This is a genomic window from Microbulbifer sp. ABF4_107, from assembly GCF_056312215.1.
Window position 1 is genome coordinate 2,821,374 of the sequence record NZ_CM149983.1, and the last position, 115,343, is coordinate 2,936,716.

General features: G+C 57.7%; 92 protein-coding genes and 1 other RNA gene (2 of these 93 cut by a window edge). 51 read left to right on the forward strand and 42 right to left on the reverse strand.

Going from position 1 to position 115,343, the window contains the following annotated elements; genetic code table 11:
• The 3 genes from ACYX4K_RS11555 to ACYX4K_RS11565 form a co-directional block, all read left to right on the forward strand.
• On the forward strand, positions 1-646 hold the 3' portion of the coding sequence (locus tag ACYX4K_RS11555) for a hypothetical protein (protein ID WP_476178699.1). 293 nt of this gene lie to the left of the window's left edge; only the last 646 of its 939 coding nucleotides appear in the window; the start codon falls outside the window, past its left edge; it ends in the stop codon at positions 644-646.
• A gap of 518 nt (positions 647-1,164) precedes the next feature.
• A complete protein-coding gene (locus tag ACYX4K_RS11560) occupies positions 1,165-2,052 on the forward strand; it encodes a hypothetical protein (protein ID WP_475091975.1) in 888 nt (295 codons plus the stop codon).
• A gap of 103 nt (positions 2,053-2,155) precedes the next feature.
• The gene (locus ACYX4K_RS11565) at positions 2,156-3,028 is read left to right on the forward strand and encodes a hypothetical protein (RefSeq protein WP_475091974.1); all 873 of its coding nucleotides are present in this window, start codon (positions 2,156-2,158) and stop codon (positions 3,026-3,028) included.
• An 84-nt stretch (positions 3,029-3,112) separates the two neighbouring features.
• Here ACYX4K_RS11565 and greA read toward each other — a convergent pair whose 3' ends face one another.
• The 6 genes from greA to dapB form a co-directional block, all read right to left on the reverse strand.
• Positions 3,113-3,589: a transcription elongation factor GreA gene (greA, locus tag ACYX4K_RS11570; protein ID WP_475091973.1), complete on the reverse strand. Its 477-nt coding sequence runs from the start codon at positions 3,587-3,589 to the stop codon at positions 3,113-3,115.
• 145 nt (positions 3,590-3,734) lie between these two features.
• On the reverse strand, positions 3,735-6,965 hold the full coding sequence (carB, locus tag ACYX4K_RS11575; RefSeq protein ID WP_475091972.1) for a carbamoyl-phosphate synthase large subunit: 3,231 nt from the start codon (positions 6,963-6,965) through the stop codon (positions 3,735-3,737).
• Positions 6,966-7,033: 68 nt separating this feature from the next.
• A complete protein-coding gene (gene carA / locus ACYX4K_RS11580) occupies positions 7,034-8,170 on the reverse strand; it encodes a glutamine-hydrolyzing carbamoyl-phosphate synthase small subunit (protein WP_475093926.1) in 1,137 nt (378 codons plus the stop codon).
• A 508-nt stretch (positions 8,171-8,678) separates the two neighbouring features.
• Positions 8,679-9,269: a YfiR family protein gene (locus ACYX4K_RS11585; protein ID WP_475091971.1), complete on the reverse strand. Its 591-nt coding sequence runs from the start codon at positions 9,267-9,269 to the stop codon at positions 8,679-8,681.
• Between the two features lie 147 nt (positions 9,270-9,416).
• Positions 9,417-10,817, reverse strand: a complete 1,401-nt coding sequence (rimK, locus tag ACYX4K_RS11590; RefSeq protein WP_475091970.1) for a 30S ribosomal protein S6--L-glutamate ligase — start codon at positions 10,815-10,817, stop codon at positions 9,417-9,419.
• Positions 10,818-10,861: 44 nt separating this feature from the next.
• Positions 10,862-11,671: a 4-hydroxy-tetrahydrodipicolinate reductase gene (dapB, locus tag ACYX4K_RS11595; RefSeq protein WP_475091969.1), complete on the reverse strand. Its 810-nt coding sequence runs from the start codon at positions 11,669-11,671 to the stop codon at positions 10,862-10,864.
• Between the two features lie 247 nt (positions 11,672-11,918).
• On the opposite strand from dapB, the gene ACYX4K_RS11600 reads away from it, so the two are divergent.
• Complete coding sequence (locus tag ACYX4K_RS11600) at positions 11,919-12,386, forward strand: hypothetical protein (RefSeq protein ID WP_475091967.1); 468 nt, start codon at positions 11,919-11,921, stop codon at positions 12,384-12,386.
• A 75-nt stretch (positions 12,387-12,461) separates the two neighbouring features.
• On the opposite strand, the gene dnaJ is transcribed toward ACYX4K_RS11600, so the two are convergent.
• From dnaJ to grpE, 3 genes are all read right to left on the reverse strand, one after another.
• The gene (gene dnaJ / locus ACYX4K_RS11605) at positions 12,462-13,586 is read right to left on the reverse strand and encodes a molecular chaperone DnaJ (RefSeq protein WP_475091966.1); all 1,125 of its coding nucleotides are present in this window, start codon (positions 13,584-13,586) and stop codon (positions 12,462-12,464) included.
• 125 nt (positions 13,587-13,711) lie between these two features.
• Positions 13,712-15,646 carry a molecular chaperone DnaK gene (gene dnaK / locus ACYX4K_RS11610; protein WP_475091965.1) on the reverse strand — a complete coding sequence of 645 codons (1,935 nt, stop codon included), beginning with the start codon at positions 15,644-15,646 and terminating at the stop codon, positions 13,712-13,714.
• A gap of 151 nt (positions 15,647-15,797) precedes the next feature.
• Positions 15,798-16,403: a nucleotide exchange factor GrpE gene (grpE, locus tag ACYX4K_RS11615; RefSeq protein WP_475091964.1), complete on the reverse strand. Its 606-nt coding sequence runs from the start codon at positions 16,401-16,403 to the stop codon at positions 15,798-15,800.
• Between the two features lie 306 nt (positions 16,404-16,709).
• Here grpE and recN point away from each other — a divergent pair, with 306 nt between their 5' ends.
• Together recN and ACYX4K_RS11625 are read left to right on the forward strand one after the other, a co-directional pair.
• A complete protein-coding gene (gene recN / locus ACYX4K_RS11620; RefSeq protein WP_475091963.1) occupies positions 16,710-18,362 on the forward strand; it encodes a DNA repair protein RecN in 1,653 nt (550 codons plus the stop codon).
• Positions 18,363-18,486: 124 nt separating this feature from the next.
• Complete coding sequence (locus tag ACYX4K_RS11625; protein WP_475091962.1) at positions 18,487-19,080, forward strand: 1-acyl-sn-glycerol-3-phosphate acyltransferase; 594 nt, start codon at positions 18,487-18,489, stop codon at positions 19,078-19,080.
• A gap of 69 nt (positions 19,081-19,149) precedes the next feature.
• On the opposite strand, the gene fur is transcribed toward ACYX4K_RS11625, so the two are convergent.
• Complete coding sequence (gene fur / locus ACYX4K_RS11630) at positions 19,150-19,560, reverse strand: ferric iron uptake transcriptional regulator (RefSeq protein WP_475091961.1); 411 nt, start codon at positions 19,558-19,560, stop codon at positions 19,150-19,152.
• A gap of 297 nt (positions 19,561-19,857) precedes the next feature.
• Between fur and ACYX4K_RS11635 the strand changes: the two genes are divergently transcribed.
• Positions 19,858-20,202 (forward strand): outer membrane protein assembly factor BamE, encoded by a 345-nt coding sequence (locus tag ACYX4K_RS11635; RefSeq protein WP_231758265.1) that lies wholly within the window; start codon positions 19,858-19,860, stop codon positions 20,200-20,202.
• Positions 20,203-20,236: 34 nt separating this feature from the next.
• On the opposite strand, the gene ACYX4K_RS11640 is transcribed toward ACYX4K_RS11635, so the two are convergent.
• Both ACYX4K_RS11640 and ACYX4K_RS11645 read right to left on the reverse strand, forming a co-directional pair.
• The gene (locus tag ACYX4K_RS11640) at positions 20,237-20,566 is read right to left on the reverse strand and encodes an RnfH family protein (RefSeq protein ID WP_475091960.1); all 330 of its coding nucleotides are present in this window, start codon (positions 20,564-20,566) and stop codon (positions 20,237-20,239) included.
• Positions 20,563-21,021 (reverse strand): type II toxin-antitoxin system RatA family toxin, encoded by a 459-nt coding sequence (locus tag ACYX4K_RS11645; RefSeq protein WP_475091959.1) that lies wholly within the window; start codon positions 21,019-21,021, stop codon positions 20,563-20,565. Before ACYX4K_RS11645 ends, ACYX4K_RS11640 begins: the two co-directional genes overlap by 4 nt.
• 245 nt (positions 21,022-21,266) lie before the next feature.
• On the opposite strand from ACYX4K_RS11645, the gene ACYX4K_RS11650 reads away from it, so the two are divergent.
• From ACYX4K_RS11650 to ssrA, 5 genes are all read left to right on the forward strand, one after another.
• On the forward strand, positions 21,267-22,685 hold the full coding sequence (locus tag ACYX4K_RS11650) for a sodium-dependent transporter (RefSeq protein WP_475091958.1): 1,419 nt from the start codon (positions 21,267-21,269) through the stop codon (positions 22,683-22,685).
• Between the two features lie 41 nt (positions 22,686-22,726).
• Positions 22,727-23,206, forward strand: coding sequence for an SsrA-binding protein SmpB (gene smpB, locus ACYX4K_RS11655; RefSeq protein WP_475091957.1), 480 nt, complete (start codon positions 22,727-22,729; stop codon positions 23,204-23,206).
• Between the two features lie 37 nt (positions 23,207-23,243).
• The gene (locus ACYX4K_RS11660; protein ID WP_475091956.1) at positions 23,244-24,590 is read left to right on the forward strand and encodes a sodium-dependent transporter; all 1,347 of its coding nucleotides are present in this window, start codon (positions 23,244-23,246) and stop codon (positions 24,588-24,590) included.
• A 6-nt stretch (positions 24,591-24,596) separates the two neighbouring features.
• A complete protein-coding gene (gene rlmD / locus ACYX4K_RS11665; protein WP_475091955.1) occupies positions 24,597-25,991 on the forward strand; it encodes a 23S rRNA (uracil(1939)-C(5))-methyltransferase RlmD in 1,395 nt (464 codons plus the stop codon).
• Between the two features lie 98 nt (positions 25,992-26,089).
• Positions 26,090-26,479: a transfer-messenger RNA gene (gene ssrA, locus ACYX4K_RS11670) on the forward strand.
• 201 nt (positions 26,480-26,680) lie between these two features.
• Here the strand turns inward: ssrA and ACYX4K_RS11675 are convergent.
• Positions 26,681-27,397, reverse strand: a complete 717-nt coding sequence (locus ACYX4K_RS11675) for a tRNA-uridine aminocarboxypropyltransferase (protein ID WP_475093925.1) — start codon at positions 27,395-27,397, stop codon at positions 26,681-26,683.
• A 290-nt stretch (positions 27,398-27,687) separates the two neighbouring features.
• Between ACYX4K_RS11675 and ACYX4K_RS11680 the strand changes: the two genes are divergently transcribed.
• The 8 genes from ACYX4K_RS11680 to ACYX4K_RS11715 all read left to right on the forward strand — a co-directional run bounded on the left by ACYX4K_RS11680 (position 27,688) and on the right by ACYX4K_RS11715 (position 37,934).
• Entirely contained in the window at positions 27,688-27,897 is a 210-nt protein-coding gene (locus ACYX4K_RS11680; RefSeq protein ID WP_043319154.1) for a cold-shock protein, read from the forward strand.
• 235 nt (positions 27,898-28,132) lie between these two features.
• Positions 28,133-30,406: a ribonuclease R gene (rnr, locus tag ACYX4K_RS11685; RefSeq protein WP_475091954.1), complete on the forward strand. Its 2,274-nt coding sequence runs from the start codon at positions 28,133-28,135 to the stop codon at positions 30,404-30,406.
• Between the two features lie 313 nt (positions 30,407-30,719).
• Positions 30,720-31,469: an OmpW/AlkL family protein gene (locus ACYX4K_RS11690; RefSeq protein WP_475091953.1), complete on the forward strand. Its 750-nt coding sequence runs from the start codon at positions 30,720-30,722 to the stop codon at positions 31,467-31,469.
• Positions 31,459-33,792 carry an autotransporter family protein gene (locus ACYX4K_RS11695; RefSeq protein WP_475091952.1) on the forward strand — a complete coding sequence of 778 codons (2,334 nt, stop codon included), beginning with the start codon at positions 31,459-31,461 and terminating at the stop codon, positions 33,790-33,792. Before ACYX4K_RS11690 ends, ACYX4K_RS11695 begins: the two co-directional genes overlap by 11 nt.
• A gap of 54 nt (positions 33,793-33,846) precedes the next feature.
• Positions 33,847-34,719: a DUF1853 family protein gene (locus tag ACYX4K_RS11700; RefSeq protein ID WP_475091951.1), complete on the forward strand. Its 873-nt coding sequence runs from the start codon at positions 33,847-33,849 to the stop codon at positions 34,717-34,719.
• A gap of 74 nt (positions 34,720-34,793) precedes the next feature.
• Entirely contained in the window at positions 34,794-35,375 is a 582-nt protein-coding gene (locus ACYX4K_RS11705; protein ID WP_475091950.1) for a GbsR/MarR family transcriptional regulator, read from the forward strand.
• A 148-nt stretch (positions 35,376-35,523) separates the two neighbouring features.
• Complete coding sequence (locus tag ACYX4K_RS11710) at positions 35,524-36,918, forward strand: cytochrome ubiquinol oxidase subunit I (RefSeq protein WP_475091949.1); 1,395 nt, start codon at positions 35,524-35,526, stop codon at positions 36,916-36,918.
• On the forward strand, positions 36,915-37,934 hold the full coding sequence (locus ACYX4K_RS11715; protein ID WP_475091948.1) for a cytochrome d ubiquinol oxidase subunit II: 1,020 nt from the start codon (positions 36,915-36,917) through the stop codon (positions 37,932-37,934). Before ACYX4K_RS11710 ends, ACYX4K_RS11715 begins: the two co-directional genes overlap by 4 nt.
• 102 nt (positions 37,935-38,036) lie before the next feature.
• On the opposite strand, the gene pelA is transcribed toward ACYX4K_RS11715, so the two are convergent.
• The 3 genes from pelA to ACYX4K_RS11730 form a co-directional block, all read right to left on the reverse strand.
• On the reverse strand, positions 38,037-39,251 hold the full coding sequence (gene pelA / locus ACYX4K_RS11720) for a pectate lyase (protein ID WP_475091947.1): 1,215 nt from the start codon (positions 39,249-39,251) through the stop codon (positions 38,037-38,039).
• Between the two features lie 149 nt (positions 39,252-39,400).
• Complete coding sequence (locus tag ACYX4K_RS11725; RefSeq protein WP_475091946.1) at positions 39,401-40,528, reverse strand: PepSY-associated TM helix domain-containing protein; 1,128 nt, start codon at positions 40,526-40,528, stop codon at positions 39,401-39,403.
• Positions 40,529-40,788: 260 nt separating this feature from the next.
• Positions 40,789-42,882, reverse strand: a complete 2,094-nt coding sequence (locus tag ACYX4K_RS11730; protein WP_475091945.1) for a TonB-dependent siderophore receptor — start codon at positions 42,880-42,882, stop codon at positions 40,789-40,791.
• Positions 42,883-43,070: 188 nt separating this feature from the next.
• On the opposite strand from ACYX4K_RS11730, the gene ACYX4K_RS11735 reads away from it, so the two are divergent.
• The 3 genes from ACYX4K_RS11735 (at position 43,071) to ACYX4K_RS11745 (ending at position 47,998) form a co-directional block, all read left to right on the forward strand.
• Complete coding sequence (locus tag ACYX4K_RS11735) at positions 43,071-44,741, forward strand: ethylbenzene dehydrogenase-related protein (RefSeq protein ID WP_475091944.1); 1,671 nt, start codon at positions 43,071-43,073, stop codon at positions 44,739-44,741.
• Positions 44,738-45,433 carry an Lcl C-terminal domain-containing protein gene (locus tag ACYX4K_RS11740; RefSeq protein WP_475091943.1) on the forward strand — a complete coding sequence of 232 codons (696 nt, stop codon included), beginning with the start codon at positions 44,738-44,740 and terminating at the stop codon, positions 45,431-45,433. Before ACYX4K_RS11735 ends, ACYX4K_RS11740 begins: the two co-directional genes overlap by 4 nt.
• Before the next feature lie 87 nt (positions 45,434-45,520).
• Positions 45,521-47,998 carry a DNRLRE domain-containing protein gene (locus tag ACYX4K_RS11745; RefSeq protein WP_475091942.1) on the forward strand — a complete coding sequence of 826 codons (2,478 nt, stop codon included), beginning with the start codon at positions 45,521-45,523 and terminating at the stop codon, positions 47,996-47,998.
• Positions 47,999-48,090: 92 nt separating this feature from the next.
• Here the strand turns inward: ACYX4K_RS11745 and ACYX4K_RS11750 are convergent, their stop codons facing one another.
• The 5 genes from ACYX4K_RS11750 to ACYX4K_RS11770 all read right to left on the reverse strand — a co-directional run bounded on the left by ACYX4K_RS11750 (position 48,091) and on the right by ACYX4K_RS11770 (position 54,742).
• Positions 48,091-50,307, reverse strand: a complete 2,217-nt coding sequence (locus ACYX4K_RS11750; RefSeq protein WP_475091941.1) for a S9 family peptidase — start codon at positions 50,305-50,307, stop codon at positions 48,091-48,093.
• An 84-nt stretch (positions 50,308-50,391) separates the two neighbouring features.
• Complete coding sequence (locus tag ACYX4K_RS11755) at positions 50,392-51,786, reverse strand: sodium:solute symporter family protein (RefSeq protein WP_475091940.1); 1,395 nt, start codon at positions 51,784-51,786, stop codon at positions 50,392-50,394.
• 193 nt (positions 51,787-51,979) lie between these two features.
• On the reverse strand, positions 51,980-52,363 hold the full coding sequence (locus tag ACYX4K_RS11760) for a RidA family protein (RefSeq protein WP_475091939.1): 384 nt from the start codon (positions 52,361-52,363) through the stop codon (positions 51,980-51,982).
• Between the two features lie 49 nt (positions 52,364-52,412).
• Positions 52,413-53,852 carry an N-acyl-D-amino-acid deacylase family protein gene (locus tag ACYX4K_RS11765; protein WP_475091938.1) on the reverse strand — a complete coding sequence of 480 codons (1,440 nt, stop codon included), beginning with the start codon at positions 53,850-53,852 and terminating at the stop codon, positions 52,413-52,415.
• Between the two features lie 23 nt (positions 53,853-53,875).
• Positions 53,876-54,742, reverse strand: coding sequence for a MurR/RpiR family transcriptional regulator (locus tag ACYX4K_RS11770; RefSeq protein ID WP_475091937.1), 867 nt, complete (start codon positions 54,740-54,742; stop codon positions 53,876-53,878).
• A gap of 213 nt (positions 54,743-54,955) precedes the next feature.
• On the opposite strand from ACYX4K_RS11770, the gene ACYX4K_RS11775 reads away from it, so the two are divergent.
• From ACYX4K_RS11775 to ACYX4K_RS11785, 3 genes are read left to right on the forward strand one after another with little or no spacing between them, the layout of a single operon-like run.
• Positions 54,956-56,182 carry an amino acid deaminase gene (locus tag ACYX4K_RS11775; RefSeq protein ID WP_475091936.1) on the forward strand — a complete coding sequence of 409 codons (1,227 nt, stop codon included), beginning with the start codon at positions 54,956-54,958 and terminating at the stop codon, positions 56,180-56,182.
• A 26-nt stretch (positions 56,183-56,208) separates the two neighbouring features.
• A complete protein-coding gene (locus tag ACYX4K_RS11780; protein ID WP_475091935.1) occupies positions 56,209-58,737 on the forward strand; it encodes a beta-N-acetylhexosaminidase in 2,529 nt (842 codons plus the stop codon).
• A gap of 18 nt (positions 58,738-58,755) precedes the next feature.
• Complete coding sequence (locus ACYX4K_RS11785; RefSeq protein ID WP_475091934.1) at positions 58,756-59,625, forward strand: SMP-30/gluconolactonase/LRE family protein; 870 nt, start codon at positions 58,756-58,758, stop codon at positions 59,623-59,625.
• 293 nt (positions 59,626-59,918) lie between these two features.
• On the opposite strand, the gene ACYX4K_RS11790 is transcribed toward ACYX4K_RS11785, so the two are convergent.
• Positions 59,919-63,083, reverse strand: a complete 3,165-nt coding sequence (locus tag ACYX4K_RS11790) for a TonB-dependent receptor (protein ID WP_475091933.1) — start codon at positions 63,081-63,083, stop codon at positions 59,919-59,921.
• 453 nt (positions 63,084-63,536) lie between these two features.
• Between ACYX4K_RS11790 and ACYX4K_RS11795 the strand changes: the two genes are divergently transcribed.
• Both ACYX4K_RS11795 and ACYX4K_RS11800 read left to right on the forward strand, forming a co-directional pair.
• Positions 63,537-63,974, forward strand: a complete 438-nt coding sequence (locus ACYX4K_RS11795) for a hypothetical protein (RefSeq protein ID WP_475091932.1) — start codon at positions 63,537-63,539, stop codon at positions 63,972-63,974.
• Between the two features lie 66 nt (positions 63,975-64,040).
• Positions 64,041-64,661, forward strand: coding sequence for a hypothetical protein (locus ACYX4K_RS11800; RefSeq protein ID WP_475091931.1), 621 nt, complete (start codon positions 64,041-64,043; stop codon positions 64,659-64,661).
• 22 nt (positions 64,662-64,683) lie between these two features.
• Here ACYX4K_RS11800 and fghA read toward each other — a convergent pair whose 3' ends face one another.
• Entirely contained in the window at positions 64,684-65,526 is an 843-nt protein-coding gene (fghA, locus tag ACYX4K_RS11805) for an S-formylglutathione hydrolase (protein ID WP_475091930.1), read from the reverse strand.
• An 18-nt stretch (positions 65,527-65,544) separates the two neighbouring features.
• Positions 65,545-66,681 carry an S-(hydroxymethyl)glutathione dehydrogenase/class III alcohol dehydrogenase gene (locus ACYX4K_RS11810; protein WP_475091929.1) on the reverse strand — a complete coding sequence of 379 codons (1,137 nt, stop codon included), beginning with the start codon at positions 66,679-66,681 and terminating at the stop codon, positions 65,545-65,547.
• Between the two features lie 247 nt (positions 66,682-66,928).
• Between ACYX4K_RS11810 and ACYX4K_RS11815 the strand changes: the two genes are divergently transcribed.
• Positions 66,929-67,309 (forward strand): hypothetical protein, encoded by a 381-nt coding sequence (locus tag ACYX4K_RS11815; protein ID WP_475091928.1) that lies wholly within the window; start codon positions 66,929-66,931, stop codon positions 67,307-67,309.
• Positions 67,310-67,430: 121 nt separating this feature from the next.
• Here ACYX4K_RS11815 and ACYX4K_RS11820 read toward each other — a convergent pair whose 3' ends face one another.
• From ACYX4K_RS11820 to ACYX4K_RS11845, 6 genes are all read right to left on the reverse strand, one after another.
• Positions 67,431-68,084 (reverse strand): hypothetical protein, encoded by a 654-nt coding sequence (locus ACYX4K_RS11820; RefSeq protein WP_475091927.1) that lies wholly within the window; start codon positions 68,082-68,084, stop codon positions 67,431-67,433.
• Positions 68,085-68,381: 297 nt separating this feature from the next.
• Positions 68,382-69,329, reverse strand: coding sequence for a tyrosine-protein phosphatase (locus tag ACYX4K_RS11825; RefSeq protein ID WP_475091926.1), 948 nt, complete (start codon positions 69,327-69,329; stop codon positions 68,382-68,384).
• 40 nt (positions 69,330-69,369) lie between these two features.
• The gene (locus ACYX4K_RS11830; RefSeq protein WP_475091925.1) at positions 69,370-71,910 is read right to left on the reverse strand and encodes a TonB-dependent receptor; all 2,541 of its coding nucleotides are present in this window, start codon (positions 71,908-71,910) and stop codon (positions 69,370-69,372) included.
• Positions 71,911-72,080: 170 nt separating this feature from the next.
• Positions 72,081-73,295 (reverse strand): hypothetical protein, encoded by a 1,215-nt coding sequence (locus ACYX4K_RS11835; protein WP_475091924.1) that lies wholly within the window; start codon positions 73,293-73,295, stop codon positions 72,081-72,083.
• Entirely contained in the window at positions 73,292-74,164 is an 873-nt protein-coding gene (locus ACYX4K_RS11840) for a hypothetical protein (RefSeq protein ID WP_475091923.1), read from the reverse strand. The genes ACYX4K_RS11835 and ACYX4K_RS11840 overlap by 4 nt, the downstream gene beginning before the upstream one ends.
• Before the next feature lie 106 nt (positions 74,165-74,270).
• The gene (locus tag ACYX4K_RS11845) at positions 74,271-75,338 is read right to left on the reverse strand and encodes an AraC family transcriptional regulator (protein WP_475091922.1); all 1,068 of its coding nucleotides are present in this window, start codon (positions 75,336-75,338) and stop codon (positions 74,271-74,273) included.
• A 579-nt stretch (positions 75,339-75,917) separates the two neighbouring features.
• Between ACYX4K_RS11845 and ACYX4K_RS11850 the strand changes: the two genes are divergently transcribed.
• The 5 genes from ACYX4K_RS11850 (at position 75,918) to ACYX4K_RS11870 (ending at position 79,754) form a co-directional block, all read left to right on the forward strand.
• On the forward strand, positions 75,918-76,355 hold the full coding sequence (locus ACYX4K_RS11850) for a host attachment protein (protein ID WP_475091921.1): 438 nt from the start codon (positions 75,918-75,920) through the stop codon (positions 76,353-76,355).
• Positions 76,356-76,540: 185 nt separating this feature from the next.
• A complete protein-coding gene (gene corA, locus ACYX4K_RS11855) occupies positions 76,541-77,494 on the forward strand; it encodes a magnesium/cobalt transporter CorA (RefSeq protein ID WP_475091920.1) in 954 nt (317 codons plus the stop codon).
• A 239-nt stretch (positions 77,495-77,733) separates the two neighbouring features.
• Entirely contained in the window at positions 77,734-78,432 is a 699-nt protein-coding gene (locus ACYX4K_RS11860; RefSeq protein WP_475091919.1) for a hypothetical protein, read from the forward strand.
• A 166-nt stretch (positions 78,433-78,598) separates the two neighbouring features.
• Positions 78,599-79,156, forward strand: a complete 558-nt coding sequence (locus ACYX4K_RS11865; protein ID WP_475091918.1) for a cytochrome b — start codon at positions 78,599-78,601, stop codon at positions 79,154-79,156.
• Positions 79,157-79,175: 19 nt separating this feature from the next.
• Positions 79,176-79,754, forward strand: coding sequence for a YceI family protein (locus ACYX4K_RS11870; protein ID WP_475091917.1), 579 nt, complete (start codon positions 79,176-79,178; stop codon positions 79,752-79,754).
• A gap of 73 nt (positions 79,755-79,827) precedes the next feature.
• Here the strand turns inward: ACYX4K_RS11870 and ACYX4K_RS11875 are convergent, their stop codons facing one another.
• From ACYX4K_RS11875 to ectA, 6 genes are all read right to left on the reverse strand, one after another.
• Positions 79,828-81,246 carry a sodium/proline symporter gene (locus ACYX4K_RS11875; RefSeq protein WP_475091916.1) on the reverse strand — a complete coding sequence of 473 codons (1,419 nt, stop codon included), beginning with the start codon at positions 81,244-81,246 and terminating at the stop codon, positions 79,828-79,830.
• 93 nt (positions 81,247-81,339) lie between these two features.
• Positions 81,340-82,347 carry a tetratricopeptide repeat protein gene (locus ACYX4K_RS11880; RefSeq protein WP_475091915.1) on the reverse strand — a complete coding sequence of 336 codons (1,008 nt, stop codon included), beginning with the start codon at positions 82,345-82,347 and terminating at the stop codon, positions 81,340-81,342.
• Complete coding sequence (locus tag ACYX4K_RS11885; RefSeq protein WP_475091914.1) at positions 82,335-83,891, reverse strand: aspartate kinase; 1,557 nt, start codon at positions 83,889-83,891, stop codon at positions 82,335-82,337. The genes ACYX4K_RS11880 and ACYX4K_RS11885 overlap by 13 nt, the downstream gene beginning before the upstream one ends.
• A 22-nt stretch (positions 83,892-83,913) precedes the next feature.
• Positions 83,914-84,318, reverse strand: a complete 405-nt coding sequence (locus tag ACYX4K_RS11890; RefSeq protein ID WP_475091913.1) for an ectoine synthase — start codon at positions 84,316-84,318, stop codon at positions 83,914-83,916.
• 113 nt (positions 84,319-84,431) lie between these two features.
• Positions 84,432-85,760 (reverse strand): diaminobutyrate--2-oxoglutarate transaminase, encoded by a 1,329-nt coding sequence (ectB, locus tag ACYX4K_RS11895; RefSeq protein WP_475091912.1) that lies wholly within the window; start codon positions 85,758-85,760, stop codon positions 84,432-84,434.
• Between the two features lie 78 nt (positions 85,761-85,838).
• Positions 85,839-86,468, reverse strand: coding sequence for a diaminobutyrate acetyltransferase (gene ectA, locus ACYX4K_RS11900; protein WP_475091911.1), 630 nt, complete (start codon positions 86,466-86,468; stop codon positions 85,839-85,841).
• A gap of 509 nt (positions 86,469-86,977) precedes the next feature.
• Between ectA and ACYX4K_RS11905 the strand changes: the two genes are divergently transcribed.
• The 4 genes from ACYX4K_RS11905 (at position 86,978) to ACYX4K_RS11920 (ending at position 94,513) form a co-directional block, all read left to right on the forward strand.
• A complete protein-coding gene (locus tag ACYX4K_RS11905) occupies positions 86,978-87,511 on the forward strand; it encodes a MarR family winged helix-turn-helix transcriptional regulator (RefSeq protein WP_475093924.1) in 534 nt (177 codons plus the stop codon).
• A gap of 525 nt (positions 87,512-88,036) precedes the next feature.
• Entirely contained in the window at positions 88,037-89,047 is a 1,011-nt protein-coding gene (locus ACYX4K_RS11910) for an FHA domain-containing protein (protein ID WP_475091910.1), read from the forward strand.
• Positions 89,048-89,124: 77 nt separating this feature from the next.
• Positions 89,125-91,785, forward strand: a complete 2,661-nt coding sequence (locus ACYX4K_RS11915; protein ID WP_475091909.1) for a protein kinase domain-containing protein — start codon at positions 89,125-89,127, stop codon at positions 91,783-91,785.
• A 115-nt stretch (positions 91,786-91,900) separates the two neighbouring features.
• Positions 91,901-94,513 (forward strand): protein kinase domain-containing protein, encoded by a 2,613-nt coding sequence (locus ACYX4K_RS11920; protein ID WP_475091908.1) that lies wholly within the window; start codon positions 91,901-91,903, stop codon positions 94,511-94,513.
• On the opposite strand, the gene ACYX4K_RS11925 is transcribed toward ACYX4K_RS11920, so the two are convergent.
• Complete coding sequence (locus tag ACYX4K_RS11925; RefSeq protein ID WP_475091907.1) at positions 94,514-95,011, reverse strand: hypothetical protein; 498 nt, start codon at positions 95,009-95,011, stop codon at positions 94,514-94,516.
• A 1,136-nt stretch (positions 95,012-96,147) separates the two neighbouring features.
• Here ACYX4K_RS11925 and ACYX4K_RS11930 point away from each other — a divergent pair.
• From ACYX4K_RS11930 to ACYX4K_RS11950, 5 genes are all read left to right on the forward strand, one after another.
• A complete protein-coding gene (locus tag ACYX4K_RS11930; protein ID WP_475091906.1) occupies positions 96,148-97,566 on the forward strand; it encodes a S1C family serine protease in 1,419 nt (472 codons plus the stop codon).
• Positions 97,557-98,591, forward strand: coding sequence for an FHA domain-containing protein (locus tag ACYX4K_RS11935; protein ID WP_475091905.1), 1,035 nt, complete (start codon positions 97,557-97,559; stop codon positions 98,589-98,591). Before ACYX4K_RS11930 ends, ACYX4K_RS11935 begins: the two co-directional genes overlap by 10 nt.
• Positions 98,592-98,690: 99 nt before the next feature.
• A complete protein-coding gene (gene hisC / locus ACYX4K_RS11940) occupies positions 98,691-99,776 on the forward strand; it encodes a histidinol-phosphate transaminase (protein ID WP_475091904.1) in 1,086 nt (361 codons plus the stop codon).
• Positions 99,777-100,047: 271 nt separating this feature from the next.
• On the forward strand, positions 100,048-100,938 hold the full coding sequence (gene mepA / locus ACYX4K_RS11945; protein ID WP_475091903.1) for a penicillin-insensitive murein endopeptidase: 891 nt from the start codon (positions 100,048-100,050) through the stop codon (positions 100,936-100,938).
• A gap of 10 nt (positions 100,939-100,948) precedes the next feature.
• Entirely contained in the window at positions 100,949-101,989 is a 1,041-nt protein-coding gene (locus ACYX4K_RS11950) for a D-alanine--D-alanine ligase (protein WP_475091902.1), read from the forward strand.
• A gap of 158 nt (positions 101,990-102,147) precedes the next feature.
• Here ACYX4K_RS11950 and ACYX4K_RS11955 read toward each other — a convergent pair whose 3' ends face one another.
• Positions 102,148-102,735 (reverse strand): HNH endonuclease, encoded by a 588-nt coding sequence (locus ACYX4K_RS11955; RefSeq protein WP_475091901.1) that lies wholly within the window; start codon positions 102,733-102,735, stop codon positions 102,148-102,150.
• Positions 102,736-103,657: 922 nt separating this feature from the next.
• Between ACYX4K_RS11955 and ACYX4K_RS11960 the strand changes: the two genes are divergently transcribed.
• Complete coding sequence (locus ACYX4K_RS11960; RefSeq protein WP_475091900.1) at positions 103,658-105,085, forward strand: DUF7133 domain-containing protein; 1,428 nt, start codon at positions 103,658-103,660, stop codon at positions 105,083-105,085.
• A gap of 153 nt (positions 105,086-105,238) precedes the next feature.
• On the opposite strand, the gene ACYX4K_RS11965 is transcribed toward ACYX4K_RS11960, so the two are convergent.
• Genes ACYX4K_RS11965 through ACYX4K_RS11980 form a run of 4 tightly spaced genes read right to left on the reverse strand, consistent with a single transcriptional unit; the run spans position 105,239 to position 110,809 of the window.
• Positions 105,239-105,793: a response regulator transcription factor gene (locus ACYX4K_RS11965; RefSeq protein ID WP_475091899.1), complete on the reverse strand. Its 555-nt coding sequence runs from the start codon at positions 105,791-105,793 to the stop codon at positions 105,239-105,241.
• The gene (locus ACYX4K_RS11970) at positions 105,790-107,079 is read right to left on the reverse strand and encodes a sensor histidine kinase (RefSeq protein WP_476178700.1); all 1,290 of its coding nucleotides are present in this window, start codon (positions 107,077-107,079) and stop codon (positions 105,790-105,792) included. The genes ACYX4K_RS11965 and ACYX4K_RS11970 overlap by 4 nt, the downstream gene beginning before the upstream one ends.
• 41 nt (positions 107,080-107,120) lie before the next feature.
• Positions 107,121-108,641, reverse strand: coding sequence for a PepSY domain-containing protein (locus ACYX4K_RS11975; protein ID WP_475091897.1), 1,521 nt, complete (start codon positions 108,639-108,641; stop codon positions 107,121-107,123).
• A 47-nt stretch (positions 108,642-108,688) separates the two neighbouring features.
• Positions 108,689-110,809 carry a TonB-dependent receptor gene (locus ACYX4K_RS11980; RefSeq protein ID WP_475091896.1) on the reverse strand — a complete coding sequence of 707 codons (2,121 nt, stop codon included), beginning with the start codon at positions 110,807-110,809 and terminating at the stop codon, positions 108,689-108,691.
• A gap of 160 nt (positions 110,810-110,969) precedes the next feature.
• Here ACYX4K_RS11980 and xseB point away from each other — a divergent pair, with 160 nt between their 5' ends.
• The 7 genes from xseB to ACYX4K_RS12015 form a co-directional block, all read left to right on the forward strand.
• Positions 110,970-111,227, forward strand: a complete 258-nt coding sequence (gene xseB / locus ACYX4K_RS11985) for an exodeoxyribonuclease VII small subunit (RefSeq protein WP_475091895.1) — start codon at positions 110,970-110,972, stop codon at positions 111,225-111,227.
• Between the two features lie 30 nt (positions 111,228-111,257).
• Positions 111,258-112,160, forward strand: coding sequence for a polyprenyl synthetase family protein (locus ACYX4K_RS11990; protein WP_475093923.1), 903 nt, complete (start codon positions 111,258-111,260; stop codon positions 112,158-112,160).
• A gap of 363 nt (positions 112,161-112,523) precedes the next feature.
• Positions 112,524-112,979, forward strand: coding sequence for a hypothetical protein (locus tag ACYX4K_RS11995; RefSeq protein WP_475091894.1), 456 nt, complete (start codon positions 112,524-112,526; stop codon positions 112,977-112,979).
• An 83-nt stretch (positions 112,980-113,062) separates the two neighbouring features.
• Positions 113,063-113,566, forward strand: coding sequence for a Na+/H+ antiporter subunit E (locus ACYX4K_RS12000; protein ID WP_475091893.1), 504 nt, complete (start codon positions 113,063-113,065; stop codon positions 113,564-113,566).
• Positions 113,567-113,581: 15 nt separating this feature from the next.
• Entirely contained in the window at positions 113,582-113,866 is a 285-nt protein-coding gene (locus ACYX4K_RS12005; protein WP_475091892.1) for an MrpF/PhaF family protein, read from the forward strand.
• On the forward strand, positions 113,859-114,257 hold the full coding sequence (gene mnhG, locus ACYX4K_RS12010; protein WP_475091891.1) for a monovalent cation/H(+) antiporter subunit G: 399 nt from the start codon (positions 113,859-113,861) through the stop codon (positions 114,255-114,257). The genes ACYX4K_RS12005 and mnhG overlap by 8 nt, the downstream gene beginning before the upstream one ends.
• Positions 114,258-114,355: 98 nt before the next feature.
• On the forward strand, positions 114,356-115,343 hold the 5' portion of the coding sequence (locus ACYX4K_RS12015) for a DUF4040 domain-containing protein (protein ID WP_475091890.1). 104 nt of this gene lie beyond the right edge of the window; only the first 988 of its 1,092 coding nucleotides appear in the window; its start codon is at positions 114,356-114,358; its stop codon lies off the right edge, out of view.

Sequence of the window (115,343 nt, forward strand, 5' to 3'; positions counted from 1 at the left end):
TAACAAGAATTCTGCGTTACAGGCGTACGGTGCGCAAAATTCGATTTCCAGCAGCCAGTTTGGCGCACAGAACTCCGTACAGATCACCCAGATTTATGTGTTTGATAATGCGACCACCAGCCAGCAGGTCGGTTTTGGAAACGAGCTCGGGGTGGACCAGACAAACGGAAACTTCAACGAAGTGCAGACATTGCAGGCTGGCGTGATAAACCGGGCCGAGGTGTCTCAACAGAGAAGTATCTACAGCCGTGGCTACGTCAACCAATATGGCAATGACAACACGACGTTAATGCGACAATCCGGCAGTGGAAGTTTCTCGGCCACAAGTCAGGATGGAGCGTTTAACTACGCCGCCACCCAGCAATCCGGGCTGGCTCAGGATGCTGAAATACTGCAGAGCGGTATTGCCAACCAGGCAGAACTCGCGCAAGACGATAGCTACAACAGTGTCAGCACCTTTCAGAGTGGTTCGTTCAATCAAATTGCTGTATCGCAAAGTGGCACCTTTGGGCTCGGAGGAGGCCATCAGTCTCTCGTCAATCAGGTCGGAAACCTTAATGCCACATCGATCAATCAGGCCGGTATTTCCTCGACTGTCATCGTCACCCAGTTTGGGCACGGCAATTCAGTGTCACTCAGCAATTGAGCCAATAACATGACGGGGCCAATTGCTGCCCCGCATACCACTCTACCTCAACACTCTGCCCGTGCTTTACGCCCAGTCACTATTGCCTGCAAACCCTTCATCGATACTAAAAAAGCGCCACAAAAAGTATTGCGCGCCAACTCTCAACCTTTCGGTTATCAAACCCGGCTAATCAGAATGAATACTGATTAAAAACTGTACTTTTTTCCTAGTCTTTCATGACTTCCCTCCTATAGCGACCCACCCAGCCAGCGACAACACTCAATACCAAGGTGAACATTTTTTGTTCTTTCTGTCCAAAATTCAAACCTGACGCCCAAGGTTTGAACAGGCAAGAAGAATCGTGGGACACCCCACCGGAAATCGTTCGCAGGGCGACTGGGTACTCATGAGATTAACCTGATCTCAGCTTGGTACCTCGCCCGATAAGGAATATGGCGCTGCTTTCAGCACCATTGAAGATCAGTTCCGCCCTCGGGGCTGGTTGGATTCTAACGTCCGAAGTAAAGGAGCAACTCATGAAGACGTTTTCCCGTATCGCTGCTGCCATCGCACTCGTAACCAGCGGCAGTGTTTTCGCAGACGACAATATTGCTGTTCAAACCCAAGTTGGTGCTTTCAACCTGGCGACCTCTACCCAGCTGGAACTTATCGGTGGCTTCAACGAGGTTTATCAAACCCAAGTTGGTGTACTTAACCTGTCTACCGCTTTGCAGCTCGGTGTTATCAGCGCATTCAATGACATCAACCACTTCCAGATTGGTGCACTGAACAACGCTTTCTCCCTGCAGAACGGCTTCATCACCATCGACAGTGATGCGACCATCAACCAGGCGGGCGTGCTCAACAACGCGACTACCTTCCAGAGCAACTCCTTCTTCAACGATGCCACCATCAACCAGGTTGGTGTTCTGAACGACGGTAACATCGGCCAGAACGAATCTGCATTCAACGATGCAACCATCAACCAGGCCGGCCTGCTGAACCAGGCGAACATCAACCAGTCTGCCAGCATCGGTAACACTGCCGTTGCCAATCAGTTTGGTATTGCCAACCTTGCTAACCACCTGCAACAAGGCAACGGCAACACCTCCGTTTCCAGTCAGTTCGGTGTTCTGAACGTTGCTGATGTTTTGCAAGTGGGTAACGGCAATGACTCGATGATCACCCAAGTGGGCGCTCTGAACATTGCTGATCACGACCAGTTCGGCGATGACAACCTGGCTTCTACTCTGCAAGTTGGTGTACTGAACGTCGCCTACGTAGGTCAAACTGGTGACGGTAACGCCGCGTTCACCGCACAGGGCGGCGCACTGAACCTGCACATCACCGCTCAAACTACTGACAACAACCTGGCCGTTGGCACTCAAGTGGGTGTTGCTAACCTTGGTGTAATCATCCAGTAATACACCGACAGAAGTTTCGGCGGCCGCGAGGCCGCCGATTACTGCACCAGGTGTTCGGGATAAACCTGAACTTCCTTTGACGTAAGCAGTAGAGGGGTTTCCAATGAAAGCTTTCCACTTTTGTGCGTTAGCTGCTGCATTGGCGACGAGTGGTTTAGCCTCAGCGTCAGACAACGTTGCCATCCTCACACAAACGGGATTCGGTAACGCAGCGCTCATCGATCAGACGGGCATGGATGGCAGTGTCATTATCAAGACACAGACTGGCGGCCTTAACCAAAGCAGCTCGGTTGTAGCCTCATTCGGTAGTATTACCCAGCACACTCAATTCGGGCTATTCAATGACGCCTACTCGTTACAGGTCGGCGGTCAGGACAATAGCAATGCGATTTTTCAATTGGGTGTAAACAACTGGGGTACCGTACTTCAGATTGATGCCACCAACAGCGAAGCCTACATATTCCAGGTAGGCGACAACAACAGCGCCAATATTTTGCAGCTTGCCGGCAGCGATAATCTGGCCACCATCACTCAATTTGGTTCATTGCACAACGGGAATATCGGGCAGATTGCCGCCCAGGATTCCGATGCGCATATCACCCAGTTTGGTGTTGGACAGCAGGCCTTTATTACGCAAACAGGCATGGGGCAGTACTCCAATATTCTGCAAAGCGGTACTTACAACGTCGCATTTAGCACACAGGCCGGTCAAGGCAACAGTTCTGACATCAGTCAGGACGGTGTCGCCAACTTCGCCAGCGTGACACAGACGTCGAATTTCAATACCGCCCTGGTGACGCAAGATGGCATTGCCAACATGGCCGTAATTTCTCAGGCTGGTGTACTTGGCGGCAACACCGCCATCGTCAGTCAGAATGGCCTGCTCAACAATGCCTATATCAGCCAGATCTCCGCATCAAACACTGCGATTGTTTCGCAGACCGGTATCGGAAACCAGGCCAATATCTTGCAGTAGATCGTGAAGTAAGCGGAATATGTTTACTCAAAATTAAAAGGGCGGTCTATTGACCGCCCTTTTTTATTTTCGGGAGACTGACAGTTAGATGTGTTCTACCGAATCAATCTCATACTCGATGGCACCCGATGGGGTGTTTACCACGACAATATCCCCTTCCTCCTTGCCAATCAGCGCACGGGCAATCGGGGAGTTCACGGAAATTTTCTTGTTCTTCACATCAGACTCATCGTCACCAACAATTTTGTAGGTCACTTCACTGTCGTCTTCCAGGTGAATGATGGTCACGGTAGTACCGAAAATCACCTTGCCTGAAGGCTCTATCGCTTTAACGTCGATCACCTGTGCCAAAGACAGCTTGGCTTCGATTTCCTGAATACGGCCTTCGATAAAACCCTGCTTCTCACGCGCAGCGTGGTACTCGGCGTTTTCTTTCAGGTCGCCGTGTTCGCGGGCTTCGGCAATGGCCTGCACCACGGCCGGGCGCTGTACTTTTTTCAGATCTTCCAGTTCGGTGCGCAGTGCGTCTGCGCCTTCAACAGTCATGGGTACGCGGTTCATGGGAACCTCCACATTCTCAGTGTTTCGCGACCGGTCAATGCCGGCCGCAATGGTTATTTAATAGCGTTCTTTAACGAAAAAGCTCCGCCAAACGGCGGAGCTTTTCAGGTACACCACTTAAAAGCAGTGCAGATTGGCTCGCTGATCAGCCCTGCAGGCGCACTACACGCTGATGCAGCTCCTGCAAGCTGCGTACCTTGTGCGGCTCGGCAATCTGCATGGCCATGGCCATGGCACGCGCCGCCGCCAGGGTGGTGGTGTAGCAAACCTGGTGGTTTTCCGCACTGCGGCGGATGTCCGCGGAATCGCGAATGGCCTGGCGGCCTTCGGTGGTGTTCACCACCAGGGCGATTTCGTCGTTTTTGATCATATCGACGATATGCGGGCGCCCTTCGCTCATCTTGTTCACCGTTTTAACGGGAATGTCCGCTTCTTGCAAGACCTTGGCGGTTCCGCGGGTAGCCACCAGCTCGAAGCCGAGGCCGGCCAGCTCGCGGGCCACGTCCACCACACCGGGCTTGTCCACATCGCGCACGGAGATGAAAACCTTGCCGGATTCCGGCAGTGCGTCGCCGGCGCCAATCAGGCCCTTGTCGAAGGCTTCGGCGAAGGTCTCGCCCACACCCATCACTTCGCCGGTGGATTTCATTTCCGGGCCGAGGATCGGGTCTACCTTCGGGAACTTGTTGAACGGGAATACAGACTCCTTGACGGAGAAGTAGTCCGGAACAATCTCGGTAGTAAAGCCCTGCTCTTTCAGGCTGATACCGGCCTGACAGCGCGCGGCGATCTTGGCCAGGGAGGTGCCGATACACTTGGACACGAACGGCACGGTACGGGACGCGCGCGGGTTCACCTCGATCACGTAGATCTCGCCGTCCTGGTAGGCCAGCTGGGTGTTCATCAGGCCAACCACACCCAGTTCACGGGCCATGGCTTTGACCTGCTCACGCATTTTGTCCTGAACCTCAGCCGGCAGGCTGTAGGGCGGCAGTGAGCATGCGGAGTCACCGGAGTGTACGCCACACTGTTCAATGTGCTGCATGATTGCGCCGATGACCACGTCCTGGCCGTCGGATACCGCATCGATGTCCACTTCGATAGCGGAGTGCAGGAAGTGATCCAGCAGTACCGGTGCATCGTCGGAAACTTCCACCGCTTCCTTCATGTAGGTCTTGAGTTCGTCTTCCTTGTAGACGATCTCCATGGCGCGGCCGCCCAGTACGTAGGAGGGGCGCACCACCAGCGGGTAACCCACTTCTTTCGCGCGCTGGATGGCTTCGAACTCGGAGCGCACGATGGCGTTTTGCGGCTGCTTGAGGCCGAGGCGCATGATCATCTGCTGGAAGCGCTCGCGGTCTTCCGCGCGGTCGATCTGTTCAGGGGTGGTACCGATGATCGGCACACCTTCGTTGGCCAGGAAGCGCGCCAGGTTCAGCGGGGTCTGGCCACCGAACTGTACGATCACGCCCACCGGCTTTTCCTTGCGCACGATTTCCAGCACGTCTTCCAGGGTGACCGGCTCAAAGTAGAGGCGGTCGGAAGTGTCGTAATCGGTGGAAACCGTCTCCGGGTTACAGTTGACCATGATGGTCTCGTAACCGTCTTCGCGCATGGCCAGTGCCGCGTGCACACAGCAGTAGTCAAACTCGATACCCTGGCCGATACGGTTTGGACCGCCGCCGAGTACCATGATTTTTTTCTTGTCCGTCGGCTCCGCTTCACACTCTTCATCGTAGGTGGAGTACATGTAGGCGGTGCTGGTGGAGAACTCTGCCGCACAGGTGTCCACGCGCTTGTAGGCGGGGAAGACGCCCATCTTCTGGCGGAATTCACGCACGGTCTTCTGGCTCACGCCGAGCAGATCCGCGAGGCGCTTGTCGGAGAAGCCTTTGCGCTTCAGGAAGCGCATGGTCTCGGCGGTTAGCGCGGAGGTGGGCATGGACTTCAGCGGCTCTTCGATATCCATCAGTTCCTTGATCTGTACCAGGAACCAGGGGTCGATGCCGGAAAGTTCGTACACTTCATCGATGCTCATGCCCACGCGGAAGGCATCGCCCACGTACCAGATACGCTCGGCGCCTGGTACGGACAGTTCGCGACGCAGGCGCTCCATGGAGCCCACTTCTGCGGCGTCGATCTTCGGCTCGAAACCGAAGGAGCCCACTTCCAGACCGCGCAGGGCTTTCTGCATGGATTCCTGGAAATTACGGCCAATGGCCATCACCTCACCCACGGATTTCATCTGGGTGGTCAGGCGCGCGTCCGCTTCACCAAACTTCTCGAAGGTGAAGCGCGGAATTTTGGTCACAACGTAGTCGATGGACGGCTCGAAGGACGCCGGCGTGGCACCGCCGGTGATGTCGTTCTGCAGTTCGTCCAGGGTGTAACCCACCGCCAGCTTGGCCGCGACCTTGGCGATCGGGAAGCCGGTGGCCTTGGAGGCCAGTGCGGAGGAGCGGGATACCCGCGGGTTCATCTCGATCACCACCATGCGGCCGGTTTTTGGATCCATACCGAACTGCACGTTGGAACCGCCGGTTTCCACACCGATCTCGCGCAATACCGCGATGGACGCGTTGCGCATCAGCTGGTATTCCTTGTCGGTAAGGGTCTGTGCGGGGGCCACGGTGATGGAGTCACCGGTGTGCACACCCATGGGGTCGAAATTTTCGATGGCACAGACGATGATACAGTTGTCGTTTTTGTCACGCACAACTTCCATCTCGTACTCTTTCCAGCCGAGCAGGGATTCGTCGATCAGCAGCTCGTTGGTGGGCGACAGGTCGAGGCCGCGTTTGCAGATCTCTTCAAATTCCGGCCAGTTGTAAGCCACACCGCCGCCGGAACCACCCATGGTGAAGGACGGACGAATGATCACCGGGAAGCCGAATTCTTCCGGCACCTTCTTCGCTTCCTCCATGGAGTGGACGATCTTGGCGCGCGGGGTTTCCAGGCCGATGGCCTTCATCGCCTTGTCAAACAGGTCGCGGTCTTCCGCTTTTTCGATGGCGTTTTTGTCCGCACCGATCAGCTCACAACCGAATTCCTTCAGCACGCCGTGCTTGTCCAGCGCCAGCGCACAGTTCAGTGCGGTCTGGCCGCCCATGGTGGGCAGGATGGCGTCCGGGCGCTCTTTCTCGATGATCTTGGCAACGGTCTTCCACTCCACCGGTTCGATGTAAGTGGCGTCCGCCATGGCCGGGTCGGTCATGATGGTGGCCGGGTTGGAGTTCACCAGGATCACCCGGAACCCCTCTTCCCGCAGCGCTTTACACGCCTGGGCACCGGAGTAGTCAAATTCACAGGCCTGACCGATGACGATGGGGCCCGCGCCGATGATCAGAATGCTTTTAATGTCTGTGCGTTTTGGCATCTTTCTTCCGTATCTAGCCGGCCGCAGCCGGTGGATAAAATTCTGGTCTTCGTTTCAGTAGAGGCGGCTTAGCGGCGCGCTTCCATCATCTCGATAAACTGGTCGAACAGCGGCGCCACGTCATGCGGCCCCGGGCTCGCTTCCGGGTGACCCTGGAAGCTGAACGCCGGTTTGTCCTTCAGTCGAATGCCCTGCAGGGTGCCGTCGAACAGAGATTTGTGGGTAACTTCCACATTCTCCGGCAGAGAGTCCATGTCCACCGCAAAACCGTGGTTCTGCGCGGTGATCATCACCTTGGTGGAGTTCAGGTCCTGCACCGGGTGGTTGCCGCCGTGGTGGCCGAATTTCATTTTTGCGGTCTTGGCGCCTACCGCCAGGCCCAGCAGCTGGTGACCCAGGCAGATGCCGTAAGTAGGCAGGCCGGTGTCGAGGATTTCCCGGATCGCCTTGATGGCGTAATCGCAGGGCTCGGGGTCACCGGGGCCGTTGGACAGGAAGACACCGTCCGGGTTCATCGCCAGCACCTCGGATGCGGGGGTTTCCGCCGGTACCACCGTGATGCTGCAGCCGCGGTCCACCAGCATGCGCAGGATGTTGCGCTTAACGCCGAAGTCGTAGGCCACCACTTTGTGGGGCTGCGCCGCCGGTGCCGGCTTGTGGCCCTGGCCCAGTTCCCAGGTGCCTTCGTTGAAGTCGTACTTCTCCTTGGTGGAGACGACTTTCGCCAGATCCATGCCTTTGAGGCCGGAAAACTCCTGGGCTTTTTTCAGCGCTTCCGCTTCATCGATGCCTTCACCGGCAATGATGCAACCGCTCTGGGCGCCCTTGTCGCGCAGAATACGGGTCAGGCGGCGGGTATCGATATCGGCGATGCCGACGATATTGCGCGCCTTGAGGTAATCCTCCAGGGACTGCTCGTTGCGAAAGCTGGAAGCCAGCAGCGGCAAGTCGCGGATCACCAGACCGGCAGACCAGATCTCACCGCACTCTTCATCTTCCGAGTTGGTACCGGTGTTGCCGATATGAGGGTAAGTCAGGGTAACGATCTGGCGGGCGTAGGACGGGTCGGTCAGGATTTCCTGGTAACCGGTCATGGAGGTGTTGAAAACCACCTCACCAACAGTTGAGCCTTCCGCGCCAATAGCGCGACCGCGAAAGACACTGCCATCGGCGAGCACCAGCAAAGCCGGGGTGGTGCTGGGCATCAGGGATTCCGGCGTGGGAACGGCGTTGTTCAATTCAATCTCCAGTCGTCAGAACAGCTTCCGGGCAGGGTGAGAGGGCGCACCTGAACAGGTAATTCAGGGTGCGTGCCAGGTGAAGTTTCAGCTGCAACTTTTTCCCCTGAGCCCTTTATAAAAAAGCGAGATGAAACCTACGCTTCATCTCGCTTCGTTATAGAGTTCTTCTCGGGCGCTCACTGCGGCATGTACCTGGGCTCTCACGGTGTGTCCGGCAACCGGTTTTTCGGTTGAGTGGGCGGGGAAATCCGCCAGCACCGGCGCAATTTTGGGGCTGGAAAGCCACGGGCCCTGCTGCCTGCTCCTCGACCGCGTGAACACGGGAAGAAGCCATTCTGGCGCGGGAAACTTCGGTGGGACCTTTCCAAGCCGGGCGCAGATTCTACGGGAAAACGGCAGTAATCGCCAGTACAAATTTACGCCAGAGATCACTCTCCGGGACAGCCAGTCAGAAGGAAGGCGCGAATCGCCGCTAGTTCGCGGCGCGGGTCAGGCGGAACAGGCTGGTGCCCATTTTCAGTTCCGCGCGGTCAAGACGGGTCTTGTTCAATTGCAGGGACAAATTGGCGCCGCTGCCGGAGAACTCCACCATGCCCCCCAGCAGGGTAAAACGGCTGACGTCGCTGACGGTCAGCACCGGAAAGAACTCCAGCGCGCCCACTGTCTTGGCCATGAGCTCCCTGTCCATTTTACCCCCCATCACCACAATCTGACAACGCCGCATGCGCATGGTCTCATCGTCGTTTACCGTTTCCAGTTCAACCAGGCGCCCCTGGATACGGTGCCGGTGAAATCGCACGCTCAGTGGTGGTATCAGCGCATCGTCGCCCACCACGCAGATACGGAAAGGCGCAGCGGAACCGTTGAACACCTCAATGGGCCACTGGAAGTGGTGGGCAAAATGGACGATGTAGTCGACCATGACCTTGCGGCCAAGGTCCGTATCGGAAAGGTAATCCGCACGCGCAGGGGCGGCGGCAAGCGCGCTGGATACAAGGCAGCAGCACAGCAGACGACAGCAGGCCGACGTCGTCTTGGCGGTCAAAATAGCGAACTTGAACATCTCTGGGGTCACCGGCGCGAATAATGGCCCCACCGGAAAATTAGCGGTGGGGCTCCCCAAAGACTAGTCTCGCCCAGCCTCCCCCACCACGAGGGGAGCACAAGCCGGGCGCCAGAAAACGTACACCGCTGGCCCCGGGGCAGTCACTCAGTTTTCTCCGTCCCCAACAGGTATCGTCGGGCGCCATTTCAGCGCCTTCTCGATGGCCATGATCATAGAGCCGGCCACATCCTTGCGGGTGGCGCTCTCGATACCTTCAAGACCCGGCGAGGAGTTCACCTCCAGTAGCAGCGGCCCCTTCTTGGAGCGGATGATATCCACACCGGCCACTTTCAGGCCGAGTGTTTTCGCCGCCTTGATCGCCAGCTTGCGCTCTTCCGGCAGGATTTTGACCACCGACGCGGTGCCCCCCTGGTGAATGTTGGCGCGGAACTCGCCCGGCGCCGCTTCCCGCTGGATGGCGGCAAAGACTTTACCGTCCACCACAAACAGGCGCAGATCCTTGCCCTGAGCCTCGCGAATAAACTCCTGCACCAGCAGATTCACCTTCAGCGACTTGAACGCATTGATCACCGACTCCGCCGCCTTGCGGGTTTCCGCCAGTACCACACCGCGCCCCTGGGTGCCCTCGAGCAGCTTCACGATCAGCGGTGCGCCGCCCACCATTTCAATCAACTCATTGGTATCCATGGGCGAGTTGGCGAAACCGGAGATCGGAATATTCAATCCGCCTTCCTGCAGCAGCTGCAGGGAGTAAAGCTTGTCCCGGGACTGACTGATGGCCTGGGAACCATTCAGGGCGTAGACGCCGATACTTTCAAAGTGACGGGTAAGCGCGCAGCCGTAAAACGTCTGGCTCGGGCGAATACGCGGAATGACCGCATCCAGGTTGTTGAGAATGCGGCCGTCCCGGTAGTGCACCTCCGGCTCGGCGGAATCCAGCTTCATATAGCACTGGCGAATATTCAGGAAGGTCATGCGGTGGCCGCGTTCGGCACCGGCTTCCATAATCCGCTGGTTGCTGTACAGATCCGGGTTCGACGCCAGCACACCAATTCGCAGACCCGTGCCCGCTATATGGTGCTCGTCGTGGTAGTACTCTTCGATTTGACTGGGCGGAATTTCCCCCAGGCAAAAGCTCTCCGACGGGTCCACCAGCATGCGCCCCATCATCGCCTCGCGGCCGAGCAGCATGCGGTAACCCATGGAATCCCGGTTGGTCAGAGTCAGTTCAATGTCCCAGACACTGCCGCCAATACTGATACTGGTTTTGATCACCAGGCGCTTTTCCGAATCGCCGGAAGAACTGCGTATGGTTCTGCGGTCCAGTACACGCGCTTCACAGCGCACCCGAGGGCGACGCAGATTCTGCAGAGGATGCGCCTCGAAGCTCACCCACGGCTCACCGCCACGGTTGAATTGCTGGATGTTGTAGGCGTGCAGACAGGAGGTCTTGGCTCCGGAGTCCACCCGCGCCTTGATCGCGGGAATCCCCAGGCTCGGAAAGGCACACCACTCCTCACTGCCAACAATGATCTTTTTATCCAAGTGTCGCTCCTTAAAAGCGTGTAATACCGCAAGGTGGCGTGGCGTTACTTCAACCCCAGCACATCGCGCATATCGTATTGGCCGGCAGCGCGGCCGGTTAACCAGGCCGCGGCGCGCACGGCACCGCGGGCAAATGCCAGACGACTGCTGGCCTTATGGGTGATTTCAATGCGTTCGCCGTCGGCGAGAAAAGACACCGTATGCTCCCCCACCACGTCGCCGCCGCGCACAGTGGCAAATCCAATGGTTTCGCGCTCACGGGCCCCGGTCTGGCCCTCGCGGCCATAGACTGCGACCTTGGACAGGTCCCGCCCCAGGGTATCGGCAATCACTTCTCCCATACTGAGCGCGGTACCGGAGGGAGCATCCACTTTGTGGCGATGGTGGGCCTCGACGATTTCAATATCCACGTCATCGCCCAGCACCCGCGCCGCGGTTTCCAGTAAGTTAAAGCACAGATTCACACCGGTGGAAAAATTGGTCGCGAAACACAGCGGGGTTTTATCGCCCGCGCTCAACATCTGAGCGCGCTCGTCCGCGGTAAACCCGGTGGTGCCAATCACGATAGCCTTGCCGCGCTCGGCACAGTAGGCCGCATTGGCGAGCGTGGCCTGCGGTGAGGTAAAGTCGATCAGCACATCGAACTCGGCCTTTTCCAGGCTGTCCACAATTGCCAGGCCATTGCGGCCGAGACCGGCCACCTCACCGGCATCCACACCCACCAGGCTCGACCCGGGGCGCACGATGGCACCGCTCAGCCTGGCCTTACCCTCTTGCTCTGCATAGGACACAGCCTCCGCCAGTACCCGGCCCATACGGCCACCAAACCCTGTGATTGCAATGTTTACTGACATATTCCCTGACTCTCCTGCTGTACCGAGGTTCCAGTCGCTCATCGGCCTATTTTCAGCCCGACCGGACGAAAGCGGCGGATTCTACCCCGGTTTTTCGGCGCACCCCACCAAAAAGCATGACGGCGCCAACACTGTGACATCCGCCACAGCGAACAAAGCTACCAGAGAACTGACCCGGGAGTTCACCTTGTGACACAGAATTCCTTCACTAGACTTTGAATAGCCCGAATGAATGGAGCGCCTCTTGATGTTTAGTGACACGCAAAACTCTCTCTGGTCCAACCTGTCCGCCGCCATCCTGGCAATACTGCTCTCCACCATACTCTCCCTCCCCAGCCACGCCTCTGATAGCCAGGCTTCCGATAGCAAGCTGGGATCAATGGACGACTTCTGGGAGAAATACGACGATATCGCGGACTGGATAACCCTGCGCCTGAAGCTGACACCGGAGCAGGAAGAGAAGGTTCTGCCTCTCCTGGAAAAAAACTTCGAATTGCAGATGGCCATTATGGGCGACTACGGCATCAAGCCAGACAAGATGGTCCCCGAGTTGACCGAGGAACAGAAAGAAGAGATTGATGCAAAGATAATTGCGGTGCGCGCGGCAACCCGAGTGGAAGCCATCAGCGTCTTGAGTGAAGAGCAACTGGAAGAGCTAAAAAAAATCCAGAAGGAATATCACCAGGAGCTTCGTGCGAGGCTTGAGGAAAACTGACACCAACAAAAAAGCCCGGGCTTTACAGACCGGGCTTTTTTGTAGCGTGAACCAGAACGTAACAGCGCACAGCGCTTACAGTTTCATATCACCAAAGAAATTCTTCACGCCCTCAAACCAACCGGTCTGGCGGGGCGAATTTTTCTTCTCGCTCAGGGTACCGGCGAATTCTTCCAGCAGTTCTTTCTGCTTTGTGGACAGGTTTACCGGGGTCTCCACCACCACACGGCACAGCAGGTCGCCCGGGGCACCACCGCGCACCGGGGTGACACCCTTGCCGCGCAGGCGGAACAGCTTTCCGGTCTGGCTCTCGGCCGGGATCTTCAGTTTGACCTTGCCATCCAGGGTCGGCACTTCCATCTCGCCACCAAGAGCAGCGGTCACGAAGCTGATCGGCACTTCGCAGTACAGGTTTTTACCATCGCGCTGGAACAGCTCATGCTCGCGCACCATGACCTGTACATACAGATCGCCGGCCGGGCCGCCATCGGGGCCGGCTTCGCCTTCACCGGCCAAGCGAATGCGATCGCCGGTATCCACACCGGGCGGTACCTTGACCGACAGGGTTTTGGTTTCTTCCACGCGACCGCGACCGTGACAGTCGGTGCAGGGATCGGTGATTACGGTACCGCGTCCGCGACAGTTGGGGCAGGTCTGCTGAACCGAGAAGAATCCCTGCTGCATGCGCACCTGACCGGCACCACCACAGGTGCCGCAGGTCTGGGGTTTGGAACCGGCCTTGGCACCGGAGCCATGACAGGTGCCACAGTTGGCCAGGGTCGGCACCTTGATCTTGACCGTGGTGCCGCGCACTGCGTCTTCCAGATCCAAGTCCAGGTCGTAGCGCAGGTCGGAACCGCGTGCCGGACCACGGCGGCCGCCACCGGCGCCGCCACCAAAGATATCGCCAAACACGTCACCGAAGATATCGGAGAAACCGCCAAAGCCGCCGGCACCGGCGCCGCCTGCCTGACCGTCAACGCCGGCGTGACCGAACTGGTCGTAGGCCGCTTTCTTTTGCGGATCGGAAAGCACTTCGTAGGCCTCGTTGGCCTCTTTGAATTTGTTTTCCGCCTCTTTATCGTCGGGGTTGCGGTCCGGGTGATATTTCATCGCCACCCGGCGGTAAGCTTTTTTCAGCTCCTTTTCATCCGCGCCTTTGCTGACGCCGAGGACTTCGTAGTAATCGCGTTTGGACATAGCTCTGTGTGTTCTTCTTAAAACTGCAGAAGGCGCGAAAGCTCAGCCGAGCCTCCGCGCCTTTTTTTAAACCCTCCCGGAGCCAGCTCAGGGAGGGTTAGGACAAGTCGTTGACTCGTGAAGAGTTACTTGTCTTCTTTCTTGTCGTCTTTGACTTCTTCGAACTCAGCGTCCACTGCATCGTCACCGCCGGAAGACTGTGCCTGTTCGGCCTGCTCCGCGGCGGCTTCGCCGGCTTGCGCCTGCTCTGCATACATCTTCTGCGCGACAGGGCCGGAGGCTTCGGTCAGCTTGGTGGTAGCCGCTTCCATGGCCGCCTTGTCGTTGCCTTTTACCGCTTCCTCGGCTTCTGCCAGAGCGGCGTCGATTGCGGCTTTCTCTTCCGCAGTCGCCTTGTCACCGGCTTCTTCCAGAGTTTTCTTGGTGGCGGAGATCAGGCCGTCGAGGGTGTTGCGGGTGGTCACCAGCTCCTCGAACTGCTTGTCCGCTTCGGCGTTGGCCTCGGCGTCCTGTACCATTTTTTCGATCTCGTCATCGGACAGGCCGGAAGAGGCCTTGATCACGATGGACTGCTCTTTGCCAGTCGCCTTGTCTTTGGCGTGCACGTGCAGGATACCGTTGGCATCGATGTCGAAGGTTACTTCGATCTGCGGCATGCCGCGCGGTGCCGGCGGGATGTCAGCTAGGTCGAAACGACCCAGAGATTTGTTCTGTGCCGCCTGCTTGCGCTCACCCTGCACCACGTGAATGGTCACCGCAGTCTGGTTGTCGTCAGCGGTGGAGAACACCTGGGACTTTTTGGTCGGGATGGTGGTGTTCTTGTCGATCAGCGGAGTCGCCACGCCACCCATGGTTTCGATACCCAGGGTCAGCGGGGTTACGTCCAGCAGCAGTACGTCTTTCACGTCACCGCCCAGAACCGCGCCCTGAATCGCTGCACCAACGGCAACGGCTTCGTCCGGGTTCACGTCTTTACGCGGCTCTTTGCCGAAGAATTCGGTGACCTTGGACTGTACCAGCGGCATGCGGGTCTGACCGCCCACCAGGATCACTTCGTCGATACCAGAGGCAGACAGGTCGGCGTCGGCCAGAGCAGTTTTTACCGGCTCCAGGGAGCGGGTAACCAGGTCTTCTACCAGGCTTTCCAGCTTGGCGCGGGTCAGTTTCACAACCAGGTGCTTGGGACCGGTGGCGTCTGCGGTGATGTACGGCAGGTTCACTTCGGTCTGCTGGCTGGAAGACAGCTCGATCTTGGCTTTTTCTGCGGCTTCTTTCAGGCGCTGCATGGCCAGTGGGTCGCCTTTCAGGTCGATGCCCTGCTCTTTCTTAAACTGCTCTGCCAGATAGTCGATCAGGCGCAGGTCGAAGTCTTCACCACCGAGGAAGGTGTCACCGTTGGTGGACAGCACTTCAAACTGTTTCTCGCCATCGACGTCGGCGATTTCAATGATGGAGATATCGAAGGTACCACCACCCAGGTCATAAACCGCGATGGTGCGGTCACCACCGGCTTTGTCCATGCCGTAGGCCAGCGCAGCCGCAGTCGGCTCGTTGATGATGCGCTTCACGTCCAGACCGGCGATACGGCCGGCGTCTTTGGTGGCCTGGCGCTGGGAGTCGTTGAAGTAGGCCGGTACGGTGATTACCGCTGCGTCTACTTTCTCACCGAGGAAATCTTCCGCGGTTTTCTTCATTTTCTTCAGCACTTCGGCAGAAATCTGCGGCGGTGCTTTCTTGTCGCCCTTCACTTCTACCCAGGCGTCGCCGTTCTCGGCTTCAACGATGGAGTAAGGCACCATTTTGATGTCTTTCTGCACAACGTCGTCTTTGAACTTGCGACCGATCAGACGCTTTACCGCGTACAGGGTGTTGGTCGGGTTGGTGACGGACTGGCGCTTGGCGGACTGGCCCACCAGCACTTCGTTGTCGTCGGTGAATGCAACGATGGAAGGGGTGGTGCGATCGCCTTCCGCGTTTTCGATAACGCGGGCCTTGTCGCCGTCCAGTACCGCCACACAGCTGTTGGTGGTACCCAGGTCGATGCCGATGATTTTACCCATGCTCTAAATCCTCACTTTGCTGCGCGCGCCGCTGCTCTGTTCTGTGTGGCCGGGCGCTGCGCTGTTTAATTCGGTTGCCTGCTTATATTGGTGCCGCCGTTCACATTTCAAGGGCGGCGCCACAGGGTTTCTGGTGAAAAAGCGAAAGGCCTTACGGCGCTTTGCTGACAACCACCATCGCCGGGCGCACCAGGCGGCCGTTCAGGCGGTAGCCTTTCTGGAAGCAGTCCAGAACCGTGTTTGGCTCCACATCCGGGTTGGGCACCTGGGTCATAGCCTGGTGCAGTTCCGGATCGAAGGGCTCGCCCGCCGGGTCGATCACTTCCACACCGGACTTGACCAGGGTGTCGATGAAAGACTTCTGGGTCAGCTCGATGCCTTCCACCACCGCCTTTTGCGCTTCATCTTCACCATCGATGGTGGAGAGGGCGCGCTCCAGGTTATCCACCACCGGCAGCAGCTCTTTGATCAGCTTCTCTACGCCGAATTTGTGGGCCTTTTCCACATCCTGCTGGGCGCGGCGGCGGGCGTTCTGCACCTCGGCCTGGGCGCGCAGCACCATATCTTTGTGGTCCGCCAGTTGCTGGTGCAGGGAAGCGATCTCTTCTTCCAGTGCACTGTCACTGCCAGCCAGCTCTTCCGCCAGCGCTTCTTCTGCGGCTTGCTGCTCTTCGGCGCTCGGGGTTTCCACCTCGGCGGCCTGCTCTGCCTGATCGCCAGTCTCGATCTGCTCTTCTTCGCTGCGCTCTTTGGCCACTGCTTTCTCCGTCTGTGTCCGTCGGACAACTGCCAATTGGTCAAAATGGGAACACACCGGCAGCGGGGACGCCGCGGGTGAGGATGGCTATATGGGGGCAGCGGTGGCCACTTCAAGTAATTCCGCCAGGGATCCGCGCCGGGCAGGCCATTGGGCCGGGATAATGTCGCAACCTGTGGGCGACTATGTTAGCGGCCTCGTTGATTGCCTCGCAATTAGCCCCCGGGGTGATTGAAACCCCCTGGACAAATACTGTATAAACAACCACTACTGAATCACCAATCTAACAACGGCGATCACATTCCCATGTTGCTGCATCTGTCTATCAGTCAGTTCACCCTGGTCGACCAGCTGGAGCTGGAATTTGGCCCGGGCACCAGCACCCTCACCGGAGAGACCGGCGCGGGCAAGTCCATTACCCTCGATGCCCTGGGCCTGGCGCTGGGCGACCGCGGCAACGGCGAGCTGGTCCGAGCCGGCGCCAAGCGCGCCGACATCCACGCCACCTTCGATATCAGTGCGCATCAAGACGCCCGCTCCTGGCTGGAAGAACAGGAGATGGACGCCGGGCGCGAAGTAATCCTGCGCCGCACCATCAGTGCCGACGGCCGCTCCCGCGCCTATATCAATGGCCAGCCGGTCACCCTGATGCAGTTGCGCACCCTGGGCGAACAACTGATCGATATCCACAGCCAGCACGAACACCAGTCACTGCTGAAGAAAGACACCCACCGCCGCCTGCTGGACGAATACGCCCACGCCGAGGCGCAGAGCGCCGAAGTGCGCATTCACTACAAAACCTGGCAGGACCAGTATCGCCGCTACCGCAAACTGGCAGACAGCGCCGAGGAAACCCAGGCCCGCCGCGACCTGCTGGAATACCAGCTAGAAGAGCTGGAACAGCTGCACCTGAAACCAAACGAGCTGGAGGAGCTGGAAAGCGAGCAGCGCCAGCTGGCCAATGCCGGTGACATCCTGAACGGCAGCTATCAACTGGCTGCGCTGCTGAACGGCGGTGAGGGCGATATCGCCGAGCAACTGCACCGCGCCCTGCAGCTGGTGGGCGCCATGCCGGAACAGAGCCCGGCGCTCGCCGAAGTCGCGCAGATGCTCGACAGCGCGCGTATCCAGATCGACGAGGCCGGCAGCACCCTGTCCCGGCATATCGACCGTTTTGAGATGGACCCGGAGCGGCTGGCGGAAGTGGAAGAGCGCCTGTCCGCCATCTACTCCATCGCCCGCAAACACCGGATCCAGCCGGATCAGCTGCCGGAACTGCAACAGCAGTGGCAGCAGGAACTGGAAGAAATCGGCGCGGTGGATGCCCTGGACAAGCTGGCTGGCGAGTGCGAACGGCTGGAGCAGGACTTCCGCAAAGCCGCCGGCAAGCTCAGCAAACTGCGCACCGCAGCTGCGAAAAAGCTGGCGGATGCGGTAAACAGCCAGCTGGCGGATCTCGCCATGCCCCACGCGCGGGTGGAGTTGGCACTCACATCACTGGAAAAGCCCACCGCCACCGGCCTGGAAGAAGTGGAGATACTCATCGCCACCAACCCCGGCCAAGCCCCGCGGGCACTGGGAAAGATCGCCTCCGGTGGCGAGCTGTCCCGGGTCAGCCTGGCGATTCAGGTGGTCACCGCGCAGACCTCGCGCACCCCCACCCTGGTATTCGACGAGGTGGATGTGGGTATCGGCGGCGCCACCGGCGATGTGGTGGGCAAGCTGCTGCGCCAACTGGGCGAGCGCGGCCAGGTAATCTGCGTGACCCATCTGGCCCAGGTGGCCGCCCGCGCGCATCGCCAGTACCTGGTGGAGAAGCACAGTGACGGAGAAGCGGCCTTTGTGGCCCTGCGGGAGCTGAAAGATGCCGAGCGCAGTGTGGAAGTCGCACGCATGCTGGGTGGCGAGCCCACCGCACAATCCCTGGCGCACGCCGAGGAGATGTTGGCGCGAGCCTGACCGGGGTCTAGCTGAGGCCGAAATTGACCGAAAGTGGCGGCAGATTCACTTTATACTGCCGCGTCCAAACCCAGGCCCCACTGGGGATACAACTACACTGTCGGGCAAAGAACTCGGTCTCACTATGCAAACCACCATATTCAACACCCCAATCCTCACTCCCTGCCTGCGCCTGCTCGCGCGCCTGCTGCTCAAATTGCACGGCTGGAAGGTGGTCGCCGACGAACGCGCACTGAAGCTGAAGAAGTACGTGATGCTGGCGGCCCCACACACCTCCAACTGGGATGGCTATTTCTTTATCCTCGCCGCGCTGAAGCTGAAGGTGAACCCCCAGTGGATGGGCAAAGACAAACTGTTCCAGTTTCCTCTGGGTGGCACCATGCGCTGGTTTGGCGGTATTGCGGTGGACCGCAGCAAGGCCAATAACCTGGTGGAAGCCACCATCAATCAGTACAAGGTGCGGGACGAATTGGTGATCGCAGTGCCGCCGGAAGGCACGCGCGGCAAGGCGGAGCGCTGGAAAACCGGCTTCTACCACATTGCCCGCGGCGCGGCGGTACCGGTGGTATGCGGCTTTATCGATTTCGCGCGCAAGGAAGCCGGGCTCGGCCCCGCGATGGAAATGGGGGAAAACCTGGCCAGGGAACTGGCGCGGTTTGGTGAGTTCTACGCAACCAAGACCGGGAAATACCCCAGCGATTACACCCCACCGGTGTGATTGGCAGACATGAAAAAGGGGAGCATAGGCTCCCCTTTTTCATGTCAGGCGCAGCGACGCTCGTCGCTATCAGCCTTCTTTCTTCTTCACATACAGCACCAGGCTGTGGCCGGTCAGCTCGTAGCCGTGCTCTTCGGCAATCTGGTGCTGAAGCTCTTCGATCTGCTCGTTGTGGAACTCAATCACCTTGCCGGAATCGGTGCACACCATGTGGTCGTGGTGGTCGCCGCGGTCCAGCTCGAATACGGAGTGGCCGCCATCAAAGTTGTGGCGCATCACCAGGCCGGCGCTCTCAAACTGGGTCAGTACCCGGTAAACAGTGGCCAAACCGACGTCTTCGCCAGCCTCCAGCAGCATCTTGTACACATCCTCAGCGCTCAGATGCTGTTCACTGGCGCTCTCGAGCAGCTGCAGAATTTTTACACGCGGCAGGGTGACCTTGAGGCCAGCCTTGCGCAGTTCCTGATTTTCGTTCGACATGTGTATTCAGATTCCGGATGTGTTTTCTCTATCGGTGTTTCGCCTGTTGGCAGGCGAATAGTTCGGGTATTATCCACGCCCAGTGTGGACAGCGAAACCCCAACCGCTGAAATCGCCAACTGTGCCGCGAGGGGATCCGGTGAGGAATCTTCCGCAGATGCGGGAACTTAATTGCCCGAATGGCGACTATTCTGTGTTGGGGCCGGGCGCTGGACGCCCGGGCCACAAGCCCCACCTGAACACCCTCGTCAGGTCGGGGGCCGTTAAGGAACCATAAAAATCCAGATGGAGCATTCAATGCCATCAGTTGTACGTATTCTGCTGATCGCCGGGCTGGTTAGCCTGGTTACCGGTTGCAGCCTGTTCAAATTCCCCGGCGTGCACCGCATTCAGGTTCAGCAGGGCAATATCATCACCCAGGAGATGGTCGACAAACTGCAACCGGGTATGACCCGCCGTCAGGTACGCTTCGTGCTGGGCACCCCGCTGGTTGAGGACACCTTCAACCCCAACCGCTGGGACTACATCAACCGTGTGCGCAGCCCCAAAGGGGAAGAGACCCAGCAGCGTTTCACCGTCTATTTCAATGGCGACCAGTTGATCGAAACCAGCGGCGACTGGCAGCCGGCCAACTGGCCCTGAACACCCCCAGCTTCCCGGACCGGAGCGAACCGCGTCAGCCGCCCTCGGCCTGACGCTTCGCCTTCGCCGCCCGCTGCTTGCGCGCCTCTTTGGGGTCGGCAATCAACGGGCGGTACACTTCTACCCGGTCTCCCGGCTGCAAAACATACTCCGCGGCCACCGCCAACCCCTTGGTGCCAAGCGCCTGGCCAAATATCCCGAGTTTCGCAGTTGCCGGATCCACTTCCGGGTATTCCCGCGGTATACCCGACAGCTCCAGCGCCTGCAGCGCCGTAGTACCCGGTTCCACCAGCAGGCTCATCAGGCGCTGCTCGTGGGGCAACGCATAAACCACTTCTACGGCGATGGTTTTCTGCTTGGTCATCCGTTCTCTCCATTCGTTCCGTTCTTCTCATAGACCTGCTTCGCCCGCTCGCACATGGCATCCACCATCTGGTTGGCAATTCCGCTAAACAGCTTGCCGACCGCGGCACCCAGCAACCGGTTCTCCACGCTAAACGACAGCGCAAAGGCCACCTTGCAGGCATTTTCGGCCAACGGGGTAAAAGTCCAGCAACCATTGAAACTGCTGAACGGTCCGTCCACCAGCACCAGCTCCATCTTATCCGGGCGCTGCAATCGGTTGCGGGTGGTAAAGCTCTGGCTGATACCCGCCCGGCACAGGTCCAGCCGCGCCTCCAGGGTTTCTTCGTCCCGGTGCAGCACTTCCGCCCCGCGACAGCCCGGTAAAAACTGCGGGTAACTCGCCACATCGTTGACCAGGTCAAACATCTGTTCCGCGCTGTACATTACCAGCGCGCTGCGCTCAATTTTTGTCATCGGTCAAGCTTTATTCATCATTTAAGGATTGCCCCACGGAGGCGGATTTCTTGCCTATCCTGTGTGGCGAGGGCAATTTTCGCCCGCGACGCTACTCAAGGCGGATAAATCCTGCAACAATCGGTTTTTATCTGCCCGGTTGTTCCGGGCCCGAAAGTGTTAAAAAGTCCGGCCGCCAACCTCATATCCAGCGGCCAGGGCCGCAATCATTCAGACGACAAGAATAAAAGGCAAGCGAGAAACCTATGTCTGCAGCTCGAGAACATTTCGGATCCCGCATCGGGTTTATCCTGGCCGCCGCCGGCTCCGCGGTCGGCATTGGCAACCTGGTCGCTTTCCCGGTGGCCGCCACCAAAAGCGGGGGTGGCGCCTTCCTGCTGGTTTACGCCCTGTTTGTATTCCTGATCTGCCTGCCGGTGATGATGGCGGAGCTGGCACTCGGCCGCAAAACCGATAAAGACCCGGTGGGTGCCTATCGCCAGCTTTCCGGCAGCTCTAAACTCTGGCGTATCCCCGGCTGGCTGGCGCTCATCACCCCATTTATGATCGCGGTATTCTATATGGTGGTCACCGTATGGGTCCTCGGGTATCTGGTCGAGATCTTCAAGGGCAACCTGACCAGTCTCACCACCGAAGCCTATTTCGGCGAGTTCATCAATTCCAAGACCGTGTTCTTCTACCTGATCGCGCTGATGCTGATGATCAATGGCGTGCTTTCCATGGGTGTAAAAGACGGTATCGAGCGCGCGGCCAAGACGCTGATGCCGCTGCTGTTTGTGATGCTGCTGGTGCTGGTGCTGTTTGTCCTGACCCGCGAGAACGCCATGATCGGGGTGAAGTACTACCTGATTCCCGACTTTTCCAAGTTGAGTGGCGAGGTCATCAGCAAGGCCATGGCACAGGCCTTCTTCTCGCTGTCCCTCGGCATGGGCATTATGATCACCTACGGCTCCTATATGAAAAAGCGGGACTCCATCCCCGGTTCCGCCAAGGCCGTGGCCCTGACCGACACCATGGTCGCGTTTACCGCGGGCCTGTTGATTCTGCCAAGTATCTTCCACTTCAACCCGCAGATTGATACCGCCTCCCTGAGCGACTCCTCTGCCGGTATGATCTTCCTATTCCTGCCGAAGATCTTCCTCTCTCTCCAGGACAGCATCGGCTACACCGGCGCGAGCATATTTGCCGCGGCGTTCTTTTTCCTGGTCTTTGTGGCGGCACTCACTTCGCTGGTTTCCATCATTGAAGTGCCCATCGCCACTCTGCGTGACGAGCGCGGTATGACTCGCAAAAAGGCCATTTACACCGTAGCGGCAGTGCAGCTGATCCTCGCCGCGTGCTGTGCCATGTCCTTTGGCATGGCGGACTGGCTGACCCAGTTTGTCAGCCTTGCCGGCAGTGATAAATCCTTCTTCGATCTGGTAGAAATCGTGTTTTACGATACCATCCTGCCCCTGAATGGCCTGCTGGTATGTATCTTCGTGATCTACAAGTGGAAGCGGGCCAATTTCGACCAGGAGCTACACGAGGGCGATACCAGCTTTGCAGGCTCTCTCTCACAGAAATATGTAAACTTCGCCCTCGGGACCTTTATCCCGGCAATTCTGCTGTTGATCTTTATCAACACCGTTGCGCTGAAGTTTTTCGGCTCCAGCATTCTCTAAAAGACACGACATTCGCCTGACAAAGGCACACAGAAGTATTCATGGCAAAAAAGAAAAAGGCCCCGTCCTCAAACACCATCGCCCTCAACAAGAAGGCCAAGCACGATTATTTTATCGAGGAGAAGTTTGAGGCGGGCATGGAACTGCAGGGCTGGGAAGTCAAATCCTGCCGCGAAGGCAAGGCTCAGCTCACCGACAGCTACGTACTGTTCAAAGACGGCCAGGCCTGGCTGCTGGGCGCGCGGGTCCAGCCGCTGCCCAGCGCCTCCACCCACTTTGTCACCGATCCGGATCGCACCCGCCGCCTACTGCTGAACAAGCGCGAGATTGCCAAGCTGGTCGCCGCAGTGAATCAGAAAGGCTATGCCTGTGTGTGTACCGCCATTTACTGGAAGAAACACCTGATCAAATGCGAGATCGCACTGGCGAAAGGTAAGGCCAGCCACGACAAACGCGAAACCCTGAAGGAACGGGACTGGAACCGCCAGAAGCAGCGGCTGATGCGCACGGACAATCGCTGATTCCCCCTCAACAGAAGAATAACGACGAGATTCACCAATGAGTGCACCGCGAGGACAGTTCAGTTCCAATTTCGGCTTTCTGATGGCCGCAGCCGGCTCCGCCGTAGGCCTGGGTAATATCTGGGGCTTCCCCACCAATGTGGCCGCCAACGGTGGCGCCGCCTTTGTGATGGTCTACCTGCTGCTGGCCTTTATGCTGGCCTACCCGGTATTGATGGCGGAACTCGCCATCGGCCGCCACGCCCGCAGCAATATGGTGAAAGCCCTGCGCGGTATCTCCACCGGCCCGGTGAGCCGCGGCGTGGGCACACTGGCGGGCTTCGGTGGTATCGCCGTTGCCTCACTGATTCTCAGCTTTTACGCCATCGTCGCCGGCTGGATGGTGGCGCACCTGGCAGATCCCTTCGCCACCCTTGTAGGTGCGACTGATACCGCGAGCTGGCTCACCGGTGACAGCACCACCCGCAACTTCACCTTTACCGCCATCTTCAGTGGCCTCACCATGCTGATTATTGCCAGTGGCGTTGAGAAAGGTATCGAACGCTGGTCGACCCTACTGATGCCAGCCCTGATTGTTCTTTTGCTACTGCTGATCGTGTACGTACTCACTCAGCCCGGTGCCATGCAGGGTCTGGAAGCCTATCTAATTCCCGATTTCAGCAAGCTGTCTCCGCAACTTCTGCTGTCTGCCATGGGCCAGGCATTCTTCTCGCTTTCTCTGGGTGTGGGCACCATGTTGATCTACGGCTCCTACCTCAGCAAACAGGAAAGTCTGCCGCGCCTGGGTGCGCTGGTGACCCTGATCGATGTGGGCATCGCGTTCACCGCCGGCCTGTTGATTCTGCCGGCCATGTACGTGGCACAGGAAGCGGGTACCCAGATCTTCTCCGAAGCGGGCGACCTGATTGCCGGCCCCGGCCTGATCCTGCAGGTACTGCCCGCCCTATTCGACACCATGGGCACCAGCGGCCTGTTTGTCGCCATCGCCTTCTTTGCCCTGATGGTCATCGCCTCCCTCACCTCCTCCATTTCGATGCTCGAAGTACCGGTGGCCTTTTCCATCGAGAACCTGGGACTCAAGCGCAAGCCCGCCACCCTGATGATGGGCGCGATCATTTTTGCCATCAGCACCCTGATCATTTTCAACTTCGAAGCACTGTTTGGACTGGTGATCTCCATCAGCACCGAATACGGTCAGCCACTGCTGGGCGTCGCGCTGTGCGTATTTGCTGGCTGGATCTGGCGCCGCGACCAGCTACTGGCAGAACTTCAGGAAGGTCACCCGGGTATCGAGAACACCCTGTTCTGGAAGATCTGGCCCTGGTACGTGCGCATTGTCTGCCCGCTGCTGATCCTCGCCGCGTTTGCGCAAACCGTGCTGTAAGCACCCATGCCAGCCAGAAAACCGCCCTCGTTCGTCCGCAACCGCACCGCCAACGGCAAGCGCCCCGGGAAACCGAAACCCGTGCAGGGCACGCCGGAGCTGGATATCGAGCGCTTCAGCCACGAGGTGCGCGGTATCGCACGCTACAACGGCAAAACCGTGTTTGTGGATAACGCACTGCCGGGGGAGAAGGTACGCGCACGCTTTACCGCGCAGCGCGCCAAATTTGATGAGGCGGTGGCGGTAGAAATCCTCGAGCCATCTGCAGACCGCTTGTCGCCACCCTGCCCCCACGCGGAGGTATGCGGAGGCTGTGCGCTGCAACAGATGACTCCCGAGGCACAGATCCAGGCCAAACAGCAGATACTCCTGGACCAGCTGCAGCGCTTTGCCAAGGCCGTTCCGGAACAGGTCATTCCGCCCCTGACCGGCGCAACCCTGGGCTACCGCCACAAGGCGCGCCTGGGCGTGCGTTTTGTAAAACCCAAGAGCGGAGGCAAGCCGCAGCTGGTGCTCGGGTTCCGGGAAAAGGGCTCCAACGAACTCACCGAGATCGACCAGTGCCTGGTACTTCCCACGTCCGCCTCGGCACTGATCCCGGGATTAAAGGAAACCGTTCTGCAGTGCGAAGGTCGCCGGGCAATTTCGCATATCGAAATTGCGGTCGGTGATGACCATACCGCCCTTGTGATCCGACACCTGCAACCGCTTTCCGCGAGCGACCTGGCACACTGGCGCGCATTCGCAGAATCCCACGATCTTCACCTGTACCTGCAGGGGGAGGCGGGCGACGACAGCACCCGTAAGGTCTGGCCGGAATCCGGTCCCGATCGCCTGAGTTACGGACTGCCCGCATTCGACCTGAAACTGGATTTTCATCCCCAGGACTTTATCCAGGTCAACTTCGACATCAACCGGCAGATGGTTTCCCACGCCCTCGAACTGCTCGACATGCAATCGGAGGACCGGGTGCTGGATCTGTTCTGCGGCCTCGGCAACTTCACCCTGCCCCTGGCCACTCGCGCCAGGGAAGTGGTTGCCGTAGAAGGTCTGTTATCGCTCACCCAGCGCGGCCGCGAAAACGCCGAGGCGAACGGACTGACCAATATCCAGTTCCAGGCCGCCGACCTCAACGCCGACTTCACCCGCAGCCCCTGGGCCCGCGGCGGCTTCGACCGCATCCTGCTGGACCCACCGCGCAACGGCGCCCTCGAAGTGGTGCGCAATATCCGCCACTTCAACGCCAAAGCCATCCTCTACATCTCCTGCAACCCCGCCACCCTGGCCCGGGACGCCGGGGAACTTCTGCAGGCCGGCTACCGTCTAAGCAAAGCGGGCGTAATGGACATGTTCCCCCACACCACCCATGTGGAGTCCATCGCCCTGTTCGAAAAGGCCTGAACCGGCGGTCAAACTTTTTTGAGTCACGTCTATTGTGACAATCCGGCTTCAGGTATAATGATCGATACGCAAACGTGCTTTAGCACTGAGCAGAATTCGGGGATGACTTGGATTCGACGCCGGTGACAAAACCATGGGTGCATGCCGTGAGGGTAGCGAATCACGTAAATCCAAAGCTGCATTTTATTAGTTGCCAACGACGACAACTACGGTGCCGCTCTGGCTGCGTAAGCAGCCCGTAAAGCACTAACTAAGGGTTCGTCCCTTAGCGGCCTTTAGCAAGGTTCCAGTACCGCGCTGAAAGCTGTTATACAGAACTGGATCGCCGTGAAACTTATCTGAGGTGGATCGGTTAAAACTTTTTCAGAATCGTCTTCTACGTCCTGCCCGTTGGGCTGTAGCGGATTAAATTAATTAACGGATCTAAGCATGTAGAGCCTCTGGCGGAGTGCTGACGGACGCGGGTTCGACTCCCGCCATCTCCACCAAACAAAAAAGCCCGCAACCGAAAGGTTGCGGGCTTTTTTGTTTGGCCGAGTTGACGCGAGTGGAACGCAAAGCGCCGGGTTCGATCAACGCGCGACACGCGCGTTAAGACAGCCGCAGGGGTGAGGAGCGCAGCGACGAATCACGCCCGCCATGGAAGCTTACAGCTAGCCCCCCAATACCGGCACTGGAAAAGTGCTGTACTAACCTGCAGCCCCCCGCAGAAAATCATGACTCTCCCCCAACTCCGGCGCACAACACCCCCGCGTCGCCAGATAATGCTGATTAAACACCGAAAAATAATGCTGCAGAGTAAGCGCTGGCTGCTCCTCTCCAGCCAGCAGTAAACAACTGATCGCCGCTTCTGCTGTCGAAAATCGGTGATCCCTTCCAGACTCCCTGACCGCATAGGATCGCACCAGCGATTTGGGCAGGCTCAGGCAGGGAACATCATCCAGCCAGCGGCTTAGGCCGATCATACGGCTGCACTGCTTCCAGGTACCGTCCAAAAGAATCAGCGTGGTTTTCTTTTCACTCGGTGGAATTTCCTGCACCACGTTTCGCGAGCAGTTTTCAGTGCCGTCTGCTGGGAATACCACAAGGCAATTGCGTTCGGGATCTTGCAGGATATCCGTTAAATCCTGCGGTGCTTCGAGACGATTCCACAGAAAGACCTGTGTGCTGGGAAAGACATCCACAATCAGCCGGCCGGTATTGGTCGGCTTGAACAATTCCTTGCGGTGCATCAGCAATACAAAATCCAGATTGCTTTCCGCCACTGGTCGCCACGCACACATACAGGCGAATTCCCCCATCTGGCAGCTGGCGCAGCGCCGCACGTTTTTGCCTTTGGCGAGAAAAGGTTTGGTGGATTTTGCGAGTTCTCGCTCTCGCAGGCGGGTATATGGGGTGCTATGCATAAAAAATAATTTCAAACTACGCTGCCGAGGGCCCCTGACTGTTGCGTCAAATGACGCTTCAGCGCTCAAAGCCCTGCATTTACTCACTGGGACGTAAATATCTCGAAATTCTTTGACTTGTTCGACCGGCGGGCCTACAGTGGAGTCAGTTAAAAAGTAAGCCTCCCGTTTAAATCCTCAGTTTCGTCGTAGCAGTTCTTCTTCGTCCTGTAGCATCTAAATTCAAGTCTTTATTTTTGCTATTCATGCCTAATGAAGGCGTACCCTTTTTTTGTTTACAGGAAATGATCATGTCCAACACTACTACCGGTACCGTCAAATGGTTTAACGAGACCAAAGGCTTTGGCTTTATCGAGCAGCAGTCTGGCCCCGACGTCTTCGCACATTTCAGTGCGATTGCGAGCTCCGGATTCAAAACACTGACCGAAGGCCAGAAGGTCGAGTTCTCCGTAACTCAGGGTCCCAAAGGCCCGCAAGCTGAAAATATCGTTTGCGCCTGACCCCTCTGCCATGGCGCGGCCTGACCGCGCCTGTTGGGGCGCCTTCTTCGGCACCCCAACCTGAGCGACGATGTCCATAATTGATACAGACTGATTGTCACTGACAATTACCGACTCAACTCCTGTTGAGCGATTTCCGCCAATCTGACTTGCCAAGTAACACCTGATTTACCTCCCGCATTTTTCAAGTTCTTACCTAGCACCAACTTCCTGGCGGTTTCTACTAGAGCAAACTATGCGAAAGACCCCAGTGGCCGCGTTTGATCCGGCCGACAAAGAAAAGTACAGCAATCCGATTCCAACCCGCGCGTTTATCATGAGCTTACTGGAGAACAGCCAGAAGGCACTCAACCGCGATCAGTTGGCCCAGGCTCTCCAGCTCTCCGACCCCGACCAAAAAGAAGCCTTACGCCGTCGACTACGCGCCATGGAGCGAGATGGTCAGGTGCTGTGGGACCGTCACAAGGGATACCGTCTGGTAAATCCAGATGAACTCATCAGCGGCCGGGTCATCGGCCACGCGGACGGGTTCGGCTTCGTCAAAAGCGATGCATCCCCCGAAGACCTGTTTTTACCGGACGACGAAATGCTGACGGTATTTGACGGCGACCAGGTACAGGTGCGCATCAGTGGCGAAGATCGCCGCGGACGTAAAACCGGGACAATTATACGGGTACTGGAACGCAATACACATAAATTGATCGGGCGACTACACCAGGAGGAAGACCAATACTTTCTCAAGCCGGAAAATAGCCGCATCGCCCACGAGATTGATCTCGACGCCAGCCAGTTGATGGGGGCGACTCCGGGGCAATACATTGCGGTAGATATTATCGATTTCCCCACTTATCGCTACAACGCGTTCGGAAAGATCAGCGAAGTTATCGGCGACGCCATGGCTCCGGGTATGGAGATCGACATCGCCATCCGCAGCCACGGAATACCGTACATCTGGCCACCGGCAGCGGCACAAGAAGCGCTGCAGCTTGGTGACAGAGTACCTGAAAGTGACAAGCAGCATCGCGTAGATTTACGCCAGCTGCCATTTGTCACTATCGATGGCGAAGACGCCAGAGACTTTGATGATGCCGTTTACTGCGAGAAAGCAGATACTGGCCACTGGCGCCTGTTCGTAGCCATCGCCGACGTATCCCACTATGTGAAACCGGACAGTCCCCTAGACAAAGAGGCGCAACACCGCGCTACCTCTGTCTACTTTCCCGGACGCGTGGTGCCCATGCTGCCGGAGTCCCTCTCCAATGGCCTCTGCTCACTGAATCCGCGGGTGGATAGACTGGTGATGGTGTGCGAGATGACCATCGACAGGCACGGCAAGCTGGTAAACTATACCTTTTCCGAAGGTGTCATCCACTCCCACGCCCGGCTTACCTACCAGCAAGTAAACGCTTTTATTACTTCCCCGGCGTCCATGAACGGGGAAGCTCCCCACAACCACCCACTGAAAAATGTGGCCGCTCCGGTCCGGGCACTGCACCAGCTGTATGGCGTACTGAAAAAAGCGCGGGAGAAACGCGGTGCGATGGATTTTGAAAAATCAGAAGTACGCTTTGCGTTTACCAGCGACCGAAAAATTGACCGGATTATTCCTGTAGTCCGAAACGATGCGCACAAGATGATCGAAGAGTTCATGCTGAGTGCAAATGTGGCTACGGCAGACTTCCTGAAGCGGGAGAAGATCCCAGCTCTGTTCAGGGTACACGCTGGACCGCGGGACAAGAAACTGGCTCTGCTGAGGGATTTTCTTGCCGCCAAAGGTCTAAAGCTGGGTGGCGGGGATAAACCTTCACCTGCGCACTACGACCAGATACTCAAAAGCATCGCGGACCGCAATGACGCCCAGATCATACGTACCATGTTACTGCGCTCCCTGAGCCAGGCGGAATACAGCGCGGCCAATAGCGGGCACTTCGGTCTGGCTTATCCGGCATATACGCACTTTACCTCGCCAATCCGCCGCTATCCTGACTTGCTGGTGCACCGGGCCATCCGTTTCGTGATCCGTTCGCAAAATGATCGCCCCCTGCTACGTCGCCTGTCGCAGTTCTTTAAAGGCCGCTCTGCAAATCCCATTCGTCGCTTTGCGAGCGCTCCCATCCTGGATCGTGCGACGGCTTACCCTTACCCGAAATCCTCTGTCACTTCTCTCGCCTCACATTGCTCCCAGGCTTCGCGCCGCGCGGATAAGGCCAGCTGGGATGTGGACGCCTGGCTCAAGTGCGAATATATGCAGGATTTTATCGGCGAGACCTTCCAGGGTGTGGTCAGCAGTGTGATGAATTTCGGCCTGTTTGTAGAAATTGAAGAAACTCAGGTGGAGGGACTTATTCATATCTCGGCACTGACTAAAGATTACTACCACTATGATGCCGGTCAGCAGCGCCTGCGCGGCGAGCGCAACAAAGCAGGTTTCGGTATCGGCGACACCGTGCGAGTGCGCGTCGTTCGGGTGGATATGGAACGCCGTAAAATTGAATTCGCACTTGCCTAGGGAATCTCTGATCAAGACCGGAATGCCTCTGTGTGACCTGAAGGCAGTGGCTGGTGGGCACAGCTCGCGGTGAATGGCTAGCCCTTTACAAGAGCTGCAACTGCCTGGCGCCATTTACTCATGGCGCCCAAGCAGCCACCTCCAGTCACCAATTTCCCTGCAACTTCCCTTCCTGCTGCTACTTTTACAGGTGCCCAATGAAATTCCTCTGGCAGCCCAAAGTTCAATAAATGCCGCGCCACAAAAAGCTGTTACAAGGACCCTTGGCCAATAACGCATAAGCAGGGCTAATCGGTGTTAAACGGAGTTAACAATGAAAAGTCTCAGGCTGGCCGCTTGCATAGCATTTCTGTTCCCGCTTTTGGCGCACGCGCAGATTCCTGTTTCCGATGTGGACCTCAAGCGTTTTTACGCACGGGTGGGCGCCAGCTTTATTTACCCGGATGACAACAATACGTCGCTGAAATACCACATCTTCCAGGACTGGAACCTCTACCGCACGGAGTGGCACGTCGAAGACGATGTAGGCTGGAATATTTCCGGGGTCTGGCGTCCTCTGCCCTATTTCGGTGTGGAGCTCATGTATACGGACGGGGCCGATTTCAACCTGAGGCTGGATCACCTGAAAGGGCGCCCGGGGTACGAACGCATCGACTTCGGGCGCTTTAGCGCCTCCTCCGCCAACCTCTTTATCAACTGGTACATGATGGACCTGGAGTGCCTGGGCCAGCCGTACCTGGGCATCGGCCTCAATTACTCGGATTTTTACGACGACGAACTGACCGCGGATTTCCAGGATTACCTGGTGGATAGCGGCATAGCGACCGGCCCCAGTTATTTCGGTATGAGCCACAGCTGGGGAGCGAGCGCCCAGCTGGGGATCGACTGGCGCCTGGGCCGCGGCGTGGCGCGCTCCTGGCTGATCAATGCGGCGGTCATCTACACCGATGCCAACACCGATACGATCGTCACCTACAAAACAGACCCGGGCTACCAGCGTCTCTACTCGGATTTCGAAGTCAATCCATGGACCCTGAATCTGGGTATCACCTATGAATTCTAAGGGTCGGGTATATCTACCCGCCGCCCTGCTGCCGGTCGCCCTCGGCCTTTTCCTATCCCCGTCCGGCGCCAGTGCGGAGTGTACTCCCGGCAATATCGGAACAGAGGGCCCCGATCAGATTTTCTGTGACCCGGACAACGATCCCGATGGCGCAGACGTCAGCGCACTTGGTGGAAACGATTTCCTTTCGATCGATACCGTCACACTGGGTACCGTCGATACCGGAGCGGGCAACGACACCGTAGAGATACTCGATGGAGAAATTGATACAAATCTCGAGACCGGTGACGGAAACGATACCGTGATTGTCGAAGGTCGCGACTCGACGATCGGTAATTACTTCTCCGGTGGTATCCACACCGGCGCGGGTAAAGACTACGTTGAGATTCTCGATGGTGTCGCGTTCGAAGTCCTGACCGGGGACGGTGACGACACGCTGATCCTGGACGAAGGGTTTATCTTCCACCGTGCGGATATGGGCGCGGGGGACGACCACTTCTACTACGACGAAGGCGTTATCGAACACTTTATCGGCGGCGACGGATCCGATACCGCCCGCGTGGATTCCTTTGCCTACGACGCGACCACCCTGTTCGACGGCGGCGATGACCTCACCGCCGACGATGGCTATATCGACAGTATCAAATTCGTTCTCGATCACGACCTGGACGGCAGGCTGCTGCAAAACTGGGAACAGGTGATAGTGAACGGCAGCTCGAAAATCGATTTCTTTGGCACCCTCGAAGTGGGCGGCGGAACCGCTGCCAACGGCGAGCGCCTGGGACTGACCATTCGCCGCGGTGGCGTGGTCGAATTTATCCCCAACGCTTTTACCATCCACGGCGATGTCGTCAATGCCGGCACCCTGTGGCTAAACGATGGCCGCATTAACCAGTTGACCCTCGCACCGCACGACGACGGTCGCTTTGGCAATTACACCGGCGACAACGGCCGGCTTTGGATGGAAACCACCCTGGCCGGCGACGATAGCCCTACGGACCTGCTGAACGTGGCCGGGGACACTGCCGGACACACGTTCGTGCGGATTTACAATTTTGGTGGCGACGGCGCCGCAACAACCGGCGACGGTATCAAGATCATTGACGTTGCGGGGAACTCCTCCGCGGATGCGTTTACCCTGGACGGCGAATACATCGGCTACGACGGTCAGCCCGTTACGGTCGGCGGCGCCTATGGCTACACCCTGCACTATGGCGGCCAGAGTGATCCTGACGACGGGAACTGGTATCTGCGCTCCACCCTTCCGGATCCATTTAATGAAAGCGGGCAACTGATACCGCGCTGGCAACCGGGCGCAGTCCTGTACGAAACCTACGCCCAGGCCATACGGCGTATGAACCAGCCCACTACTCTGCGCAAGCGCGTGGGCAACCGCTTTTGGGCAGGCACCAGCTTCAAGGACCGCGGTCTGTGCTGCTACGGCGATGCGGTGGAGCGCACCATTGACGGCGGCGGCCTGTGGATGCGGGTCAACTCTGTTTACAACGACAATGCCCCGGAAGAATCCACCGCGACGGCACACTGGCAGCAGGATTTCGGGCAGGTGCAGATCGGCTCCGATTTCTCCTTTGACCCCTCGGTGTACCGCGGGCGCCTGATGCTGGGCATTTTTGCCCAGTACGGTTACGGCAGTACCGAGCTGGACAGTTACTTTGGCCAGGGAGATATCGATACCTATAACTGGGGCATCGGCAGTACCCTGACCTGGTATGGCAGCCAGGGCAGCTACGCGGATATTCAGGCACAGTTCAACTGGTTTGATTCCGACCTCTACTCGAGAGAGCTCTGGGTTCTCGGCACCGGCAATGATGCCATCGGTTTCAATTTTTCCGCCGAAGGTGGACACAGCTTCAAACTCTGCGATTTCTATTCCCTCACACCGCAATTGCAACTGGCCTATACCGCGGAAGATATCGACGATAACCACGACCCCTACGGGGTAAGGCTGGAAGACACCGAAAACCAGGGTGGCTTTGCCCGGCTTGGGCTGGCATTTGAGCACCGGGTGAGCCAGCGCAACAATCGCAATATGTACGGCAATCTGCTGCTGGAGCGCATCGGCCTCTACGCCATTGCCAACACCTATTACTACTTTGATGATAAAACCGAAGTGAAAGTCTCCGGCACCTCCCTGTATCAGGCACGGGATGAATGGTGGGCACAGCTGGGACTGGGGTTTACCTACGACCAGTGCGGTGATCGCTGCTCCGTCTACGGTGAAGTGGACTATGCCAGCAGTGTTGAAAACTTTGGTGATAGCGACAGTGTGCAGTTGTCCATTGGATTCCGCTTCAAATGGTAAAGCACCGATCGCGCACGTATTTCGGCCGGGCGTGCAATTACCTATACTCCGGCCATGAGCAGCCCACGCCCCACAGCGCCCTCCAGCGCGCCCCCCAACCACTGGCAGAACTTGCTGTGGGCACTGGGCGCGCCGGATGTTGCCCCTGAGTTCCCCCTGCCCTGGCTACCGGCAAACCGCCACCGGGCGCTCACCGAGTTCTTTTCCCGCGCTGAAATCCAGCCACAACTGGAGCCCTCCCTGCTCGCGCATCTCGAGCAGTTGCGCAACCATCGGCTGGGTATCTATTTCGAGAGCCTGTGGGCATTCGCCTTTACCCATCACCCGGACTATGAACTTCTGGCCCATAACTTTCCCATTCGCGACCAGGGCAAGACTCTTGGCGAGCTGGATTTTGTTGTGCGCCACAACCCAGACAGTGCACTTGAGCACTGGGAAATAGCACTGAAGTTTTATCTGCAGGTTGGAGACTACTGGGTGGGACCGGGGCTGCGGGACCGGCTGGATATCAAACTCGCACGCATGCACGACCACCAGCTGCCGATTGCCCACAGTGCCGCTGGCTCTGCCACCCTGTTGGCATCCGGGTTCCGTGTAGACCGGCAATGGGCACTGATGCCGGGGCGACTTTTCCCGGCGCTGACCGCAACAACGGACAGCCCTGCCGCGAGCGCTTACTGGTGGACAGACCTGACGGGATTCCACAACTACCTATTTAGCAGTGGGGACTGGTGGCTGCTACCCAAGCCCTGCTGGCTTGCGCAAATTGACGGTGACCTCCCCTCCCGCGCCACCCGCATCGACGAGGCGCTCCTCACCCGCGGCCCCGTTTGCGTGGCCACACGCGACCGCCACGGTGAGGTGAGCCGCGGCTTCCTGGTTCCCGCCGATTGGCACACCCGCGCCCTGCACGCCATGGACCACTAGCTTTCACTTGACATAGATCAAAACAGGTTTACAATTTTCAGAAATTTCTGAAAGTTAAGAAGAAACCAAAACTAATGAAACTTTCCAGTCAGGCTCAGGCCTTCGTTCTGCACTTTGGCGAAATGGGCAGCCGTTGGGGGTTCAACCGCACGGTGGGACAGATGTTCGCGCTGCTGACGATCCACAGCGAGCCGGTGAATGCAGACCAACTGGCGGAAGCGCTGAAGATCAGCCGCGGCAATGTGAGCATGGGACTCAAGGAATTACAGGCATGGCGGCTGATTGAGTTACACCACCAGCCGGGAGACCGAAAAGATTACTTTACCGCGGCGGGCTCTATCTGGGATCTCGCACGCACCGTATTCGAGGAGCGACGCAAGCGCGAGCTGGACCCGACACTTACCCTGCTGCGCCAGTTGCTGCTGGCAGAACCCGGGGATGATCAGGAGGCCGAGGCGCAGAAGAAAATCCAGGAGGTCTACAGCCTGCTGGAAATGCTCGACCAGTTTGCCAATACCCTGAGCAAGCTGGATGAAAAGGACCTGCTCAAACTGATGAAACTGGGCTCGGGGCTCAGCAAGTTGCTGGAGCTGAAGTCCAAAGCCACGGGTTCTGGTGCAAGGGCCGGGGCGAAAAAGAGCCCTTCGCGTAAATAACCAATTCCCTCTCTTTCACTAACTTCAAAAAACTCATCAATAAAACTTTTCTACAAGACAACCCGGTTTCGCGGCACCGGGATACAGCCTGCCGCGCCCAGTTTTACGTCGCGGCCACTCCGACCGCGGCGGTTTCAAAGAGGTGCCCATGCTGGATACTCTGATCCTTTCGCGCATACAGTTCGCTGCCAACATCAGCTTTCATATTCTCTTTCCCACCATCACCATTGCTCTCTGCTGGATTCTGTTCTTTTTTAAACTGCGCTTCGACCTCACCGACAACCCGGTGTGGATGCGGGCCTATCGCTTCTGGGTAAAGATCTTTGCACTGACGTTTGCGCTCGGCGTGGTAAGTGGCATCACCATGTCATTTCAGTTCGGTACCAACTGGCCGGGCTATATGGAAACCGTGGGCAATATTGCAGGGCCATTACTGGGCTATGAAGTGTTGACCGCGTTTTTTCTGGAAGCGACCTTTCTCGGCATCATGCTGTTCGGGATCAAGCGGGTGCCCAGCAAGGTACATACTTTCTCCGCATTGATGGTGGCCATCGGCACAACGCTTTCCGCCTTCTGGATTCTCGCGCTCAATTCCTGGATGCAGACACCGGCGGGTTATGAGATTCGCGATGGGGTGGTGCATGCGACCAGCTGGCTGGAAGTGATATTCAATCCTTCCTTCCCCTATCGACTGGCGCATATGCTGCTGGCCTCCGGCCTCACTGCGGCATTCTTTGTCTGCGGACTTTCCGCCTACCGGATTCTGAAGGGCGACGAAAAGCAGGCGCCGCGGCTGGCACTGAAAACAGGCCTGATTCTGGCGGCGATACTCGCGCCATTGCAGACCTTTGTCGGTGACCTGCACGGACTGAATACCTTCGAACACCAGCCGCAGAAAATCGCTGCCATGGAAGGTGTATGGGAGACCGAGCGCGGCGCACCGCTGCTGCTATTCGCCGTGCCCAATGAAGAAACCCGCAGCAACGACTTTGCCGTGGGTATCCCCAATCTCGCCAGTCTGATCCTTACCCATGAACCGGACGGCGAAATTCGCGGGCTCAACGAATTTGAAGGCGATCACCCACCGGTAAAACCGCTGTTTTTCGGGTTCCGCATTATGGTTGGGATGGGCCTGCTGATGCTGGCCACCGCCTGGACCGGCTGCTACCTGCTGCGCCGCAAGAAATCACTGCCACCCATTTTTCTCAAACTGCTGGTAGCCATGACCTTCTCCGGCTGGGTCGCCACTCTCGCGGGCTGGTACGTTACCGAGGTGGGGCGGCAACCCTGGCTGGTTACCGGAATTCTTAAAACCGCCGATGCGGTTACCCCGGTGGCGCCGGCCAATGTCGGTCTTTCCCTCGCACTCTACCTGACCGTGTATGTGATTCTGATGTGGGCCTATATCCACACGCTGAAACGTATGGCGCTGAAGTCGGTCACGGTGGAGGAATTCGAAACAGCGGAACCGGTAGCGGATGGCAGCCTGACCAATCTGCCCCATTCGCACGCACACACTGAAACTCGTGGAGGTACAGCATGAACGAGATGATCAACCACAGCGGCGACTGGTTACCGGTGGTCTTTATCGGATTGATGGGTGTGGCGGTGCTGGCCTACGCAATTCTCGATGGCTATGACCTGGGCGTGGGCATTCTGCTGCCTATGGGGGAAGACGACGAGCTACAGCGGGATACCATGATCGCTTCCATCGGGCCATTTTGGGATGCCAACGAGACCTGGCTGGTACTGGCGATTGGACTATTGCTGATTGCCTTCCCCGCGGCCCACAGCCTGATCTTGATGCATCTGTATATTCCCGTGGCGATTATGCTGATTGGCCTGATCATGCGCGGAGTGGCCTTCGACTTCCGCGCCAAGGCGGCGGTGGATCACAAGCTGGCCTGGGATCGCACCTTCAAGATCGGCTCACTGCTCACCACCCTCACCCAGGGTTATATGCTTGGCCAGTATGTGATGGGGTTTGATCAGAGCCTGCCTTCCCTGCTCTTTTGCGGAGTTTCCGCGCTCGGGGTAACGGCGGCCTACAGCTATATCGGCGCGGCCTGGCTTGTATTGAAAACCGAAGACAAACTGCAGGCACGGGCCGTGCGCTGGACGCGCCTTGCTGGGCGCGCCTCACTGGTGGGCGTGATTGCGGTGTGTGCCATCAACCCGCTGGTGAACCCCGGTGTTTTCGACCGCTGGTTTACTTTCCCACTGGTGATGTTTGTGCTGCTGATTCCGGCGCTGTGTTTCCTGGGGTTTATCTTCAACGACATATTATTGGCGCGCCTGCCCAAGGCCAATGATCGCCACAGTGCGATCCCCTTTGCCATTGTGGTGGGGATTTTCACTCTGTGCTTCAGCGGGATTGGATTCAGCTTTTTTCCGGAAATTGTGCCGGGCCAATTGAATATCTGGGAGGCGGCCAGTGCACGCGAGTCGTTGCAGTTTATTCTTGTAGGCGCTTTGATCGTGATTCCGGTGATACTGCTGTATACGGCGTTTTCCTACCGGGTGTTTCGGGGCAAGGCGACCGAGCTGCACTACCATTGAAGGTCGTTGCTTTCGCAGATACGAAAAGCCCTGATTTTTCAGGGCTTTTTGGGTTCGTCTGCGGGCAGGCTCCCGCAGGAAAGTAGATTGCCCGGTGAGAAGCTACTGCTTCCACTTGCGGTATTCTTTCAATGCCTTGTAGGGGCGCTCGCTGTACCAAGCGTAGCCTTCGCGGCGTTCCGCGGATACTTTTTCAATTTCAAAATAAATACTGCCATCGCGGTCGCCGAATACCGGGCGATCACTGTCGATATCGTAGAAGCGCGCCCACAGCGGGTCCGCGTTTTCATCGCGCACCAGCGCCGGTGATATATCGCCACGGCGATAGCGCAGGCCGTCGATCTGATGCTTTTCAAACCAGCTGGCGGCACTGTCAATCGCCTCGCGAATAGGTTGCGGTGGGTTCTTAAGGGTCATCAGGAACAGCATCAGGTCGGCACTTTCACTGGTCGCCAGGGCCACCGGTTCAAACGCGCGGGCAGAGGTGGGTTCCAGGGTTTGTGGATGGTGCTGGGCACCCCAGATCGTAGGCTTGCCGTTTACCTTTACCTGGGTCGCTACCAGCATTTCCAGCGCGCGCTTCAGAGCGTTTTGAGCCTGCCCTTTTAACTCCGCAGAAATAAATTCGAGGCGCTCATCCCCTTCCGCTGCGGCACCCACCACTTTCAACAGATTGGCAATGGCGTCGTCATTAAAGGTGATGTCGTCGTGGTATTTACCGCGCAGGGGGAAAGTCTGGGGCCAGCCGCCATTGGGGTACTGGGCCAGCAGGATAAAGCGCAGGGCGCGACGGGCGGAATCGCAGTAGCGCGGCACCTGTGTCGCGTTGCAGGCATTGACCATCACCCAGAACTGGATACTGGTGGCGTAGTTATCAAAAGTGGGGATATAGCTTTTTTCGGTGCCGTAGTACTGACCCGGCTCGCGGGGTTCCCGCATATCGGTGCGCTTGGACCAGCCGCCGGACGGGGTCTGGTAGGTGAGCAGGCTGTCGGCCAGCGCCCTGCCCTCATCACTGGCGATATAGTCGCGATCGTAGAGCGCTTTTTTGACGTCGAAGCCAAACAGCTTGGCCTTGGTGGGCTTAGTGCTTTTCTCGATCCCGGCCGCCTTGCGCTCCGCCGCCAGTGCGTTCTGGTCCAATTCGTAAAAGAAGCGGGAGAGTGCCCGGTAGTCTTCCATATTGCTGGCGGGCTTGTGGGCGAGCGCGGTTTCGGCTTCCAAACTGCAACCACCGGAGAACATCAGCAGGAGGCCGAGGGAAAACGTGCGCACGGCGCCGATCCATTGAACAGGCTTAACTGGTCGCAAGGTCATGATTGGGGCTCGCTATTGTTCCTGTCAGGCAGGATTTCATTATTTGGTAAGGCCAAACGATGGTAGCAAAAGCCCCGCAGGGAGGAAACAGGCATAAAAAAGCCGGGACTGGCCCGGCTTGAAGGATGCATAGCTATTGAATCGCGGGATCAGGCGGTGGCGCCTGCCAGTGCCGCCGCCTTCGCGCGCTTCTTCACGCGGGCATTGCGGCGCTTCTCACGGCGCTGGTACCAGATGTACACACCGGTGATGGACAGCAGTAGCGGCGACAGTCCGATCACACACCACAGGATCTTGCTCACCAGGCCGGCAAAGTTACCGAAGTGCAGGCGGCGGTAGCTATCCACAATCACCGCACCCACAGAGGCGTCGCGGATATCGTAGCTGAGCATATGCTCGCCGCTCTGGGCGTTGTAAGTGACGTTACTAGCGTATTCGCTGATCAGCGGATTGCCGGTGTGGACGTCGCCCCAGAAGGTGAAGTTGGCACCCGGCTCCCAGGGGAAGGAGATGTAGGTGATCTCGAAGTTCTGGATACGGTTGCCGGTATCGTCCATCAGCCCCTGCAGGGAGAGGTCGTCGTTGTACAGGCGCTCGGCCATCTTGTAGTGCTCGTGACCGTCCGCGTGCTCTTCCAGCTCGTGGGCGAAGTGGGTGATGTTCCACCAGGCACCGGTAAAGCCGAGGATCAGCAGGATGGGGGCGCCGATAATACCGGTCATTTTATGCAGATCGGAGAAGTACACGATCATGCGCGCGTTCCAGCGCAGGGTGAAAAAGTTCTTCCAGAATTTGCGGTACAGAATAAAACCGGTGATACCAAGCCCACACAGCAGAATGGAGAAGACACTGGTGATCAGCATGCCCCAGTCGCCCATCAGCAGGGTGTAATGCAGATCCAACAACCAGTTGGTGAGGTCGTCGGTCAAACCGGCGGGGCCGCGCAGGGGCTCGCCGGAGTACTGGTCCATCAGCGCGAAGGTCCAGTCGTCGGTACCGTACTTCATGGTGTAGACCACGTCCGCGCGGTCTTTGTCCTGAAACAGTGCCCAGCCGGTAACTTCGTAATCCGGGAAGTTCCGGTGCATGGACGCTTCCAGCGCATCCAGGCTCAGGCGCTCGCGCCCGGCGGAATCCACCCGCACCACATCTGCCGCCAGCATGGTGTCGATCTCATGCTTGAACACCAGGATGCTGCCGGTGATACAGATGACCAGCAGCGGAACAAAAGCGGCCAGTGCCATCCAGCTGTGCAGTTTGAACAGGGTTTTATTCATAATGTTTGAATGCTTGAAATGCGCGTATTCGAATATCAGCGGAGGGCAGCATCACTGGACAGGCACAGGGCTGACCAATATGCGGGTTACAGCTTAGACGGCAGTCTAGTCCTCTATTGCATCAAATACAACGTATTCTCATTTAGCTTTTATCAATCGACGCCATACAAGATATAAATGGCGGTTGTCTTACAAAAAAGCCGGACAAACCACTGGTCTGTCCGGCTTTTTTTAACTCCCCTGACGGCGATGGTTCGATATCAGAAGCTGTACTGGAACGATACCTGACCGTGACGCGGCGCACCGTAGATGGCACCGTAGGCCAGACCTTCCACGTACTTCTCGTCGAACAGGTTGTTGATGTTGAATCGAACAGTCGCGGACTCGCTCACTTCATAAGACGCGAAGGCGCCCGCGCGGAAGAAGGCGTCCTGCTCGGCGTAGCTACCGATAATATCGGACTGCCAGCGACCGTTCACACCCACTCGCAGCTGCGGCACGGTATCCAGGCGAGTATCAAAACGTACCAGGGCGGTGGTGCGCGGTACCCATTCGTAGATGTCATTGCCGTCCGGGCCAGTCAGGTCCAGATGGGTCAGACCCACTGTCAGGTTCGCGTTGTCGGTTACCTGGCCGACCGCTTCGATCTCAAAACCCTCGGACTTCACGTCTTTTGGGGCATACCAGGAAGTGCCATCTATCTGGCCTGCGTAAGTCGCCAGGCCCTGCTGCTCTGCACTGAATACCGCAGCAGTGGTCAACAGGCGGCTGTCGAACCACTCGGCCTTGACCCCGGCTTCCATATTCACGCCCTTCATCGGGTCCAGATAGACACGGTTGATATCGGTCTGGTCCTGATTCTGGAAAATATCGGAGTAGGAAACGTAGCCGAGAATATTGTCGGTGAAGTCGTAGGTCAGCCCCATATACGGGCTGGTCTCTTCGGTATCCGGGTAGTAGGTCTGGGATACACCACCGCCGTAAATAGAGCTACCTTCGCGCGCCAGCTTGATGGAATTCACCCCCACGATCGCATTGAGCGCATCGGTAATGCTCAGGCGTGCCGCAGCGTAGAGACGGGTCAGTTCCTGCTCACCGGCGGATGCAGGGGACATCTCACCCCATGTGGGCTCCGGATAATCCTTTCCACCATTCGGAATGGGAAGCGGAAGAAACATTTGCTCGTCCGGAGCCGGCGCAGAACTAGAAGCGGTCTCCTTCATTGAATGGCTGATTCCGGCAATCAGGGTGTGCTCCTGACCAAAGGCATTGAATGCGCCGGTCAGGTTCGCGTCCAGCAGATCGTTGGTGCTGTCGGTGGCTCCGCGATACGGCCAGCCTACCGGTCCGGTGCCGTCTTCATTGATGTAGCTACCCCACGCGTAGAGAAGCTTGGATTGAGTTTCGTTCTCGTGCCGGTTGTAGGTGAACTTGGCCTCCCAGCCCTCGGGCAGCTGGTGGGTATATTCAACAAACGCGGTTTTGGATTCGGTATCCCAGTAGGCCCAGTCGGCGGCGGTGGAAGTGGAGGTATCGAAGTCCGCCATGCTGCCGTCTGCGCGGAACAGAATCAATGAGCCCCACATCGGGGAATCCTGCTTGTCATCGCGAATGGTCACACCGGCAGTCAGTACACCGTTGGTGCCGATCTGGCCGTCCACTACACCGTACAGAGACATCTTCTCATCGTGCTGGTCACGGATGTGAGAGTCCTTGTCTTCGTAAGCAACAACCACACGGCCGGCCCAGCTGCCATCTTCGGTCAGCACCTGGTTGTAGTCTGCTGCGGCACGTTTGTAGCCGTAGGAGCCGCCACGGAAATCGACGATGCCACCGGTTTCATTGGTCGGGCGCTTGCGCACATAGTTGATGGTGCCGGAGGCGTTGCCCACACCGGTCAGCAGGCCGTTGGCGCCGCGGATCAGCTCAATCTTTTCAAACAGGAAGGTATCCAGCTGGCCAACTACAGTACCGAAGTCGTTGGTCATACCGAGGCCGTCGACCTGGGTAAGCTGGATCTCGAAGCCACGGGAGTTATAGGTAGCGCGGTTGGTTTCGTACTGATCAACGTTGACACCGGTGCTCAGCTCCAGGGCGTCATTGGCGCCGGTCACGCCGAAGTCTTCCATGGTGCGCTGATCGACGATGCTGATGGACTGAGGAGTATCCTTGATGGCCAGCGCCAGGCCGGTGGCACCGCGGCTTACGCGCTTTTCGCGCACGCCAACTACGGTCATCTCTTCAATGGCGGTTGCACTCGCCTCACTTTCCCCTTCAGCGGCGATGGCGCTATTGGCTGCGGCCAGTGCGACAGCCAGCAGAGAGCTGGCGAATATACGTGGATTTGATTGCATTATTGAGCCCCCAGGAACTACCCCTTGAATTTGGAACGGGAGTCTAATGAACCGCAACCCGTAATGCAATGAATTCTCATTTAGATTTTATCGTGAAAAGTCATTTGGTGTTCTGACCGGCCAGTGTCATTGAATTGCCATCTGGCCTGTTTAGTCTGCCGCCCTTTGAGAGCCGGACGGGAGAGGACGTGGCCGACAATCGCAAAAGCCTGCGCTGGATTCTGCTGCACGGAGCTGCCGGCGTTGCGGTGCTGTGCAGCCTGCTGAGTGGATTGCGCATTGCCAGTCTCTCTCGCCCGGAAGTCGCCCGATTTGAAGAGCTGCTCCCCCAGGGGCAAGTGATCGGACTGCACTTCCTTAGCGCAGTGGCGGTCACCCTGGTCGCCATCCTTTATGTCGCCCACCGCTTGCTGGCCGCCTATCGCGCGCGCGATTGCCGAACCTCAACCTCTGCCACGACCCGGCGCTGGCCGGGCTGGCAGCGGGCGATTATCCGCGCGGGATACCCGGTTCTGCTGTTGTCGCTGGGGAGCGGCTGGCTGCTGTTTGCGGGCGCGGCGGGTGTGGCGGGTGTGGAGTGGAGCCTGCGCGACTGGCACTACCTGGGTGCCATCGGGATGCTCGCGTATATCGCGCTACACGCCGGGCTCTACCTGGTGCGCTGGGGCCGAAAGTCCCTAGTGCGAATTTGCCTTCCCCAGGCAGGGCAGCGATCTCCCGGGCGCCTGCTCGTCGGCGGCGGACTAGTCACCGCCACCCTGCTGATGCTTTTAAGTGGCTGGCTGCTAACTCACGGCCAGAGCCAGGTCCCGCTGCCGGTCGCGCAGATTCCACTTATCGACCCCGATCATTCCCCCATCGAGATCGACGGTCGCGCCGATGAACCCCAGTGGCAGCGGGCAATGCCAATCACGGTTTACACCGACGGCGGTGCCAACTTCGATGACGGCGCCACCGAGGTCACCCTGCGGGCACTTACCAACGGCGAAGAATTTTTTCTGTCCGCCCGCTGGCGGGATGCCACCCGCAGCCTGGTGCACCTGCCACTGCTGAAAACAGAAAATGGCTGGGAGGTGCAGCAACAGGGTTTCCACAATTTCGATGAAACCCGCCACTACGAAGACAAATTTGCCGTGCTGCTGTCCTCCAGCTGCGCTTTCGGCGCTGCCGGCACTGCGCACCTGGGGCGCAAACCGCTATCCGAGCGCCCGGCCAACTGGCATGGCAAGGGTTACCACTACAGCAGTGACGGGCAACTGCACGACCTTTGGCACTGGAAGGCGGTGCGCACCAACGACATGTATCTCGCCGACGACAACTTTATCGGCCCGCCGGATCAGGTGCGCCCGGGAGAGCGCCGCTATACCGCCGGTTACCAGCAAGACGGCAAGGAGTCCGGTGCTTACGTGATGAACTGGCAGTGGTACAAGCCCAGCATCATAGTACCCAAACGCCTGCCCATAGATCCGGTGCAACTGGCAGCGCTGCAAACAGGCCAAAATAAACACGACAGTAAATACCAAAACGAAAAAGCGGAGTGGGTAATCCCCTGGTTTGACTACCAGCCCTACTCCGCCGCGCAGGACGCGCGCTATCCGGCCGGCACGGTCATGCCGTCGGTGATGTACAACTCCAATCGCTTTGAAGGGGACCGCGCCGATGTGCGTGCCCGCGGCGTATGGAAAGATGGCTACTGGCATCTGGAAATTGCGCGCAAGCGGATTACCGGCTCCACGCTGGACGTGCCGATTGCCGATGGCACCTGCCTGTGGGTCTCGGCCTTCGATCACTCGCAGATTGCTCACACCCGCCACACCCGTGCGATCCGCCTGCAATTTTTCGAGGAGCCGGCGCGATGAAAGTCTGGCAACGCTCGCTTGTGCTTTTTTTACTGTCGGCCGGTGTGCTGCTTACGGCAGCGCTGCATCAACCGGAAGATCCCGTACCGGTTCCATACCATTTCACAAAAATAGATTCCTCTGGTGTACCGCTACCTAACTGGGCAGGCCCCTGGTCCTGCGTGTGCGACAGTCGCAGTAGTCTTTTGTGGGAAGTGAAAACCGACAGTGAAAATATTCACGATGGCCTTTGGACCTACTCCTGGTATCGGGAACAGGTCCACCAGAGCGAGGGGCTCATTACAGTATCCACTTCCGCTTCGAGAAAACAGACGGCGATTGGCACACCCAACAATGGCGACTGCTATTTCGAAGAAGAACGCTGCGATACCGCCGACCTGATCCGGCGCACCCGCGAAGAGACGTTGTGTGGTGCACAGGACTGGCGACTGCCCACCGCTGGTGAACTGCAAACCCTGGTCTACACAGACGCAAAAGCCGGCCAGCCCACCATCGATACCGCCTTCTTTCCAAAAACCAAACGCGGTGATTATTGGACTTCCGAACAAGATGGTTCATTACAAACCGTTTACAACTATTTAAAGTCCGGCGCGGTGGCGGTCAGTTTCGTGGATGGGCAGTCCATCACAATTCCACACCGCAATGCGGCGTTTGTGCGCCTCGTCTCCGGGAATTCAAAAAGCTGTCACTAATCCCCCTGCACACTGCCCGCGCTGTATTTTTTCGTTCTTCTGATTTCCATTTATTTTCTTTCTATAAAAACCTGGACAGGAAAACCCATGAAACAGTTTCTGGGAAGTAACTCTATTCGCCTGGCTGGCTCCGCGAGCCTGCTGATGGCCCTGTGTGCGGCAGACGCCAGTGCCGCCACCAAACATTACCGCCTGGTATGGGACACCGACGGCCGCACCAGCGCCGTGATCGGCTTTTCTCCCGATGGCAGCAGCTCCAATCCTTACGTGAGCTACGGCTACTCCACCAACGAGGGAAGCTGGACCAGCGCCGGCGTGGATGCCAGCTACACCTTTGATGGCAGTATCGACAGCAGTTTTGTACGCCTGGAAAATCTTTCCGCCGATTCCGATGTATTCTTCCGCGTATGTGACCAGGATGGCTGTGGCGATCGTTTCTGGTTCAAGACTGCCCCCAACGATAACTCCCCCTTTGTAGTCATTGCTGGCGGTGACACCCGCACCGGTCACACCAACCGTCGCCAGGGCAACCAGCTGCTGGCAAAAATTCGCCCACTCGCAGTGATGCACGGCGGTGACTTCACCGATGCCAACAGCGCCTCTCAGATGAATGCCTATCTCGACGATTGGGAGCTCACCTATTCCAGTGACCAGATCGACGGTTTGAGCTACAAGCGCATCTATCCACTGATCCCCACTCACGGCAACCACGAAGACGACAACTACTCGACCCTGTGTCAGGTGTTCGGAGCCGACTTCAATACTGACGGCAACTGCAACCCCAGCGACACCTACGGTGCCGTGCAGATTTCTCCGCTGCTGCGCGTATACACACTCAACAGCCAGTTTAAAAACAGCGGCTGGTCTTCCTACGCCAGCGCCCAGAACAACTGGCTGCAGAGCGATCTCGCCAGCTACGGCAGCAGCGCCCAGTGGCGCTTTGCCCAGTACCACAAACCCATGTTCCCCCACTACACCGGCAAATCAGAAAATCAAATTCTGCACACCTGGTGGGCACAGGATTTTTACGATTACGCGGTGAATCTGGTAGTGGAATCCGACACCCACATGACCAAGCTCACCCAGGCCGTTGAGCCCAGCGGTAACGGTTTTACCACCGCGTCCAATGGCGGCACCATTTATGTGGGTGAAGGCAGCTGGGGGGCGCCGGCGCGCTCCGCCAACGACCCCAAATCCTGGACCATCGATCTCGCCAGTATTCAGCAGTTCAAGGTGATTCAGGTAAGTCCGAGTGAACTGACCGTGCGCACTGCTCAATTCAATACCTCCGCCAGCAGCCTGAGCCGCGCCGACCGCGCCGCCGATCCACTGGCACTGCCCGCCAACGTCAACTGGTGGAGTGCCAACCAGGTGGGCGAAGCCATGACCCTGGTGCGCAATGGCAGCAATCGCAGTGTGATCAGCGGCGGTTCGTCCAGCAGTTCATCAAGCAGTTCCTCTGGCGGCTCCTCCAGCGGCGGCTCCGGCGCCATTGCCATGGCGGTCACCGACGATGTATTTGTCACCGCAAACCAGACCGGCACCAATTACGATGGCAGCAACGAAGGCCTGCTGGCAGATGGCGCCGACTCGGCCTACGGGCAGATGATGACCCTGTTGAAATTCGACCTGGACGAAGTCGCCAGCTGCAGTAATTTCAGCAATCTGACTCTGGAAGTGAACGTCACCAACTATTCCAACAGCAGCTATGGCGTCTTCCTGGCCAACAGCGACTGGCAGGAAGAGTCCGCAACCTGGAGCAATATTGGCGGCAGTGGTGTGCGAGGCACCCAGCTCGCTACCTTCACCCCATCGTCAACCGGTCTGCGCCAGATCGGCCTGTCCAGCGGTGCGGTGGAAGGCTGGTTGAGCGACAACAATACCGGCCTGGTGATTGCGTCGCTCGGCGGCAGTGACGGTGTGGATATGAACTCGAAAGAGACAGGTACTGCACCGGTGCTCTACGTGAACGCAGACTGCGACGGCAGTGGTTCCAGCAGCTCGTCGAGCAGCTCTTCCAGTTCGGGCTCTGGCAGCTCGTCCGGCTCCGGCAGTACCCAGCAGTTGGTGCAAGCCGCATCTGACGACGTATTCGTAGGCTCAAGCAAAAGTGGCAGTAACTTTGACGGCGACAGCGATGGCCTGCTGGCGGACGGCAGTGATCGCCAGTACGGTGAGATTTACACCCTGATCAAGTTTGATCTGGGTGGTGTGGAAAACTGCAGCAACTTCTCCCAGGCCATTCTGAAACTGAACGTCACCGACCGTTCCGGTAACACCTATGGAGTTTACCGTGCCGCATCCAACTGGCAGGAAGGCAGTGCCACCTGGAACAGTGTCGGCGGCAGCGCCATACTCGGCAACCAGCTGACCACCTTTGTGCCCAGTTCCACCGGCACCCGCCAGATTGACCTGCTGTCTTCCGGCATTGTGGAAACCTGGTTGGCCGGCAGCAATACCGGCCTGGTCATAGCTTCCAATAACGGCAGCAACGGTGTGGACATGACCTCCAAGGAAACCGGACAGGGACCGCTGTTGCGACTGGAAGCGACCTGCAGCAATTAATCTGCGACAGGGTTTTCTGTCTTCCACAAAAAAGGGGGCTTCCGATCTGGAAGCCCCCTTTTTCTAACTCAGCTTTCTGTTTCGCCAGCGCGTTATTCCGATGCCTTCAGGGTGCGGTCAAAAAAGTCCTTCATCATCTGATGCCAGTGCTTGCGGGTTTCCTTGCCGCGCAGGCTGTGCTTTTTGCCGGGATAAGTCATCAATTCAAACTGCTGGCCGTTGTCCTGCAGCTGCTTGATCAATTTGGTGGTATTGGTGAACAACACATTGTCGTCTGCCATGCCGTGATAAATCAGCAGCGGGCCTTTCAGGTCCTTGGCATAGGGGAATACCGACGCCGCCTCGTAGGCCTCCGGCACCTGGTTCGGGTTGCCCATATAGCGCTCGGTGTAATGGGTATCGTACAGACCCCAGTCCGTCACCGGTGCGCCGGAGACGCCCGCCTTGAAATAATCCCCGGCCTTGAACATGGTCATCAGCGCCATGTAACCGCCATAGCTGTGGCCATAGACACCAATGCGCTCGGGATCTACAAACGGCAGTGAGCGCAGGAATTTCACCCCGGTAACCTGATCCTCCACTTCCACGCCGCCCATTTTTTTGAAGATGGGGTCTTCAAATTTTTTGCCGCGATTCGCGGAACCGCGGTTGTCCAGGGTGAACACCACGTAACCCTGCTGGGCCATAAACTGGTTGAAAGGTCTGTCCCAGCTATTGGTAACCAGCTGCGCGTGGGGGCCGCCGTACAGGAATACCATGGTCGGGTAGGACTTCTCGGGATCAAAGCCCGCGGGCTTGTACATGCGGTAGTGCAGTGTGTGCCCTTGCGGCGCTTTGATCTCCCCAAATTCCGGCTCAATCCAGTCACTCATATACGGGTGCAGCGGGTGGCCCTTCTCCACCTTGTTTTCCTGCAGCCAGGTCACGCGCTTACCATCGATACCGTGCAGGCTGACCTGAGCCGGTGTGGTTGGGTTGGAGTAGGTATCGATATAGCCCGAGGCATCAGCGGCAAATTTGATGCTGTGCATGCCGGCGCGGGAGGAAATTTTTTCAATCTTGCCGCTGCCGTTCAGGTCGGTCACATACAGGTGGCGCTCCAGCGGCGTGTCTTTGCGGCCGGAGAAATAAACCTTGCCGGACTTCTCGTCCAGCGCTTCCAGCTCGTCGATAGCCCAGTCACCACGAGTCAGCTGCGCCAGTTGTTTGCCGGAGAAGTCGTACAGGTATAGGTGCTTGAAACCGTCCTTTTCCGACGCCCAGATAAAGCGGTCGCTGTCTTTCAGAAAGCGCAGGTCGTGGAACAGGTTCACCCAGGTATCGCTGGTTTCCACCAGAGCGTTGCGGGTCTTGCCGCTGGGGATATCCACAAAGCGCAGTTCCAGTCTGTTCTGGCTACGGTTCTGCCATTGGTAGGAAAGCAGGTTATCCCGCGCCCATTTCACACGCGCAATATAGATATCTTCGTCTTTGCCAAGATCCAGCCACTGGGTTTTTCCGCTGGCGAGATCCAGCACACCCAGTTTGATTTTTACATTGGGGCGGCCGGCAGCGGGATAGCGCTGCTTGATCATATCGATGCGATCCGCATAGATTTCACTGCGGGTCACTTCATCCACCGGACTCTCATCCACCTGCAGGAAGGCAATGCGCTTTTCATCCGGCGACCACCAGTAGCCGGTCATGCGGTCCATTTCTTCCTGGGCAACGAATTCGGCCATGCCGTTTTTGATCGCGCCGTTTTTTGAACCGCCATCAGTGGTCAGCTGACGCTCCTTGCCGGTTGCCAGGTCCACCACAAAAATATTCTGGTCGCGGATAAAGGAAACGAAGTTGCCCTTCGGGGAAACCCGTACATCGGTTTCAAAAGCTTCGGTTTCGGTCAGGCGCTTGGACTTGCCGCCGTCCAGTGCGTAATAGAACACATCGCCGGCGAGGGGGAATAACAGGGACTTGCCATCTTTGGACCAGCTGTACTCCATGATACCGCTGCCAAAAATGCGCTGGCGCTCGCGGCGGGCCTTCTCCTCGTCGGAGAGCTTCTCCTCGCCACTGTGCAGCTTGTCGGAATCCACCAACATGCGCGTCTCGCCGTCGCTCAGGCGGTACTCCCACAGGTCGTAGCGGTTGTAGTCTTCCTCCCGTCCCTTGAGAAAAGTCACCCGGCTACCGTCCGGGGAATACTGCAGCGCGCGCGGGCTGGTCCCGCTCAAAGCAGGGTCAGAGAATATTCTGTCGATCGTCAGCTGTTCCGCAGAGGAATAACTGGCAAAAGCACAGCCCAACAGGAAAAACAGTTTCCGCTTCATATAACCACTCGCGCTTGAATCTTTATCAGCGAGAGATAATAGAGGGCAGGCTTTTCCAACGCCAGATTTTGCGGCGATGCGACCTTATTCGACGTTGAGCGCCGGGGAAGAAATGGCTGCTGATCGGGGGGAAAGCAGGCTCACCAGTACACCGGCCAGTAACGCGGCAGAGACCGCGGGAATAATCGGATTGCCCCAGAATCCGTTGACCGTGACCATCACAAGCAGTGAGGTGACCGAACCAGCCAGCAGCGAGGCAAGTGCGCCCTGCCAGGTGTAGCGCGGCCAGAAGCGCCCCAACAACCCACAGGCAAACAGCCCGGCCATCACCGTGGAAATCATTTTGCTGATGTAGCCGATCAGGTCGTCGGACATCATCGCCATCGCGAGCGCGATTCCGATGACCACCAGCAATCCAATGCGGGACTGTTTCAAGCCATCACTCTTTTCACCTGCGGGCGCTTTCATCAGGTCACGCACCAGTACGGAAACACCGGCAATGGCATCGGAGCTGGCACTGGACATGGTGGCCGACAGGCCCGCCAGCAATACCAACACACCGATGCCCAGCGGAAGCACTTCGATCGCGAGATAGGGGAAGGCAAAGTTACGGTTTTCCAGTGCGGGATTCAGCACAAAGGCACAGATACCGATAATGGCCGGTACCAGAGAAAAGAACAGATAAAGGCCGCCGGAAATATAAAACGACTTGCGCACGGAGCCGACACTGCGCGCGGAGTAAATACGCTGGCGAAAGGAAGGTGTGGCCAGAACACCGATGGCGATAACGGTAGCCAGGGAAAGTGCCGGCAGGAATGCCATCGGCTGTGACCGCTCAACGGCCCGCTGGGATTCAGTAACCACTTCCCAGCCACCCACGGTGTGCACCGCAAATACCGCCATCAGCAGAAAACCGATAAACAGTACCAACGCCTGCAGCGTATCGGTCCACACCACCGCGTGGTAACCGCCCACGATCACAAAAATTCCAAAACCCATGGCGACCAGGAGTTTCGCCAGTTGCAGATCGATGCCGGTAATCCAGGCAAGGTACAGGCTACCGCCCAGAATGTGCGCGCCGAGCCAGCCGAGGCAGGCCACCAGAATCAATACCGCGACCACCTTCTTTACCAGCGGGTGATTACCCACATAAGACGCGAGCTCTTCACTCATGGTGGCAAAGCCCTGCGCCCGTACGGGAGCGAACAGCAACCCGAGCAGCAGGATCCCCACCGCACCGCCAATACCATACAGAGCCCCCGCCCAGCCATTGGCATAGCCAAAGCCCACCGCGCCCATGGAAGAGCCGGTGCCAACCATAGTGGCAACGGTGGTGCCGATGGTCAGAAAGATCGGCAGGCTGCGGCCGGCGAGCAGGAAGTCGTCCTCATCGGTGCTGCGCCGGGAGACGAACCAGCCAACGGCGATCAGGAAAACGATATAGAGGCCGAAGGCCCCCAGGAAAATACTGGCATTCATACTGGAAAATTATTTTTATTGAACGCGAATTTTTGGGTTATTTTATTAGGCTGCCACCGCAGCGGCGACCTGCAATGCAGGCGTGGCCTGAAGTGTGCAGCTGTTGTGCCTTTCCTCGACGGACAGGGTGGCCCCCTTTCCTAGAGACTATTCTAAAACCAAAGCGCAGCAGATGTGCGCTTCAGGACGCGCGCTACGGAGATTTATAGCAAACTATGCCAACTTCTACTTTGCAGTCTACTACCAGGTCGCATACAGAGCAGATTCGCGCGGGTGGATGATCTCCGAAATTTTCTTTGAAGACTTTGTTAAAAGACTGAAAGTATCTCGCGTCGGTGAGAATCACCGTCACGTGAATCACATCCGCGGCGCTATAGCCGGCCTTATCCATAATCGCAAAGCAATTGTCGATGGCCAGCTGGGACTGCTCCACAATCCCCCCTTCCACCACTTCACCATCGCGCATCGGTGTCTGGCCGGACACGTAAAGAAAACCACCAGCTTCTACTGCACTGGAAAAAGGCAGATACTGGCCACCTGTACCCGTTCCGCCCTCGGCGCCGAATCTCTGAATCATTGGAAACTCTCAGTTTATTAGTAATTTCAGGAAGAAGGTAAACGGGTAATTAGCCGCGGAACAGAAAAGTACCGCTGCGGCTTTTCTGCACCATGCCTTCGCAATAGGCACAAACCCCGTTTACCCATACCCGGGATATTCCCTGCGCCGGACGCTGCGGTTGTGCATAACTCGCCATGGATTCCAGCGCGACGTAATCGAACAGCACCAGATCCGCGCAATACCCTTCGCGAATAAACCCGCGATTCGCCAGGCCAAAATTGGTCGCGGAAAGTCCGCTCATCTTGTGCACCGCCTGTGGCAGGTCGAACAAGCCGAGATCGCGGCCATAGTGGGCGAGCACCCGCGGGAAGGCGCCCCACAAACGCGGGTGGGGATGGGGATCATTGGGGAGACCGTCGGAGCCGACCATGGTGAGGGGGTGCTTGAGAATGTTTTTTACATCCTCATCGCTCATGCAGTGATACACCGCACCGGCGGGTATCAGCTTTTTCGCGGCCTCAAGACTGGAGAGATTCCACTCCCGCGCGATTTCCGTCAGCGAGCGGCCGCCCTGCTCGGGGCAAGGTTCGGACCAGGTAATAAAGACTTCCACATCGTCGGTGACCTGGGCCAGATCCAGGGTGCTGGAGCTGGCGGTATAGGGGTAGCAGTCACAGGCGACTTTCTGATGCTCGGCGGCAGCTTCCAGGGTACCCAGCACTTCTTCGCTGCGCCCCCAGTTACCGCGCCCGGCGCATTTCAGGTGGGAAACTATCAATGGCACCCGGTGTTCCCGGGCAGTCATCAGTGCCTCGTCCATAGCTTCCAGAATGCGATCGAATTCGGTGCGCAGATGGGTGGTGTACACCCCGCCCTGCTCTGCGAGCTCCGCAACCATTTCCAGAACTTCGGCCGTATCCGCGCACTTGGCGCTGCCATAGGCGAGGCCGGAACTGAGCCCGATGGCACCCTGCTGCAGGGCACCGCGCAATTGCGCGCGCATGGCGGTGAGTTCTGATTCGGTGGCGGTGCGCTGCAGGTCATCCATATGGTTGTTGCGCAGGGAGGTATGGCCTACCAGTGCGGCCACATTCACATTGGGGCTGGATTTTTGCACCGCGCGGGCATAATCGGAAAATTGTGGGTAGGCGAAGCGGTTGCGATCGCCCAGCAGATTCAGAGGATCGGGCGGATCGCTTTGCAAAGTGACTGGGCTGGCACTGATGCCGCAGTTGCCTACGATCACCGTGGTGACCCCCTGGCTGATTTTGGCGGGCACCTGCGGATTGTGGATAACTTCGAGGTCGTCGTGGGTGTGGACGTCGATAAAACCGGGGGCGAGATACAGGCCTTCGGCCTCGATAATTTCTCGCGCAGTGTCTGTGATCGTACCGGGCTCGGCGATGCACTGGATACGGCCTTTGGCAAGGGCAATGTCGGCGGTAAAAATGTCAGCACCGCTGCCGTCAACAACCGAGCCCTTGCGAATCACCGTATCGTATATCATTCCATGTCCTACTTGGTGCTCACTCAGTCTCCCAGCGGCAAGCGATCCTCGCCGTGCTTGTGACTGTCGAGCGTATGCTTGAGACGCCGCAACGTCTCACGGCTTTTGCGTTTTTGTTTAACCGCCAGCTCGGTGGCCAGCACATCGATCGCGGCCAGCATCACGTAGCGCGCCGCGGTCGGTTTGAAAATGTAATCGGTTTCCAGCGGTTCCATCGGCACCAGGTGGTGCAGAATTTTCGCCAGTGGCGAATCCGCCACGGTGACGCCCAGTGTGGTTGCGCCGTACTCCCGCGCAATCTCCGCCGCTTCCTGCACATCCGGGCTGTAACCGCCCATGGAAAGACACAGCACCACATCGTTGTTGTCGATGGTGGAAGCCGCCATGCGCATCAGCATGGGATCCGAGTAGGCGGTGGCCGCAAAGCCCAGGCGGAAAAACCGGTGCTGGCATTCCTGAGCCAGCACGGTGGAGCCGCCGCCCACCCCAAATATCAGAATCTGACGGGCTTTCACCAGGGCTTCTACCGCGGGCTCGATCACCGTCTCGGTAACCAGTCGCGCGTTGTGGTCCAGCGCCGCCTTGATCTCGTCGTAAACGCCGTAGTTGGCACCCGGCTCCGCCTTTACCTCGGTGTAGAACCGCTGCCCCACTGCCAGCGCCTGGGCGAGACGCAATTTCAGGTCGCGTACATTCTTGCAGCCCACCGCTTTGGCGAAGCGGGTAATGGTGGCCTCGCTCACGCTCGCTTTATCCGCGAGTTCACTGATACTCGCGTGGGCGGCAAAGCCGATATCGTCCATCACCAGGCGCGCGATCTTCTGCTCGGCATCGCGCAATTGGCCATAATGGGCGTTGATCTTCGAAACAATATCCGGTTCGTGACTCACGGCAGGGTTCCTGTTTTCCTGGTGTTCTTTGGGCCACACATGTGACTCTTTGAAGCGCCTCTTTTAGACGCCTCTTTTGAAACGGATAGGATGTTACTGAACTCGGTGCAGTATATGTATCGTGTTTGTTACTTTCAATACTGCAATCTAATATGTGATACTTTCTACCACCCCTTATTAACAGTTTTGATCGTTTTGAGACGGAGTTGGCCCATGAGCGCCGAGCCCACAAACCCGCAGTCTTCCCCGGCCGCCAACCTGCTGCGCGAGGAAATCCCCCTGCCCGCAGCAGTCCTCTACCGCTCGCGCCTGGAGCACAACCTGCAGTGGATGCAGTCATTTGCCGACCAGCGCGGGGTAAAGCTGGCCCCCCACGGCAAAACCACCATGACCCCGGCACTGTTCCGCATGCAGCTGGGCGCGGGGGCCTGGGGTATGACCCTTGCCAACCCGCAGCAGGCAAGGGTAGCAGCAGAAGCCGGAGCAACCCGGATACTGATGGCCAACCAGCTGGTGGGCCGGGCCAATATGCAGCTGGCCAGTGACTTGCTGCAGGATTACCCACAGTTGGATTTCTATTGCCTGGTGGACTCCACAACCAATATCCGCCAGCTGGGAGAATTTTTCGGCTCCACCAAGCAGCCACTGAAATTGCTGATTGAAGTCGGCGTGCCCGGGGGGCGCACCGGCTGCCGCAATACCGACGAAGTAAATGCGCTGTGCGAAGAGTTTAAACACTGGCCCCAGTTGCAGCTGGCGGGAGTGGAAACCTACGAGGGGCTAATACAAAAAAAAGAGGACGGGGAAGGCGCCGAAGCGCGTGTGACCGAGCACCTGAAATTGGTGCGCGATATCTGCCTGTCACTGCTCGAGCGAGAAGAGTTTGCCACTGAAACGGTCATTCTGAGTGGAGCGGGTTCCGCCTGGTACGATCTGGTGGCCGAGGTATTTACCGATCACAAGGCACCGCGCATCCTGCCGGTACTGCGCCCGGGCTGTTACCTCACCCACGACCGGGGCATTTATGAGGAAGCACAGGCCGCGGTGATGGCGCGGCTGGACGGGCACTGTTGCCCAAGCGGGGATCTGCAATCGAGCCTGGAAGTCTGGGCCTATGTGCAATCGCTGCCGGAACCGGGCATGGCGATTCTAAATTTCGGCAAGCGCGACGCCGCTTATGACGCGGGATTGCCGCGACCGGAAATGCACTTTCGCCCGGGCCGGGACACAACCCCGCATACAATCACGGAAGGCTGGCGGCTTACCAACATCATGGACCAGCACGCCATGCTGCAGATTCCCCGGGACGCCGATCTTCAGGTGGGCGATATGCTCGCGCTCTCCACCTCGCACCCCTGCCTCACGTTCGACAAGTGGCGCCAGGTACTGATCATCGACGATGACTACAACCTGCAGGAAACCGCGGAAACCTGCTTTTAAACAGTACAACAAGAATAAAAAAAGATATGGCAAATCTATTATTCAAGATCAGCGCACTGACGGGCCTGGCTCTCGTAATGGCCGCACCGATTGGTAGCGCTGAATCTACAGACCGCGGGGAGGTCAAACTACACACGCCATTGATGCCCTACCCCCGCCAGATCCAGCCAGTTTCCGCCGATCCGATGCAACTGGATGCGAATAGCCAGCTCTGTTTTGCGCACGCAGCCTCTCCTAAACTGATCGCGGCCACCGAGCGTTTCCGCGCGCAGCTGCAGCGCCAGCGCAATATGGCATTGCAGGCTGCCGTCGACTGCAAAAAAATCGCGGACAATAACGCGGCGGCACGGATCGAAATCGCGTTTGAAAGCAAACCGAAACGTATCGATGAAAACACGCTGGCGGCACTCGACGTCAACCGCGAGCTTTACCGCTTGCGCATTGAGGCGGGCAAGGTGCGGCTGAGTGCCCACAGCGACACTGGACTGCTTCACGGCCTGCAAACGCTCTCACAATTGAGCGGCGTCGGGGAGACCCCATCGAGCACAAACGACATTAGCTTGCCGGCCGTCGAGATTGTCGACTACCCGCGATTCCGCTGGCGCGGAGTGCTGCTGGACTCCGCACGCCACTTCCTTTCGGTCGACACCATCAAACACCAACTGGACGGTATGGCGGCGGCCAAGCTGAATGTTTTCCACTGGCACCTGACCGACGACCAGGGCTGGCGCCTGGAAAGTCGCGCCTACCCCCGGCTACACCAGACGGCTCCGGATGGAGAGTTTTATACCTGGCAGCAGGTGCGGGAAATCGTCGCCTACGCCGCCGAGCGCGGCATCGTTGTAGTACCGGAAATTGATATGCCCGGCCACGCCAGCGCCATTGCGGTCGCCTATCCGGAATTGATGTCTGCGCCCGGGCCTTACCAGCCGGAAGACCGCTGGGGCGTGCACAAGCCGCTACTCAATCCCGCCAACCCGGCGGTGTACACCTTTGCTGAAAAAATTCTCGGGGAAGTTGCCGAGCTGTTTCCGTTCGAATATGTACATATCGGCGGGGACGAGGTGGACCCGGAGCACTGGGAACAGAACCCGCAGATACAGCGCTATATGCAGGAAAACAACCTCGCCAACAGCCACGCACTGCACAATGATTTCAACAGCCGGCTGGCAGACATTCTGAAAGGGCTCCACCGCAAGATGATCGGCTGGGATGAAACCCTGCACCCGGATCTGGCACCTACGGCCGCGGTGCAGTCCTGGCGCGGTCCGGATGCGCTGGGGGAAATTGCCCGCGCCGGACACTACGGCATTTTGTCCACCGGCTTCTATGTGGATCAGCCCCAATACACCAGTTACCACTACCGCAATAACATTATCCCCACACCACTGGAATTCGATGCCGTTCAGCCCGGGGAGAAGTGGCAGACCTGGCAGTTCGAAGCGCCGCGCAAGCGGGGCAGCGCGGTTACCGGTTCTTTTACCATTGTGGAATCCTCGAGCGGAGAGCTGCGCGGGGTAATGGTATTCAATGGCAAAAAACCCGCGGTTCTGCAGCAGGTAAAGCGTACCGGCCCCTATACCTACTTTCGACTGGACACCTGGATGGGCCCGCTGCGCGCGCGTGTGAATCTGCAGGATAAAACACTGCGCGGTGAATTTATTGTGGGTAACGCGCCCTACCACCCAACGGGTGAACGGATCGCCAGCAACAGCCAGGAGAGTGCAATCCCCACTTTCTCTTCCGGCTCTTTCAGTACAGACGCGCTCAATGATGCACAGAAAAAGAATATCCTGGGTGGTGAAGCGGCACTCTGGGCGGAGATGGTCGACGAACACAATATCGACCTGCGCCTGTGGCCCCGTACCTTTGCGGTCGCGGAGCGACTCTGGTGGGGCGAGGAATTGAAGGATGAGGGTTTTCTCTACCGACGGCTGAGTGGAATCGATCAATGGGCAGAAGCTGCGCTGGGGCTTCAACACAAAACCCAACAGATGGAAGCACTATCAAAACTGTTCCCGAAAGACCTACAGGCAGAGGCGCTGGCATTTTCAGCGGTACTGGAGCCCGCCCACTACTACCACCGCCACCACGAAAAATCAGCCAATGAAACCTACTCCCGCCGGGATTCCCTGCACCGCTTTGCCGACAGCCTGCCGGTTGAGAGTATGGCCCTGCGAGATTATCGCAAGCTTCTAGATAACCTGCCGGCAAATCCCGAATCCGACTTCACCCGCCAACGCCTGCTGAGCGGCCTCGAAAGTATGCAACGCGCAGGTATCGCCGCCGAGGCGCTGCTGAATCAAAAAAATCCGCTTTCCCCTGAGATCCAGCAGCTGGCAGAAAAAGTGCAACAACAACTGAAACTGGCCGAGCTGATTACCGATCGCTACCAGAAGCAACAGACCTTCTCGGCAAGTGAGGAAATCAAACTCCGCAAGCGACTGGCAGCGCTGAAAGGAATGCACGCGGAGGTGACTCTGCCTGCGGTTTATGTTCTGGAGCGGCTGCTGGACCAACTGCAGTACGCTTTAACGAAGAACCCAAAAAAGTAAACGGACAATATCTTTAACATGGTTAAGACTTTAACAATCTCCCTGCTGGCACTGGCGATTACCGCAAACGCCGCGGCTTCTACAAAGATCAACGAAAAACCGGACACTACCGACTGGATGCCTGAGGGCAGTTTCACCAGTGGCGTGGAGGGACCGGTAGTCGGCGCAGACGGCAGTCTGTATGCGGTAAATTATTCAGAGCAAGGCACCATCGGCCGCATCACAGGAAAGGAAACCGGCGAAGTCTGGCTGAAACTCCCCGAAGGCAGTATCGGCAACAGCCTGCGCTTTCACCAGGGCTTTTTGTATGTTGCAGATTACACCGGCCACAATGTGCTGAAAATCAACCCGGCAAGTCAAAAGATCGTGCACAGATTTCACAACCCGCAGATGCATCAGCCAAACGATATTGCCATTGCGGGCAACGGCACTATTTATGCGAGCGATCCGGACTGGGCGAACAACAGCGGCCAGCTGTGGCGAATCTCACCACACGGTGAATTTACGCTACTGGAAAAGGACATGGGCACCACCAATGGTATCGAACTGAGTCCGGATGGTAAGAAACTATATCTCAATGAAAGTGTGCAGCGTCGGGTGTGGGTTTACGATGTGCTGGAAAATGGCGATGTCGCCAACAAGCAGCTACTGATCGAGTTTGATGATTTTGGGCTGGACGGAATGCAGACAGATACCGAGGGTAATCTATACATCACCCGCTACGGCGCGGGCACAGTGCTCAAGGTTTCTCCCGCCGGTGAAATTCTTGCAACCATCCGCCTGAAAGGACAACACCCGACCAATATCGCACTGAGCGCTGATGGAAGCACCGGGTACGTGACCATACAGAAGCGCGGTGCTATTGAGTATTTCTCTATTCCTCACTGACTGCGCTAGTGGTCCATGCGGAAAGTTGGGTAACTGTTCGCTTCGCCAAAGTGTCCAGCTCTGCGTTGAGAAAGCTTGAAATAGAACCACTATTCCTGCGCTTTCTCGCCTTGATCTGAACACTTTGGCTGTGCTCCTTAGTTACCGAACTTTCCGCATGGACCACTAGAAAATAGAAATCCAATCTGAAGTCCGTGACTCTCACTAACTGAAACAGCAGATACAACAAAAAAGGTGTGCCACTTGCGTGGCACACCTTTTTTGTTGAACAACGCTGTCGGATTAACCCGCGATCAGAAATTACCGCTGATCGTCAGGCCATAGCGACGGTCGGTCTTGAAGGTCAGGGACTCCTTGGTGGTGCCTTCCTGATTGACCTGCGCCAGGGTCTTGGTTTCAAGATCCAGCAGGTTGCCGATCTCCAGTCCCACTCGCCAGTTGTCGTTCAGGGAGTAGAACAGGCTCGCATCCATCATGCCGGCGGCTTCCGTGTAGATGGGGGCAAACTCGTTGGAGTCGCGGCGGGTGACCATGTAATCCGAACGCCAGGTGTAGGCAAGACGCATGGAGAAGTCGTTGTACTCGTACATGCCCACAATGTTGTAGTTCTGATCGGAATAGCCCTCAAGCGGCAGCCCGGAGAAGTTTCGGAAGGTATCGCGCTGATCGCTGATGGGTTGCCCATCGGCAGTGAAACGCTGCGCACCCAGGCCGCTCTCCGGATCGTTCAGGTCATTCTGATCGATGTAGGTGTAGTTGAGCTGCAGTCCCAGACCACTCAGCGCGCCGGGCAGGAAGTCGTAGAACTGCGAGTAGGACAGCTCGACACCCTGAATGGAACCGGAGCCGGTATTCGCCGGGCCGGTCAGGCTGAATTCCTGGGAAATGCCATTGTCCGGGTTGGTCACGGTTTCGACGAAACTGCGATTGCGGATAATGTCGTGCATTTTCTTGTAGAAAAGCCCCATGGACACCGAGCCAGCGTCGGAGAAGTACCACTCCGTCGTCAGATCGAAGTTGTCGGCTTTCTCCGGCTCCAGGTTCGGGTTCAGCGAGGTACCGAACAGGTTGACGTCAGTAACGCCGACCACCGGATTGGTGGCGTCGTCGGTGTCGTCGGAGCCCGGGTTCTCGCGAATCGCGGTGTAGCTGATACCCAGGGTTTTGGTGCTGCGGGCCTGATCCAGCGTCGGGAAATACAAGCCGCGGGAAGCGCCGAAGCGCAACAGCACATCGTCCGACAGGTTGAACACCAGGTTCAGGCTGGGGAGCACGGTATCGTAATCGGTGCCCTCAACACTCTGCACGGAACCGGTGCCGTCGGCAAACGCGTAGAGGTCCGGATAGGTTTCCTGGAATACGCTGATCAGGCTGTCGCTGCCGGAAATGGCCGGGGGCAGTACCACGTAGCCGTCGGAATCCAGCTGGTAGCTGACATAGCGCAGGCCCACATTACCGCGCACCGGGACAGCGCTGTCATCTATAGCGAAATCCGCGCGGATATAAGCCTCAAGGCGCTCTTCCCCGGTATTGGAAATATCGTGAGCGGCGAAAGGTCCGTTGACGCGGTCGGCGAGATCTTCGGAGCCCGAGTAACACTCTGCATTGGGCTGGCCGGCGGAACCGAACGGCGCATTGTTCCAGGTGCCACAACCACTGCGCATGGCTTCACTGAAATTCTTCACCAGGCTCATACGCGGGAAGAAGAAGTTGCTGGTGATATCACCCTGCAGTACCTGGCCATCGTAAAAATCACTGAAGTCGACGGTCTCCCAGGCTTCCGGAGCGACATCCGGCCCGGCCTTGTCCACCTGCGCCTTCACCCAGCCTTCATTCACGAAGCCCCAGTTGGCGTACTCGGTGTTGCGCATGGTCAACGCTTTATCCGAGTAATACATGCCGGTGTGAATTTTGTTGAACAGGCCATCCAGCTCGTAATCGAGATCGAGACGGAAACTGTCACCCTCGGCATCGGAATTGACCTCGTGGTCCAGCGCGGTGGCAATATAGTGGGTCTGGTTTTCACCGGCCCAGTTTGACCAGTAACCCGGGTTGTTCCAGGTGGGATTCAGGAACTCAACGGAGGGCAGTGAGCTGCGCAGATCCAGGAATACATCCGAGGCATTGGAGCCCGGGGCAACGCGGGCATTGATCCCGTAGTTGTGCACAATCTCTTCGGATTCGACGTGCTGGTAGTCCACGGATACCGTCATGCGATCCGTCGGTCGGAAGGTCACATTGAGCGAGGTATCTTCAACGGAATTGATGTTCTGGTTGTAGCGGGAGGAAGCCAGCATCGGCAGTTCGGCGTCGGCACGGATGATACCGCTGGTGAGGTAACCGTCGTCGAAAGTGATGGGATGCGCTTCGTCCTCCAGCCAGTGGGCGGCAAACCAGGTGGTGGGGTGGAAGCCCTGCCCCTGGGTACCGATCACCCGCTCTTCCCACTCCAGCTCGGCCTTGGAACTGATGTGTTCCAGGGTAGCGGTGATCCTTTCATCGTTGCTCTGCCACTGCACGGAGCTGGCAAAGCCTTCGCGGGTGCGGTCATTTTCCGCGGTGCGCAGGGAGAACTGGCCGGGTGCGTACACCACGCTGCCCGCTTCCTGGCCGGGAATCATCGGGCCTTCCAGCGGCGAGCCCTCTGCCGGGCGAACCACAGCACCCCAGGCCATTTCGCCAATAAATGCATCGCCGCGGGAATAGTAGTTGGCTACGCCGACGCCATCGCCGCGGGTTTTGTATTCGGAACCGGAGCCGGCCACCAGGAAGCCGACCTTACCGATGTCTGTTTCCCAGGAATCGGAAAACAGACCGGAAAAGGACGGTGTGGCCTCTTCACGAAAATCGCCGTAATTGGCTTTGGCGGTAAACGCCAGAATCTGCTCGTCGGTATCCAGCGGCTTGCGGGTAATCAGGTTTACCGTGCCGGCGATACCACCGGCGGTCAGGTCCGCGGTCTGGTTCTTCACCACTTCTACCGCGCCCAGCAGTTCCGGGGAGATATCTTCGTAGTTCAGGCCGCCCCAGGGATTGGCACTGAAGGCATCGCGACCGTTGATCTCACTGCGCACGCGGTCGAGACCGCGCACTAGTACACCGGTACCCTCATCGGCGTAGTGGTTGGGGTCGTCGGACGCGGCAAAGCGCTCGATGGTTACGCCCGACACCCGCTGCAGGGCCTCAGTCACGGATTTGTCTGGCAGCGCGCCGATGTCCGATGCGGTAATCACGTCTTTTACCGTGTCCGCATCCCGCTTCAGGTCCTGGGCGGACTGGAGGTTGGAGCGCAAATCACCGTAGACCACAACCTCTTCTACCAGCGCATCGTCGATTTGTTCTGCTTCCTGCGCAGCGAGCTGTCCTGGCAATAGGCCATAGACCGCGCCGTATACGGCGATGCTCAGCAGTTTTTTGTTGAACCCTTTGTTGAACGCGGGATGGTGTTTCCTTGTCATGGCGAACCCTCGGTGATGTCTATTTTTTATTCGAATCGATTTGTTTGATTATTAGTATCTGCGCGGCCACCAGCGCATGTTGCACCCCCAATCTGCACCCCAACCCTACCCCACTGCGATGCAAAAAATGCTCCGGGGCTCTCTAGGTAACCAGGTAACCAGATGGGCCAAGCAGACCCGCTTCCGGCGTTACCCGGGTGAGCCCCGACTGCGAGCGATACAAGGTGAACATCAAAAACGGACTGGTGATACCAGCGCATGACATGAAACATACCAATCAAGAAAATAACTTTCAACATTAAATTCAATTAATGTTAGAAACTTTCACAGCGCAAGAATTCAAACTTCCCCGAGTAGCACCGGTTAACACTCGTTAACGGATCTTTACCACTCGTCCTCAGTAAAAATAGTGTCTCCATGGTCTCATAGACCACACACCACACAGGAGACACCATGAAACGTCTGTACAGCGCTGCCACTTTCGCGGCCATTGCCACAGTGACCGGATGCGCCAGCGCCCCGAAAGCGCCGCCGGTTTATTCCGAGTCCTTCATTACCAATATCACCCCGCAGGGCAACCATCTGTTTACCTACACCGCCAGTCTGAGCATGGAAAATGCAGGAGGTGGCCGCAAGCCGGGCGGCGGCGGTCGAGGTGGCAAGGGAGGCAGAGGCCCCGGTGGCGGTATGGGCGGCGGCATGGGTGGAGGTAAGGGCGGTGGCGCGGGCGGGATGCCGGCCAAAATGCGCGAAAACGCCAGCGAGGCCGCCATGGAACGCCTGGACCTGGTGCTCGCAGAAACCAACTACTGCCCACATGGCTGGTTTGTTATCGAAAAAACGGCAGACCGGGGCAATGTGGAGGTTAAAGGAGAGTGCCGAGCCCGTTGAGGCCCCTACGATTCCCCGCGAGATAGCGTAAACTGGCCTGAATAAATCCAACTCTGGGCGTTATCAATGAAAATTCGGGCCGGTGCCATCCTGTCACTGTCTGTCAGCGCGCTGTGGCTGTCAGGCTGTGACTCCAAGTCTCACCCAACTGCACAGGAACATCCTGCGGATCAATTTTTGAAAAACATCGCAGCCCATTGCGGCCAGGCATTTGCCGGAGATATTACCGCCAATGAGCCACGCTCCGATAAGCCCGACCCGTTTGAAGGCAAGGAACTGGTGATGCATGTGCACGGCTGCGAAAATCCGGCACAGGAAATTCACATTCCCTTTCACGTGGGCGACGATCGATCCCGCACCTGGATACTGACACGCACGGAAAACGGGCTTCGGCTCAAGCACGATCATCGCCACAAAGACGGCAGCGAGGATGCTGTGACCATGTATGGTGGCGATACTGCCAGTGCGGGGACGGAAAATCGGCAGGAATTCCCGGTAGACGAGGAATCCATAGAAACCTTCAACCGCGAAGGGTTGAACGCATCAATTGAAAATACCTGGGCCATGGAAATTCACCCCAGCCGGTATTTTATTTACGAACTGACCCGGCCGAATGGGCGAGAATTCCGCGTGCAGTTTGATCTGAGCAAGCCCGTCACGGCACCGCCGGCACCCTGGGGGCACTGAGCCCCCGGATCGACGTATTAACTCAGTCCTTATGCAGCAGATAGTCCGCGTGGAAACGCAGATGTTGCTCGATAAAGGTGGCAATAAAATAGTAGCTGTGGTCGTAGCCCGCGTGAAACTCCAGTTTCAGCGGGTAACCCGCCGCGTCCGCCGCCGCCTTGAGGGCATTGGGCTTCAGCTGCTGATCCAGAAACTGATCCTCTTCCCCCTGGGATACCAGCATCGGTAATTGCGCAGTGGCGCGGCTCAGTAGCGCGCTCGCATCGTATTCCTCCCACAGTGCTCTATCCGCTCCCAGGTACGCCGCCAGTGCCTTCTCTCCCCAGGCGCAGGCCATGGGATTACAGATGGGACTGAAAGCAGACACCGAGGTATAACGGTCGGGGTTTTTCAGCGCAATAGTCAGCGCACCGTGCCCTCCCATGGAGTGGCCGCTGATGGCACGGCGATCACTCACCGGGAAATTTTCCTCAATCAGCGCCGGTAACTCTTTCACCACATAATCGTACATCTGATAGTGGGGCTTCCACGGAGCCTGAGTGGCGTTCACATAGAATCCTGCGCCCTTGCCGAGGTCATACCCCTCATCGTCCGCTACCGAGTCACCTCGGGGGCTGGTATCCGGAATCACCAGTGCGATACCAAGCTCTGCCGCCATACGCTGGGCACCGGCTTTCTGGGAAAAGTTTTCATCGGTACAGGTGAGGCCAGAGAGCCAGTAGAGCACCGGAAAACGCTGATCCTTTTCCGCCTGGGATGGCAGAAAAATGGAAAATTGCATTTCACAATCGAGCGCGTCGGAGCGGTGGCGGTACTGGCACTGGCTGCCATCAAAGCTCTGGGTCTTGCTGACTAGTTCTAGCATGCTGGAAGCACCTCAGTTTTAGTGACCATTGTTGTAGTGAATCACACTGCGGATGCTTTTGCCTTCGTGCATAAGGTCGAAGGCCTCGTTGATCTGTTCCAGCGGCATGGTGTGGGTGATAAAGTCATCCAGCTGGAATTCTCCGGCGAGGTAGCGCTCCACATATTCCGGCAGCTGGGAGCGCCCTTTCACCCCGCCAAACGCGGTTCCGCGCCACACTCGCCCGGTGACCAGCTGAAACGGCCGGGTGGAAATTTCCTGGCCCGCTCCGGCAACGCCGATAATCACGGATTCGCCCCACCCCTTGTGGCAACACTCCAGTGCCGAGCGCATTACATTCACATTGCCGATGCACTCGAAGGAATAATCCACACCACCGTCGGTGAGCTCCACAATCACCTCCTGGATCGGCTTGTCAAAATTTTTCGGGTTGATGCAGTCGGTGGCTCCCAGCTTTTTCGCCAGCTCAAATTTGCCTTCATTGATGTCGACGGCAATGACCCGGCCCGCTTTGGCCAGGCGCGCACCGATAATCGTGGCAAGTCCGATCCCGCCAAGGCCGAACACGGCAACGCTCGCGCCCTCTTCCACCTTCGCCGTGTTCGCCACGGCGCCCATTCCGGTGGTCACGCCACAGCCAAGCAGGCAGATCTCTTCCAGGGGAGCCGACTTGTTCACCTTGGCCACCGAAATTTCCGGCAGTACCGTGTATTCGGAGAAGGTGGAGGTGCCCATATAGTGGTAAATCGGCTCGCCGTTGACAGAAAAGCGCGTGCTACCGTCAGGCATCAGGCCCTGGCCCTGGGTGGAGCGGATCTTCTGGCACAGGTTGGTCTTGCCAGAAGTACAGAATTTGCACTCACCACACTCCGGGGTGTACAGGGGGATCACATGATCGCCGACCGCTACGCTGGTTACCCCTTCGCCGACGGACTCCACAACACCGCCGCCTTCGTGGCCGAGAATGGCCGGGAACACCCCCTCAGGATCATCACCGGACAGGGTGAATGCATCGGTGTGACACACACCGGTCGCCATCAGTTTGATTCGCACCTCGCCCGCCTTGGGTGGCGCTACTTCCACGTCTTCAATGGACAGTGGCGCGCCGGCTTTCCAGGCGACCGCGGCTTTACACTTGATCGGCTCCGCTGACATGTAGCTCTCCTGTTTGTTCTGATGGCCAATTAGGCAGAAAGCTTAACAGATCAGAACATGCCTGCCTGTCTTAAATACCCACCCAGCGCCTGGCTTCGCACCATTTTGCTTCAATGTCTGGGGCTCGCGCCCTCTGCTGGTGCTCAGCCAGTGCCTCGTACTCGCCCTCCCCTTTCTCCGCCCATTGCGCTGAACTGGCCCATTCTTTGCTCCGATACAGACAAAAGACAACAAAGGCTCGATAACGATGACTGACCACCAGTGGCTGATGACCTCGCAAGCGCTCAACGCTCTGCGCACTCTCCGCAAACGTATCCAGGCCGAATTCGGCATCAACCTGCGCTTTTCTGAATTCAATTTTGAGCAACAGCTGGCAGGCCTCAAAAACCGCAGCAAAGACACCCAATCACTCACTTTGATCGCGCAGCTGGAAGCCATGAAGGGAGGGCCATTCCTTACCGGCCAGGAACCACCAGAACGCCTGTATCGCGGACAGAGAGTACTGCAGGAAACCGGAGGAAAAGATATTTACGAAATGATTTACGGTGAAGATCTCGCGCTGCACGACGGACGGGGATCACAAGCGCAGCCGCGCAGAATGTATCGCGGCCAGCCTGTACTTGGCTGACCGGTAATTGGCAAGCCGTGACTTATTGCATAGATGACTTTTTGTATAGGCGACTTTTGTATTGGTGGCTTTATGTATAAAAAGTATCTTCCAAAAAATGGTTTCGCGCAGAAGTTGCCGACTACATACGAGCCAATTCCTGCAACGCATCGACTTCCAGAAAATCTTCCATCTCGTCGAGCAATTCCTCCGCAAGATCTTCCAACAGGCGCTCGGTGGCCTCGCGGGTGGTATCTTCTACCGTGCCGCCATCCTTGGGGGCTTTGGTCCGATAGCGCGCCCGCAGTTTCAGCTCGGCAATATCCACGGTTCCTTCCCGCAGAGGGGGGGCACCGGCCCTGGAGCTCAGTAGGCGGTAGTGGAATTTTCCATAGGCAGCCATACTACCCTTCTCTACGTCGTACTCTTTGCTACTGAAAATATCGAGTATTTTCTGACGCACGGTCACATCAAACTCAGTTTGTAACGTGAGCGGCGCTGCACCATCCACTACGCGCACGCGCTCGTCATCAAAAAACTCGCCAAATTGCTGTTGAATCTGCTGGCTCAGATATACGCCGAACGCCTCGTTGGCTTTTCTGCGCATTTCCCCCAGGCCACCGTTACTGCCCGACAGTGCCAACAATAACTCCAGGTTATTGCCTGTGAGTGGAGTCGGCGCCTCAATGCGAATGTCAGACGGCGCTACCGAAAGCCAGAATTCTGGGTCACTACCGGTGTAGCCAGACCAGCCGCTGGCAGTATTGGCGGACAACGCCTGAGACCAAACAGTCAAACAGGTGAGAATCAGTGCGAAGGTACACCGCAGGCCCTGGGATAGCGGGGAATGAGCGGAAGAGGAGTAGAGGGTGGAAACTGGGTCGGGGAATATTCTTGAGGGCATTCTTAGGGGCATGCTTAGGGGCATAGTCTCGCTCCCGGGTCTTCGGGTTAATTGATCGTGCGGCCAACGGGCGGAAAGCCAGTTTGCTGCACGAACACTATCCCTTGCAACCTGCGGGCCAGATTCGGGACCTGGCCCCGGGAGCGAGCACGCCGACGAGCGGCTCTATTGCCCCACTGCTAATACGCCCTACTGAAGGTAGCGGGCCTTGAGCAGTGCGAGTTCCTGAGCGTCCACATCCAGCGCGTGCTGAATATAGCCCTCTACCGAACCGTGCTGACGCTCCATCTCGGCAAATGCGGTTTCCAGCCAGGAAGCTTCCACGCCGGCGAGTACACCGACAACTTCCGGCGGCAGCTGGGCGAAGAACGCGTACATCTGCTTCTGCTTTTCGCTGGCGTCTTCCGGCAGTGTCAGCGAGCTGTGCTGTTTGCTGCTCTTGACGACTTCATTGGTCAGCAAGTAGTCCTGCTCGATGGTTGCGCGGTCCACGCCCAGTGCGGTCAGGATCAGCGCCGCGCCGATACCGGTGCGGTCTTTACCTGCGGAGCAGTGGAACAGCAGCGCATCGTCGGAGTCGATCAGCTTCTGAAACATGGCCTTGTAGTGCGGCGTCTGCTGTTGCACGAGGCCAACATACGCCTTGTTCATCAGCTCGGCCAGATCCTGCTTGGAAAAGTCGGGCTTGCGCAATACCTTGCCAAACTCCGCTTCCCAGTCACCCATCATCTCGTAATCCCAGGTCAGGTGATCGATTTCGCCTGCCTGCCAGTGGGTGGGCTCGCTGGAGCGCTCTTCGCTGGAGCGGAAATCCACCACGGTGGCAATTTCACGATCTTCCAGATAGTCGTAGTCGCTTTCGGAAAGATTGGTCAATACACCAGAGCGGTACAGCTTGCCCCACTTTACGGTTTTACCGTCGGCGGTTTTGTAACCACCGAGGTCGCGGAAGTTGCGCCCGCCTTCCAGTGGCAGTACACGGGTGTGCGCCACTTCCGCCTGCGCACTGGACTGCGCTTCAGTCTGTGCGCTATTGGCGGTCAGGGAATTGCCAGCCATGGAACCGGAAGACGCACAGCCACCCAGTGCCAGGGCCGCAATTGCGGCCACCAGGGTATTGGATACAAATTTATTCATCATTCACCTCAATTTATTTTCTGCTTGAACGCGTTAATTTTTAGAAGTTCAACCGGAAACCGGCGAGGTAGCGGCGACCGTAGCTTTCAACCTGGTTCGGGTTGCTCTCATCACCGGTGTAGCGCACGTCCTGCTCGTCGGTCAGGTTGTTGGCGTTGGCGTACAGGGTGACATCAGAGCCGAACACCGCCATGGGCAGGTCGTAACTTACGGACAGGTCCACGCGCTTCTGCTCCGCCCAGTAATCGGTCATGCCGACGTTCTCGGTGGTGGAGAGCCAGTCGTCACGGAACTGGTGGTTCAGGCGAATGGAGATGCCTTCCATCTCGTAGAACACGGAGGCGTTGAAGATGGTTTCGGAGGTACCCGGCAGGCTGTGTCGCTCACCTGCAATGGTTTCAAACTCACTGTCCAGGAGGGTCAGGTTGGCACTGATACCGAAACCGTCCAGCGCGGGCAGGAAGTCTGCGGCCTGGGCAATGGCATTGAACTCGGCACCGCTCATCTTGCCGTTGCTGCCGTTTACGTACTGTGTGTACACCCAGTAGTCGGCGCCGATTTCCGGCATATAGTCAGTGCCCGCGATTACATCGCTCTGCGCGTAGATCACGTTGTCGATGCTGCGGGTAAACAGGCCCGCGCTCAGCAGGCTGGCGTCACCGGCGTACCACTCGAGAGAAAGGTCCGCGCCCACGGATTCTTCCGCTTTCAGAGAAGGGTTGCCCGCCGTCACGGTGCTCTGAATGAAATCTACAGTGTCGTCGCCGCGCCACTCGGAGTAGGTCGGGCGGCTGACACCGGTGGAAACAGACATACGCAGTTTCACATCTTCCGCGAGGTCATAATTGAGGTGCGCACTGGGCAATACACTGGTAAAGCTGTCTTCAAAGTTACCAGTGGGCCCTTCACTCAGATAGTCGGTGTTCTCGACGCGCATACCCAGCACCAGATTTCCCCAGTCGTAGTGGGTGGTAACCATGGCGTAGCCCGCGGTGATGTCTTCTTCCAGGCGGATCGCCTGGGAGTCATTCGGGGTCAGCTCAAGACCGCCGACAGCTGCGTCCCAGGCCGCGCGCAGGCCTTTGTTGTCGTAGTAGGTCGCGCCGGCGATGCCGTTGCTGAACTGGCTGTCCCAGGCTTCGCTGGTGGCGAAGTCATTGATGTCTACTTCAGACGGGAAACCGCCAAAACCCAAGACCATGCCGAAACCTTCGGCCTCGCGAGAGTCCATTTCGATACCGGTTTTTACTACGGCGTCCAGGCCAAACAGTGTCAATTCACGATCTGCGTCCAGCTTGAATTTGGTCGCATCGATGGCCATTTCAGAGCCGATCAGCATGCCCAGATTGACGGCAAAATTGATATCGCCGACATCCATTGGTGTTTGCGTCATGGGGTTGAGCAAGCCGTCTACTGCCGGGTCGTGCAGGTCACTGACATCAAAACTCGCCATCGCAAAACCACCCTCGCTGCGCGGTATCGGCAGGAACATGGTGTTTTCGGTTTCGGTAAAGTTGACACGGGATTCGATGTGCCACTCACCCAGTGCTAAATCCGCACCCAGGGTGTTGGTAAAGGTGGAGTTTTCATACAGGCCGTACTCCAACATACGACCTACCAGCGCAAACTGGTTTTCCGCCACTGGACCAACGGCCTGGGTCGCTCCAAAACCCGCAGCCGCTTCGGCACCGCCGGCAAAATCAAATACGTACTGGTTGCGCTCTTCGAAATCCTGGAATTCGTTGTACAGGGTGGAAACAAATACGCGTTCCAGCGCGCCGTCGCCGCGGAACTCGAAGCGGCCGCCGTAGGCGCGGTCTTCGCGGACAACTTTATAGCTGCGGAAATCCAGCTCATTGACCAGCAGCTCGCCGCTGTCGGTGCGCTCGATATCGTATTCGCGGTTATCGGTAATCTGCTCGCGGCTGTTCTCGGAGGTGAACAGGGAGAAGCCGAAGTTTTCATTGGACCAGGATGTGCGCAGGGCGACTTTTTCGATATCGCCGTCGCCCAGCTCCTGGTTGCCCATACCCACGTCGGTGGAGAAGGCCCAGCCATCTTTCACAAACGGGTCGAAAGTGGAAATGTTGATATGTCCGGAAACAGCGCTGCCGGGCATGTCTGCCATGATCGCCTTGTTGGAGTCGATGCGGCTGGTGATCACCGACGGAAAGCTGTCAAAGCGCGGTACGCGACCATTCTCGGCACCCGGAATGCTCAGGCCATCAATGGCAAGCGAGGTGTAGCGGAAAGGCGCACCGCGGAAGTTGATGTAACGGGCCTGGCCCTGGTCGCGTTCGATGGCGAGACCCGGTACGCGGCCGAGGGAGTCCGCCAGGTTCTGATCGGGGAAACGGCCAATGGTGTCGGCGGAGATGATGTCGACGGTGTTGTCGGCATCGCGCTTGGCGTCGATGGCGGCTTTCTGGCTATCGCGGATAGGCTGCGCCATTACCACGATTTCTTCCACCGCCTCGCCGTCAATGCTTTGCGCCTGCGCCAAAACTGAAGACGGTGCTGCGGCACCAGCCAGGGAAAGGGAAATCAACAAGGACAGCTTGTTGTATTTGAATTCGATCATTTCTCTGCTCCGAAGTGTGTTCGGGTGGTTTTGCTTGTGTGGTCTTGCAAAGGCCCCGGGGGTGAACCGGGCCGCTCGCTGGGCATGATCGAAATTGCGTGTGACAGTCGGGTTAAAAAGAGGCTTTAGACGGGAAAAGAGATATCTCCAAAAGAAAAATCTCTTATAAATCAGGGTGTTAAAAAATCTACTCGACGGGCATCGAGGGCCAGTCGATAGCGGTAGCGGCCACTCTTGAGATCCCGCTCAGACTCAAAAAGGTAGGCTCGGGCGATTTCTTCACCCAGGGCAGACACCAGTTCATCGCGGATTTTGTTGCGGTTCTGGTCGAGAGTCTTGGCTCGCAGGCCATTGTCGCGCAGGTCGTTGATGGATTTTGCGTGACCGCCATGGGCTTCCATCAGGTCGATCAGGGATTCCGCATTCTCGCGATCCGGCCGGTTGACCGGCGGATTCAGCAGCCAGCCTTCGCCTTGCGCGCGCAACCGTGCGTACCAGAGATAGTAAAAGAAAGGGGTTTTTGACAACGCTATAGGTATGCCATGAATGGACACGCGGAAATGGTGACAATCAAACAGCAAGCGATCCGCGGCAGTGGCAGCAACCAGTGCATCGTCAATGGCTTTCAGCCAGGGCTCCCGCTCGGCGGGCAGATTGTCTGCTGAAAGCGCGCAATAAAACCAGCTCAACTGCTCGTGACTTAGAGCTGTGACGTCCGCCTGAGACAATCGCTGCAGTATCTCCGCTGGGGGCAGCGGTGAACTCTGGCAAAGGTATTCAAACAGCTGGCACTGTACGGAGTTGAAACGAGTAAGCTGCGCCTGTAGCCGACGGGCTGCGCGAAAACCAGAACCGGACGCCATCAGCGAGCGAACCTGTATCCGCGCCCTGTCGGTTAATGGCCGGGGCAACAAAAGAAAACCGCCCAACAATAACAATGCCAGCGCACCCTGGCTGCCCACCAGTATCGGCAGATTCACCCCGCAATCAACCGACAAGCGTGCACGTTCCTGGATATCGCCATCGCCAAACTGCCAGTGAATTGTGATTTCCCCGCTAACCGGAGCACTCCGGCCGGCCTCCGGTGCCGGGCCGTCGTCCAGTAATTGCACCACCAGCGCGCGGCAATTCTGCAGCAGAGGCAGACGCCCGGAGGCCTCAATCGAAGAGAGATCCTGTTCCAATTGTTCCGCAATCCAGGGTTGCGGCCCACGGTGGGTGAGTCGGTTTTGCAAGGCCAGTTGCAACCGTTCTGGTAGCTGCTGCTGCAGGGATTCTCCGAGGCGTGCGCGAAAACTGTGCCCTGCATGCCAGTAGGCAATCACACACAATACACAGGTGATCACAGCCCAGATGATCGTCGCGCGGAAAAGTGGATTTTTCATCCCTCCATTCCCTCGCATTTATCCGCGCCGGGAAAATCCCGGTGTGCGCTGAACAGGCCGCTACTGGCCCGGTCAAATGCATCGGCGATGACACAGTCGATATGCGATGGACGAGCGCGGCGCACAAACAGGGTGGCCGCAGTTACGTTGTCGGCCATCAGCGTGCGCTGAAGCGGGATATCAAGGTCCTGCTCAAGAAACAATCCACCACTGACCAGATCCAGCTCGCCATTTTGAAACGCGCGATACAGGCTGATGGCATCGTCAAAATACAGCAATTGTTGCTGGGAAATATCCAGTCCGATTTCTTTTAATGACGCCAGCGGCAACAGGTGAAAGGTATGGCTGAGCTTGTCGTTTAACAGGCCAATTTTTTTACCCTGAAAAAACGCGCGATCCAGCCGTGGCTTTTGGTCGCGGCTGAACCAGTACACCTTGTACTGATCGTAACGCAGCAGCGGCTCATAATACGTTGCGTACTCGGGCACCAGGCCACTCAGGCTGTGGGGGCGGCTCCAGATCAGATCGTAGTCCTCGTTGAGGACTTCTTCCGCGCGCAGTTGACTGCGGGGTTTCCAGGAGATCTGTACGGAGTGGAAGTAGCGTGCCATGTCCGGCGAGCGGCACAGGTTATCGGCAATTTCGCGGGCGTGAATCGATGAGACGGTAAGCAAGCTGAACACACCATCCACTGCCGTATCATCGGCGGCGCTTCCCTGTGTTGCGCAGCGGTATACGTGGTATTGGTGCAACGCAGGCACCTGGACATCCTGCCGTGTCAGCCACAGGCTCGCAGCCACCCCCATGGCCAATAGCAGGCACAGGGCAGCGAAATAGGCTTGTTGGCTGGCAAAGAAAAGCGGCGACATTCCGGGAGCGCTACTGGACGCAGGTTGTGGATTCAGCTCCGCAGTCTATGTACGTTTTGTGACAAACCGATTACGTGCAACCGGCCGAAGGGCGCACCGCGTAAAGTCAGGTCTCGAGTTCCGGCAGCACGCGACGTGCGCGGTGGCTCGTTACCAGCCGCGCGGGGGTTACATCGAAGCACTTTTTGAATGCCGCCACAAAATTTGACGGGTGATTGTAACCGGCCAAAAACGCCGCCTCACCGATACTGACACCTTCCAGAACCAACGCGTTTCTGGCAACTTCAAGCCGGCGGCGGCGAACGTAATCAATTACGGTGTATCCATAGGCACTCTTGAATCGCCGTTGCAGGGTACTTACGCTGATTCCAAGAGCCGCGGCTATTTCGCCGAGGGTACGGCAATGGCGCAGCTGCTCGTCCACATTCCGCTTGAGCGATGCGTCGGGCCCGGAGTCCCCGCACTGCGACTTCGCTTCAAATGGCTGCAGCGCTAACTGCCGCTGGAACTCCTCGATAAAGGACTGAAGCAGCGCGACAGCGTGTACCTCACCGTTCAGGGACTGCCCCAGATTTCCGTCTCCGGGACACCGGGCTGCTTTTCCCCCCTGCGCGGATGCCTCCGACCGCATCAGCGCCTCTACCTGCTGTACCAGTTGATCGCTCGGTTGCCACGTTCGCAACTGGCCATGACCGTGAAACAGTGCCTGCAATTGCTCGAGCTGCTCGCTGGTCTGACACCGACAGTGCAGCCAATCGCGCTGTACAAACACGTTCAGTTTGCGGATCCGGCGGTTTTTCCGTGCGAAGCGTGTAAACAATTCCGGACGCGCCAGCGCGTAAGCGACACATTCCGGCCGGGAAGGTGTAGCCCGCAAGTGGTAACGGCGACTACCCAACGTAAAATCTACATTCCCATCCAGCACACAACTGAAACTGATCCCGGCAGGCAGTTCACAGGCACTGGTGAGGTCCTGTAATTCTTGCGCATCATTTATATGTAGCGACAGTCCACCCCAGAAACTTCGGTGAACAAACTGCCCCTGTATGACCGAATCACCGACCGGCTGCGATGGGTCACTGGCGTCCAGCCGGTGGCCGAGACCGCCCTCACCCAACATGTTTATTACCGCACCCTTGGAGATCCGCTCCCCCTGGTTCCCCTTTCCATCCATTTGGACTTCTCTCTGTTTCCCCAACTCCCCCCCATTTATTTTTCAGGGGACCCCGGAATCGCTCGCGCAGCCACTTTATGCCGCACTCCTTCCGAGCCGACAGGCACCGTGACGGTTTGCCATAGCACATTGACGCTTCCGCATAACGATTCGCCGCGACGAAGACATCCACATAAACTAACATAAATGATAACAATTCGCATTGCCAAATGATGCAGTTGGCAGCCAGCACCCCGGGAGTTCCCTCGACCGCCGGTGAGAGGCAGCTACAGCATCTGCTCGCGAAGTGTTTTATGCGCAGGGGGCCGGTCACAGGCGGTCCCCGGTAAGCGCGCTTGAGTACGCAGCGTATGGAAGCGCTGTCTCTGGAATACCTCCGCATCTTGCTATTCCAGGGCAAGTCGGTGTTATACGCCCACCGACTGGCGTAGTGAGTGCATGGACGCACTTTTTTTATCCATATCTCCAGCAGCGGGCAGCGGGCCCTCCTCGCATTTAGTGCCACCATGACCGTTAGGAACCCTCTTCCAACGGTCCTAATATTCAGCGGTATCCCCCACAAAAACAGAGGTAACCGCTATGCCAAAAGCCTGGGTTCTGGTAGCCAACCATACTCACGCCCGCGTCTTTGAGGCGGAAAAACGTGCGGGCACTCTCACTGAAGTAGAATCGCTGGTGTACCCGGAAGGGCGTATGAAGGGACAGGAGTTGCTTCGCGACGCCCCCGGGCGCTCGTTCGACAGCCATGGCCAGGGCCGACACGCCATGGCCGAGCCCACCAGCCTCCGCAAACAGGGCGCACAAAAGTTCGCCAAAGACATTGCCCACACACTGGAGCGAGGGCGACAGGAGGGCCGATTCAACCGGCTGTATATTGTCGCGGAGCCGTCCATGGCCGGCAGCCTGCGGCTGTCCATGAGCTCACCCTGCCTGGCCACCATCGCCGGCGAGGCGCGCAAGAACCTCACCACCAGTAACACCGAAGAAATCCGTGCGCAGCTTCCCATGTGGTTGTGACGCTGTACCGAATTCTCCCGGCTTCGATTCACTCTAAACTCCCTTTCCCGCCCGGCAACAAATGCCGGGCGGCGCCAATTGATTTGTCCTTCCCACCCTGAGACCATGCCCTACCACCAGCCGGCAGCGGCATGCCCGGCGCGTCCGAGCGGACTCCAGAGAAAATCAATCGAAAAGGAAGCGGTATGCTGAGACTGTTCCAAATCCAGCGCGGCAAGATCAAAGAGACCTACGCCGGTAGCGATTACCACAGCCAACCGCTATCCGACGCCGCCTGGATTGATCTGCAGGACCCGGAGGAGGATGAACGCGACCTGCTGGAGCAACTATTGCGCACCGAGCTACCGGAATCCGAAGACGTTGACGAAATCGAATCGTCGGCGCGCTTTTTTACCGACTCCGCCGGTATCCACGTGCACTCCCTCTACCTGACCCAGAGCGAAGGCCGCCACGACACCGCCACCGCCGCATTTATTCTGCAGCCCCAGCGCCTGATCACCGTCCGCGACAGCGAACTGGCGGACTTCCGCCTGCTGCGCATGCGCGCCCGGCGCAATCAGGTAGAGGCCCATAACGCACAGGAGCTGCTGATCCTGCTGTTCGAACAGAAAGTGGAAAATCTCGCCGACGCCCTGGAAGACAACTATCTCAAGCTCGGTGAAGTCAGCCATCTGGTACTGGAAGACGAAGAAGCCGACCTGGAAGAAGCCATCGATCACCTGGCCAAACTGGAAGACTCCAACGGTAAAATTCGCCTGTGCCTGATGGACACCCAGCGCTCCATCGCCTTCCTCCAGCGCCACCTGAAAGACGACCCGGAACTGCGTGAAGACTGCTGGGGCATCCTGCGCGACATCGACACCCTGATGTCCCACACCACCTTCCTGTTCGAAAAGATCAACTTCCTGATGGACTCCACTCAGGGCTTTATCAGCATCGAACAAAACAAGATCATCAAAATCTTCTCCATCGCCGCCGTCGTCTTCCTGCCCCCCACCATGGTGGCGAGTATTTACGGCATGAACTTCGAACATATGCCGGAACTCGAGTGGCTGCTGGGCTACCCCTGGGCACTGTTGTTGATGCTGATGGCGGGTATGGCGCCTTACCTCTATTTCAAGAAAAAGGGGTGGCTCTAACCCACCGCACGTTGATGCGAAGGCAGCGATACCGGGTATACGTCTGCGAGACCTTCACCGCCATGGACGGCGGTGCAGAGCCCCCATGGATGGGTACACGGCGTGTCTCGCAGACGTATACCCGGTAGCGCTGCCGCCACCAATCCTGATCTCAGCCACCACCCCACCAAATTCACCGCCAGCTGCTAACCTTTATGGGTAAAACGGGATAAAGGTCATTGCAGGGTAGCAGGGCAATAATGGCGACGTCGGACGACAAAACATCAGGGAAAACCAGTCCCAAACCCTTTCATATGCGGCGCTGGCTCAGCGTACAGCAGGCGGTCGATCACCTGAGCGCCCTGTCGGAAGACCCACTCACCAGCGACGATCTCGCCAGCCTCGCCGCCGACCACCAGCTCGACCTCTACTGGTACCGGCCTGGCCAGAAACTCACCTATCTGGACAAACCCGGCTGGGGCAGTATCGAACTCAACCAGCCACTACGCCTGTGTCCGGAGCACAGCAGCGATTGGCGCGCCATCGTCGGTGTGTTGCGCCACCGCCCAGCCTTGCCCGCGGAAGAGAATGACACCCCGACACTGGTGGACAGCGACGGCAACCGTCTGCGCATCACCTTCGATTTCAACAACCGACCCGAGCCTTTCAGCACGCGCTGGTACCCCAACTACGCAGAGCTGGTGGTAAAGCGCCGCGATCTGGACAGCCTCGAGGATCACCTGTTTAACAGCGACGAAGAGCCCGCCCTGGAACCAGCACTGTTACTGGACGTAATCTGGCAACTGGAGCAGATGGCGATGGAAAACGGTGAAAGCCACGGTCCCGCTCACGACCTGAAATGGTTGACCCACCAGCTCAGCGATCGCACCAAACTGCCTTCCAACCTTCTCGATAAAGTCCTGAATGCGGCCGAGCGCCAGCACGCCACCCACCACTAGCACTCGCCTCACTGCCCCTATAAATCCACAGCGCCAGCACGGAGTGATGGCGCCCATGCGATTTTTTCGAAAAATCCTTCCAGCTTTTTGCGCTAGTCCCCGAGCGTAAAGTTTTTATAATCCGCTGCCATTGATACCGAATCTGCCCAACTGGAGGCGCGTACCCGTGCAGTCCCGCAATAGCAACACCCACTACGGCTGGGTAGCCATAACCTTTCACTGGCTGATGGCTCCCGTCATCATCGGCATGTTCGCCCTCGGCTGGTGGATGGTGGGGCTCAGCTATTACGACCCCTGGTACCGCCAGGGACCGGATATCCACAAGTCCGTGGGTATTCTGCTGCTGATTCTGCTGGTTGCACGCCTGGCTTGGCGTGCACTGAATGTATCTCCTGCACCGGAACCGGCACCGCGCTGGCAACAGCGGGCCGCAGCGGCAGCCCACGGCGTACTCTATTTATTGTTGATCGCCATTTGCATTACCGGTTACCTGATCTCCACCGCCGACGGTCGTGCGATCGAGGTATTTAACTGGTTCAGTGTACCCGCGACGATTCAGGGGCTGGAAAATCAGGAAGACATTGCCGGCACCATTCACGAATGGCTGGCATGGACATTGATGGGGCTGGTACTGCTGCACGGCCTTGCGGCCTTCAAGCACCACTTCGTCAATAAAGACAACACCCTGCGTAAAATGCTGGGTTTAGGTAGAAAATACGATTAACCCACAAAGGAAAACTCCCATGAAAAAACTTGCTTCACTGCTGTTTGCGGCACTGGTTGCCAGCACCATCGGCACTTCCGTTCAGGCGGCCGACTACCAGTTCGACACCAAAGGTGCCCACGCGTTTATCCAGTTCCGCATCAAGCACCTGGGCTACAGCTGGCTGTACGGCCGCTTTGACAAGTTCGACGGCAGCTTTGTGTACGACGAAGCCAAGCCGGAAGCCTCTTCCGTTCAGGTGACCGTGGACACCACCAGCCTGAACAGCAACCACGCCGAGCGCGACAAGCACCTGCGTGGCGACGACTTCCTGAACGTAGCCAAATTCCCTACCGCCACCTTCAAAAGTACCAGCTTTGAACCCAAGGGCGATGGCAAAGCATTGCTGAAAGGCGACCTGACCCTGCACGGTGTCACCAAGCCGATCACCATCGACGTGGAAGAAATCGGCGGTGGTAAGGATCCCTGGGGCGGCTACCGTCAGGGCTTTACCGGCAAGACCGAATTCAAACTGAAAGACTTCGGTATCGACTACGACCTGGGCCCGGCTTCCCAGACCGTGGAAATGATTCTGGATGTGGAAGGCATCCGTCAGTAAGCCTTCGATTGCCGTCTCACAGGATGGACTCGCAGGATAAAAAGAACCCGGCCTTGGTGCCGGGTTTCTTGTTTTAGGCGTTTACTGTCCGACCTACGGACTCCCGGGCCATAAAGTGCCCCGCAGCAAATACCAATAGCCCCATAAGAATACCCGGCATCCCTTCGTAGATATGCGCATGCCAGCCCAACCAGCGCCAGATCAGTGCGGTTGCCAATCCAAGCACGCTCATAGCAATGGCCAATTTTTGTGACGGCTTGCCACCGGCGGCCAGCACCATCAGCAAAGGCGCAAACGCCGAGGCGAGCGCCGACCAGCTCATCACCACCAGGCTGAAAACACTCTGCTTATTCGCCAGCGCCCAGACTACTGCCGCTGCAGTAATACCTAGGGTCGCGATCTTCAGCAGGCGAGTATTTTCCGTGCGCTGGGGCAACAGATCGTGGGTCAGAGCCGCTGAACAGCTCAGCACCAGAGAATCCGCGGTGGACATGGTCGCGGCGAAAATGCCCGCGAGAATCAGTCCCACCAGGACGGGGGACAACAATTCCATGGCCATCATCGGCAGCGCCAGCTCCGCATCAAAAGTACCTGGGTCGTTCAGCAGGATTCGCGACAACATACCCACGCCGGTGGCCATAAAATAGAAAATGGTGAACCACAGGTAGTACCAGCAGCGCGCCTGCAGCATGCGCTTGGAATCGTTCAGAGCCATAAAGCGCACCATTACATGGGGCTGGCCCACCACGGAGATACCGGCAAACAGCCAGCTCAACGCAAACAGTACACCGCCGGCAACACCGGGCAACAGCAGGTCCTGTGGATACCAGTTGAGGAAGCCTTCCACCTGTCCCATTTGCTGCCAGGCAGCGCTGATACCACCCACCGACTGTGTCGCCACAACCAGCAGAATACTCATGGCAACCACCATCACCATCGACTGGGCCGCATCGGTCCAGATGGATGCGCGAATACCCCCGGCCAGGCAATAGGCCGCGACAATCACGCCGCCGATCACCGCCCCACTCCAGATCGGAAGGTCCAGCACCACGTACAGCGCTTTACTGCCGGCCACCAATTGGGCGCTGGCATAAGCAAGAAGGAAGAGAAGGGAGAGAATCCCGGCGATTTTCTGCCAGAGTCCAAAGCGGGTGCCCTGCCAGCAGGCCAGCACACCCGCATAGCTGGATTCACCACTGCGCTTTGCTGCCTCGCGCAGATTTTTGTGCATCCACAGGGAGCCGAGAAAATCCCCGAGAATCCACCCCAGCATCAGCCAGATGGAGGCGAGGCCAGTGGCATAGGTATAGCCGATCACGCCGATAAACATATAGCCACTGTTGTTGGTGGCTACCGCAGAAAGTCCCACCAGCATCGGCGAGACATCCTGGCTCGCGAGATAGTAGTCTTTTTTGGTACCACGGCTTTTGCGGTAGGAGCTAACCCCTACCGCGGCGAATAGTGAAAGAAAAAACAGGAAACTGATCAGCACGTCCATTCCCCCTAAGCAATTTGATTTGTTATTGAAATTTATTCACAGCGGCCGAGGTTGTTTTTATTTTCGGCCCGGGAAGTATTCCCGCGATTAGCGCGGTTCGTCGGGTTTCCCTCCCGGCGCCGGCTGGATACCAAGCAGTGCCGCGAATTCTTCCGAACCATAAAGGCCATTCAACGCGGAGTCTTCCAGCGCCTCATCCCGATAGGCCGGCGAGATATCCAGTGCCTTCTGCAGGTAACTGATCGACTCCTCCCACTGCTCCAGGTAAGCGTAAGCACAGGCCAGCTGGTAGTAGGCATTGCCATTCTGGCTGTCGATCTGCAGAGCCTGCAAACACAGATTGATAGCCCACTGTGGTTCATCCAGCTCCAGCACCGCATCGGCTTTGTACGTAAGTGCTTCGCCGTCGTCCTGGCGCAACTTCAGTATCTGGTCGTACACCGCGATCTTGCCGGTGGGCGTCTGTTCGCGCCCGGCGCGCAGCCACAGGGAGTGAACCTCCTGGGTCAGCTCAATCTCGTCCCGGTTGTCCTCGATATGCTGGGTCTTCTCAGACAGCTGCTCTTCAATACTGCGTAACCGTGCCTCGTACTGCTCAACCAGACTGGAAATTTCCTGATTGGCGAGGGTGTGCACCTTTTCTTTCACGTCGCGGATGGACGTCCAGCCCATAATCACCAGCAGGGAGCTGAAGCCGGCAATCAGGTAGAAGAAATAGGTGATGGTGTCAGTGGCGTAGGTAATCGCCTTGTCTGCGGCGCTCAATTGCCGATCGACGATGTTTTCCGTCAGGGAGACTTTTTGCGCGGCCATATCCACCCGCAGCTGCTTCAGTTCATCCAGCACATAGCGTTCGATAAACGGCGAATAGAGAGGCTTGTCCAGATTGCCCGCTTCCGCGGCAACCCGCTCCAACTCATTCAGTTTGCGAATATTCTCTGTTTTTTCCTCTTCGCTGATTACCGGAGGCGGCACATCCGAATCCTGCTGCGCCAGGGCCAAGTGCGCGGGGAAAAAACCACAGGCCACAACCAACACTGCCGCCAGCAAAGCTGACGGCAGTTTCGGAAAGGTGCCTCGAGTCAGGCCGCGCATATGGCTTCGCCGTGTTCGTGCACTTCCACCAGTGCGGCGTGCAGGCTTTTGACGGCACTTTCGTAATCGCTTTCGTCGATCACAAACTGCATGTCGACCTGGCGCATGGACTGGTGCACCGCGAGGATGCTGATCGCAGAGTTGGCCAGCGCGCCAACCGCGCGAGACAACATGCCAGAGACTTTCATGTCGCTACCGATGGCGGAAACCACCGCCACCTTGCGCACCTGAATATCGCAATCCGGGAACAACTCGCCAATCGCCTTTTTAATACGCTTGACGGTTTTCAGGTTGTTGCTCAGATAGTGCGTAATCGTGTTGGCGTTCGTATCCTTGGTCACCACGCTGCCTTTAAAGCGCGCGATGATTTCATTGATCGCCCGGTCGTAACTGGTCATGCTGCCCATCATGTCCTGATCGAAACATTCAACAGCATAGATGCTTTTGCGCCCCGCGATGATTTCCACACGCGGTGTGTCGCTGACATAGTCGCCGGTAACCAGAGTACCGCGGTGCTCCGGCTCGAAGGTGTTCATCACACGCAGGGGAATCTCCTGCTGGCGCAGACCTTTTGCCGCGCGGGGGTGGATGGCCTCCATGCCCAGGTTGGCCAATTGATCCGCCACGTCGTAGTTGGTGCGACCGATAGGCACCGCCTGCTCTTCACCCACAAGGCGCGGGTCGGCACTACTCAGGTGGTATTCCTTGTGGATGATCGCCTCGCTGGCGCCGGTCATTACCGCAATGCGGCTGAAGGTCATTTCGCTGTAACCGCGAGCGAAGGTTTTCATCAGGCCCTCGGCGGTGTGCGCGTACCCGGTGGCGATGGGCAGTTCGGTATCGAAATCCACATCGGCAAAGGCGCGCTCGATGCGCTGATCCAGAGTCAGGTGTTCGCCATCGCGCCAGCCGGTCAGGTCGATAAAGCGCGCGTTGATACCTTCCTGTTTCAGCAACTGCGCCATATTCCAGGCGCTGTGCGCTTCACCCAGGCTGGCGAGCATTTCGCTGACCACATCCAGGTGCCCTTCCAGAGCAAAGTGTCCATGCTGACACACCCGCTCGAGGTCCGCCAGACAGTTGGCGGCATCGTCCAGGCGTTCGCCGATAAAGCCATTGGCCTTGGCCAGGGTGACCTCATCATCAAACAACTGCGCATTCACTTCTTCCATACGTGCGCGCAGGCCGGCAACCGCGTCGGACCACTCGCGCTCGTCGTCGGCACCGGCAAACAGGGCAAAAACTCCCGGGCGGCCGGATTTCTTGTGCTCCAGCAGCATGTCGGTGATGCCGCCGTAGGCAGAGACAACGAAAACACGGCGGTACAGGCCTTCCGCTTTCGCCTTGCCATTTTTCAGAATGATGTTGTCGCGTACCGCACGGTAGTCGCTCATGGACGTACCGCCGATCTTTTCAACCGTATGTGCTTTCATGGAATCCTTGCGTTGACCGTTTTCGAGTTTCGAGCCGGGAGCGCCACGGCTGTTACCGGAATCAAAATATTCCCGGGTGGTGCTCCAAAACTCAGCTGCCTTGTTGTGCATTGCGATGACGTTATCGGCCGGCTTATTTTTCGTCCTGCACCTCTTCCGCATCCAGCTCGTAGGCGCCTTCCGCGTTGTGCACTTCTTTGCCGTGCAGAGGGGGATTGAATACGCAGGCCATTTTCATTTCAGATTTGGCCTTGAGTACGTGCTTGTCGTTTTTATCCAGAATATAAATGGTGCCCGGGGTGATCTCGTGTACCACGCCGTCGTCTTCCGCCATTACGGAGCCTTCGCCGGAGATGCAGTACACCGATTCCAGGTGATTCTGGTAATGCAGATGCAGGTCGGCACCTTCATAAATGGTGGTGATATGGAAAGAGAAGCCCATATTGTCGTTTTTCAGCAGCAGGCGGGTGCTCTCCCAACCTTCGGAAACAATTCGACGGTCGCTTTTTTCGGCTTCTTGCAGTTTTCTTACGATCATTTCTAACTCTTACAAATCTTTCTAAATTCGGTCATCAATGCGCTCTTCAGTATGAGCGCTATAAAACGGCCCGCGCAAAAAGCGCAGGCCTTTTTTCACAAAGCGACTGACGATCAGGCAGCACCGGCGAGGGTGTTATCTTCCTGCTCCGCTTCGTCGGCAAAGAAGTCGTGTTCTTCCGGCACATCTTCGCCCTTCAGCACTTTGGCAACCGCCGCTTCCACAATATCCAGTGCCTTGGTCAGGTTCTCGTCACTGATGGTCAGCGGGCACAGAGTTTTCACTACGTGGTCGTCGGCACCACTGGTCTCGATGACCAGGCCGTTGCGGAAGGCCTCGGTGGTGATCTTGTCGGCCAGCTCGCCGCTCACGCAGTTCAGACCGCGGAACATGCCGCGACCACGGGTGGTCATATTGCCGTCGCCGTATTTATCGACGATGGTCTGCAGCCGTTTCTCGATGTACTCGCCCTTGCGCAGCACTTCCTTGGCGAACTTGTCGTCACTCCAGAAATGCTTGATCGCCGCAGTCGCGGTAACGAAGGCCAGGTTGTTGCCGCGGAAAGTACCGTTGTGCTCGCCCGGCTTCCACTGGTCCAGTTCCGGCTTCATCAGCACAACAGCGAACGGCAGACCGTAGCCACTCAGGGACTTGGACAGCGTGACGATATCTGGATCAATACCCGCTTCTTCAAAGCTGAAGTAGCTGCCGGTACGGCCACAGCCCGCCTGAATGTCGTCGACAATCAGCAGTACGTCATGCTTCTTACATACGTCCTGCAGGTTGCGCAGCCATTCAGCGCTGGCGGCATTAATACCACCTTCGCCCTGTACGGTTTCAACCAGTACCGCTGCCGGGTGGTCAACACCGCTGGAGGAATCGCTCAGTACCTTGTCCAGGTACGCCGTGGTATCAAATTCGTCACCCAGATAACCATCGTACGGCATGCGCGCAACACTGCTCATGCTCACACCGGAGGCACCGCGGTGGTGGGAGTTACCGGTGGCGGCCAGGGCACCCAGGCTGCAGCCGTGGAAACCGTTGGTGAAGGAGATGATGTTCTCGCGGCCTTTGTATTTACGCGCAATCTTCAGCGCCGCTTCCACCGCATTGGTACCGGTAGGGCCGGTGAACTGCATCACGTAGCTCATGTCGCGCGGCTTCAGGATATTCTCGTAGAAGGCTTCCAGGAATTCACGCTTGGCTTTGGTGTGCAGGTCCAGGCCGTGGGTGATGCCGTCCTGCTGGATGTACTCCAGCAGCGCTTCTTTAAAGATCGGGTTGTTGTGGCCGTAGTTCAGGGTGCCGGCACCGGCGAGGAAGTCCAGGTACTGGTTGCCTTCCTCATCGTACAGGTACTCGCCCTGGGCCTTGTTAAAAACCCGCGGAAAGGCGCGGGCATAGCTCATTACTTCAGATTCAATTTCGTCAAATACTTTCATTGTGACAACCCTTCTTGAGTCGTTGATTTCAATTACAAATTAGGAACAGAGAAACAGGTCATAGAGTGGTGTTACCACTCAGCCAGCGACACCCGCTTGCGCTGCAGACACATCAAACGGGCCGATGCGCAGCAACATTTCGCTGTCGTGCTGGCCGTTGAAGTGGCGCTCGCGGTCAAACATCACCGATTCAGCGAGGCCAGCGCCGAGCTTGCGCGCCAGGCTGCGAAACAGCGCCCAGGAGGCGTCGTTGTCCGGGGTAATGGTGGTTTCGAGATGATTCACCTGAGCGCAGGCCGGGCGCGCGAGAATTTCGCGCAGCATGCGGCCGGCGAGGCCCATGCCGCGGCCGTTCTCAGCCACCGCCACCTGCCAGATGAACAGGGTTTCGGGGCGCTCGGGAATGAGGTAACCGGAGATGAAACCCACCAGCTCGCCATTCAGTTCAGAAGCCACACTGGTGGCTGAGAAGTGGCTGGCCTGCAGCAGGTTGCAATAGAGGGAATTGGTATCCAGGGGCGGGCAGTTCCCGATCAGCTGGTGCACATTGGCACCGTCCTCACTGACCGGGCGGCGCAGCAGAACCTGGGTGCTCTTGTTAACCGCAGCATTGACCGCAGTTTTAGTCTTCAGAGCATCCACTGGCTGCGCCAGCTGTACCTTGTCGTCAGTCGAGTCGTCTTCTTTTAGTTCGCTAGTCGCGCTCAAACCAATACCTTTCGCTTCGTCTTACTCAATCTTTAGTCATCAAATTGTTAGAACAGTATCAAACTTCTGTAACACTTTTCGCGAATGCGACATTTCCTGTCGATACGCCCGTGTTCCGTTTGAAATTTGACCTTTCTCTCAAAAAGTTATTTACTGCTCTAAACATTTAAATCCATAGTACTCTAAATATTACCGAGGGCGCAAGGCCAAGCCTTATGCAACTTGATCAGAACGCAGCCAATTTCAGCGCCAGCGATGAGCACCAGAATCACGCGCAACCCGCGCAGCCACAGGGCGTGCGCACCATTGACGGGCGCGATAACCCCTCCGGAGATGGCCACAAAAACACGGCACCAGATTCCACGCAGAAACCGACTGATAATTCAAAACCCGACTTTCGGCAGGGTCGCCAGGACACAACAATTGACAAACCCGGCGCAGAAACCAAAATCGGCCGCGGGCAATTAAGCCGCCGCGCCTGCCACCCCGATTTCGAGAGCCTGCTGCTGATGGATAAAATTGAAGAAGTACTGATTACCCTGCGCCGCCTGATCCGCGCCACCGACCTGCACTCCAAGCAATTGGTTAAAACCGCCGGGCTCACCGCCCCGCAATTGCTGCTGCTGCAGGCCATTCGCGAGCAGGGGCAGGTCACCATCGGCGCCCTCGCCAAGGAGATCAGCCTCAGCCAGGCCACAGTTACCACGATCCTCGACCGCCTGGAGAAGCGCGGGCTGGTGTACCGGGAGCGCTCCTCGGAAGACAAGCGCAAGGTGCACGCCTACCTCACCGACAAAGGCGCCGATATCATCCGTGACGCGCCAACTCCGCTGCAGGAGCACTTCGTCAAGCAATTCCGGGATCTGCGCGAGTGGGAGCAGTCGATGATCATCTCCTCTCTGCAGCGGGTCGCCCTGATGATGGATGCGGAACATATCGACGCCTCCCCGGTGCTCGACGTGGGCGACCTGGACCGCAAAGACGGGCGCAATCTGCCCACCCACGACACCGGCAAACCATCCAGAGCCGATCACGAAAATTGAACACCTGACGCAAAGATCACACGTTGACCCGCACGCCAGCGCAAGGTTTGCTCTATTTCGTAATAATTCTCATCCAATCATTGCATTCGGGCCGTAGTCGGGTATAAATGGAGCGACAACACTGAGGTGCTCTCCCGACCACCGGCTCACCTGTAAACAGGCAGCCAGAGGTAAGCGAGTACTGACTCAAGACAGCGGCGCACTGCACTGTCGCGGCAACAAACGGCTCAGCAATCTCCCGTAGCAACGATGGGTGGACGCAATAACCCGCAGGTCTTTCCGCAAGCGGGCCACATGCCTACCCCCACACCCGCGATCGCGCCCCGGCGAAAACTACCGGCAAGAATCCGGTGAGAGCGGCAATCGCCCTCTCTTCAACCGAGCACATGGCCGTGCTCGGTAAAAAGCAATTCCGGCCGCCCTGTCTTGCAACTTCTGTATGGAACCCGAGCACCCGCAACCGCCGCACTCGGCACGGGCAGCCCGCACGATGTTCCATACAGCCTTTTGGGGAAAGGACTGAACATGGCCTGCTTGCAACATCCTGACCGGGATCAACCGGTCTACCTGATGGCGCACCACACCGTTGGTCGCCGCCAGGGTGTCGCTGACACGCGCATCACACTGCCGGAAATTTCCGGTATCCACGCTGCCATCCAGTGGACCGGTAGCCACTGGATCATCCGTGACCTCAGCCGCAACGGTACCTGGGTCAATGGTCAGCAACTGATTCCCGCGAAAAACCAGCAGCTGCAACTGGGCGACAGACTGACGTTTGGCCGCAACGACAACCCTATGTGGGTAGTGGAAAACCTCGATCCCCCGGAAAACCTGCTAATCGATATGCAAACCGGTGAAGGCATTCCCCTGGAGTCCTACCACTTGCTGCCAGACGAACACGACCCCATCGCCAGCCTGCACTTCAACCCGGTTAACGGCGTATGGATCTACGACATTCTCGACTGCGCAGAAAACAGCGACAGCGCCAAGGTCGTCAACCACGGGGCGCGCATTGATTGCGCCCGCAGCAGCTGGCAACTGTTTCTCGGCAACAGCCAGAGCACCACAACCGAGCTGTCGTTCAAAAATCTGTGCATCTCCGACTTCCGCCTGCGCTACACCGTGAGCCATCACGAGGAGCACGTGCAGCTGCAGCTGGCCAAAGACGAGATGAAGCTGGACCTGGCTGCCCGCTCACACAATTACCTGCTGTTATATCTGGCGCGTGCGCGTATCCGCGATATTCAACGGGGTGTGGATGAAGCGGACCAGGGCTGGGTCGCCATTGACCTCGCCACCCGCGAACTGGGCATTACCGTCAACCACCTCAACACCCAGATTTTTCGCGCCCGCAAACAGATAGCCGACAGCCTGCCAGACGCCATCGACACGTCGCGCCTGGTAGAGCGCCGCTCCTATGAAATGCGTCTGGGTTGCACCCAGCTGGATATTTTCAAAGGGTCACAAAAAGAAGAGTTGGAAGCGTCCACCGGGGAATACCCGGTACGCGCAGTTTCCGAAGAGGAGCCGGCGTAACGCCGGCCCGAGCAAGGAGCAGGACTGAATCCACGGACGGCGGTTCTCCCGTAGATTTAATTACCGCAGTCATCAACATGCAGCCAGAGCAGTTACCGTTTTATATCGGCCGTTATCACGCCACCGCCAGACTGGGTTCCGGCGGCATGGGCGTGGTGTACCTGGCCACCGATGAGCGCCTCAACCGCCAGGTCGCGATCAAAAAGCTCCTCCGCAATCCCAACAGCAGTAACGCCGACGAACGCATCCGTCGCGAGGCCATGCTGCTCGCGCAACTCAATCACAACAATATTGTGCAGCTCTACGATGTGGTGGAAGGGCAAGACGGCATCGCCCTGGTGATGGAATACGTCGACGGTTGTAGCCTCGACCGCTGGAGCAAAGAGCGCTCACCGGACCTGCTGCAAAAGCTGCAACTACTGAAACAGATCTGCACCGGACTGACCCGCGCCCACAGTGCCGGTATCATCCACCGGGATCTGAAAGCAGAAAACATCTTGGTGGACAGCAACGGTACCATCAAGATCACCGACTTCGGCATCGCCAAAAACTGGCACGAAGACAGCGACCTCACCCGAGAACAGCATGTGGCGGGCAGCTGGGGCGCCATGTCACCGGAGCAGGCCCAGGGCAAACCGCTGGACAACCGCAGCGACCTGTTCGCCCTCGGTGTGGTCGCCTACCGACTGCTGTGCGGGCAGAACCCCTTCGGCGACAACAACAGCCCCTATGTGATCGTCGATCGCATTGTCAAAAGCCCGCACCCACCGGCGGCAAAACTGGCACCGGAATTGCCCCATGCGGTGAGCGACCTGCTGGACCGGCTGCTGGCCAAATTACCAGAGCAGCGCCCGCTGAATGCCGCCGAAGTGGCCGCGGAACTGGAATCCCTGCTACAGCAGATTCGCGGCAGCGGCTCCAGCTTCACCCGCACTCACAGCGTTACCGCCACGGTGACCGCTGAGGGCTATTTCCACCAGCCCTACAAACCGCACCGCAAGTTTGCACGAATCGCCGGCATTACCGGTGGTATCCTGGCCGCGTGCGCCGCCGGCATCGCTGTGGTGCTCGGGGTATCGCTGTATTCGCCCCCCGCAGAAACCCAGACGGGCCGCTATATCGCGGTACTGGAGCCCAGCGTTCGCGGGCAGGAAAACATCTCCCACAATCAGCGCCTGCTGATCAGCAACGTACAGAACGCGCTCAAGCAGGGCCTCTCCGACCGCCGAGGCCTGCACCTGATTTCCTACTCCGAATCCCGCAGGCTCGCCGGGCAACCCCTGGCGACCCAGGCGAAATCCCTCAATGCCGACCTGTTGCTGGTTCCCGACCTGGAGTGCCAGGAGCACAGTTGTGAACTGTCCCTGGAGCTGCTGGACAGCACCTCCCTCGCAGTGATCGGCACCCGCAGCACCCGGCTCGCCATGGAGGAGGGGCTGGAAAGCCGCGCCCGCACCCTGTACAAGGTCGACAAACTGCTGGCAGACTACCCCGCTCAGGTAAACACCGGCGCCACCCAAATCAGCGACAAGGACTACCTCACTTACCTGGAAATCTACGAGCGCCGCTACGACTACCTGCGCCTCGGGGACCTGCTGGATCAGCTGGACGAGCTGCAAAAGCGCGCACCGGGCTTTGCCCCCCTATATGAACTCTACGGCGAGATGGTGATCGACCACGAGTTCAATACCCGTGCCGCGGAGGCGGACACCCGCCTCGCCGACCTGCTGCAAAAGGCACCGGCTCGGCTCGGTGAAACACCGGAGTTCATGATCAGCCAATTGCGCCTGGCGATGATGCGCGACGACCCCGGCAGCGCCGAAGCCCTGCTGGCCAAACTGAAACTCACTCTGCCGGACAAGGCCAGCTACCACCAGCTGAACGCCATTTACCACCAGCTGCGTGGCGACTACAGCCAGGCCCTCGAGAGCATCGACCGCGCGCTGGCACTGCGTACCAGTTACGCCTATCTGGACCAGAAGGCCCTGAACCTCACCCTGGGCGGCGATATGCCCGCGGCCAACGCCGTGCTCAAGCAGGCCATCGCCCTCAACAGCGATTACATCGATGCCATCTCCCTGCTCGCCAGCAACCTGCTGGACCAGGGGCAACCGAAGGAGACCATCCGCCTGCTCACCGAAGCCGGTCTCGATCGCATTGGCCCCATGGACACCTACAACCTGTGCCTGGCCTACTACATCGAGAAGCAGTACGACCAGTCCCAGACCTGCTTCCAGCGCGTGTCGGATCTCGCCCCCAAAGACGCCGACCCGCTGCTGTACCGGGCAGAGATAGCCCGCGAGCTCAAACAACCGCAAGTCGCCGAAACATTTGCCCGGCAGGCACTGACACTGACCCGCCAGCGCACCGACTGGGAGGGGCTGCTGATGCAGGCCCGCGCCTACGCCGAGCTGGGCGAAGGCGAGAAGGCAGTGGAAAACCTGCTCAAGATCCGCCGCGACGCCCCGGACGACCTCTACGTCAATTACGCCCAGGCCCAGGTGTACATCACCACCGGTGATCTGCTCTCCGCCAAGGTACATATCCGCAAAACCCTGGAACTGGGTATCTCCCCCATCTGGTATTGCACCCCGCGGTTTGTCAAAATCTGCAACCTGACCGCCTTCGATGATCTCCGGCAGCAATACCCCGGACTCTGCGGCGGTGCCGAACACAAGAACAAACCGGCCGGTGATTCCCAGATCGCCGCCAGTGGCGAAGCCAGCACGAAGCTTTGATCGCATAACCGATCCACTCTTCAACACTCCGGCGCGCCCGTTTTAAGTGTTCGTGTTTCCTATGTGGGCCCAGCGGTAACGGGTCCGGGCTCAATCACAACAAGAACACACGCAGATGGACATTGCCGACTCCGAGGTTGCACCGCAATCTCCCGCAACCGATACGCCGCAGCTGAGCGACCGCTACCAGATCCAGAGCACCCTCGGAGCCGGCGGCATGGGCGTGGTCTACCTGGCGGAAGACCGCAAGCTGCACCGGCGGGTGGCGATCAAGCGGCTCAAGGCCGACGCCGCCAGTGACAATGCCCACCAGCGTATCCAGCAGGAAGCGCGCCTGCTCGCCCAGCTCAATCACCCCAATATTGTCGCCCTGCACGATGTGCTGGAAGACACCCTGGACAATGGCGGCCGCAGCGTTGCCCTGGTGATGGAATATATCGAGGGCACGACCCTGCGCGCCTGGATGCGCGAGCGCACACCCAATCTGCAACAGAAACTCAGCCTGCTGATGCAGATCTGCCAGGGCCTGCAGCAGGCCCACGACCTTGGCATCATTCACCGGGACCTGAAGTCCGACAATATCCTGATTGCGGAAAACGCCAAGGGCGAACCGGTGGCCAAGATCACCGACTTCGGCATCGCCAAATCCCAGCAGCTGGACGAACAGACCCTCACCGCAGAAAACCAGCTGGCCGGCACCATCACCGCCATGTCGCCGGAACAGATCCTCGGCAAAGCCCTGGATGCCCGCAGCGACCTGTTCAGCCTTGGCACCATCGCCTACGAGCTGCTCACCGGCAACCGCCCCTTCGGCAAAAACGACACCGGCGCCCTGGCCATGGCCCACCGCGTCACCAACGACCCGCACACCCCGCCGCAACAGGCCTGGGCCGGTATCCCCGAACCGCTGGCGATACTGCTGGACAAACTACTTGCCAAAGATCCGGCAATGCGCCCGCAGAGTGCGCAGATTGTGTACCAGGGATTTGCCCTGCTGCATAAACAGGGGCTGGAGGCCGAAAGCGAAGACTACACCGCGACGCTGACCGACCTGTTTACCCACCACAAAGTCAAAAGCCGCCGCCGCTGGCAGCGGGGGCTGGCGGTTGTTGCCGCCGCACTGGTTTTGAGTAGCGGGGGTTACTGGGCCTGGAAGGAAATTACCCGACTGGAACCGCAGTATATTGCGGTGATGCCGGTGGAGATTAACGGGGAGATTCGCGGGGAGGAGAATGCCAAGACGCTAACCCGGACTATGGTGCGGCAGGCGTTGATGAACTCGGTTTCGCAGTTGAAGGCGAGTGCGTTGGTGAGTTTTGAATCTAAGGAGGGACACAACTTTGATGCACAGTTGCAAAAATTAAAAGACAAGGGGGTAACCGATGCTCTGTTTGCGCGGCTAAATTGCATTCAATCCTGGTGCGACATCGAACTACAACTGATCAACCCAGCCAGCAATTTTATTCGAGGAAAAAATAGTTTTACGTTTCTAAGTGAAATGCGTCAGGAGGCTGAGTATCGAATCACCAGCATTGGAACTAAATTTTTCTCTGATACATACCATAAGATATCCGCCAAAAATACGCCGATGAAAGAAAGTGATTATAGTTTGTACATTGAAATCATCAGCCGCCTAGAAAGTAAAGATGTTAACTCTAATGACCTCGACCTACTTTATACGCTCTCCCAAAAATACCCCGAAAACCTTCCTATCTTTCAAGCCATAGTGAATACGGCCGTCCGGATCTACGCCATCACTGGAGATTCGAACCAACTAGAATTTGCACTCCAACATATAAATCAAGCTGAGAGCTTCGGGATTGACGCAGAAACTGCAAATAAGATGCGACTTTTTATATATAGTTTTGGAGAGCATCAGGATAAATTTGAAGAGACAGCGGCAAAACTGGAAGGTACCGACTACCCAATTGCTGACCTTAAAAACAGGAAGGCGAGATATTTTTATAGTACAGGAAGGTACACTGAAGGTTTGAATGAAGCACAAGAAGCGGCCAAATTAAACCCGACCGCAGATAACTTTTTCTTGATAGCACTAAATCAAATTGCTAGCAGAAACTATATTGATGCCAGAAAAACTTTAACTAAAATTATTAAAACCTACCCTAATCACTGGTCATCCTATTCCGCCCTTGGCGTTATCGAGCTGGAAAGCGGCAACTTAGAAGCCGCAGAAAACGCGATTATATCGATCCCAAAGCCCCTTCGTGACTGGCGCACGAAATCAAACCTGGGCAGCATTTACTACTTGCAGAAAAAGTATGTAGAGGCTGAACGGCAACACAAGCAAGTACTAGCCCTCGTGCCAAATGATATTTACACGATTACTCAAATCGCTGACATCCAAAAAATGTTGGGGAACACCACCTCCGCGAATGAAAATTATTTGAAAGTTTTACAACTTACGAATGAAAAAGATGACTTCGAATCAAAATTAAGCAATGCACTGGCATCAGCAAACCTCGACGACCACACAACCTCAATCCGATTAATACTAAAATTAATTCAACTCGCTCCCGACGACACTTCAGTAAAGTATGCTGCAGCCGAAGTTTACGCACTTGCGCGAGAGTGGGGTTCCGCGAGCGTTTATATCGAAGACTTGCTTGATCAGGAAATGGGTGCAGAGTGGTTCAAAATGCCAAAGTTTAAATCGCTCTGCACCCAAAAATCAGTATCATTACGAGTAAAAAATACTATCTGCAATTAATCAAATAGGTACAAGACGAGCTCTAGGATCACCAGATACAAAATGCATACCACCATCAACGGCTTCACACAACCACAGGAACTTGAAGTTATCCGGCTTATTCTCTTTATCCTTGATAACGATTTTTAGCTCGGTATAGCGCCCATTCACCCGCTTGGCAGTAGTCTTGAACTGGTGTTTGAAGTCCGGACTGAGCGCCAGGATACCATCCAGTTTGCGGTTGGTACTCAGAGCAAACTCCAGATCACGCCCCGGCACGGCGGAGAGATCGAGAGTAAGGTTGATCACCACCTTGCCCCCGCGACCGCCAAATTTAAAGTCCATATTGCCAAACAGTTCGTTCGGATTGCACGTCTCATAGAAGGGCCAGTACTGTGCGGTACCATTTTCGGGCTCTACCGGGCGCAGCATCATATCGATCTCCATGCCTTCCGCCGGCACGTCAACCACCAGCTCCGGCAAGGAGTCGCAATAATTATCCACTTCTGCTTTGTTCATGTTGTCATCCCTATAATTGTAATCAGCGAGCGATTGCTCACCTGCCCTGCAAACCGCCCAGGGGGTCAATGGTCTTGGAAAGTATCTGAATCAGACGCAGACTCAGGACGAGAACTGCGTCACATAGCTTACTGCAACCGATCGGCGTGTTTCTATAGCACTTTGATTAAAAAAAACCGGCAGTAAGCAAGCTTACTGCCGGTATAAATCAGATGGTCCCAGCCATCTACGGTTACAACAACACTATCAAGAGCGAAATGAGGCATCCGTGCCTCTGTCAGGCCCTTCCACGATCCCGGCTTCCTAGGCTCTGTGGTTACCGGGCCGGCCTGACGGTTCGGCTTGCGCCGAAGTCTTCCTGATCTGGTTACCTGCCGCCTAGGCTCTGCGGAGACAGGTAACTACCAATCCTTTGGCAAAATGGTTAAAGGGCGCTTTGCTGTTTGCCGATGACGAGAGCAAATCCTTCGCTCCCGCTGATCCTTATCCGTAGATCCGTTTTCCGTAACGGACACCGGAAACAGGGTGTCTGCAATCCACCTTGCCGCGGCTCCTGTGAGGGCCGGGCATCGCGTCCCCTTCAACCTTGAGGTGAAATTTACGGATTTCGCCATTACAGGTCGATCACACGCCATTACACGCTATTACACGGGTGGGGATTTGTTGTGCAACCTGACGTTTTCTCCGCCACTGCGATTCCGTCATCCCGGCGTAGGCCGGGATCCAGGGAGCGGAGTGCTTGGGTGGTTTTGTGCTGGATGCCGGATCAAGTCCGGCATGACGGGGGGGCTGTCATCCCGGCGCAGGCCGGGATCCAGAGGGACGGAGTGCTTGGGTGGTTCCGTGCTGGATGCCGGATCAAGTCCGGCATGACGGTGATGTCGTCATCCCGGCGCAGGCCGGGATCCAGAGAGCGGAGTGCCTGGATGGTTCCTTGCTGGATGCCGGATCGAACCCGGCATGACCGGTTTCGTTGGGCGCGGCGTGTTGCCCTGGCTTTCACTACACTGTGAAGTCGGTGCCCAATGCACCGGGCAGGTTTGCGCCTGCCGGACGATTGCTTGTTGGCCCGCAGCCGATCCCGTAAGATCGGCGGTCATTTCGCCCATCAATTAAACAGCGCTGATTAATTAAAAATGTCGAGAATGTTTACGCGCCTGGATTGTCGCGCTTTTTTCCGCACGCTTCCTCTGGCTGTTACTGCCTATATTGCGCTGCTGTTAACGGCCTCTTTTGCACAGGCGCAAAGCTACGAACAACTGTACAGCGATTACCGCGGCAGCCTGTATCAGATTCGCCTGATCGAGCACTCCTCCAATTCCAAGGCGGGGCTGGGTTCCGGTTTCCAGATTTCCAAAGACGGCCTGATCGCCACCAATTACCACGTGGTCTCCGAGGCGGTGCACGATGCCGACAAGTACGTCCTTAAATACCTGTCGGTGGATGGCAAGGAAGGCGAGCTTGAGCTGCTGGATGTGGACGTGGTCAACGATCTGGCGATCCTGCGCCAGAAGGGTACGCCCGGCCCGGATTTTCTGCAGCTGGCCAGCCAGGCGCCGAGCAAGGGTGAGACCATTGTCTCCATGGGTAATCCGCTGGATCTGGGAATGACCATCGTCCCCGGCACTTACAACGGCATCGCCGGTGGCAGCTTTTACGACCGCATTCACTTCTCCGGCTCCATCAATCCCGGTATGAGCGGCGGCCCGGTGATCAATCGCAACGGTCAGGTGGTGGGGATCAACGTGGCTACTGCGGGCAATCAGATCAGCTTCCTGGTACCAGTGGACAAGCTGGTGGCCCTGCTGCAGGACTATAAAAAAGAAGCCGGCGAGGGCAACGGCGCGCTGGAACTGCAGCCGATTATCAGCCGTCAGTTGCATCAGAACCAGCAGCGCATAATCGACCAGATCCTCGACGCCAAATGGCAGCTGCGCCCCCTGGGCGATGCCATGGTGGTGGGGGAAATCGTGCCCTCGATCCAGTGCTGGGGTAACACCAGCGACGACGAAGACGAACTGGTGAAGCAGGTGGCCAAAGGGTGTACAGGGCAGGATGTGGTATTCCTGTCGGAAACCTTTGATACCGGGCGGGTGGAATACGAATTTTTCTGGCTGGAGTCCGAAGACGATTTTCTGTCTTCGCGTTTCTACGCGGCCTACGAGGAAAATATGAGCGGCTTCTTCCCCGGCAACAGTGCCGGAGAGGACGATGTAACCGACTTTAACTGCAAGCAGCAATTCACCACCCACCCGCGCAACGGCAAGACGCACTCTGGCAACGGTGCAAAAAACAAAGAAAACGGCGAGGACTCCGGCGACGAGGCGCAAACGCCGCCCAAGGCCAACGGCAGCGGTGAGCCGGTGATCGCACGCACCTCCTACTGTGTGCGCCGCTACAAGGACTACCCGGAGCTGTTTGACGTCTTCTATGTGAGCCTCACAGTGGATCACGACAACCGCGCCCTGGTGAGCCACTTCACCCTGTCCGGGTTCACCCAGGAATCCGCCACCGCCTTTACCCAGAAGTTTGCGAGCGAAGTTCAATGGCACTGATTATCGAAGAAATCAATCGTGCCCACCGGGTGTGTAACCGCTTCCGCCTGAACGGCGAGCGCGCCACGCTGGGCCGCTGCTACAGCAACGACGTGATGCTGGAAGACCCGCACGTAGACCCGGTACACGCGGAAGTGGTGCAGGATGAAGACGGCTGTTATGTACTGCGCGATCTGAACAGCCTCAACGGCATGCGCCTGATGCGCAACTTTCGCGATAAATCCGTCAAGCAGGCGGACGTGAGCGAGCGCCAGATCCAGTGTGGTGACGAAGTGCAGATCGGCAAAAGCCGGGTGCGTTTTATCAATGCGGAAATGAGCGTGGCGCCGGCGGTACCCCTGCACTCGGCGGAAAATGTGTTCGACCGGGCGGCAACGCCGATTGTCGCCATCGCCCTGTGCCTGCTGGTGGCAGGGCTCAGCCTGTGGCTGGCCTACCTCGGCAGCACCATGGAATTCGAGTGGACCGGGGCGGTGGAAGTACTCACCGACGCGGTGATCGGACTGCTGATTTACGCTGCGGCCTGGGCCTTTATCGGCAAGGTGGTCAAGCACGAGGCCCACTTCCTCGCACACCTGTCCATCGCTGCCACCGCGGCGCTGGTCTATGCCGCCTGGCAGTGGTTTGGCTCCCTGCTCAACTTCAACTTCAACCTGCACCAGGCGCTGCCGCTGCTGAATATCCTGGCATTGGCGGTAATCCTACCGGTGATGCTGTGGTGCGCGGCCTATCTCGCGCTGAACATTGCTCCCCACTGGCGGCTGGTGGCCTCGGTACTGCTGCCCTGGTGCTTCCTTGGCTTTGCCGCGGCGGTGGAGATTGGCAAGATGGACGAGTTCAGCGACTCCCCTGAGGTGTCCAAGGAGCTGAAATCCAAGAGCCTGCTGTGGCGCAAGCCGGTGCCTCTGGAAGAGTTCCTGGCATCCACGCCGGCGCTGTTCGATATCCCGCTGGAGCCGGACGACGAGACAAAGCCGGCCAAGAAGAAGACGGCGGAGGCGGAGCTGGAGGTACGCGGCGAGTAATCGCCCACTTTATTCCACCGCAACCGTCGAACTCTGTGCCGTGAACACATAAAATCTCCGCGCGCCGCTGCCTTCTGGCGCGCACAAGGAGTGAATGTCATGACCGAGTCCCGCAAAGATCACAGCCTTTTCTGGAGCCCCGCTGTGGCGAAGCTGCAGCCGTATGTTCCCGGCGAGCAGCCCAAGACCACCGCGCGCCTGATCAAGCTGAATACCAACGAGAGCCCCTACCCACCTTCCCCCAAGGCACAGGCGGTGCTGCAGGAGGAAGGCCTGGCTGCCCATCTGCGCCTCTACCCGGACCCGGAATCCACCCAGCTGCGCGAGACCATCGCCGCCCAGTTCGATCTGTCACCGGAGCAGGTGTTTGTGGGCAACGGTTCCGACGAGGTACTGGCGCACGCCTTCTACAGCTTCTTCCAGCGCCCGGAGCCGCTGCTGTATCCGGACATCACTTACAGCTTTTATCCCGTGTACTGCCAGTTTTACGGCATCGAGTCACAAAAGCTGCCCCTGCGGGACGACTTCTCCATCGCGGTAGAAGACTTTGCCATCGATAACGCCGGCGGCGTGATTATCCCCAATCCGAACGCGCCAACCGGACGCTATTTGCCGCTGGCGGAAATCGAGAAGCTGCTGCAGTTACACCCGGAGCGGGTAGTGGTGATCGATGAGGCCTATATCGACTTTGGCGGCGAGAGTGCGGTCGCCCTGATCGACCGCTACCCGAACCTGCTGGTGATCCACACCCTGTCCAAATCCCACGCCCTGGCGGGTTTGCGCCTGGGTTATGCCATGGGACAGGCACACCTGATCGAGGGGCTGAACCGGGCGAAGAACTCCTTCAACTCTTATCCCATTGACGGTATTGCCCAGAAGGTGGCGACGGCGGCGATTGCCGACCGGGAGTGGCTCGCGGACAACTGCGCCAAGGTGATCGCGACCCGCGAGTGGACCTGCTCTGAACTGACCGACATCGGCTTCGATATCGTCCCTTCCACCGCAAACTTTATTTTCGCCAAACCCCCAAAGATTTCTGCCGAGTCACTGTTCCTGGCCTTGCGCGAGCGCAATATCATCGTTCGCTATTTCAACAAGCCGCGGATTAGTGAGTACTTGCGTATCAGCATTGGAACCGATGAGGAAATGCAGGCGCTGGTGGCGGCTTGTCGGGAAGTGCTGTAGCACTCTCCCACTTTGCTCCCTCAGGAGTAGAAACTATCTTGGTGGCCCTGCTACCGGGTAGGCCCTTGCGAGACACGCCGTGAACCCATCCATGGGGGCTCTGCAAAAACATCCTGTTTTTGAAGGTCTCGCAAGGGCCTACCCGGTATCAGCGCCTTCGCATCAACCCTCAATGAATTACTACGAAAGCGGATACTTCCACAGAACTAGCGGACGGAACCTCTATAATTTCTCGACCACTAAACCCTAAATCGACGTACCCGCAGTAACCATGTCGCCTCAGATCAAGAAAGCCTTTCAAATTCTGTCCGCCGCCACACTGGCTCTGTTGGCGAGCACTACATCCGCCAAAAACCCCTGGGAAGCGGTAAAGAAACCGTCCAACCAACTGCCGGAAAGTATCGGCGGCTACAGCAATGGCTGCCTGAGTGGCGCGGAGCAGATGCCACTGCGAGGCGAAGGCTTCCAGCTGGTGCGTACCGGGCGCGACCGTCACTATGGCAATCCGTATCTGGTGGAGTTTCTCAAGGATTTTTCCAACGCCGTGGAAGAACACAACCTTGGGCGGCTGCAGATTGGGGATATGTCCATGGCCCGCGGCGGGCCATTTAGCAGCGGGCACAAGAGCCACCAGCAGGGGCTGGATGCGGATATCTGGTATTCCCAGGACAAGCGCGCCGCCGAGCGTCCGCTGACATCCTGGGAGCGGGATAATATCTCCGCCATGCCCATGGCCGATGACCGCAAGCATATGCTGCTGGAGAAAAACTGGGATCCGCGTATTCCCGGTATTCTGCGTCTCGCCTCGGAAGACCCTCGCGTCGCGCGAATCTTCGTGCATCCCACCATCAAGCGAAAAATGTGCAATATTGCAGGGAGCGATAACGAATGGCTGCGCAAGGTGCGCCCCTGGTGGGGGCACAACTACCATTTCCACGTGCGCCTGAATTGCCCGCCGGGGGACAAAAATTGCAAACCGCAGGCGAAGGTACGCGGCAATCCCTGCGGCGGTGGTCTGGACTGGTGGTTCAGCGATGAGTTTTACGCCATTCTAAACGGTACCGCGCCGACCAAACCCAAGCCGGAAAAGCCGCCGAAGAAACCAGAGATGCCAACTCAGTGCGCCCAGGTACTGACGGCACCGGCAGAGCCGAACAACTGATGAGAGCCAGATGAATAAACAGGCCCCAAATAGCAACCCATCACAGACCATTCACGTTTTGCTGATCTGCGGCGGTGGCGGCAGTGAGCACGATGTCTCCCTGCGCACCGCAGATTTTATCCAGCGGGAACTGGCGAAGTCGCCAAAGTTTCAATTGACGCGGGTGACCATGGACGCCGACGGCCGCTTTGTGGATGAAAGCGGTCAGGTGCGGGAGCTGCGTTCGGACAAGCTGTTGTACAGCGCTTCTGGCGGGAATTCCGGCAGTGCGCAACCGGTGGATTATGTAATTCCCTCTATTCACGGTTACCCCGGCGAAACCGGTGATCTGCAGTCGCAGCTGGAAATTCTCGGGCTGCCCTATTTCGGCTGCGGGCCTGAGGCAAGCAAGGTGTGTTTTAACAAGATCACCACCAAGCTGTGGCTGACGGCGCTTGGGATCGACAACACCCCGTATCAGTTTCTATGTGCGGACAACGCAGACGAGGCGGCGAAGGCGCAGGATGCATTGAAGCAATGGGGTTCGGTGTTTGTGAAGGCGTCGAATCAGGGGTCTTCGGTGGGTTGTTACAAGGTGAGCGACCCGGAGGCTCTGGACGGCGCTTTGCGGGAGGCGTTCAAGCTGTCGCCCTACGTGCTGGTGGAGAAGTGTCTGAAGGTGCGGGAGTTGGAGGTGGCGGCTTACCTCTATGACGGCGAATTGGTTGTGACGCCGCCGGGTGAGGTGTGTGCACCGGAGGATACTTTTTACAGTTACGAAGAAAAGTACGCGGAGGCCAGCCGGGCGCAGACCCATGTGGTGGCGGAGGGTTTGTCGGATGCACAGCTGGGATGGATTCGCGAGGCGTCGAAGCGGGCGTTTGTGGGTTTACAGTTAAAGGACCTTTCGCGGATTGATTTCTTTCTGACGGATGACGGGGAGATTTATCTGAATGAGGTAAATACCTTTCCGGGTATGACTTCTATTTCGATGTTCCCGAAAATGCTGCAAAACCAGGGGCATGACTTCTCCTCTTACCTCGGTGCTTTGATCCACTCAGCGGTCTCTTGAACACTGTGGCGGCGCCGCTACCGGGTAAAGCCTTGCGAGACACGCGGTGAACCCATCCCTGGGGCTCTGCACCGCCATCCATGGCGGTGAAGGTCTCGCAAGGCTTTACCCGGTATCGACGCCTTCGCCCCAACTTTATGGGGTACTTTCTACTATCGCTAACTTGCTTGCGGCAGTACTTCTGACAGCCACCCTTCCTGCCTTTTTCTCGAAAACTGCCCCCGCAAAAACTCCATCTGATCTCCACGAATCCGCGCGCTGTTGGTAAGTGCCAGGTATTCCGCCGCATTGGGCACAAATGGCAGTGCCAGTAGTTCCATGTCGATATTTTCCAGTAGCCGGTTGCCCTTGTGCTGGTTGCAGCGCCGGCAAGCGGTGACGACGTTTTCCCAGGTATCGCGGCCGCCTTTGGAGACCGGGTGAATATGGTCGCGGGTGAGCTCGCGGATGGGGAAGCGGTTGCCGCAGTACAGGCAGATGTGCTGGTCGCGGGCGAACAGGGCGCGGTTGTTGAGTGGGGGGCGGGTACGGGGGCGGGCCATGCGGTCGCCGCCGCAGGCGATGATGGCGGCGAGGTCGAGGGTGGAGCGTTCGCCGAAGCGGTTGATGCCACCGTGTACGGTCTGCACCACTCCACCGAGTGTCCAGGTGACCAGTTCCCGCACGTACAGGCAGGCGGCCTCTTCCCAGGTCAGCCATTCAAGGGGTTGGCCAGCGAGGTTTAACCTCAGGATTTGCGCTTGCACGAGTTCACCTCCCGTTTTTGCGAGCTCAACAGACAATAAAGCCCCGCAGGCAGGCCAGCGGGGCTCAGGGATATAGACGAAACATCAGAGAAAGTGTGGGCGGAAGTCTTGGGGAGAAAAGCGGGGAATTCAGGAGAATGCGATACGCGGGAGGACTGCGGCGAATTCTGGAGCCGATGGAGGCTCGACCACCAGTGATGAGCGGGTGGTTGCGATACGAACGGGTACAGCATTTGATTACTGAATTCGTTATCCTCCTCATACCCACCGGTCATAAAAATTCACCGGCTTGCTCTGATTAAAGCGAAGGTTTGTGACGATTTCCAGACAGTGGAGGCAATCTGCTGCAAAAATTTACCGGGTGGTGGTGGCAGCGCCTGTATAGACAAGGTACGCGCGGTGGAATAAATAACCTAATGCTGCGCGGTATCGGATAAGAAAGGTAGCAGGAAGAGAATTTGCAGACCCAGAATGTAAAACACCGCTTGAGCAATCCGGCCCAAGCGGTGCGTCTCACAGGATGGTGCCCAAATCCTTTCGGGCTGGCAGCGCGGTCTCCAATCCTTGGTGACCTGTCCTTGCCGCCGTTGCAATCCGTTCTCCGTCCTTGCAAATACATTATGGTCGAAAGAGAAATTTAGGGTAGTGGGAAAGTGCTGAACTTGTTGTAAGAGATGTCTTACAAGCGAGTGACGGGCGTCACATTAAACCTGATCAGGTCCGGGGGGAGTGCGTGGCGCGTATCGCAACTGGTACGTCTGTGCGACATTCAGCGGCTTACTATAGTTACTTCTGTTACGAGATCAAGACAACTGTGAGATCTACGTCGAAAAAAGCGCTAGTTTTTTATCTTTTCGCAGCATTTGGCGCCATTGGGGTATTTGCGCTGGTAATTGCACTTTCACTGGGATGGGTGCCCGGGGTGAATGTTCCCTGGGGACAACTGTTCGGTGCGAGTACCAATGAAGATACCGTACGGCACCAGATAAAGGTCGCCGACGGTTTTCACGTTGCGTTGTTTGACGATCAGGTTCCCAACGCGCGCTTTATGGCAATTACCCGCAACGGCGACCTGCTGGTGTCACAACCCAAGCTCGGGCAGGTCAGCCTATTGCTGGCGGATCGCAACAGCGACGGGAAAGCGGATGGCAAGCGGGTACTGATCGACGGTCTCAAGCGCCCCCATGGCCTGGCGCTGTTTGAAGACTGGCTGTTTATCGCGGAAAGCGACGGCGTGGGGCGAGTTCCTTTCGACCACTCGGATGGCCGTATCGCCGGCAGTTACCAGAAGGTCGTTAGCGGCCTTGCCGATACCGGTAACCACTGGACAAAAACCATCGGTATGGGGCCGGATGGCTGGATGTATCTTTCCAGCGGCTCTACCTGCAATGTCTGTGCAGAAGAAGACCCACAGCGCGCAACGATCATGCGCTTTCGACCGGACGGCAGCAATTTCGAGATTTTCGCCACCGGGCTGCGTAACAGCGTCGGTTTCGACTGGTCTCCCAAAGATGGCGCCCTCTACGCTACAGACAACGGCCGCGACTGGCTCGGCAATGATTTCCCCCCCTGTGAACTGAACCGAATTGAGAAGGATGGCTTTTACGGCTGGCCCTACGCCAATGGCGACCGTATTCCAGATCCGGACCTGGGGATTAACGGCAGTGCGCGCATTCAGCAAAAAATCAAAACGTCCATTCCACCGGTATATGAATTCCGCGCGCACAACGCGCCGCTGGGGATGCGCTTTTTACGCAGCCCCCTGCAACCGGCCGATTTCCGTGATTCGGCCCTTGTCGCGCTGCACGGCTCGTGGAACCGGGATATCAAAGACGGCTACAAGGTACTGGTACTGCACTGGGATGAGGACGGACGCATTCACGCAGAGGACTTTGTCTGGGGGTTTTTATCCGAAGACCGCGAGACGGTGTTCGGGCGACCGGTGGATATCGCCGAAGATGTACGGGGCAATATTTATATTTCCGACGATTACGCCGGTGCGATCTACCGCGTGCGCGCGGGCGCACTCTCGGGCGAAAATTCAACGCCTGCGGACAGGCGCCCGCCGATCAGCGCCCCCAAGAAACCACTCGCCATCGACAGTAGTGCCGCCCGACAGGGCGCGCAGATTTACCAGCGCCGCAATTGCATCCGCTGCCACCAGCAGCTTCCATTAAAAGACCTGAGCCGTCGCTACACCATCAAGCAGCTCGCGGATTACTTCGACACCCCCACGCCGCCGATGCCCAATTACGGTTTTAGCAACAGCCAGAAGCGCGCCCTGGCCCACTACCTGATGGAACAGGAGATAAAGGGCGGCGGCCGGCAGCTGGAACATTTTCTGCCTTAAAACGACGCACCCCGATGAAGGCCGTGATCCGGGAAGCGGAGTACTCGGCTGGTTGCGGGCTGGATGCCGGATCAAGTTCGGCATGACGGTGGATCCCATCATCCCGACCCAGCGGCGGGTATGGAGAGATTGGGCGGAGGGGTGAGAAAAGAGTTACTGCCCTTTCGGCCGTTTCTGCAATTTGCGCTGTAGGGTCCGCCGGTGCATCCCGAGGGCACGGGCGGTTGCGGAAATATTGCCATCGTTTTCCGCCAGCACCCGCTGAATATGCTCCCACGCCAGCCGGTTGACCGACGGCGGTGCGCTGGCGATTTCCGGCAACTCCGGTACATCATCCAAAGCGCCCTGCTCGCCGGTCAACGCCGCCACCAGTTGATCGCCTCCGGCCGGTTTGCACAGGTAGTCGTCCGCCCCCAGTTTGATGGCCGCCACCGCGGTTGGAATGCTGGAATAACCGGTCAGAACGATGATCCGCGCACGCGGGTTGGCCGAACGCAGTGGCGCTATCAGCTCCAGCCCACTGTCGTGGTGAATTTTCAGATCCAGCAGTGCGCAATCGAATTTTTCCCGCGCGACCAATCCCTGCGCTTCATCCACCGACTCTGCCACCCGGGTGTCAAAGCCCCGGCGCGACATGGCCCGCTCCAGCATATTGCGGGTACCGGATTCATCGTCGACGATAAGTAGTCGTGGGGCGGAGTGACTCACAAGATTTCCTCACACTCGACTTCCAGCGGCAATTCGATGGTGGCAACCGTACCCGGAGCATCCTTGCGCGCAGTCAGCGTCAACTTGCCGCCAAGCTGCGCAAGTGCGGTTTTGCACAGGATCAGTCCAATACCAAAACCACCGGATTCCGCACTCGGGTCCTCAGATTCGAGCCCGCGGCCACTGTCGGCAATTTCGATGCACAGGCGATCTCTGCTCCAGTCCACATCGAGAGCCACCGGTTGTGTAATATCCCCGGCTAGAGATGCATCCAGGGCATTGTTCAGAATATTGATCAGGGTCTGCTCCAGAGTCAGCGGCAGACGTGCCTGTTGCTGATCGGAACCACGCTGCTGGAGCGTGAAGCGCGCGTCCGGGCGCAGCAACTGCCAGCGTTCCAGGCTGCGCTCGATAAACGCCGCCACCGACTGCAGCTCTTCACTGCCCGCAGGGTCCCGCGCGCGGCTTTTCAGCTGCTCCAGGGCCTGCTTGCACAGATTGACCTGCTGCTGCAGCAATTCCAGATCGTCTTTTACCGGCTCGGAAAAGTCCTGCTGTTGCGCCTGTAATTCCTCCACCAGCAACCCGATCGTCTGCAGGGGCGAGGCCAACTCGTGGGCAGTGCCCGCCGCCAGCGTCCCCAGGGAAAGGACCTGATCGCGCCGCGCCTGCTCCTGTCGCAACTTGTGCAGGTGGCGATCGCGGCTGCGCAGGGCCTCCGCCATGCTGTTGACGAAGCCGGCGATAAGCAGCGCAGAGAAGGTGAAGGTTGCCCACATGCCGATCAGGTGTTGATAAAAATCACTGCCCTCACTGGCGTGGCTCATGTTGTGGCCGGCGTGAGCACCGTACCCACTCTCCACACCGGGAAAAAACACCATCAATCCGGTGTAGATGGCGATACTGATGGCGGCCATCAGCCAGGCAAAAAAGCGCGGCTGGGTGGCCGCGGCGATAGTCAGGGGAACCAGCAGATAGGTGACGAAGGGATTGGCAGCGCCGCCGCTAAAGGCCAGCAACGGCGGCAGCCACAGCCAGTCCATCAGCAGGTGACCGAAAAACTCCCGCCGCCCCACCGCAACACTGCCGCGCGCGCGCCAGCCGCTGATCAGCGTGGTGACCACTCCGAGCAATACAAACACCAGTGCACTGCCACTGAGAGAATCCGCCAGCCACAAGCTGACACCGATATAGGCCGAGAGCGCGATGGCCCGCAGCGCCGTAAGGCGCCGCAGGTTGGTGATGATGGTTTTGTCTCCACCCAAGGGTGGCGCTGGGGATGACACGGGCAATCTACTCGGTAATACGTGTATTGCTATTGTATCGGCTAATATGTCGCGGGGGCGGGCATTGGCCCAGTACTCGCGCTCCGGGGTTTGCGCACCGCCTTTTTACGGCGCCCCGCGAGCATCACACCGCCGATCACACTGCTGCCGATCAATACCAGCAGGGTGGCGACGATCAGGTAATCCCGCACCTGGCGACCGGTAAACGGGGTCAGGTGGCTCCATTTGTGCAACAGGGAGAAAGACAGGCTCTCGACACGATCGACGCCACGGGACTGATCCACCAGAACCCCGGTCACCGGATCTACAAACAGCATGGTCTTATCGTCATTGGCGACGTCCACCTGCCACACCGGCAGGCGCTTGTTGCGAAAGTCGTAGCCGGGCCCGTAGCGGGTCACCAGCGACATACCGGCGATATCCTGTGGCTGAATACCGGCAAGCCGCGCAGCCAGCAGCTGGGCCTGTTCGCGGTCACCAAATTCGGTCAGCAACTGGCCACTGCGCGCATCCACAAACAGGGACCCCGCTTCCGATGGGCGGCCATCAAAGCGCTGGCTGCGAGTGCCGGGCGCGGTACTTTGTGCCGGCGCCAGGCCCACGCGGTACAGGGGTATGCCCTCTGCGCCGCGAATCAGCGACAGGCTGTTGATGGCGCGGCCATCCAGCGCGCTTACCCAGGCAAAATCCGTATTCAGATTGCGGTACTCCCCCGCTTCGCCGAGGCGCAGCCCCTGCACCGACTCCACCAGGGAGGACTGCAGCAGGTGGTAGAAGCCGCTCGCGGACCAGCCCAGTAGCGGCAGCCACAGCACATAGCCGAGCAGGCGGTGATAGCGGCGCTTGCCGTCCTTGATCTTGCGCTGCTTCAAAGCAAATACCAGTGCGAGCCCGGTAGCCGCAAAGGCAAACAGGGTCAGCATCAACAGGCCCACCAGAATCAGCCGGCCGTATTCCAGATCGTCCAGCCAGGCAAAGGTGTGCAGCTGGCGGAACACACCCTGCATTACGGTTTTTGTGCTGTCGGTCATGGAGGCCAGGGCCGCCGTTTCCGTATGCACGAACAGGGTCAGGCCATCGTCACCTTCAAACCGGATCCGGTACACCGGCAGCAGTCGATTGACCGAGGGATAGGTATTGTCGAACCGGGTTTGCACCTGCACATCGGCAATCTCATCGACCGGGCGGCCGCTGTAATAGGCCGCCAGCCAGCGGGCCTGGTGCAGGTCGCCATCGAGCACTTCACGGCCGCTGTCGAGCTGATAGTAGCGGCGCGGATCCGTCTCGGAGTGGGTCACCTGCAGCAACGGTGCACCGCCGCTCGGCACCAGTTTCACAACACGCGCGCCGCTGACCTTTTCCCCGTCCGCCAGCAGCGCCGGCAGCTTGCCCAGCTCAGAGGCCTCGAGGCTCACCGAGGGCGGGAAGAACTTGGCCGCCGACGGCCCAAACCAGGCCATCATCGGGTGGCTGATACCGGAAATAGCCCATATCAGGATACCCGCCAGCGCCCACCAACCGAGCTTGTTGTGCCAGTCCAGCCACTGCTTTTTCAGGTTCATGCTGTTCTCTTTTGATTGTTGTTTTTATTACGCCGTGTATCAGGGAATCAGAAGCGATAGCGCACACCGGCAAACAGCGAGCGCGGCAGTCCCGGGCGGTAGCTCAGGTCTTCATCGCCCACCTGGTTGGAGGTGTAGGTGGAGTAGCGCTCGTCGGTAATATTCGACAGGCGCGCGTAGACAGACAGGTCTTCACCCACGTCGTGGGTGGCGCGCAGGTTGAACAGCTCGTGGCCGGCGTATTGCTGGGTGTTGGTCTCGTCGGTGTAGTAGTCCCCCATATGCGACCACTCCAGTTCCATGCGCAGGCCGGTGAGCCACTCGGGCGTATAGGCCAGAGTGACGTTGGCGAGGGATTCCGGTGCGCGGCTGATATCGTTACCGGCGAAATTCAGGTTTTCGCTGACCATGCAGAAACAGCTGGGATCAAACCGGCTGAATACATAGGAATAGTCCTCGTACTGCTGGCGCATGGCCGCGTAGGAAACCCCCAGCTGCCACTCCTGCCCCACCGGTGCCTGTACGGAAACCTCCACCCCCTGGTGGCTGGTCTCACCGGCGTTGGTGGTCTTGCGATCATTGCCCTCGATGTAACTGACAATGTCGTTTTCGGTGGTCATGTCATACACCGCTACCTCGTAATTCACCCGCTCCGCGACAATGCCGCGCAGGCCGATTTCCTGGCTCACGCTGGTCACCGGTTCCAGCTCGGTGGTGCCCTCGGAGGAACCCGGGCGGAACAGTGTGCCTACGGTGGGCGCGCGGAAGGCGTGGCGATAGCTGGCGTAGAGCTGGTGGCTGTCGCTGAGTTTGTACACCGCCCCCAGTTTGGGGCTCAGGTTGTCGTAATCCCGGGACTGGGATGCGGGACGGAAGTGCGACGGGTCCGTATTCGGCGTACCCAGCTGGTCCTCGTAGTCCACCTCGAACACGTCGTAGCGCAGGCCGGCACTCAACAGCCAGTTTGCGCTGGGGGCGAATTCCGCGTGTACATACGGGGAAACGGAGGTCTGCTCCGCTTCAAAGTGGTAGGTCAGCTCGCCGGTGCGCGCGTAATCCACAAAGTACTCACCGTCCTGTGTGACGGTGATGCGCTCCTCGCGGTATTCCGACGGGGTGTAGTCGGCGTCGACACCGACAATCACTTCACCGCCGTCGAAGTCCCGGCGGTACTTCAGCAGTAGGCCGTAGGAGCTGAATTCGGTATCGCGGATATTCGGGTCGTAGGTCACCATCCAGCTGGGCATCATCGCTGAGGTGTTGTGGCGTACAAACGGGGTGGCGGTAATCAGGCTCTTCTCGTCGGGGGTGTAGGAAAGCTCGGAAGACAGGCGGAAGGCCTCGATATCCCGGCCGCCGATATCCCCGTGATACAGGTTCTTCTGCACATTATTGCGGTAGTCCTCTTCTTCAAGACCGGACACACCGCTCTGGTCGATGGTGGAGTAAGACAACACCGTCTTGCTGTCCCAGCCCTCGGCAAACTGGCTGTCCAGGCGGCCGCTCATGGAGGTGCGGGTGTAGTCGGCCTCCTCACGGAAACCTTCGCTGGCGGTGCTGTTCAGGTCCAGGCGAAAGGCGCTGCTCTCCCCCAGCTTGTTGCCGCCGGAGATCAGCGCGCGCTGCCAGCCGTCCGCACCCAGTTCGCCATTGAGGGAAAATTCGGCAGCGTCCGGTGCCGCCTTGGTGACCGCATTGATCACCCCGCCGATAGCATCGCTGCCGTATAGCGCCGACGCGGGGCCCTTGGTGACCTCCAGCTGCGCGCTCTGGGGCACATTGATCTCGTACAGGCCGTTGTGGTTGAAGAAGCCGGTGGGACGGGTGGGAATGCCATCTTCCAGAAACAGGTAGACCCCGGCGGTGGAGATGGGCTGGCGGATCGAGGTCATATGCCCTTCCCCGCCCAGGTTATTCACATGCACCCCGGCCACGCGGTTGAGGGCGTCCGCGGGATGCGCCGGGGCGATATGCTCCAGCGCCTCTTCGCTGATCACACCGACGGATTCCGCCAGCTCCGAGCGAGTCTTGGCCTCGCGCGTGGCGGTGACAATGACCTGCTCGAGAGCATTATCGGGCAGCGGGGCAGTCTCTGCGGCAGCGAGGGTTGCGGGAATCAGTGCGATCAGGGCGAGCGGACGCAGTGTAAATGGGGCAGTGCGGGACACGGTAACTTCCTTGTTCGGCGTTTTTGTCAACAGATGAATCCTACCGAAAAAGCCCGCTGCGCAAGTGCGCCATATTGTCGCAGGTGGGCGTCCCGTTGACCCCTTTTCCGCTTGCGGCTAAGGTTGCCCGCACCCGCAAGCCCTATCAGAGATTTTCCCCATGCCCGCAAAGAAGAAAGCCGCAACATTTGAGAGCGCACTGGAAGAGCTGGAACAGCTGGTGGAGCGACTGGAAAGTGGCGATCTGCCCCTGGACGAGGCGCTTGCGGACTTTGAGCGCGGGGTGAAACTGACCCGCGAGTGCCAGCAGAAACTGGCCAGCGCCGAGCAGAAGGTCAAGGTACTGATGGAAGAAAACGGCAAGGTGCAGGAACTGCCCTTTGACGCCGCCGACGAATTCTCCGGAGACGCGGAGTAAGTGAGCAGTTCCTCCCCGGTTTCCACCCCTGTGCCCGCCAAACTCAAAGCCTTCCTGCAGTCCTCCAGCCTGCAGGTCGAGCAGACCCTGAAGGCCGCCCTAGCCGACCGGAGCGACGCCGAATCCCTGTTTGCCGCTATGCAATACGCGGCACTCGGCCCCGGCAAACGCTTGCGCCCGGCATTGGTGTACGCCTCCGCATTGGCACTGGGCGGCGAAACCGCCGCGAAAGATTGCCACGAAGCTGCCGCCGCTCTCGAGTGTGTACACGCCTACTCTCTGGTCCACGACGATCTCCCGGCCATGGACGACGACGACCTGCGCCGCGGCCGCCCCACCTGCCATATCCAATTTGACGAGGCCACCGCAATCCTCGCCGGTGATGCACTGCAGTGCCAGGCATTCGAGCTATTGGTGAACTCGGCGCTGCCGGCGGAACTGAAGGTAAAGGTGATTGGCGAGCTGGCCCATGCCTCGGGAGCCCGCGGCATGGTGGCCGGTCAGGCGATTGATCTGGCGGCAGTGGATCACACCCTCTCTCTTGAGCAACTCAAAGAAATGCACCGCCTGAAAACCGGCGCACTGATTGTCGCCAGCGCGCGTATCGGCGCCCTGATCGGCGGAGCCAACGAGATACAACTGGCCGCCACTACCCGCTACGCCGAAGCGATCGGCCTGGCATTTCAGGTGCAGGATGACATTCTCGATGTGACCGCCGATACCGAAGTCCTGGGTAAAACCCAGGGCGCAGATGCGGCGCGCAACAAACCCACCTACGTGTCGCTGCTCGGGCTGGATGGTGCGCAGGCCAAGGCAGAGGAACTGCATCGGGAAGCCAGTCAGGCCTTGCAGGAAATCTCCACTGGCGCCGAAAACGTCAACCTTAATATTCTCCAGCAGCTCGCGGATTACATTGTTAAGCGGGATCACTGATCGGCCTGACCGAAAACGTCCCGCAGCCCCTTCGCCTTCCCACCTTAAAATGCTCTACCGCGACCGGTTTTCTACAACTGGCTCGCGGCCTGTGACTTTTTAACGAAAAGTTGTGAAATATTGTGCGCCACGGGCGCTCAAGATCTCTATAACAGCGCTAAAAAATATCAATATAGAAAAATAGACCAGAAAAAATCCTATCTCTGGCACCCGAGCTTATTTGACGAAACCCGCAAACTCTGCAAGATTTACCACAGGCTGTGCAGTTTTCAGACTGCGTACACTTCGCAAAATTAACAAAGGGAGGGTTCGCAGACCGGCGCAGCCTTAAAAAAACATAAATAAAAATAATAGGTGACGAGTATGAAGCGAAAACTGCATGCAGTGATTGCCCCCGCGGCCGTCGCCGCATTGACAATTGGCCTGACAAACGGTGTACTTGCACAACCTCTCACGGCAACGGAGCTGATAGAGGCTTGCAAAAGCCATCAGGTTGACCAGCAAAGCGCCCAAGCCACCAGCTGCCGGGCATTTATCCACGGCTACCTGTCTGCCAGCAAAGATATTGTTGCCGCAGACGAGCGCCCTTCCGAATTTGTCGCACGCGCCATTCGCACGCGTGCCAGCCGCCTCTCCGACGACGCGGCCCAACGGCTCAGCAGCCGCTACTGTCTGCCAGAGGCAGCAACGCTCGACACCCTGATTGGCAAAGTCTCAGAACTTTCACAGCCCTTTGCCGAAGAGGCAACGGCGGAATCCGCAATGCTGACAGTTTTTGAAAATCACTATCGCTGTAAAAAAGATGTACCGAGCCCCTGATGTAGTTTCGTTGTCCCACTTGGCCAGCGCTCACCACATCGGACTTATTCGCACTCTAATATGGTTTTTGTAGTAGATTATTCATGCGTTATACCCTGTGCCTTTTTGCCGTTCTCGCATTTATATGGCTAAGTAACTCCGGGCAATACACTGCTCTGATTCTCACTTTTGGCTTAGCCTCCACGGTCTTTGTAATCCTCATTGCCCGGCGCATGAAAGTGGTGGATGGAGAATCCCTGCCTCTGCAATTATGGGCAACATTACCCGGTTACTATCTGTGGCTACTGCGCAAAATCATCGCCAGTAACCTGGAGGTGGCCGCCTGTGTGTGGGGCGGTATCCTTTCCCGACGCACGACCATCTCCCCCTGCAGTGAACGCATCCCCGTCGACCTGCCATCCGATCTCGGTCGAGTCCTCTATGCCAATTCCATTACCCTGACCCCGGGTACAGTCGCAGTGGACGTCGATAGTGACTCGGTGCTGGTACATGCCCTTCGCCGCAGCGGCCTGGATGACCTCAAGAGGGGCGAGCTGGAGCGGCGGGTTGCGGCTCTCACCGACAACACACCCGTTACCGAACGCTGACAGGGCAGATTAATAATGCTGAACGCTACATTGATTGCCCTGCTCGTCGTTATGACGCTTGCGCTGATACGCGCGATAAAGGGGCCGACGATTCACGATCGCATTCTCGCAGTGAATATGTTCGGCACAAAAACCGTACTGTTGATTGCGGTTATCTGCTTTACGTTTGGCGAACCCGAATATCTCGATATTGCCATCGTCTACGCGCTCATCAACTTTGTGAGTGTAATCGGGGTGTTGCGGTATTTTGAGTTCCGCACCCGCAATGGTACCGGCGCGCCGGAGGTGTCCGGTGATTGAAACAGTACAATCTTTTGCCAGTGGCACCCTGCTTTTACTGGGCTGTTTTTTCATGTTGACCGGCGCAGTGGGCGTGCTGCGCTTCCCCGATTTCTACTCTCGCATGCACGCGGCGGGCATTACCGACACCCTCGCCACCTTACTGATTATCAGTGGCCTGATGCTCACCGCCGGCTGGAGTCTTGCGCTTTTTAAACTGGCGCTGATCATGCTGTTTATTTTCTTTACCAGCCCCACCGCCAGCCACGCACTCGCGCGCTCGGCGCAACTCAGCGCACTGCGCCTGCCGCAGATTGCGCCAGAGCCAACACCGACAGAAATGACGAACTCACAACCTGTGGATACTTCGCCAGACGCCGAGCCTGAAGCCGCCGACAGCACCCGCGTCTGAGCGTCACATATATCACGCAACCGGGGCCAATTTCGGGAATTGACAACCGCAATGATGACAACAAAAACAATACCGGCAGCCATCGAGGGTCGATACCGATGAACCTGCTACTTGATATCGCGCTACTGGCCCTGTTGCTGGTCACCGCCATTTCCATCGCCTGGATCAAAGACCTGTTTGCCGCAGCCATGCTGGCGGGCATTTACGGTCTGCTATCGGCGGGCTTTTTCATGACCATGGGCGCGGTGGATGTCGCATTTACCGAAGCGGCCGTGGGTGCCGGAATTTCACCGCTACTGATCTTGCTGACACTCGCACTTTGTGGCCGCTACCAGCGCGCAGACCGTAATCGCGCGCGACTCGCCATTGCACTTGTGGCCACCGTGGGCGCACTGCTGGTTACCGCTACCGTCGACATGCCGTCCTTCGGTGATGCGAACGCACCAGCACAGGTGCATGTGGCACCGCACTATATCCAGGAATCCATGAGTGAAATCGGTATCCCCAATATCGTCACATCGGTATTGGCCAGTTACCGGGGCTTCGATACCTTTGGCGAGGTGGTGGTGATCTTTACCGCCGGACTCGGGGTACTGTCACTGCTGATGACCAATGCCGCTCAACCGTTGCGGATTATGCAGCCTTCACCGGTACAGCAAGCATCGCGGGATATCGTTCTGCGGGTTGTTGCCAAGGTGTTGATTGCGCCGATCATGCTCTACGCACTGTACGTGCAATTCCATGGTGAGTACGGCCCCGGTGGCGGCTTTCAGGCAGGGGTGATCTTTGCGGTGGGATTTATTCTCTACAGCATGGTGTTTGGCCTGGACGCAGTGCGCAAGGTCGCCAGCCACGAGCTGGTCCAGCTATTGTCGGCAATGGGTGTTCTGATTTTTGGCTGCACAGGACTGTTGAGTCTCGCCAGTGGAAAAAATTTTCTGGATTACAGCGCTCTGGCCGAGGACCCGGTTACCGGGCAACACATCGGCATTATCGCCATAGAAATCGGCGTCGGTGTCACCGTCGCCTCGGTGATGATCATGATTTCCTATCTGTTCTCCGCGCAGCTGCGCGACCGGGAGGCAG

Excerpts from the sequence above, each read along its gene's own strand:
- ACYX4K_RS11560 (WP_475091975.1), top strand. The coding sequence starts at position 1,165 with ATGAAGACGTTTTCCCGTATCGCTGCTGCCATCGCACTCGTAACCAGC.
- ACYX4K_RS11565 (WP_475091974.1), top strand. The coding sequence starts at position 2,156 with ATGAAAGCTTTCCACTTTTGTGCGTTAGCTGCTGCATTGGCGACGAGT.
- greA (WP_475091973.1), bottom strand. The coding sequence starts at position 3,589 with ATGAACCGCGTACCCATGACTGTTGAAGGCGCAGACGCACTGCGCACC.
- carB (WP_475091972.1), bottom strand. The coding sequence starts at position 6,965 with ATGCCAAAACGCACAGACATTAAAAGCATTCTGATCATCGGCGCGGGC.
- carA (WP_475093926.1), bottom strand. The coding sequence starts at position 8,170 with ATGCCCAGCACCACCCCGGCTTTGCTGGTGCTCGCCGATGGCAGTGTC.
- ACYX4K_RS11585 (WP_475091971.1), bottom strand. The coding sequence starts at position 9,269 with ATGTTCAAGTTCGCTATTTTGACCGCCAAGACGACGTCGGCCTGCTGT.
- dapB (WP_475091969.1), bottom strand. The coding sequence starts at position 11,671 with ATGTCAGTAAACATTGCAATCACAGGGTTTGGTGGCCGTATGGGCCGG.
- ACYX4K_RS11600 (WP_475091967.1), top strand. The coding sequence starts at position 11,919 with ATGTTTAGTGACACGCAAAACTCTCTCTGGTCCAACCTGTCCGCCGCC.
- dnaJ (WP_475091966.1), bottom strand. The coding sequence starts at position 13,586 with ATGTCCAAACGCGATTACTACGAAGTCCTCGGCGTCAGCAAAGGCGCG.
- dnaK (WP_475091965.1), bottom strand. The coding sequence starts at position 15,646 with ATGGGTAAAATCATCGGCATCGACCTGGGTACCACCAACAGCTGTGTG.
- recN (WP_475091963.1), top strand. The coding sequence starts at position 16,710 with ATGTTGCTGCATCTGTCTATCAGTCAGTTCACCCTGGTCGACCAGCTG.
- ACYX4K_RS11625 (WP_475091962.1), top strand. The coding sequence starts at position 18,487 with ATGCAAACCACCATATTCAACACCCCAATCCTCACTCCCTGCCTGCGC.
- fur (WP_475091961.1), bottom strand. The coding sequence starts at position 19,560 with ATGTCGAACGAAAATCAGGAACTGCGCAAGGCTGGCCTCAAGGTCACC.
- ACYX4K_RS11635 (WP_231758265.1), top strand. The coding sequence starts at position 19,858 with ATGCCATCAGTTGTACGTATTCTGCTGATCGCCGGGCTGGTTAGCCTG.
- ACYX4K_RS11640 (WP_475091960.1), bottom strand. The coding sequence starts at position 20,566 with ATGACCAAGCAGAAAACCATCGCCGTAGAAGTGGTTTATGCGTTGCCC.
- ACYX4K_RS11645 (WP_475091959.1), bottom strand. The coding sequence starts at position 21,021 with ATGACAAAAATTGAGCGCAGCGCGCTGGTAATGTACAGCGCGGAACAG.
- ACYX4K_RS11650 (WP_475091958.1), top strand. The coding sequence starts at position 21,267 with ATGTCTGCAGCTCGAGAACATTTCGGATCCCGCATCGGGTTTATCCTG.
- smpB (WP_475091957.1), top strand. The coding sequence starts at position 22,727 with ATGGCAAAAAAGAAAAAGGCCCCGTCCTCAAACACCATCGCCCTCAAC.
- ACYX4K_RS11660 (WP_475091956.1), top strand. The coding sequence starts at position 23,244 with ATGAGTGCACCGCGAGGACAGTTCAGTTCCAATTTCGGCTTTCTGATG.
- rlmD (WP_475091955.1), top strand. The coding sequence starts at position 24,597 with ATGCCAGCCAGAAAACCGCCCTCGTTCGTCCGCAACCGCACCGCCAAC.
- ACYX4K_RS11675 (WP_475093925.1), bottom strand. The coding sequence starts at position 27,397 with ATGCATAGCACCCCATATACCCGCCTGCGAGAGCGAGAACTCGCAAAA.
- ACYX4K_RS11680 (WP_043319154.1), top strand. The coding sequence starts at position 27,688 with ATGTCCAACACTACTACCGGTACCGTCAAATGGTTTAACGAGACCAAA.
- rnr (WP_475091954.1), top strand. The coding sequence starts at position 28,133 with ATGCGAAAGACCCCAGTGGCCGCGTTTGATCCGGCCGACAAAGAAAAG.
- ACYX4K_RS11690 (WP_475091953.1), top strand. The coding sequence starts at position 30,720 with ATGAAAAGTCTCAGGCTGGCCGCTTGCATAGCATTTCTGTTCCCGCTT.
- ACYX4K_RS11695 (WP_475091952.1), top strand. The coding sequence starts at position 31,459 with ATGAATTCTAAGGGTCGGGTATATCTACCCGCCGCCCTGCTGCCGGTC.
- ACYX4K_RS11700 (WP_475091951.1), top strand. The coding sequence starts at position 33,847 with ATGAGCAGCCCACGCCCCACAGCGCCCTCCAGCGCGCCCCCCAACCAC.
- ACYX4K_RS11705 (WP_475091950.1), top strand. The coding sequence starts at position 34,794 with ATGAAACTTTCCAGTCAGGCTCAGGCCTTCGTTCTGCACTTTGGCGAA.
- ACYX4K_RS11710 (WP_475091949.1), top strand. The coding sequence starts at position 35,524 with ATGCTGGATACTCTGATCCTTTCGCGCATACAGTTCGCTGCCAACATC.
- ACYX4K_RS11715 (WP_475091948.1), top strand. The coding sequence starts at position 36,915 with ATGAACGAGATGATCAACCACAGCGGCGACTGGTTACCGGTGGTCTTT.
- pelA (WP_475091947.1), bottom strand. The coding sequence starts at position 39,251 with ATGACCTTGCGACCAGTTAAGCCTGTTCAATGGATCGGCGCCGTGCGC.
- ACYX4K_RS11725 (WP_475091946.1), bottom strand. The coding sequence starts at position 40,528 with ATGAATAAAACCCTGTTCAAACTGCACAGCTGGATGGCACTGGCCGCT.
- ACYX4K_RS11730 (WP_475091945.1), bottom strand. The coding sequence starts at position 42,882 with ATGCAATCAAATCCACGTATATTCGCCAGCTCTCTGCTGGCTGTCGCA.
- ACYX4K_RS11740 (WP_475091943.1), top strand. The coding sequence starts at position 44,738 with ATGAAAGTCTGGCAACGCTCGCTTGTGCTTTTTTTACTGTCGGCCGGT.
- ACYX4K_RS11745 (WP_475091942.1), top strand. The coding sequence starts at position 45,521 with ATGAAACAGTTTCTGGGAAGTAACTCTATTCGCCTGGCTGGCTCCGCG.
- ACYX4K_RS11750 (WP_475091941.1), bottom strand. The coding sequence starts at position 50,307 with ATGAAGCGGAAACTGTTTTTCCTGTTGGGCTGTGCTTTTGCCAGTTAT.
- ACYX4K_RS11755 (WP_475091940.1), bottom strand. The coding sequence starts at position 51,786 with ATGAATGCCAGTATTTTCCTGGGGGCCTTCGGCCTCTATATCGTTTTC.
- ACYX4K_RS11760 (WP_475091939.1), bottom strand. The coding sequence starts at position 52,363 with ATGATTCAGAGATTCGGCGCCGAGGGCGGAACGGGTACAGGTGGCCAG.
- ACYX4K_RS11765 (WP_475091938.1), bottom strand. The coding sequence starts at position 53,852 with ATGATATACGATACGGTGATTCGCAAGGGCTCGGTTGTTGACGGCAGC.
- ACYX4K_RS11775 (WP_475091936.1), top strand. The coding sequence starts at position 54,956 with ATGAGCGCCGAGCCCACAAACCCGCAGTCTTCCCCGGCCGCCAACCTG.
- ACYX4K_RS11780 (WP_475091935.1), top strand. The coding sequence starts at position 56,209 with ATGGCAAATCTATTATTCAAGATCAGCGCACTGACGGGCCTGGCTCTC.
- ACYX4K_RS11785 (WP_475091934.1), top strand. The coding sequence starts at position 58,756 with ATGGTTAAGACTTTAACAATCTCCCTGCTGGCACTGGCGATTACCGCA.
- ACYX4K_RS11790 (WP_475091933.1), bottom strand. The coding sequence starts at position 63,083 with ATGACAAGGAAACACCATCCCGCGTTCAACAAAGGGTTCAACAAAAAA.
- ACYX4K_RS11795 (WP_475091932.1), top strand. The coding sequence starts at position 63,537 with ATGAAACGTCTGTACAGCGCTGCCACTTTCGCGGCCATTGCCACAGTG.
- ACYX4K_RS11800 (WP_475091931.1), top strand. The coding sequence starts at position 64,041 with ATGAAAATTCGGGCCGGTGCCATCCTGTCACTGTCTGTCAGCGCGCTG.
- fghA (WP_475091930.1), bottom strand. The coding sequence starts at position 65,526 with ATGCTAGAACTAGTCAGCAAGACCCAGAGCTTTGATGGCAGCCAGTGC.
- ACYX4K_RS11810 (WP_475091929.1), bottom strand. The coding sequence starts at position 66,681 with ATGTCAGCGGAGCCGATCAAGTGTAAAGCCGCGGTCGCCTGGAAAGCC.
- ACYX4K_RS11815 (WP_475091928.1), top strand. The coding sequence starts at position 66,929 with ATGACTGACCACCAGTGGCTGATGACCTCGCAAGCGCTCAACGCTCTG.
- ACYX4K_RS11825 (WP_475091926.1), bottom strand. The coding sequence starts at position 69,329 with ATGAATAAATTTGTATCCAATACCCTGGTGGCCGCAATTGCGGCCCTG.
- ACYX4K_RS11830 (WP_475091925.1), bottom strand. The coding sequence starts at position 71,910 with ATGATCGAATTCAAATACAACAAGCTGTCCTTGTTGATTTCCCTTTCC.
- ACYX4K_RS11835 (WP_475091924.1), bottom strand. The coding sequence starts at position 73,295 with ATGAAAAATCCACTTTTCCGCGCGACGATCATCTGGGCTGTGATCACC.
- ACYX4K_RS11840 (WP_475091923.1), bottom strand. The coding sequence starts at position 74,164 with ATGTCGCCGCTTTTCTTTGCCAGCCAACAAGCCTATTTCGCTGCCCTG.
- ACYX4K_RS11845 (WP_475091922.1), bottom strand. The coding sequence starts at position 75,338 with ATGGATGGAAAGGGGAACCAGGGGGAGCGGATCTCCAAGGGTGCGGTA.
- ACYX4K_RS11850 (WP_475091921.1), top strand. The coding sequence starts at position 75,918 with ATGCCAAAAGCCTGGGTTCTGGTAGCCAACCATACTCACGCCCGCGTC.
- corA (WP_475091920.1), top strand. The coding sequence starts at position 76,541 with ATGCTGAGACTGTTCCAAATCCAGCGCGGCAAGATCAAAGAGACCTAC.
- ACYX4K_RS11860 (WP_475091919.1), top strand. The coding sequence starts at position 77,734 with ATGGCGACGTCGGACGACAAAACATCAGGGAAAACCAGTCCCAAACCC.
- ACYX4K_RS11870 (WP_475091917.1), top strand. The coding sequence starts at position 79,176 with ATGAAAAAACTTGCTTCACTGCTGTTTGCGGCACTGGTTGCCAGCACC.
- ACYX4K_RS11880 (WP_475091915.1), bottom strand. The coding sequence starts at position 82,347 with ATGCGCGGCCTGACTCGAGGCACCTTTCCGAAACTGCCGTCAGCTTTG.
- ACYX4K_RS11885 (WP_475091914.1), bottom strand. The coding sequence starts at position 83,891 with ATGCACAACAAGGCAGCTGAGTTTTGGAGCACCACCCGGGAATATTTT.
- ACYX4K_RS11890 (WP_475091913.1), bottom strand. The coding sequence starts at position 84,318 with ATGATCGTAAGAAAACTGCAAGAAGCCGAAAAAAGCGACCGTCGAATT.
- ectB (WP_475091912.1), bottom strand. The coding sequence starts at position 85,760 with ATGAAAGTATTTGACGAAATTGAATCTGAAGTAATGAGCTATGCCCGC.
- ACYX4K_RS11905 (WP_475093924.1), top strand. The coding sequence starts at position 86,978 with ATGGATAAAATTGAAGAAGTACTGATTACCCTGCGCCGCCTGATCCGC.
- ACYX4K_RS11910 (WP_475091910.1), top strand. The coding sequence starts at position 88,037 with ATGGCCTGCTTGCAACATCCTGACCGGGATCAACCGGTCTACCTGATG.
- ACYX4K_RS11915 (WP_475091909.1), top strand. The coding sequence starts at position 89,125 with ATGCAGCCAGAGCAGTTACCGTTTTATATCGGCCGTTATCACGCCACC.
- ACYX4K_RS11920 (WP_475091908.1), top strand. The coding sequence starts at position 91,901 with ATGGACATTGCCGACTCCGAGGTTGCACCGCAATCTCCCGCAACCGAT.
- ACYX4K_RS11925 (WP_475091907.1), bottom strand. The coding sequence starts at position 95,011 with ATGAACAAAGCAGAAGTGGATAATTATTGCGACTCCTTGCCGGAGCTG.
- ACYX4K_RS11930 (WP_475091906.1), top strand. The coding sequence starts at position 96,148 with ATGTCGAGAATGTTTACGCGCCTGGATTGTCGCGCTTTTTTCCGCACG.
- ACYX4K_RS11935 (WP_475091905.1), top strand. The coding sequence starts at position 97,557 with ATGGCACTGATTATCGAAGAAATCAATCGTGCCCACCGGGTGTGTAAC.
- hisC (WP_475091904.1), top strand. The coding sequence starts at position 98,691 with ATGACCGAGTCCCGCAAAGATCACAGCCTTTTCTGGAGCCCCGCTGTG.
- mepA (WP_475091903.1), top strand. The coding sequence starts at position 100,048 with ATGTCGCCTCAGATCAAGAAAGCCTTTCAAATTCTGTCCGCCGCCACA.
- ACYX4K_RS11950 (WP_475091902.1), top strand. The coding sequence starts at position 100,949 with ATGAATAAACAGGCCCCAAATAGCAACCCATCACAGACCATTCACGTT.
- ACYX4K_RS11975 (WP_475091897.1), bottom strand. The coding sequence starts at position 108,641 with ATGAACCTGAAAAAGCAGTGGCTGGACTGGCACAACAAGCTCGGTTGG.
- xseB (WP_475091895.1), top strand. The coding sequence starts at position 110,970 with ATGCCCGCAAAGAAGAAAGCCGCAACATTTGAGAGCGCACTGGAAGAG.
- ACYX4K_RS11995 (WP_475091894.1), top strand. The coding sequence starts at position 112,524 with ATGAAGCGAAAACTGCATGCAGTGATTGCCCCCGCGGCCGTCGCCGCA.
- ACYX4K_RS12000 (WP_475091893.1), top strand. The coding sequence starts at position 113,063 with ATGCGTTATACCCTGTGCCTTTTTGCCGTTCTCGCATTTATATGGCTA.
- ACYX4K_RS12005 (WP_475091892.1), top strand. The coding sequence starts at position 113,582 with ATGCTGAACGCTACATTGATTGCCCTGCTCGTCGTTATGACGCTTGCG.